At 65.3% G+C, this 105,203-nt stretch carries 75 protein-coding genes, 1 pseudogene and 2 riboswitches (1 of these 78 running past the window's edge); of the genes and pseudogenes, 40 read left to right on the forward strand and 36 right to left on the reverse strand.

Annotated elements, in window-relative coordinates; translation table 11 throughout:
• A protein-coding gene (gene moaE, locus J4D28_RS06835) for a molybdopterin synthase catalytic subunit MoaE (protein WP_009049724.1) crosses the window boundary here: on the forward strand, positions 1-305 show its 3' portion. 142 nt of this gene lie to the left of the window's left edge; the window shows 305 of its 447 coding nt (coding positions 143-447); its start codon lies beyond the left edge, outside the window; its stop codon occupies positions 303-305.
• Positions 306-335: 30 nt separating this feature from the next.
• On the opposite strand, the gene J4D28_RS06840 is transcribed toward moaE, so the two are convergent.
• Both J4D28_RS06840 and mobA read right to left on the reverse strand, forming a co-directional pair.
• Positions 336-1,238, reverse strand: coding sequence for a LysR family transcriptional regulator (locus tag J4D28_RS06840; RefSeq protein ID WP_009049723.1), 903 nt, complete (start codon positions 1,236-1,238; stop codon positions 336-338).
• A 159-nt stretch (positions 1,239-1,397) separates the two neighbouring features.
• The gene (gene mobA, locus J4D28_RS06845) at positions 1,398-1,988 is read right to left on the reverse strand and encodes a molybdenum cofactor guanylyltransferase MobA (protein ID WP_009049722.1); all 591 of its coding nucleotides are present in this window, start codon (positions 1,986-1,988) and stop codon (positions 1,398-1,400) included.
• Between the two features lie 251 nt (positions 1,989-2,239).
• Between mobA and moaB the strand changes: the two genes are divergently transcribed.
• Both moaB and glp read left to right on the forward strand, forming a co-directional pair.
• The gene (gene moaB, locus J4D28_RS06850; RefSeq protein ID WP_009049721.1) at positions 2,240-2,779 is read left to right on the forward strand and encodes a molybdenum cofactor biosynthesis protein B; all 540 of its coding nucleotides are present in this window, start codon (positions 2,240-2,242) and stop codon (positions 2,777-2,779) included.
• Positions 2,776-3,981, forward strand: a complete 1,206-nt coding sequence (glp, locus tag J4D28_RS06855) for a gephyrin-like molybdotransferase Glp (protein WP_009049720.1) — start codon at positions 2,776-2,778, stop codon at positions 3,979-3,981. The genes moaB and glp overlap by 4 nt, the downstream gene beginning before the upstream one ends.
• A gap of 31 nt (positions 3,982-4,012) precedes the next feature.
• Here glp and J4D28_RS06860 read toward each other — a convergent pair whose 3' ends face one another.
• Together J4D28_RS06860 and J4D28_RS06865 are read right to left on the reverse strand one after the other, a co-directional pair.
• Positions 4,013-5,053, reverse strand: coding sequence for an FUSC family protein (locus J4D28_RS06860; protein ID WP_009049719.1), 1,041 nt, complete (start codon positions 5,051-5,053; stop codon positions 4,013-4,015).
• A gap of 61 nt (positions 5,054-5,114) precedes the next feature.
• Positions 5,115-6,740, reverse strand: coding sequence for an NADP-dependent glyceraldehyde-3-phosphate dehydrogenase (locus J4D28_RS06865; protein ID WP_009049718.1), 1,626 nt, complete (start codon positions 6,738-6,740; stop codon positions 5,115-5,117).
• Between the two features lie 482 nt (positions 6,741-7,222).
• On the opposite strand from J4D28_RS06865, the gene J4D28_RS06870 reads away from it, so the two are divergent.
• From J4D28_RS06870 to J4D28_RS06880, 3 genes are all read left to right on the forward strand, one after another.
• Positions 7,223-7,624 (forward strand): cytochrome c5 family protein, encoded by a 402-nt coding sequence (locus J4D28_RS06870; RefSeq protein WP_009049717.1) that lies wholly within the window; start codon positions 7,223-7,225, stop codon positions 7,622-7,624.
• An 86-nt stretch (positions 7,625-7,710) separates the two neighbouring features.
• Positions 7,711-9,039, forward strand: a complete 1,329-nt coding sequence (locus J4D28_RS06875) for a D-arabinono-1,4-lactone oxidase (protein WP_173477443.1) — start codon at positions 7,711-7,713, stop codon at positions 9,037-9,039.
• A gap of 83 nt (positions 9,040-9,122) precedes the next feature.
• On the forward strand, positions 9,123-10,331 hold the full coding sequence (locus J4D28_RS06880; RefSeq protein WP_207246399.1) for a DSD1 family PLP-dependent enzyme: 1,209 nt from the start codon (positions 9,123-9,125) through the stop codon (positions 10,329-10,331).
• A 115-nt stretch (positions 10,332-10,446) separates the two neighbouring features.
• Here J4D28_RS06880 and J4D28_RS06885 read toward each other — a convergent pair whose 3' ends face one another.
• Positions 10,447-11,397 carry a transporter gene (locus tag J4D28_RS06885; RefSeq protein WP_103331301.1) on the reverse strand — a complete coding sequence of 317 codons (951 nt, stop codon included), beginning with the start codon at positions 11,395-11,397 and terminating at the stop codon, positions 10,447-10,449.
• A 271-nt stretch (positions 11,398-11,668) separates the two neighbouring features.
• Here J4D28_RS06885 and J4D28_RS06890 point away from each other — a divergent pair, with 271 nt between their 5' ends.
• The 3 genes from J4D28_RS06890 (at position 11,669) to J4D28_RS06900 (ending at position 14,697) form a co-directional block, all read left to right on the forward strand.
• Positions 11,669-12,706 (forward strand): AraC family transcriptional regulator, encoded by a 1,038-nt coding sequence (locus J4D28_RS06890; protein WP_028682844.1) that lies wholly within the window; start codon positions 11,669-11,671, stop codon positions 12,704-12,706.
• A gap of 109 nt (positions 12,707-12,815) precedes the next feature.
• On the forward strand, positions 12,816-13,700 hold the full coding sequence (locus J4D28_RS06895) for a Dyp-type peroxidase (RefSeq protein ID WP_009049712.1): 885 nt from the start codon (positions 12,816-12,818) through the stop codon (positions 13,698-13,700).
• A gap of 28 nt (positions 13,701-13,728) precedes the next feature.
• On the forward strand, positions 13,729-14,697 hold the full coding sequence (locus tag J4D28_RS06900) for a Gfo/Idh/MocA family protein (protein ID WP_103331302.1): 969 nt from the start codon (positions 13,729-13,731) through the stop codon (positions 14,695-14,697).
• A 477-nt stretch (positions 14,698-15,174) separates the two neighbouring features.
• Here J4D28_RS06900 and J4D28_RS06905 read toward each other — a convergent pair whose 3' ends face one another.
• The 3 genes from J4D28_RS06905 to J4D28_RS06915 all read right to left on the reverse strand — a co-directional run bounded on the left by J4D28_RS06905 (position 15,175) and on the right by J4D28_RS06915 (position 19,578).
• Positions 15,175-16,833, reverse strand: coding sequence for a phosphoethanolamine transferase (locus J4D28_RS06905; protein WP_404940511.1), 1,659 nt, complete (start codon positions 16,831-16,833; stop codon positions 15,175-15,177).
• Positions 16,834-16,966: 133 nt separating this feature from the next.
• On the reverse strand, positions 16,967-17,704 hold the full coding sequence (locus J4D28_RS06910; RefSeq protein ID WP_028682847.1) for a TorF family putative porin: 738 nt from the start codon (positions 17,702-17,704) through the stop codon (positions 16,967-16,969).
• A gap of 131 nt (positions 17,705-17,835) precedes the next feature.
• Positions 17,836-19,578 carry an amidohydrolase gene (locus tag J4D28_RS06915; protein ID WP_103331303.1) on the reverse strand — a complete coding sequence of 581 codons (1,743 nt, stop codon included), beginning with the start codon at positions 19,576-19,578 and terminating at the stop codon, positions 17,836-17,838.
• A gap of 103 nt (positions 19,579-19,681) precedes the next feature.
• Between J4D28_RS06915 and J4D28_RS06920 the strand changes: the two genes are divergently transcribed.
• The 11 genes and pseudogenes from J4D28_RS06920 to J4D28_RS06970 all read left to right on the forward strand — a co-directional run bounded on the left by J4D28_RS06920 (position 19,682) and on the right by J4D28_RS06970 (position 34,025).
• Positions 19,682-20,599, forward strand: coding sequence for a LysR family transcriptional regulator (locus J4D28_RS06920; protein ID WP_009049707.1), 918 nt, complete (start codon positions 19,682-19,684; stop codon positions 20,597-20,599).
• A 38-nt stretch (positions 20,600-20,637) separates the two neighbouring features.
• The gene (gene lexA, locus J4D28_RS06925) at positions 20,638-21,255 is read left to right on the forward strand and encodes a transcriptional repressor LexA (RefSeq protein ID WP_028682849.1); all 618 of its coding nucleotides are present in this window, start codon (positions 20,638-20,640) and stop codon (positions 21,253-21,255) included.
• Positions 21,255-21,872, forward strand: coding sequence for a translesion DNA synthesis-associated protein ImuA (imuA, locus tag J4D28_RS06930; RefSeq protein ID WP_103331304.1), 618 nt, complete (start codon positions 21,255-21,257; stop codon positions 21,870-21,872). Before lexA ends, imuA begins: the two co-directional genes overlap by 1 nt.
• A 7-nt stretch (positions 21,873-21,879) precedes the next feature.
• On the forward strand, positions 21,880-23,295 hold the full coding sequence (locus J4D28_RS06935) for a DNA polymerase Y family protein (RefSeq protein ID WP_103331305.1): 1,416 nt from the start codon (positions 21,880-21,882) through the stop codon (positions 23,293-23,295).
• On the forward strand, positions 23,292-26,375 hold the full coding sequence (locus tag J4D28_RS06940) for an error-prone DNA polymerase (protein WP_103331306.1): 3,084 nt from the start codon (positions 23,292-23,294) through the stop codon (positions 26,373-26,375). The genes J4D28_RS06935 and J4D28_RS06940 overlap by 4 nt, the downstream gene beginning before the upstream one ends.
• Before the next feature lie 284 nt (positions 26,376-26,659).
• A complete protein-coding gene (locus J4D28_RS06945) occupies positions 26,660-27,316 on the forward strand; it encodes a CsgG/HfaB family protein (protein WP_223815619.1) in 657 nt (218 codons plus the stop codon).
• Positions 27,317-27,342: 26 nt separating this feature from the next.
• Positions 27,343-27,714: a DUF4810 domain-containing protein gene (locus J4D28_RS06950; RefSeq protein ID WP_009049701.1), complete on the forward strand. Its 372-nt coding sequence runs from the start codon at positions 27,343-27,345 to the stop codon at positions 27,712-27,714.
• Positions 27,711-28,370: a DUF799 domain-containing protein gene (locus J4D28_RS06955; protein WP_016705380.1), complete on the forward strand. Its 660-nt coding sequence runs from the start codon at positions 27,711-27,713 to the stop codon at positions 28,368-28,370. The genes J4D28_RS06950 and J4D28_RS06955 overlap by 4 nt, the downstream gene beginning before the upstream one ends.
• Positions 28,371-28,642: 272 nt before the next feature.
• Complete coding sequence (locus J4D28_RS06960; RefSeq protein ID WP_103331327.1) at positions 28,643-30,754, forward strand: PAS domain-containing sensor histidine kinase; 2,112 nt, start codon at positions 28,643-28,645, stop codon at positions 30,752-30,754.
• Positions 30,755-30,929: 175 nt separating this feature from the next.
• Positions 30,930-33,591: pseudogene (locus J4D28_RS06965) on the forward strand (excinuclease ABC subunit A).
• A 200-nt stretch (positions 33,592-33,791) separates the two neighbouring features.
• Positions 33,792-34,025, forward strand: a complete 234-nt coding sequence (locus tag J4D28_RS06970) for a DUF465 domain-containing protein (RefSeq protein ID WP_007932361.1) — start codon at positions 33,792-33,794, stop codon at positions 34,023-34,025.
• Positions 34,026-34,504: 479 nt separating this feature from the next.
• On the opposite strand, the gene J4D28_RS06975 is transcribed toward J4D28_RS06970, so the two are convergent.
• Entirely contained in the window at positions 34,505-35,614 is a 1,110-nt protein-coding gene (locus tag J4D28_RS06975) for an SMP-30/gluconolactonase/LRE family protein (protein ID WP_103331307.1), read from the reverse strand.
• Between the two features lie 25 nt (positions 35,615-35,639).
• Positions 35,640-36,809 carry an SRPBCC family protein gene (locus J4D28_RS06980; protein WP_103331308.1) on the reverse strand — a complete coding sequence of 390 codons (1,170 nt, stop codon included), beginning with the start codon at positions 36,807-36,809 and terminating at the stop codon, positions 35,640-35,642.
• A gap of 94 nt (positions 36,810-36,903) precedes the next feature.
• On the opposite strand from J4D28_RS06980, the gene J4D28_RS06985 reads away from it, so the two are divergent.
• Complete coding sequence (locus tag J4D28_RS06985) at positions 36,904-37,842, forward strand: LysR family transcriptional regulator (RefSeq protein ID WP_016705373.1); 939 nt, start codon at positions 36,904-36,906, stop codon at positions 37,840-37,842.
• 124 nt (positions 37,843-37,966) lie between these two features.
• Positions 37,967-38,593 (forward strand): thiol:disulfide interchange protein DsbA/DsbL, encoded by a 627-nt coding sequence (locus J4D28_RS06990; protein ID WP_028682857.1) that lies wholly within the window; start codon positions 37,967-37,969, stop codon positions 38,591-38,593.
• A 107-nt stretch (positions 38,594-38,700) separates the two neighbouring features.
• Here J4D28_RS06990 and J4D28_RS06995 read toward each other — a convergent pair whose 3' ends face one another.
• The 8 genes from J4D28_RS06995 to J4D28_RS07030 all read right to left on the reverse strand — a co-directional run bounded on the left by J4D28_RS06995 (position 38,701) and on the right by J4D28_RS07030 (position 46,903).
• A complete protein-coding gene (locus tag J4D28_RS06995; protein WP_103331309.1) occupies positions 38,701-40,113 on the reverse strand; it encodes an amidase in 1,413 nt (470 codons plus the stop codon).
• Entirely contained in the window at positions 40,110-41,393 is a 1,284-nt protein-coding gene (locus tag J4D28_RS07000; protein ID WP_103331310.1) for a Zn-dependent hydrolase, read from the reverse strand. Before J4D28_RS07000 ends, J4D28_RS06995 begins: the two co-directional genes overlap by 4 nt.
• 13 nt (positions 41,394-41,406) lie before the next feature.
• The gene (locus J4D28_RS07005; protein ID WP_009049691.1) at positions 41,407-42,102 is read right to left on the reverse strand and encodes an ABC transporter ATP-binding protein; all 696 of its coding nucleotides are present in this window, start codon (positions 42,100-42,102) and stop codon (positions 41,407-41,409) included.
• The gene (locus tag J4D28_RS07010; protein WP_009049690.1) at positions 42,102-42,863 is read right to left on the reverse strand and encodes an ABC transporter ATP-binding protein; all 762 of its coding nucleotides are present in this window, start codon (positions 42,861-42,863) and stop codon (positions 42,102-42,104) included. The genes J4D28_RS07005 and J4D28_RS07010 overlap by 1 nt, the downstream gene beginning before the upstream one ends.
• A complete protein-coding gene (locus tag J4D28_RS07015) occupies positions 42,860-43,870 on the reverse strand; it encodes a branched-chain amino acid ABC transporter permease (RefSeq protein WP_038577984.1) in 1,011 nt (336 codons plus the stop codon). Before J4D28_RS07015 ends, J4D28_RS07010 begins: the two co-directional genes overlap by 4 nt.
• A 2-nt stretch (positions 43,871-43,872) precedes the next feature.
• A complete protein-coding gene (locus tag J4D28_RS07020) occupies positions 43,873-44,733 on the reverse strand; it encodes a branched-chain amino acid ABC transporter permease (RefSeq protein ID WP_009044477.1) in 861 nt (286 codons plus the stop codon).
• 84 nt (positions 44,734-44,817) lie between these two features.
• Positions 44,818-46,020 carry an ABC transporter substrate-binding protein gene (locus J4D28_RS07025; RefSeq protein ID WP_038633524.1) on the reverse strand — a complete coding sequence of 401 codons (1,203 nt, stop codon included), beginning with the start codon at positions 46,018-46,020 and terminating at the stop codon, positions 44,818-44,820.
• A 112-nt stretch (positions 46,021-46,132) separates the two neighbouring features.
• Complete coding sequence (locus J4D28_RS07030; protein WP_009049687.1) at positions 46,133-46,903, reverse strand: FadR/GntR family transcriptional regulator; 771 nt, start codon at positions 46,901-46,903, stop codon at positions 46,133-46,135.
• 216 nt (positions 46,904-47,119) lie between these two features.
• Between J4D28_RS07030 and J4D28_RS07035 the strand changes: the two genes are divergently transcribed.
• Positions 47,120-47,524: a DUF488 domain-containing protein gene (locus J4D28_RS07035; RefSeq protein ID WP_053269410.1), complete on the forward strand. Its 405-nt coding sequence runs from the start codon at positions 47,120-47,122 to the stop codon at positions 47,522-47,524.
• Positions 47,525-47,536: 12 nt separating this feature from the next.
• Here the strand turns inward: J4D28_RS07035 and J4D28_RS07040 are convergent, their stop codons facing one another.
• Together J4D28_RS07040 and J4D28_RS07045 are read right to left on the reverse strand one after the other, a co-directional pair.
• Positions 47,537-47,998 (reverse strand): hypothetical protein, encoded by a 462-nt coding sequence (locus tag J4D28_RS07040; protein ID WP_009049685.1) that lies wholly within the window; start codon positions 47,996-47,998, stop codon positions 47,537-47,539.
• Between the two features lie 106 nt (positions 47,999-48,104).
• Entirely contained in the window at positions 48,105-48,383 is a 279-nt protein-coding gene (locus tag J4D28_RS07045) for a hypothetical protein (protein WP_253280012.1), read from the reverse strand.
• 198 nt (positions 48,384-48,581) lie between these two features.
• Here J4D28_RS07045 and J4D28_RS07050 point away from each other — a divergent pair, with 198 nt between their 5' ends.
• The gene (locus J4D28_RS07050) at positions 48,582-51,212 is read left to right on the forward strand and encodes an MGH1-like glycoside hydrolase domain-containing protein (RefSeq protein ID WP_103331311.1); all 2,631 of its coding nucleotides are present in this window, start codon (positions 48,582-48,584) and stop codon (positions 51,210-51,212) included.
• On the opposite strand, the gene J4D28_RS07055 is transcribed toward J4D28_RS07050, so the two are convergent.
• From J4D28_RS07055 to J4D28_RS07070, 4 genes are all read right to left on the reverse strand, one after another.
• Positions 51,203-54,694: an AAA family ATPase gene (locus tag J4D28_RS07055; protein WP_124314070.1), complete on the reverse strand. Its 3,492-nt coding sequence runs from the start codon at positions 54,692-54,694 to the stop codon at positions 51,203-51,205. The two genes, J4D28_RS07050 and J4D28_RS07055, sit on opposite strands and share 10 nt — an antisense overlap.
• Before the next feature lie 141 nt (positions 54,695-54,835).
• A complete protein-coding gene (locus tag J4D28_RS07060) occupies positions 54,836-56,554 on the reverse strand; it encodes a hydrogenase maturation protein (RefSeq protein ID WP_103331313.1) in 1,719 nt (572 codons plus the stop codon).
• A gap of 310 nt (positions 56,555-56,864) precedes the next feature.
• The gene (locus J4D28_RS07065; protein ID WP_007921837.1) at positions 56,865-57,179 is read right to left on the reverse strand and encodes an SCP2 sterol-binding domain-containing protein; all 315 of its coding nucleotides are present in this window, start codon (positions 57,177-57,179) and stop codon (positions 56,865-56,867) included.
• A 50-nt stretch (positions 57,180-57,229) separates the two neighbouring features.
• Positions 57,230-57,940 carry a histidine phosphatase family protein gene (locus tag J4D28_RS07070; RefSeq protein ID WP_009049673.1) on the reverse strand — a complete coding sequence of 237 codons (711 nt, stop codon included), beginning with the start codon at positions 57,938-57,940 and terminating at the stop codon, positions 57,230-57,232.
• 204 nt (positions 57,941-58,144) lie between these two features.
• Here J4D28_RS07070 and sohB point away from each other — a divergent pair, with 204 nt between their 5' ends.
• A complete protein-coding gene (gene sohB / locus J4D28_RS07075) occupies positions 58,145-59,167 on the forward strand; it encodes a protease SohB (RefSeq protein ID WP_103331314.1) in 1,023 nt (340 codons plus the stop codon).
• Positions 59,168-59,364: 197 nt separating this feature from the next.
• Here the strand turns inward: sohB and J4D28_RS07080 are convergent, their stop codons facing one another.
• Together J4D28_RS07080 and J4D28_RS07085 are read right to left on the reverse strand one after the other, a co-directional pair.
• Positions 59,365-59,859, reverse strand: a complete 495-nt coding sequence (locus J4D28_RS07080; protein ID WP_009049671.1) for a DUF934 domain-containing protein — start codon at positions 59,857-59,859, stop codon at positions 59,365-59,367.
• The gene (locus J4D28_RS07085) at positions 59,843-61,501 is read right to left on the reverse strand and encodes a nitrite/sulfite reductase (protein ID WP_009049670.1); all 1,659 of its coding nucleotides are present in this window, start codon (positions 61,499-61,501) and stop codon (positions 59,843-59,845) included. The genes J4D28_RS07080 and J4D28_RS07085 overlap by 17 nt, the downstream gene beginning before the upstream one ends.
• 498 nt (positions 61,502-61,999) lie before the next feature.
• On the opposite strand from J4D28_RS07085, the gene J4D28_RS07090 reads away from it, so the two are divergent.
• Positions 62,000-63,097, forward strand: coding sequence for an ABC transporter substrate-binding protein (locus J4D28_RS07090; RefSeq protein WP_009049669.1), 1,098 nt, complete (start codon positions 62,000-62,002; stop codon positions 63,095-63,097).
• A 7-nt stretch (positions 63,098-63,104) separates the two neighbouring features.
• Here the strand turns inward: J4D28_RS07090 and J4D28_RS07095 are convergent, their stop codons facing one another.
• Positions 63,105-63,323, reverse strand: coding sequence for a DUF2970 domain-containing protein (locus tag J4D28_RS07095; protein ID WP_009049668.1), 219 nt, complete (start codon positions 63,321-63,323; stop codon positions 63,105-63,107).
• Between the two features lie 188 nt (positions 63,324-63,511).
• Entirely contained in the window at positions 63,512-67,222 is a 3,711-nt protein-coding gene (metH, locus tag J4D28_RS07100; protein WP_009049667.1) for a methionine synthase, read from the reverse strand.
• A gap of 156 nt (positions 67,223-67,378) precedes the next feature.
• Between metH and J4D28_RS07105 the strand changes: the two genes are divergently transcribed.
• Together J4D28_RS07105 and nfuA are read left to right on the forward strand one after the other, a co-directional pair.
• Entirely contained in the window at positions 67,379-69,670 is a 2,292-nt protein-coding gene (locus J4D28_RS07105; protein WP_009049666.1) for a fatty acid cis/trans isomerase, read from the forward strand.
• A gap of 204 nt (positions 69,671-69,874) precedes the next feature.
• The gene (nfuA, locus tag J4D28_RS07110) at positions 69,875-70,459 is read left to right on the forward strand and encodes a Fe-S biogenesis protein NfuA (RefSeq protein ID WP_009049665.1); all 585 of its coding nucleotides are present in this window, start codon (positions 69,875-69,877) and stop codon (positions 70,457-70,459) included.
• Positions 70,460-70,623: 164 nt separating this feature from the next.
• Here nfuA and cobM read toward each other — a convergent pair whose 3' ends face one another.
• The 4 genes from cobM to J4D28_RS07130 form a co-directional block, all read right to left on the reverse strand.
• Positions 70,624-71,370 carry a precorrin-4 C(11)-methyltransferase gene (gene cobM, locus J4D28_RS07115; RefSeq protein WP_016705356.1) on the reverse strand — a complete coding sequence of 249 codons (747 nt, stop codon included), beginning with the start codon at positions 71,368-71,370 and terminating at the stop codon, positions 70,624-70,626.
• 81 nt (positions 71,371-71,451) lie between these two features.
• Positions 71,452-71,865 (reverse strand): cobalamin biosynthesis protein, encoded by a 414-nt coding sequence (locus J4D28_RS07120; RefSeq protein ID WP_009049663.1) that lies wholly within the window; start codon positions 71,863-71,865, stop codon positions 71,452-71,454.
• Positions 71,862-72,569 carry a CbtA family protein gene (locus tag J4D28_RS07125; RefSeq protein ID WP_103331315.1) on the reverse strand — a complete coding sequence of 236 codons (708 nt, stop codon included), beginning with the start codon at positions 72,567-72,569 and terminating at the stop codon, positions 71,862-71,864. The genes J4D28_RS07120 and J4D28_RS07125 overlap by 4 nt, the downstream gene beginning before the upstream one ends.
• Positions 72,570-72,580: 11 nt before the next feature.
• Positions 72,581-72,769 carry a CbtB-domain containing protein gene (locus J4D28_RS07130; protein ID WP_009049661.1) on the reverse strand — a complete coding sequence of 63 codons (189 nt, stop codon included), beginning with the start codon at positions 72,767-72,769 and terminating at the stop codon, positions 72,581-72,583.
• Positions 72,770-72,866: 97 nt separating this feature from the next.
• Positions 72,867-73,089: riboswitch (cobalamin riboswitch) on the reverse strand.
• Between the two features lie 239 nt (positions 73,090-73,328).
• Positions 73,329-73,536, forward strand: a riboswitch (cobalamin riboswitch).
• A 95-nt stretch (positions 73,537-73,631) separates the two neighbouring features.
• Here J4D28_RS07130 and cobW point away from each other — a divergent pair.
• The 4 genes from cobW to J4D28_RS07150 all read left to right on the forward strand — a co-directional run bounded on the left by cobW (position 73,632) and on the right by J4D28_RS07150 (position 80,282).
• Positions 73,632-74,714, forward strand: coding sequence for a cobalamin biosynthesis protein CobW (gene cobW / locus J4D28_RS07135; protein ID WP_103331316.1), 1,083 nt, complete (start codon positions 73,632-73,634; stop codon positions 74,712-74,714).
• 3 nt (positions 74,715-74,717) lie between these two features.
• The gene (gene cobN, locus J4D28_RS07140; RefSeq protein WP_103331317.1) at positions 74,718-78,491 is read left to right on the forward strand and encodes a cobaltochelatase subunit CobN; all 3,774 of its coding nucleotides are present in this window, start codon (positions 74,718-74,720) and stop codon (positions 78,489-78,491) included.
• Positions 78,492-78,618: 127 nt separating this feature from the next.
• Positions 78,619-79,626 (forward strand): ATP-binding protein, encoded by a 1,008-nt coding sequence (locus J4D28_RS07145; protein WP_101282777.1) that lies wholly within the window; start codon positions 78,619-78,621, stop codon positions 79,624-79,626.
• A 53-nt stretch (positions 79,627-79,679) separates the two neighbouring features.
• Positions 79,680-80,282 (forward strand): VWA domain-containing protein, encoded by a 603-nt coding sequence (locus J4D28_RS07150; RefSeq protein ID WP_177411711.1) that lies wholly within the window; start codon positions 79,680-79,682, stop codon positions 80,280-80,282.
• Between the two features lie 57 nt (positions 80,283-80,339).
• Here J4D28_RS07150 and J4D28_RS07155 read toward each other — a convergent pair whose 3' ends face one another.
• From J4D28_RS07155 to J4D28_RS07165, 4 genes are all read right to left on the reverse strand, one after another.
• On the reverse strand, positions 80,340-80,663 hold the full coding sequence (locus J4D28_RS07155; RefSeq protein WP_009044456.1) for a hypothetical protein: 324 nt from the start codon (positions 80,661-80,663) through the stop codon (positions 80,340-80,342).
• Positions 80,664-80,859: 196 nt separating this feature from the next.
• On the reverse strand, positions 80,860-80,982 hold the full coding sequence (locus J4D28_RS30405) for a hypothetical protein (protein WP_016705350.1): 123 nt from the start codon (positions 80,980-80,982) through the stop codon (positions 80,860-80,862).
• A gap of 80 nt (positions 80,983-81,062) precedes the next feature.
• The gene (locus tag J4D28_RS07160; protein ID WP_053269380.1) at positions 81,063-82,601 is read right to left on the reverse strand and encodes an MFS transporter; all 1,539 of its coding nucleotides are present in this window, start codon (positions 82,599-82,601) and stop codon (positions 81,063-81,065) included.
• The gene (locus J4D28_RS07165) at positions 82,598-83,095 is read right to left on the reverse strand and encodes a heme-binding protein (RefSeq protein WP_009049655.1); all 498 of its coding nucleotides are present in this window, start codon (positions 83,093-83,095) and stop codon (positions 82,598-82,600) included. The genes J4D28_RS07160 and J4D28_RS07165 overlap by 4 nt, the downstream gene beginning before the upstream one ends.
• 103 nt (positions 83,096-83,198) lie before the next feature.
• On the opposite strand from J4D28_RS07165, the gene J4D28_RS07170 reads away from it, so the two are divergent.
• From J4D28_RS07170 to J4D28_RS07205, 8 genes are all read left to right on the forward strand, one after another.
• Positions 83,199-84,071 (forward strand): LysR family transcriptional regulator, encoded by an 873-nt coding sequence (locus J4D28_RS07170; protein ID WP_009049654.1) that lies wholly within the window; start codon positions 83,199-83,201, stop codon positions 84,069-84,071.
• Positions 84,072-84,488: 417 nt separating this feature from the next.
• Positions 84,489-86,051 (forward strand): TerC family protein, encoded by a 1,563-nt coding sequence (locus J4D28_RS07175; RefSeq protein ID WP_103331318.1) that lies wholly within the window; start codon positions 84,489-84,491, stop codon positions 86,049-86,051.
• Positions 86,052-86,321: 270 nt separating this feature from the next.
• Complete coding sequence (locus J4D28_RS07180) at positions 86,322-88,433, forward strand: type I secretion system permease/ATPase (RefSeq protein WP_103331319.1); 2,112 nt, start codon at positions 86,322-86,324, stop codon at positions 88,431-88,433.
• On the forward strand, positions 88,430-89,815 hold the full coding sequence (locus J4D28_RS07185; protein ID WP_009049651.1) for an HlyD family type I secretion periplasmic adaptor subunit: 1,386 nt from the start codon (positions 88,430-88,432) through the stop codon (positions 89,813-89,815). Before J4D28_RS07180 ends, J4D28_RS07185 begins: the two co-directional genes overlap by 4 nt.
• A 2-nt stretch (positions 89,816-89,817) precedes the next feature.
• Positions 89,818-91,959 (forward strand): type I secretion system permease/ATPase, encoded by a 2,142-nt coding sequence (locus tag J4D28_RS07190; protein WP_103331320.1) that lies wholly within the window; start codon positions 89,818-89,820, stop codon positions 91,957-91,959.
• Between the two features lie 144 nt (positions 91,960-92,103).
• Positions 92,104-101,088 (forward strand): TcdA/TcdB pore-forming domain-containing protein, encoded by an 8,985-nt coding sequence (locus J4D28_RS07195; RefSeq protein WP_103331321.1) that lies wholly within the window; start codon positions 92,104-92,106, stop codon positions 101,086-101,088.
• 81 nt (positions 101,089-101,169) lie between these two features.
• Positions 101,170-102,627 (forward strand): TolC family outer membrane protein, encoded by a 1,458-nt coding sequence (locus J4D28_RS07200; protein ID WP_103331322.1) that lies wholly within the window; start codon positions 101,170-101,172, stop codon positions 102,625-102,627.
• Between the two features lie 112 nt (positions 102,628-102,739).
• On the forward strand, positions 102,740-105,203 hold a 2,464-nt coding region (locus J4D28_RS07205; protein WP_207246404.1), incomplete at its 3' end, for a PAS domain-containing protein.

Here is a 105,203-nt window from a genome sequence, read left to right on the forward strand (position 1 = left end):
TGTTCCTCGAACATTACCCGGGCATGACCGAGCGCGCGTTGCAGCGCATCGTCGATGAGGCCAATCAGCGCTGGCCGCTGCAACGGGTCAGGGTCGTGCATCGGGTGGGACTGTTGCAGGTGGCTGAGCCGATCGTGTTTGTCGGCGTCGCCAGCGCCCATCGGCAGGCGGCCTTCGCGGCCTGCGCCTTCCTGATGGACTACCTGAAAACCCGCGCGCCGTTCTGGAAGCGCGAACAGACTTTGTCCGGCGAGCGTTGGGTGGAGGGCAGGGAGAGCGACCAACTGGCCGCCAGTCGCTGGTAGGGCAGGGATACGCCCTGCGGCGCAGCAGCTTTAGTCGGCCGTTGGCTCCGGTGCGGCAAACAGTTTCCTGGCTTCGGCAAAGCACTTTTCGGCGATGGCCGAGCGCGGTTCGGTCTTGCGCATCACCAGGCCCAGGGGCGCCAGCACGCTGGCATCCGGCAGGTTGATGAACGCCAGGTTCTCGATCGGATTTTCCAGGCCGCTGGACAGCGGCATGATCGAGCAGCAGAAGCCTTCGTGAATCGCCTGGAACAGCTGATAGGTGGAATCGCTTTCGAGGATCGGCTGCGGGTCGAGGCCGCGGCTGCGGAAACTCAGGTCGATGGATTTGCGGTAGTGCATGCCATTGCTGATCATCCCCAGGGGCAACTCGGCGGCTTCTTCCCAGCTCATTTCGCTGCCTTCGAAATGGAAGTGGCGGGTGTCGTACAGCAGGCCGACGCGGGTTTCGCCGATCTCGAAAAACTCGAAATAGTTCGGGTTCACGTGGTCCAGATAACACACCCCCAGGTCCAGCTGGTTGTTGCCCAGACCCTCGATGATCTGGTCCGAACTCATGGACGACAGGGCGAACTTGAGTTCCGGGAAACTCTTGGAAAGCCCCTGGACGTAGCCGATCGGGTTGAAGCTGCTCAACGGCACCAGGCCCAGGCGCAGGCTGCCGACCAGTTGGCCACGGCACGCGGCGGCCTCGGCGAACAGCCCGTCATGGGCGGCGAGCAGGGTCCGCGCCCAGGCCAGCACCCGTTCGCCGGCCTCGGTGAAACCTTCGAAACGCTGGCCGCGCTTGACCAGCACCAGGTCCAGCTCGTCCTCCAGATTGCGCAAGCGCATGGACAGGGTCGGCTGGGTAATGTGGCAGCGCGCCGCGGCCTGGCCGAAGTGTCGGGTCTGGTCCAGGGCGATAAGGAACTTGAGTTGTTTGATGTCCACGGTGGCACCTGCTGAGAAAGGGATTTGATGTCAGGGGTAAGGTTGCTGTCCAGGATGCACGAAGTGTCCGGACATCCCGATCCGACCTTTGGAGGAAAAGACTGTGCACCCGTTCGGTGGCACGCGGAGCTGTTAAAAAAGCGCTGTTAAAAACCGCCGTTAAAAAAGTAGCTCAGGGGTATTGAAGTTGCTCAGGCGCGGGTCGTCCTCGGCGCAGACCAAGGCTTGCGGCCGGTGCTTCGACAAGGCGCGTTGCAGGCTGCGTTCGCCGGCGTCCCAGTCTTGCTGCAGGCTCGCCAGCAAGGCCTTGGGGATCAGGCTGAACATGGGTTGCCAGTGGCCGGCCTGCTGCACCATCAGCACCGAGTCCGCGGCGGGGCGCGCCGCCAGCATGGCGCTGATCAGCGCGGCATCGATTTTCGGCGCGTCGCAGGCGAACACCAGCAGCCACGGATGACGCGCCACCGCCAGGCCGGCGAGCACGCCCGCCAGCGGACCCGGGAAGTCCTTCTGCGAGTCCTCCACCAGTTGGTCGGCATAGGCCCGGTACTGCTCGGCGTTGCGGTTGCAGGAGATGATCAGGTCGTCGCTGAAGGACCGGACCGCCGCCTGTACATGGGCGATCAGCGGCTTGCCCTGCCAGGGCAGCAAACCCTTGTCCCGTCCGCCCATGCGCGCGCCACGGCCGCCGGCCAGCAGCAGTACCGAGCAGGGGATGGACAAAGGGGAAGCAGGACAGGTCGGGGTCATGGTTCAAGGCACGCTGGTTGGGTATCGGGACGATCTCATTGTCGCCGCCGCGAGTCCAATCGGAAGTATCGAATGTCCGATCAAAAGGCTCTATCGACCGCGGATTTCACCCGCGCCGAACCGCGTTTTCCAGGGAAAAAAGCCTTGATAGATGGGCTCGATAACGTGGTCGGCCAGAGTGATTAGACACTGACGGTTTCAGCGCTTTAGCCTCTGGCAATGGTTTTTATGACTGCCTGCCGGAGAAAGACATGAGCGTGAAATCGGATGCATTGTTTGTCCCCCTGAATATTGCCGTGCTGACCGTCAGCGACACCCGCGAATACGCCACCGATACCTCCGGGCAATTGCTCGTCAGCCGCCTGCTGGAAGCTGGCCATACCCTGAGCGAGCGCAACCTGCTCAAGGACGACCTGTACAAGATCCGCGCCCAGGTCGCGCTGTGGATCGCCGATGAGAATATCCAGGTGGTGCTGATTACCGGCGGCACCGGCTTCACCGGACGCGACAGCACGCCCGAGGCGGTGGGCTGCCTGCTGGACAAGCGGATCGACGGTTTCGGTGAACTGTTCCGGGCGATCTCCATCCTCGATATCGGCACCTCCACCGTGCAGAGCCGGGCCCTGGCCGGGCTGTCCAACGGCACCCTGGTGTGCTGCCTGCCGGGCTCCACGGGCGCCTGCCGGACCGCCTGGGAAGGCATCCTCGCCGAGCAGTTGGACGCCCGCCACCGGCCGTGCAATTTCGTGCCGCACCTCAAGCAGGTGCAAGCCTGCGGGACCCGCGGATGAGCCCCTCACCGCTGATGCCAGTGGAGGAGGCCATCGCCCGCTTGCTGGCCATGGCCGAGGCGCAGCGCGTGCAGGACAGCGAGCCGGTGGCGCTGGGCGAGGCGCGGCAACGGGTGCTGGCCAGCGACCTGGTGGCGACCCTGGACCTGCCGCCCTGGCCGAACAGCGCCATGGACGGTTATGCCTTGAACCTCGAGGGCTGGGACGGGCAGCCGCTGGCGGTGTCGCAACGCATCTTTGCCGGCCAGGCCCCCGAGCCGTTGCTGCCGGGCACCTGCGCGCGAATCTTCACCGGCGCGCCGCTGCCCGAGGGCGCCAACAGCATCGAGATGCAGGAGAACGTCGAGCAGCTCGACGACGGTCGCATCCGCTTCAAGCAGCCGCTGAAGGCCGGCCAGAATATCCGCGCCCAAGGCCAGGAGAATCGCGCCGGGCAAGTGCTGCTGCGTGCCGGCAAACGCCTGGGGCCTTTCGAACTGGCCATCGCCGCGGCCCAGGGTTGTACCCATTTGCCGCTGGTGCGGCGACCACGGGTGGCATTGCTGTCCACCGGCGACGAGCTGGCCGAGCCGGGTACGCCCTTGCGCCCCGGCTGCATCTACAACAGCAATCGCACCCTGCTCAGCCACTGGTTGAGTGCCCTGGGCTGCGAGGTGATCGATGCCGGGATTCTCCCCGACCAGCCACAGCAGACCCGGCTGCGCCTGGAGCAGCTGCAGTGCGCGGCGGACCTGATCCTGACCACCGGCGGCGTGTCCGCCGGCGACGCCGATTGCCTCGGCCAGGTGCTGCGCGAGTGCGCCACCCCGGTGTTCTGGAAACTCGCGATAAAACCCGGCAAGCCGCTGACCGTCGGACGCTTCGGCAGGGTGCCGGTGATCGGCCTGCCCGGCAACCCGACCTCGGCCCTGGTGACCTTTGGCCTGCTGGCCCGGCCTTACCTGTTGCGCATCCAGGGTGTCGAGGAGGTGATGCCATTGAGCTTCCCGGTCAGCGTCGGTTTCGACTGGCCGAAAGCGGGCAGCCGCCGCGAGTACCTGCGGGCCAGGCTGGAGGAGGGGCGCGCCGTGCTTTATCCAAACCAGAGTTCCGGCGTGTTGCTGGGTGCTTCCTGGGCCGATGGGCTGGTGGAGATTCTCGAGGGCAGCACCTTGCGGGTCGGTGAGCCGGCGCGGTTCATTCCGTTCAGCGAATTGTTCTAGCGGCGCTACTTGGGCGGCAGGCGCAGGGCCCTCAGATCTTCCAGTGCTCCGCGCTTTTCGCCAGGCGCTGGCGCATCTCGTTGAGGTTGGCCACCAGTTGCCGGGTCAGCAGGCGATAGCCGTCCAGCGCGCTGTAGACCGAGGTGTCGAGGGTCGAGGAGGGCGGGCCATCCAGGGGCCGCCCCAGGCGTCTGGTGGCGCCGGATTGCAGGGCGCGGGCCATGCCCACCAGCTGTATGCGCACCTGCCGGTGCTCGTGTTTCAACACCTGTTGCAGCTGCTCGCGAGCCTGTGGGTCGCTGAGGTTCGGCCGGGTATTGCCAAGGATTTCCAGGGTGCTGAAGCACATGCGCAGGTTGCGCTGGATGGCGTCCAGTTCGGTCATGGAGATCCGCACTTCCTTGGACACCGAGGGCATCAGCGAGCGCAGTTGCAGCAAGGTGCTGTTGAGGCGCCCGAGCAACTTCAGGTGTTCATCGTCGGTCACTGACTGGCTGCCGATGATGCGTCCGTAAAGGGTGGCGCAGTCGCGCAAGGCGCTGGCCAGGTTGTAGCGCCAGGAATACACCGCATACAGCGGAATGGCGAAGGAGAAGGCCAGGGCCAGGGCGATGCCGATCAGGATGTCCACCGTGCGCCACAGGCCATCGCTGACGTGGTTGTCGCCATGGCCGGCGACGATGAACACGGTGATCGCCGCCAGCAGCGCGGTGTAACCGCCCTTGCCGATGGCGTGATAGGAGAAATACCCGCACACCACCGACATCCCCAGGTAGGTCAGCCAGGACATGCCCAGGTAAGCCTGCTGCACCACCAGCACCAGGCCGACGCCCGCGCCGATCAGGGTGCCGATGGCCCGTTCCGCGGCCTTCTTGCCGATATTGCCGTGGTGCTGCAAGCCGCCGATCACCACCAGCATGGTCACCGACGCCCATTCGCCGTGGGGCAGGTTGAGGCCGGTGGTCAGCGCGATGGTGGCCAGCAACCCCAGGGCCACGCGCACCGCATGGATCAGCTTGGCGTAGCGGTAGCGCCGATACGGGTCCAGTACCGGGAGCAGGAATCGACGCAACAGCGGTGGCAGGCGAAAGGATCGCCAAGGGGTTGGCAGGCCCAGGGGAAATTCTCCGTTTCTAGAAAATGTAATCGGTGGTCAGGAAGCCCGACTCGCGGTTACGGATGATGTCGCTGATCAGCTCCTTGTTGCTCTCCTGGAACTTGGTGGCCACCAGGGTGCGGATCGAGAAGGTGCGCAACGCGTCATGCACAGACAGCGTGCCTTCGGCGGAGTTCTTGCGCCCGTTGAACGGGTAGGTGTCCGGGCCGCGCTGGCATTGGGCGTTGAGGTTGATCCGCCCGACCTGGTTGGCGAAGGCGTCCACCAGCCGCCCGACTTGTGCCGGTTGGGTGCCGAAGATACTCAGCTGCTGGCCGAAGTCCGATTCCAGGACGTAGTCGATCACCGTTTCCAGGTCGCGATACGGCACGATCGGCACCACCGGGCCGAACTGCTCTTCCTGGTACACGCGCATCTGGCTGTTCACCGGGTACAGCACCGCCGGGTAGAAGAACGAGGCCCGCGCTTCGCCACCGCCGGGGTTGACCACCTTGGCGCCCTTGTCGATGGCGTCGGCCACCAGGGCGTGCAGGTAATCGACCTTGCCCGACTCCGGCAGCGGCGTCAGCGCCACCCCCGGTTCCCACGGCATGCCGGGCTTGAGGCTGAGCAGCTTGGCGTTGAATTTCTCGATGAAGGCATCGACCACGGTTTCATGGACGAAGAGGATCTTCAGCGCAGTGCAGCGCTGGCCGTTGAACGACAGCGAGCCGGTGATCGCCTCGTTGACCGCGTTATCCAGGTCCACCTCCGGCAGCACGATGCCAGGGTTTTTCGCGTCCAGGCCCAGGGCGGCGCGCAGGCGGTGCGGCTTGGGGTGCAGTTTCTTCAGGTCGCTGGCGGCCTTGTTGGTGCCGATAAAGGCGAAGATATCGATCTTGCCGCTGGCCATCAGCGCGCTGACGGTTTCCCGGCCGCTGCCATAGATCACGTTGATCACCCCGGCCGGGAAGCTGTCGCGGAAAGCTTCCAGCAGCGGGCGGATCAGCAGCACGCCGAACTTGGCCGGCTTGAACACCACGGTGTTGCCCATGATCAGCGCCGGGATCAGGGTGGTGAAGGTCTCGTTCAGCGGGTAGTTGTACGGGCCCATGCACAGGGCCACGCCCAGCGGCACGCGGCGGATCTGGCCGAGGGTGTCCTGTTCCAGCTCGAAGCGGCTGGAGCGGCGGTCGAGTTCCTTGAGGGCGTTGATGGTGTCGACGATGTAGTCGCAGGTGCGGTCGAACTCTTTTTCCGAGTCCTTGAGGTTCTTGCCGATTTCCCACATCAGCAGCTTGACCACCGCCGAGCGCTGTTCGCGCATGCGCCCGAGGAAGGCTTCGACGTGCTGGATGCGTTCGGCCACGCGCATCGTCGGCCAGGCGCCCTGGCCACGGTCGTAGGCGCGCACGGCGGCGTCGAGGGCGGTCAGCGCGGTGTCGGCGTCGAGCAGCGGGGTGCTGCCGAGAATCACTTGCTCGTCGCCATTGGCGGTGTCCAGGTACACCGGGCTGCGCACCAGGGCCAGGGGGCCGTTCCAGGTCTGCAACTGACCGTCGACCAGGTACTCGCGTTGCTCGACCTGGCCGTCCAGGCGGTACTGCTCGGGGATGTCGGCGGCGACGGGAAACAGCGTGTTCAACAGATGGGCTGTGGTCATGACTCTATTCCGTAATGGCAATGGGCAATGCACCGGCGGGCTGGATAGCGCGCCGGCGCTGACGGGCGAGACGGGTCTTCAAGGTTTGTTTCTACGGGTATACGCCTTGATGTCTCGGGTCTTTAGCAAAAAGCTGGGCCAAAATGGCGGAAAGTCGTGCAGCAGAGGTGTGATGGTGTGGTTCTTTGGGCCAAGAGTAGCCGCTTTTTCCCATGGAAAAACAGCCTTTGTTTCAACCGGCGCTGAAGCGCTGGCTGCGTCGTCACCATCGCGAGCAAGCTCGCTCCTACAAGGGGCCGCGTAATCCTGTAGGAGCGAGCTTGCTCGCGATAGCCGCATAGCGGCGGTTGCGCCAACCCATCGCTCCCACCGGCCTGGCCGCAGATGCCCCCCTCGCTGGCCCGCAATGCCCTCAGGCCGTGGCGGCGCCTGCCTTAGTGTTGGCTCTGGGTCGATCCCGACCGTCACCCGAGAGGAACACCATGCCGGCACCGACTGCCTCGCTGCGGTTTTCATCCGTCACCAGGCTGTATCGCCTGGCGCGCCTCGCGCTGTGGTTGGCGCTGGGCGGGCTGCTGGTTGCCTGTGGCGACCAGAGCGCGCCGCCATCGGCGGCGGCCGTGCAACAACTGCCCGACGATTCGGCGCTGGCGCGGATCTACGACAGCAGTTGCAAGCTCTGCCACACCAACCCGGCGTCCGGCGCGCCGCTGACCGGCGATGTCCAGGCCTGGCGCCCGCGCATTGCCCAGGGCGCCGACACCCTGCTGGACCACAGCATCAACGGTTACAACGGCATGCCGCCGATGGGCCTGTGCATGCAGTGTTCCGAGGCGCAGTTCCTCGCCCTGATCCGCTTCATGTCCGCACAAGACCTCCAATAACCCGGCACAGGGACACAGGCATGACCATGCACCTCACACGACGTCAGTTGCTGCAACGCAGCGCAGTCGTCGGGACGTTCGGCGCGCTGACCAGCAACCCGCTGCTGGCCGAGCTGGCGCGGGCGCCACGGCTGATTCCCTGGCGCAACTGGTCCGGCGCGCAAAGCTGCCTGCCCCTGGCGCGGCTGGCGCCCAAGGACCTGGATGAGCTGGTGCAGGTGATTCGCCAGACCCCGGGCAAGATCCGTCCGGTGGGCTCGGGGCATTCCTTCAGCGCCCTGGTGCCCACCGACGGCACGCTGCTGTCGCTGAGTTTCTTCAGCGGCCTGCTCAGCCACGATGCCGCCACCTTGCAGGCCGAGTTCGCCGCCGGTACGCCGATGTCGCGCATGGGCGCGCCGCTCAAGGCGATCGGCCAGGCCCTGCCGAACATGGCCGACATCGACTACCAGACCCTGGCCGGGGCCATCGCCACCTCGACCCATGGCACCGGGGTCGGCTTCAAGTCCTATTCGGCCCAGGTCTGCGGCCTGCAACTGGTGACCGCCAGCGGCGAGGTGCTGGACTGCGACGGCAGCCGCAACGCCGAGGTCTTCAGCGCCGCGCGGGTGTCCCTCGGTGCCCTGGGCGTCGCCACCCGGGTGTGCTTGCAGAATCGCCCGGCCTATCGCCTGCGGGAAAAACAGTGGATCGCCAAGACCGAGGAACTGCTCGAAGACCTGGCGAAAAACACCCGCGACAACCAGCACTGGGAAATGCTGGTGGTCACCCATTCCGACTACGCGCTGTCGATCGCCCTGAATGAAACCGAGGAGCCGGCGACCCCACCGGTGGACCCGGCACAAGAGGGCGGCAACGAGTTCGTCAGCCTGATCGAGAACCTCGACAAGTACCTCAGCGACTTTCCTGAGACCCGCCGCACCCTGCTCAACAGCCTGCGGCATTTCGCCAGTTTCGACGATCGGGTCGGCGACTCCTACGAGGTCTACGCCAACGTGCGCAACGTGCGCTTCAACGAAATGGAGTACTCGGTGCCGGCCGAGCATGGCCCGGCGTGCCTGCGGGAAATCCTCAAGCTGATCCGCGACAAGGACCTGCGCACCTGGTTTCCCATCGAGTACCGCTACGTCCAGGCCGACGATATTCCCCTGAGCATGTTCGAGGGCCGCGACAGCTGTTCGATCTCGGTGCACCAGCACTACGGCATGGACCACCACAACTTCTTCGCCGCCGTCGAACCGATCTTCTGGAAATACGCCGGCCGCCCGCATTGGGGCAAGTTGCACAGCCTCAACGCCCGGCAGTTGCAGGCGCTGTACCCGCGCTGGCGGGAATTCACCCGGGTGCGCGAGGCGCTGGACCCCGGCGGCAAGTTCCTCAATGCACACCTGTCGTCCATCCTGGGCGTGGTCTGAAGGGAGAAAAAAGCATGAATCGACGCAACTTCCTGCTCGGTACCGCAGGTGTCGGCGCGTTGTTGGCGGGGGTGGGGGCCTGGCTGCGGCCCCCCGCCCGGGGCGGGCCCTACAGCGACTATTTCCGCGTGCTGAACCGGGAGCTCAAGGCCCACGGCCCGATGCGCCCGGTGATGCTGATCGACCTCGACCGCCTGGACCACAACATCGATATGGTGCTGCAGTCGGTCAAGCGCGGCGGCAAGCAGCTGCGGCTGGTGGAGAAGTCCCTGCCATCGCCGGAGCTACTGGCCTACATCGGCCAGCGCGCCGGCACCCAGCGCCTGATGTCGTTCCACCAGCCGTTCCTCAATCACGACGCCCAGTGTTTTCCCGAGGCCGACATCCTGCTGGGCAAGCCGCTGCCGGTGCGCTCCGCCGAGCTGTTCTACCAGGGCCACAAAGGCCCGTTCGACCCGGCCCGGCAGTTGCAGTGGCTGATCGACACCCCGGAACACCTGCAGCAATACCTGGCCCTGGCCCGAGGTTTGGGCACCCGGTTGCGGATCAATATCGAACTGGACGTCGGCCTGCACCGCGGCGGGGTGAAGGACAGCCTCGAACTGGGGCCGCTGCTGACCCTGATCGCCGCCAACCCCCAGCACCTGGAGTTCGCCGGCTTCATGGGCTACGACCCCTTTGTCGGCATGGGCGTGCCGGGCATTCTCGGCTCGCCCGAAGCGCTGTTCGCCAAGGTCATGCAGCGCTACCAGAGCGCCGTGGACTTCACCCGGCAACGCCATCCGGCGCTCTGGCAGCCGGGGCTGACCCTGAACACCGCCGGCAGCCCCAGCTACCGCATGCATGAGCAGGAACAGTTGAGCAGCGAAGTGTCGGTGGGCACGGCGATGCTCAAGCCGACCCACTACGACCTGCCGTCCCTCAGCGAACATCTGCCCGCGGCCTACATCGCCACGCCGGTGCTGAAAAGCACCGGCCCGGTGCGCATCCCGGCGCTGGACGACAAGTCGAAGCTGTTCGCCTGGTGGGACCCGAACCAGCGCGAGACGTTCTTCATCTACGGCGGCAACTGGCTGGCCGAGTTCGAGTCGCCCTCGGGGCTGCAAAGCAATGGCTTATTCGGCCGCAGTTCCAACCAGGAGATGGTCAACGGTTCGCCCGCCGTGGGCCTGGGGCCGGACGACCAGGTGTTCCTGCGGCCGATGCAGAGCGAAGCGGTGCTGCTGCAGTTCGGCGACCTGCTGGCGGTGCGCGGCGGGCGGATCGTCGAGAGCTGGCCGGTCTACAGCTAGGTTTTTGCGCTGTCCTCGAGGTCTTTCGCGAGCAAGCTCGCTCCTACAGGATTGCGTTCTGTAGGGGCGAGCTTGCTCGCGATGAACGATAACGCGCAGTGCTAGGCATTCCGCGTCACAAGGAGAACGGAATCGTCAGCTTGGCCCACAGCATCTCGCCCTCGGGCCGGTTCTCCACGTCGAACTCCTTGGCCCAGCGGATCTCCGCGCTGGCGTACTTGAGGAAGGTCAGGTACAGCGCCGGGCCGATGGCGAACACCTGGCCGCGCACGCCGTCGTCCACGTCTTCGCCGAGAAACTGCACGGTGCGGCCGTACTGTTTGTCGTCGGTGGTCTGCTTCAGGTAGTAGCCGTTGAGCCCCAGGCTCAGGTTGTCGGTCACCTTGTAGCTGGCGGAATAGTCGAAGTGGAAGATCTGCCCGGACTTGTAGTCGGTGGCGTGGTTTTCCTCGTTGAAGCTGTAGGTGGTTTTCATCGACAGCTCGGTGCGCGGGGTGGGCAGCCAGGTCACCGAAACCAGCGGCTTGTAGGTGTAGAAGTTGTTGCTGGTATTGGCCAGGCGCGTCGCGTCGTACTTGCCGGTGGGAACGGTGATTTCCACGGCGGCGCCCAGGGTCAGGTTCTTGCCCATGTCCCACAGGATGATCGGCGCGATGGTGGTGTCGCCCATGCTTTCGCGCTGGTCCTTGAGGCCGAAGACTCCCACCTGCTGGCGCAGATAAGGTTGCGCCATGTAGCCGCCGAGGCGCCCGCCGAACAGCCGCAGCGGGCTCAGGTAATCGAGGCGGGGAATGATCGCGTCCGAGACGATCCGCACGTCCGGCACCTTGCCGCCCAGGGAGCTGATATTCAGCTTCCGTGCCTCGTAGTGGTTGTAATAGAGGTTGAAGGCGAACATGTGGTCCGGCAGGCCGTTGACGTCCAGCGGCAGGATGAAAAAGCCGTCGGTGCCGGTGCCGATGTTGTCGACCCCGGACTCGGTGGCCGGTGCCAGGGCGGGCAGGGCGGCGATACAGGCCAGGCTGGCGGCGAGGCGCCGGGAGCGATGCGTGCGGGTCGAATTCATGTTCGGGCTCTTATTATTGTCAGTGGGCGCGCAGTTGGCCGGTTTCCGGCCGCCTCATAGGAATAAGCCTTCGGCGCCTGGCCAGGCAGGGTATTGGCGGCCACTGAGGGGGACTTTCGCGGCCAGCCTGCAATGACTTGTTACATCCTTCCATGAGCGCGAGCGGAAAACGCTATGCTGAGCGAGCGCTCGCCTCGCCCTGGCGGTGATGGGAGCGGGGCGCATAACCAGAATAAGAATTGCAGCCGAACCGGCTCGGGACCCGATGCCCATGCAGACCAAAGCCGTCGATCCACAGTACCAACTGGCCCTGGTTTCACCCTTCCTGTTGCAGACCCTGGCCGAAGTCGCCGGCAGCCACGGCGTCGACCCGCACGCCCTGTGCCGCGGCCTGGGCTTTACCCTCGACGACCTGCAGGACCCCGCGCAACGCATCTCCTACCGCCAGGCCGTGGCAATGATCCAGCGCGCGCTCAAGGCCTTGCCGCAGCAGGGCCTGGGCCTGTGGGTCGGGCACCAGAACGTGCTCGGCACCCTGGGCCTGCTGGGGCATGTGCTGTCGCTGTGCAAGACCCTGCGCGATGCCTTCGACATCGGCCTGCGCCATCAGCACACCACCGGCGGCCTCGCCAGCTGCACCATCCAGCAACAGGGTGACGAGTTTTTTGTCGAGGCCGAATGCCGGCTGCCTTACAGCGACGTGCAGATATTTGCCGTCGAAGAGTTCTTCGCCAGCCTGCCGGTCTATGGCCGGGCCCTGGTCGGCGCCGACTTCAAGCCGCTGCGGATCGAGTTCACCCACGCCGCCCCGGCTTATCGGGACGAGTACCTGCGGCTGCTGGGGCCGGATGTGCACTTCGGCTGCCTGCACAACCGCCTGGTCATCGCCAGCCACTGGCTGGACACGCGCCTACCCAACCACCACGCCGTGGCCCTGCGCCAGGCGCTCAAGCTGCTGGAACTGGAAAGCGCCCAGGTGCACCGCAAGCTGGACCTGATCCAGGCGGTGGAGCGGGCCATCTCCCGCGACCTGACCCAGGGCAGCCATATCGAGCAGGTCGCCAGCGACCTGAACATGAGCGGGCGCACCCTGCGCCGACGCCTGAGCGAGCACGACCTGACCTTCGAAGCGCTGCTGGAGCAGGTGCGCCGGGCGCGCACCCTGAGCCTGCTGGCCAACCCGCAGCTGTCCATCGAGCGCATCACCGAGGCGGTGGGCTACAGCGACGTGCGCAGTTTTCGCCGGGCATTCAAGCGCTGGACCGGCCTGAGCCCCAGCGCCTACCGGGAAGAGGGCGGCCAGTTGTAGGGCATGGCTTGCGGCGGCGTGACGATTCACCGCGCAGGTCCATGCGTGTCTAAACCCCCACAAATTGTGGTGCGCCGGGTAAACTCCGGGCTTTCTTCAAGGAGTCGCTATGAGTTACTACCAGCCGGGCATTCTTGCCACCCCCGTTCCGACCCAGGCTCGTCACCTGTTTTTCGCCCTCGAATCCATCGAGGCGCTGCCGGCGGCGATCGATCGCTTGCTGGCGCTGGTGGACGGGAAAACGGCGGTAGCGGGTTTCGGCGCGTCGCTGGTCAAGGCGCTGGGCGCCCGCGTACAGGGGCTCAAGGCCTTCCCGGCGCTGACCGGGGTCGGCGTCGACAACCCTTCGACCCAGCACGCGCTGTGGGTCTGGCTGCATGGCGAAGACCGCGGCGAGCTGCTGCACCGCAGCAACGCCCTGGAGGCCGCCCTGGCCCCGGCGCTGCGCCTGGTGCAGATGAACGAAGCCTTCCGCCACAAGACCGGCCACGACCTGACCGGTTACGAGGACGGCACCGAGAACCCCCACGATGAAAAAGCCATCGCCGCGGCCCTGGCCGAAGGCGCCGATGGCCTGCGCGGTGGCAGCTTCGCCGCGATCCAGCAGTGGCAGCACGACTTCAAGGGTTTTGCCGCGATGCATCAGGAGGAGCGCGACAATATCATCGGCCGCCGCCTGAGCGACAACGAAGAACTGGACGACGCGCCGGAATCGGCCCACGTCAAGCGCACTGCCCAAGAGAGCTTCACCCCCGAGGCCTTTATGGTGCGCCGTTCGATGCCATGGATCGAAGGCGACAAGGGCGGCCTGATGTTCCTCGCCTTCGGCCACAGCCTCCACGCCTTCGAAGTCCAGCTGCGGCGCATGAGCGGCCTGGAAGACGGCATAGTCGACGGCCTGTACCGCATGAGCCGGCCGATCACCGGCGGTTACTACTGGTGCCCGCCGCTGCAGGACGGCCGCCTCGACCTGCGCGCCCTGCAAGCGGTCTGACCGGCCAATGGACACAGCAGGAGAGGGCATGCGGCCCGTACGCTGGGGCATGATCGGTTGCGGCAGCGTCACCGAACGCAAGAGTGGCCCGGCCTTCTACAAGGCGCCGGGCTCGGCCCTGGTGGCGGTGATGGGCCGGCGCCTGGAAGCGGTGCGGGACTATGCGACACGCCACGGCATCGCGCGTTTCTACACCGATGCCCAGGCGCTGATCGACGACCCCGAAGTGGACGCGGTGTACATCGCCACGCCCCCCGACAGTCACCACGCCTACAGCTTGCGGGTGGCCGCCGCCGGCAAGCACTGCTGCGTGGAAAAGCCGATGGCGTTGAACGCCGGGCAAAGCCTGGAAATGCAGCAGGTTTTCCAGCAGGCCGGATTGCACCTGTTCGTGTCCTATTACCGCCGGTCCCTGCCGCGCTTCCAGCAGGTGCGGCAATGGCTGCGGGACGGGCGCATCGGTGAGGTCCGTCACCTGAGCTGGACCCTGACCAAGGCGCCGTCCGAGGCCGATCGCAATGGCGGCAGCAACTGGCGCACCGCCCCCCAGATCGCTGGCGGCGGTTACTTCGCCGACCTGGCGAGCCACGGCCTGGACCTGTTCCAGTACCTGCTGGGGGACATCACCGAGGTCGCCGGTTTCACCGCCCGGCAGGCCGGGCTGTACAGCGCCGAGGACGCAGTGAGCGCCAGCTGGCGTTTCGCGAGCGGCGCCCTGGGCACGGGGGCCTGGAACTTCGTCGCGGACCGTCGGGTGGACCGGGTGGAGATCATCGGCAGCCAGGGGCGTATCGGCTTCTCGGTGTTCGACGAGCATCCGCTGCAGTTGGACGCCGATGAACAGCTGAGCCTCTTCATCGACAACCCCGAACATATCCAGTGGCACCACGTGCTGGGCATGAACGCCCATATCCGTGGCCAAGCACAGCACCCGGCCCTGGCCACCGAGGCGCTGAAGACCGACCGGATCATGGACCTGATCCTCAAGCGCGGTTAGGCCTTACGGAACGTGCACGATCTTCTTCTGTAAATGATAACGCGGTGCGCCAGGCCAACCGCGTCGCGGCCTTCGCGAGCAAGCCGGATCGCGCCCGCTCACTCCTACGGATCGTGCGCGACCTTCTTCTGTAGGAGCACAGCTTGCGTGCGATGAACGATGACGCGGTGGATCAGAAATTCCGCGTCGCGGCCTTCGCGGGCAAGCCTCGCTCCTACGGATCGTGCGCGACCTTCTTCATGTAGGAGCACAGCTTGCGTGCGATGAACGATGACGCGGTGGATCAGAAATTCCGCGTCGCGGCCTTCGCGGGCAAGCCTCGCTCCTACGGATCGTGCGCGATCTTCTTCTGTAGGAGCACAGCTTGCGTGCGATGAACGATGACGCGATGCGCCAGGCAAACCGCGTCGTTCCCATCGCGGGCAAGTCGGATCGCCGCCCGCTCGCTCCTACAGAGGCGAGGCTGTACCGGCGGCGCTAGTGCGCCGCGGTCATGTTCGGCCGGCAGGAATGGAAGATGTCCAGCCGCGGCTGGTACAGGCTGGTCTTGACCTCGAACAGCCCGAGCACCGAGTGGAACAGGTTGTCGTGGCTCAGGTCCGGCTCGCCGCGCTTGCCTTGCAGGCAGTCGCGCTGGATGCCCAGGTCGGCCAGGGCCTGCTGGCCGAACCACATCAGCATCGGCACATGGGTCTGCGCCTGCGGCGCCAGGGCGTAGGGCGCGGCGTGCAGGTACAGGCCGTTTTCGCCGAGGGACTCGCCGTGGTCGGAGACGTACAGCATCGAGGTGTCGAAGCGTTCCTGGTTGTGCTTGAGCAGCTCGATGACCCGGGCCAGGAAGTGGTCGGTGTAGAGGATGGTGTTGTCATAGACGTTCACCAGTTCCTCGCTGCTGCAACTGCCCAGCTGGTTGGTGTGGCAGATCGGGGTGAAGCGCTCCAGGTTCTTCGGATAGCGGTCGTAGTACTCCGGGCCATGGCTGCCGTCGGCGTGCAGGACGATGATCGCGTTGTCGCCGAGGCCATCGATGTACTGCTGCAGGTCCACCAGCAGGGCCTCGTCCAGGCAGTTCTTGCCATCGCAGAAGGGGCTCGGCTGGGTCTTGGGAATGTCGCGGTTCGGCACCCGCAGGCAGGTGCCCTTGCAGTCGCTGTTGTTGTCCAGCCACAGCACCTGCACGCCGGCCCGTTGCAGCACATCCAGCAGGCCTTCGTAGGTCTTGCCCTTCTTGTCGCTGTAGTCCTCGCGGGGAAACATCGAGAACATGCACGGCACCGAGACCGCGGTCGAGGTGCCGCAGGAGTGCACCTGGGTGAAGTTGAGGATGTCCAGCCTGGCCAGCTCCGGGTTGGTGTCGCGGGCATAGCCGTTGAGGGAGAAGTGGTCGGCGCGGGCGGTTTCGCCGACCACCAGGATCATCAGCGACTTCTTCTCCCGGGCGCTGGCCTGGGCGCTCATCGCCGCGTCCTGGCCGATCGGCTGGATCACCAGGTGTTGCTTGATCCCCAGGCTCTGCTTGGCGTATTTGCCGAGGGCGTAGAGGTAGTTGGTCGGGTTGATGAAGTGGGTCAGCTTGTCTTCTTCGCGAAAGACCGGCGCGTAGGTGGAATAAAAGGTGCCGACCGAGACCGCGATCACCAGCACGCAGGCGGCAATCACCAATAGCTTGTTCAGCAGGCCGCGAAAGAACGGCCGGTAGCGCACCGGGGTACGCCAGATCAGCACCACCGGCAGCAGGCCCAGCACCAGCAGGTAGCCCAGCAGCTTGAAGTTGAACAACGCGGCGGCTTCGCCCGGGTTGGTCTCGAACGCGTTCTGCACCATCACCGTGTCGATGGTGATGCCGTACTGGTTCATGAAATACGCGGCGGCGGCCGAGGTCAGGGCCACCAGGCTCAGCGCCGGTTTCAGGGTCCAGCGGAAGGACACCAGGGTCAGCAGCAGGGTGATGGCGGCCCACAGGAACAGCCCGAAGGAGGCGAAGAACGCCAGCTTGTGCAGGCCCTGCAGGCTGATCAGGTGGCCCAGCGCGCGCCAGGTGGCGAAGTTGTAGAGCGCCACCAGGGCCAGGGAAAACAGCAGTACCAGGCGGGTCGATGTGATTGACGCGAATCGCAGTCCTTTGCCCAAGACCATTTCAGTTCGTTCCTCCGGGTAGAGATACAGGCACCAGCAGTGGCACTGCTGACTGTAGAGGGTCATTGGTCAAAAAAATGTCGAAAGGGCGCGGGCCGTTATCCCGAATCACGTCGAACCGCGCCCGCCGGATTCAGAAAGTCTTCCTGGCACTGGCGACCCAGGTCGCGCCACACAGGTCGCTGAACCCGTAGTTGCTGGTGCACTGGCTTTTCGACAGGTCGGTATCGATATAGCTCAGGCCCAGCACCACGCCTGCCACCTCGCGGGTCAATCTGGCCTCCCATTCGTGGTAGGCATCCTCGCCCTGGCCCGAGGCCGAGATCAACCGTGGGTCCTTGAAGTCCATCTCGCCGTAACGCAGCTTCAGCCCCAGGCCCAGGGGCAGCTCGGTCTCGTAGCCCACGTAGCGATACAGGGTGTTTTGCTGGCTGTCGATGCCCGCGGCGTCGCTGGAGTAATAGGCGGCCAGGCTGACCCCATAGGCACTGAAAATCCCGTAGACCTCGCTCTGGTTGAATTGCCCTTCCCTGGGGTAGCTGTACTTGAGGTAGCCCAGGTCGAGGCTGATCGCGTCGCTGGCCTGCCACAGCCAGCCGGCGTAGTAGTCGACTTCCTGGCGGGTCTTCAGGCCGCCGCCGAAATCGACGTTGGAGGTCCACGCGCCCAGGTACAGGCCGCTGCTGTGCAGCAGGGTCGCGGCGGCCTGTGCGGCGGGGTCGTTCTGGGTCTGGGAAATGCCGCGGGTGCGGTAGTCGCTGGCCAGGGTCAGTTCCAGTTCCACGGCAAAGTCATCGTTCAAGGGCAGGGCCTGGCTGCCCAGGGGCAACAGGCTCAAGGCGCCGATGGCGAACAGGCTGAGGGTCTTCATGTGGGCGTCCCGTGTTGTTGTGATTGTTATGGGCAGGTTTCAGGCAAGGCTGCGCCGGCCCCACGTGCGCAAGGACGTGGGGGCGGGCAGTGGAGCTGTTTTTCTAGAGGGATCGATCTGGAGGGATCGGGCTAGAGAGGCCGGGCGTAGACTTCGCGGCCGGCGAACCAGGTCTGCAGCACCTGGGTTTCATGCAGGGCCTTTTCGTCGACACGGAACACGTCGCGGTCCAGCACGATGAAGTCGGCCTGTTTGCCGGCGCTCAGCGAGCCGATCCGTTGCTCCAGGCCGATGGCGCGGGCGGCGTTGAGGGTGTAGGCGTAGAACATGGTCTCTCGGTCCAGGCGCTCGTCGGCGTTGAGCACCCCCAGCGGCCCCGTGCGGGTGATGGCCTGGGCGATGGCGTTCCACGGGTTGGGCGAGGACACCGGCCAGTCGCTGGCCCCGGCGAGGGTCGCGCCCTGCTTGAGCAGCGAGTGCGCCGGGTACTGGTAACGGAAGGCCAGGGCGCTGACATACGGCTTGATCATGTCCAGGGTGTAGTCGTCCGCCGAGGCCCACAGCAGTTGCATCGAGGCGATGACCCCCAGCGGCTTGAAGCGGGTGAACTCCTTCGGGTTGACCATCTGCAGGTGGGTGATGGAGTGGGCGATGCCGCTCTGGCGGTCCTGGCGCGCCTGGGCGATGCCATTGAGGGATTCGCGCACCGCGCGGTCGCCGATGGCGTGGATGTGCACCCGCCAGCCGCGCTGGTCGATGGCGCTGACCAGTTCGCCGAAATGCTCGGGATCGATCAGCAGTTCGCCCTGTTTGTGCGAGTTGCTGTAGGGATCGATCATCGCCGCGCTCTGGGCCGGGTACTCGATCACCCCGTCGGCGAAAATCTTGACGCCGGGCAGGGTCAGGTTGGGGATGCCCTGGAATTGCTGGCGCACCTGCTCCAGCACGTCGAGGTCGGCAGGGCGGCTTTTCGGGTTGGCCACCAGCAGCGCGGCGACATGGGCGCTCATGCCGCCGCTCTCGGCGAGCGCCTTGTAGGCCGGCAGCACGCCGACGGTCTGGGCCGTGGGCTTGAGGGCGAACACCGCTTCGCCGGGGGCGGCGTTGGCCGCCGGGTCCATCCAGGCGGTGATGCCCAGGCTGTTGTTGTAGCGCACCGCCGATTGCGCCGCGTTGAGCAGGGCGGCGCTGCTGGGCACCGGCATTTTCGCCGCGACCCGGTCCCAGCCGGCGTCCACCAGGAAGCCATTGGGGCGGCCGTCGGCGAGCTGGCCTATGGTGTCGCGCTCGGCCTGGGGCAGGGTCTTGAGCAGGGCGGCGTCGATGCCGGCGCGCTCCAGCATTGCGTCATTGGCCCAGGCGGTATGGTGATCGCTGCCGGTGAACACCACGGGCACCCTGGCCCACTCGCCGGCGTTGAAGCGCTGGCCCAGGGCTTCGGCCTGGGCCCAGTAGGCCGAGCTCATGCCGGCGATGCTGAGGACGTCGCCGTGCCGGGCCTTGCCGTCGTCGCGCCAGGCGCGCAGTTTTTTCTCCAGCTGGTCGAGGCTGACCACCTTGTCCTGCATATTGGCCGAGGTCATTTCCAGGCCGCCGAAGATCGCGTGGGAATGGCTGTCGATCAGGCCGGGCATCAGGGTCTTGCCGCCCAGATCGATGACCCGGGTGCCGGTTTCGATCAGGGCCTTGATCTGCGCGTCGCTGCCCACTTGCAGCACCTTGCCGTCGGCCACCGCCAGGGCCTGGACCTTGGGCTGGGCGCGATCGGCGGTGAACACCTGGCCGTTGAACAGCACCAGGTCGGTGGCGGCCATGGCTTCCATTGAGGCAAAACTCACTGCAATCGTCAGCAGATTCGGGATGAACCTTTTCATTGAGTATTTCCTTGTTATTGCGTCTGATGGCCAGATTAGTGGCTTGCCAGAGCCGACAGAACGCCTCGCTGACGAAAAACGTTTTTGCCTGAATGGAAAAAGCATGGACAAGTTGGGTGCATTAAAGATGTTCGTGGTCACCGCGCAGCTCGGCAGTTTCAGCCGCGCCGCCGAGCAATTGGGCAAGACCCCCTCGGCCCTGACCAAGGCGGTCAATCACCTGGAAGTCGAGCTGGGCGCGCGTCTGTTCGAGCGCAGCACCCGACGGATCCTGCTGACGGAAGTGGGGCGGCTCTACCTGGAAACCGCGCGCCAGGTCCTGCAGCGGCTGGAGGAGGCCGGCGAGGAAATCGAGCAGTTGCAGCATGGCCTGCGCGGCAACCTGAAGATCACCGCGCCGCTGGCCTATGGGCAGGCCTTTCTCGACCAGGTGTGTGGCGGTTTCCTCGAGCAGTATCCGCAGATCGACCTGCAGGTGGACCTGTGCGACGAGTTCGTCAACCTGCTGGAAAGCGGCTACGACCTGGCCCTGCGCGAAGGCCATGACGACCTGCCGGGGCTGATTGCGCGGGTGGTCGGCAGCAATTGCCTGGCCTTGTGCGCCAGCCCGGCCTACCTGGCGCGCAAGGGCGTGGCGGTGACGCCGCAGACCCTGGATGAACACGAATGGCTGCTCTATCGCCATCCCTTGCTCAGCCGCGAGTTCTGGTGGGTCGAACGGGACGGGCAGCGCCTGAGCCTGCTGCAACCCCGGGCGCCGCGGCTGCGCAGCGACAATTACGACCTGTTGCTGGCCAATGCCCTGGCCGGGCGCGGGCTGTTGCACACCCCGTTGTGGAGCGCCGCGCCTTACCTGGCCGACGGCCGCCTGGTGCGGGTGATGGCCGACTACGCCATCGACCCGGACTGCTTCGGGCCGCACATCCTCGCGGTCTACCCCAGCCACCGGCGGGCCACGGCCAAGGTGCTGGCGTTCATCGATTACATCAGCGCGTTCCTGGCGAGCCGTGGCCTGGGCTGACTGGCGGTTCTTGTCAGGAAAACCCGGGAGGAGTACAAATGTACTCCATGACTACTTTATCTCCCCGCCGCAGTGCCATCCTGACCTTTATCCGCGAGCGCATCGCCGAACATGGCCAGCCCCCGAGCCTCGCTGAAATCAGCGAGGCCTTCGGCTTCGCCTCGCGCAGCGTGGCGCGCAAGCATGTCGTGGCCCTGACCGAGGCCGGCTTCATCGAGGTCAACCCCCATCAGGCCCGAGGCATCCGCCTGCTCAACCAGCCGCCGCGCCCCGAGTGGCTGGAGATCCCGGTGCTCGGCCGGGTCGCCGCCGGCCTGCCGATCGGCGCCGATGCCGAGGTGCACAGTCGCTTGCTGCTCGACCCGGCGCTGTTTTCCCGTACCCCCGATTACCTGCTGCGGGTCCAGGGCGACTCGATGATCGAGGACGGCATCCTCGACGGCGACCTGGTGGCGGTGCGTCGCGACAGCGAGGTGCGCAACGGCCAGATCGTGGTGGCGCGGCTGGATGGCGAAGTCACCATCAAGCGTTTCGAACGCCTGGCCGATGGCGTGCGCCTGCTGCCGCGCAACCCGGCCTATGCCCCGATCCTGATCGGCGAGGACCGGGACCTGGCCATCGAAGGGGTGTTCTGTGGCCTGGTGAGGCAAGGCTGATGGGCGCCGTCGTGGCACTGGAGACGCTGTTCAATGCCGGCCGGGTGTGGAAGGGCCGCCCGACGGCGCCCGCCGCCAGCCCGCAGCCCACCGGCCACGCCATGCTGGACGCGGCCTTGCCCAGCGGCGGCTGGCCTGAAGCGGCGCTGACGGAAATCCTTATCGCCGCCCAGGGTGTCGGCGAGCTGCAACTGCTGTGGCCGACCCTGGCCCGGCTCTCGGCCGCCGGCGAGCGCATCGTGCTGGTGGCGCCGCCCCATGTGCCGTACCCCCAGGCCTGGCAGAACGCCGGGGTCGACCTGCGCCAGCTGGCGGTGATCCAGGCCGGCGAACGGGACGCCCTGTGGGCCGCCGAGCAGTGCCTGCGCTCGGGCAGTTGCGGGGCTGTGCTGTGCTGGCCGCAACAGGCCGACGACCGCGCCTTGCGGCGGTTGCAGGTGGCGGCCGAAACCGGCCAGACCCTGGCCTTTGCCTACCGTCCCCTCAAGGATGCCATCAACCCCTCGCCAGCGGCCCTGCGCATCGCCGTGGAGGCCCGGCCGGCGCAGCTGCGGATACTCAAGTGCCGCGGCGGCCTGGCCCATGCGGCGCCGATCGCCTTCGCCCCGGGGCACTGAGGTTGCCATGCGCTGGGTCTGTATTCTGTTCCCGCAATTGGCGCTGGACGCGGCGCTGCGCCAGCGCCCCGAGCCGGACGCCGCGCTGGCGTTGCTCAGCGGGACGCCGCAGCGCCGGGTGATCCAGGCGGTGAATGCCGCCGCCCGCGAGCTGGGGTTGCGGCCCGGGCAGTCGTTGACCGCCGCCCAGGCCCTGAGCAAGGACTTCGCCAGCGCCGAATACGACGCCGACGAAATCGCCCATTGGCAGCAGTTTCTCGCGGCCTGGGCCTACCGTTTCAGTTCCCAGGTCAGCCTTCATTATCCGCGCACCCTGGTGTTCGAGATCGAGTCGAGCCTGGGCCTGTTCGGCCCCTGGCCACAGCTGGAGGCGCGCCTGCGCCAGGAGCTGAACGCGCTGGGTTTTCGCCACCGCATCGTCAGCGCGCCGAATCCGGCGGCGGCCCGGGTGCTGGCCAATGCCTACGACGGGCTGGCGGTGACCGACCAGGAGCAATTGCGCCAGGCCCTGGGGCGCATGCCCGTGGAGCGTCTCGGCCTGCCGCCGGGCGCGGCCACAGCCCTGTCGCGCATGGGCCTGCGCACCTTCGCCCAAGTGCGCGGGCTGCCCCGGGACACCCTGGCCCGGCGTTTCGACGCGGGCCTGCTCAAGCACCTGGATACTCTGTTGGGCGAGCGTTCCCTGGCGCTGGCGTTCTATCAGCCGCCGGACCGTTTCGATCTGCGCATCGAATTGAATTTCGACGTGCTGTCCCACCAGGCCCTGCTGTTTCCCCTGCGCCGCCTGACCTGCGATCTGGCGGCGTTTCTCTGTGGCCGTGACAGCGGGGTGCAGCGCTTCGACCTGCACCTGGAGCATGTCGAGCTGCCCGACAGCCTGATCAAGGTCGGCCTGCTCAGCGCCGAGCGCGAACCGGCGATGCTGTTCGAACTGGCGCGCGGGCGCCTGGAGCAGGTCCAGGTGCCCGCGCCGGTGCGTGGCGTGCGCCTGGTGGCCGAGGATTTGCCGCGCTTCGTGCCGCAGCACCGCGAGCTGTTCGACGAGCGCCCGCAGCAATCCCTGCCCTGGGAGCAGTTGCGCGAACGCCTGCGCGCCCGCCTGGGAGACGAGGCGGTGCATGGCTTGCGTTTCCACGCTGACCACCGTCCCGAATGCAGCTGGCAACCGGTCGGCGACAGCCAGGCCTGCCCGCTGCTGCCCGGACCCCGGCGCCCGGGCTGGCTGTTGCGCGAGCCGCTGGCGTTGCAGGAGGGGGCGGCGCGCATCCTCATGGGGCCGGAGCGCATCGAGTCCGGCTGGTGGGACGGCGGCGACGTGCGCCGTGACTATTACCTGATCGAAACCCGCGGCGGCCAGCAGGGCTGGGCGTATCGCCCGGTGGGCGAGGCGGGGCCCTTGCTGTTGCAGGGCTGGTTCGCATGAAGGGCTACGCCGAACTGCACTGCCTGTCGAACTTCAGTTTCCAGCGCGGTGCCTCCAGTGCCCGCGAGCTGTTCGAGCGGGCGGCGGCCCAGGACTACCAGGCCCTGGCGATTACCGACGAGTGCAGTCTGGCCGGCATCGTCCGGGCCTGGCAGGCCTCGAAGGACTGCAACCTGCCGCTGATCGTCGGCAGCGAAATGCGCCTCGACGACGGCCCCAGGCTGGTGCTGCTGGCGGAGAACCTGGAGGGCTACCAGGGCCTGTGCCGGCTGATTACCCGCGCCCGACGCCGGGCGCAGAAGGGCCAGTACCAGCTGTTGCGGGAAGACTTCGAGCAGCCCTTGCCGGGGCTGTTGGCCCTGTGGCTGGCGGACGCTCAACCAGAGGGTGAGCGGCAAGAAGCGGGGCGCTGGTTGCAGCAGGTGTTCGCCGACCGGCTGTGGCTGGCCGTGGAGCTGCATTGCGGCCAGGACGACCAGCGGCGCCTGGGTGAATTGCTGACGCTGTCTCGGGAGCTGGGCATTGCCGCCGTGGCCTGCGGCGATGTGCATATGCATGTGCGCGGGCGCCGGGCCTTGCAGGACACCATGACCGCGATCCGCCATCACGTGCGGGTGGCCGAGGCCGGCCAGCGCCTGCACCCCAATGGCGAGCGGCATTTGCGCAGTCTCGAGGCGTTGCGCAGCCTTTATCCGCCGGCCCTGCTGGAAGAGTCGCTGAAGATCGCCGAGCGCTGCCATTTCGACCTCGGGCAACTGCATTACCAGTACCCCCGGGAGCTGGTGCCCCAAGGGCAGACGCCCACCAGCTGGCTGCGCGAGCTGACCGAGCGCGGCATCGTCAAGCGCTGGCCCGGGGGCGCCAAGCCCAAGGTGCTCAAGCAGATCGACGCTGAGCTGGAACTGATCGCCGAGCTGGGTTACGAGAGCTATTTCCTCACGGTGCACGACATCGTCAGTTTTGCCCGCGGCCAGTCGATCCTCTGCCAGGGCCGGGGCTCGGCGGCCAACTCGGTGGTGTGTTTCGCCCTGGGCATCACCGAGATCGACCCGGACCGCTCGACCCTGTTGTTCGAGCGTTTTCTCTCCCGCGAGCGCAACGAGCCACCGGATATCGACGTGGACTTCGAGCACGAGCGCCGCGAGGAAGTCCTGCAGTACGTGTTCCAGCGTTACGGCCGCCATCGCGCCGCGCTGACCGCGGTGGTCAGCACCTACCATGGCGCCGGCGCGGTGCGCGATGTGGCCAAGGCCCTGGGCCTGCCGCCGGACCAGGTCAACGCCCTGGCCGATTGCTGCGGGCATTGGAGCGATACGCCGCCGGCCGTCGAGCGCCTGCTGGAGGCCGGTTTCGACCCGGACAGCCCGGTGCTGCGCCGGGTCCTGAGCCTGACCGGGCAACTGATCGGCTTTCCCCGGCACCTGTCCCAGCACCCCGGTGGCTTCGTGATTTCCGAACAGCCGCTGGACTCCCTGGTGCCGGTGGAAAACGCGGCCATGGCCGAGCGCACCATCATCCAGTGGGACAAGGACGACCTGGACGCGGTCGGGCTGCTCAAGGTGGATGTGCTGGCGCTGGGCATGCTCAGCGCGATTCGCCGCTGTTTCGACCTGATCCATGGCTATCGGGGCCAACGGCTAAGCCTGACCAGCATTCCCGCCGAGGACCCGGCCACCTACGAGATGATCGGCCGTGCCGACACCATCGGCGTGTTCCAGATCGAATCGCGGGCGCAGATGTCGATGCTGCCCCGGCTCAAGCCAAAGGATTTCTACGACCTGGTGATCGAGGTGGCCATTGTCCGGCCGGGGCCGATCCAGGGCGGCATGGTCCATCCGTACCTGCGTCGGCGGGACAAGAAGGAGGAGGTGACCTATCCCTCCGAGGAACTGAAAGAGGTGCTGGAGCGGACCCTGGGCGTGCCGCTGTTCCAGGAACAGGTGATGCAGATCGCCATTGTCGCCGCCGACTACACCCCCGGCGAGGCCGACCAGTTGCGCCGCTCCATGGCCGCCTGGAAACGCCACGGCGGCCTGGAGCCCCACCGCCTGCGCCTGCGCGACGGCATGCGCGCCAATGGCTACAGCGACGAATTCGCCGCGCAGATCTTCGAGCAGATCAAGGGCTTCGGCAGCTACGGTTTCCCCGAATCCCACGCCGCCAGTTTCGCCTTGCTGACCTATGCCAGCTGCTGGCTCAAGTGCCATGAGCCGGCGGCCTTCGCCTGTGCCCTGATCAACAGCTGGCCCATGGGCTTCTACAGCCCCGACCAGATCCTCCAGGACGCGCGCCGGCACCATCTGGCGATTCGTCCGGTGGACGTGTGCGCCAGCGCCTGGGATTGCAGCCTGGAACCGCTGGCCGGCGCGCAGCCGGCGTTGCGCCTGGGGCTGCGGATGATCAAGGGCTTTCGCGAAGACGACGCGCGGCGCATCGAGGCAGCACGCCAGTACGCGCCCTTTGTCGATATCGCCGACCTCGGGCAACGGGCGCGCCTGGACAGCCGCGCCCAGGAACTGCTGGCCGATGCCGGCGCCCTGCGTGGGCTGGCCGGGCACCGGCATCGGGCGCGCTGGGAAGTGGCGGGGGTGCAGCAACAGCTCGGCCTGTTCGCCGGCCTGCCGCGCCAGGAGGAGACGCCCGTGGCCTTGCCGCGGCCGACGGTCGGTGAGGATCTGCAGGCCGATTACCTGAGCGTCGGCACCACCCTCGGGCCCCATCCGCTGGCCTTGCTGCGGGACGAACTCAAGGCCCGGCGCTGCCGCAGTTCCCGCGAGCTGCTGGAGGTCGAGCACGGGCGCCCGGTGAGCATCGCCGGGCTGGTCACCGGACGCCAGCGGCCGGGCACCGCCAGCGGCGTGACCTTCGTCACCCTGGAAGACGAGTTCGGCAACGTCAACGTGGTGGTCTGGCGCGACCTGGCCGAACGCCAGCGCAAGGTCCTGGTCGGCGCGCAGTTGCTCAAGGTCGACGGCACCCTGGAAACCGAAGGCGAGGTCCGCCACCTGATCGCCGGCCGCCTGAGCGACCTCAGCGACCTGCTGAGCGGCATCACCATCCGCAGCCGCGATTTCCGCTGAGCCGGTCACGCTGCCGCAGGCTGCGACCGGCGTCGCAGCCATCGCGGGCAAGCCTGGTGCATCCGGCGGTCAATCGACTGGCGCCAGGATTTTTATTTCTTTTCGCAATGATGGCACTTTGGCATAATCGCCGTCGCCGACGCCTCCTGCGTCACGTTTCAGCATGCCCTGACTGCTATTTCCGAACCCGCCGAAGCCGTGTTTCGCAAGGCTGTGGCAGGGCGCAGGCACTTTTTATGAATACTCAAAAGGAACCTAGAGTGAGACTGATCTCGAAGTTGGTGATGTCGGGCGTAGCGTTGGCCGTACTGGCGGGCATGAGCGGTTGTGCCACGGAAAGCTCCCGGGCGTTGCCGGTGGAGAAGGTCCAGAGCGCCAATCAGGTGTGGACCGGTGCTCGGGTACCGATGGCGGTGGGCAAGTTCGATAACCGCTCCAGCTACATGCGCGGGATCTTCTCCGACGGCGTCGACCGCCTCGGCGGCCAGGCCAAGACCATCCTGATTACCCACCTGCAGCAGACCAACCGCTTCAACGTGCTGGATCGCGACAACATGGGCGAGATCCAGCAGGAAGCGGCAATCAAGGGCCAGGCGCAGAAGCTCAAGGGCGCGGACTTCGTGGTGACCGGCGATGTCACCGAGTTCGGCCGCAAGGAAACCGGCGACCACCAGCTGTTCGGCATTCTCGGCCGCGGCAAGACCCAGGTGGCCTACGCCAAGGTGGCGTTGAACATCGTCAACATCAGCACTTCCGAAGTGGTGTATTCGACCCAGGGTGCCGGCGAGTATGCCTTGTCCAACCGCGAGGTGATCGGCTTCGGCGGCACCGCTTCCTACGACTCGACCCTCAACGGCAAGGTCCTCGACCTGGCCATGCGCGAGGCCGTCAACCGCATGGTCGAGGCGATTGACGCCGGTGCCTGGAAACCCAGCCGCTGATCAATACCGCTGACAGGGAGAAGAGCATGTTCAACACCAAGATGGCCCGGCCGCTGATGGCCGCCATGTTGCTGGGCAGCGTATTGCTGGCCGGTTGCAGTGGGCCGAAGACGCTTTACCAGTGGGAAACCTACCAGGCCCAGACCTACGAGTACTTCAAGGGCGAGGAGGCCAAGGAGGCGCAGGTCGAAGCGCTGGAGCGCGACCTGCAGAAGATCAAGTCCACCGGCAAGGCGGTGCCGCCGGGTTACCACGCGCACCTGGGCATGCTCTATGCCGGCCTGGGCAAGGACGACCAGATGGTGCAGCAGTTCAATACCGAGAAGGCGCTGTTCCCCGAGTCCGCGCCGTACATGGACTTTCTGCTGAAAAACGCCAAGAAGGGAGCCGGCCAATGAACCTCTGCACCTTGCGCAACCTGATGGGCCTGTTGGCCGTCAGCCTGCTGGTGGGCTGCGCCACGCCCAAGACCGTGGACTACTCGGCCTACAAGCAGGCCCGGCCGAAGTCGATCCTGGTGCTGCCGCCGCTCAACGAGTCGCCGGACGTCAAGGCCACCTACAGCATGCTGTCCCAGGTGACCTTCCCCCTGGCCGAAGCCGGTTATTACGTGATGCCGATCGCGGTGGTGGACGAAACCTTCCGCCACAACGGCCTGACCAACCCGGCGGATATCCATGGCCTGTCGCCGGCCAAGCTCAACGAGATCTTCGGCGCCGATGCCGGGCTGTATATCACCGTCAAGGAATACGGAACCAGCTACATGCTGATCAGCAGCGCCACCGTGGTCACCGCCAGTGCCACCCTGGTCGACCTGAAGACCGGCACCACGTTGTGGACCGGTACTGCCCGGGCCTCCAGCGAAGAGGGCAACAATAACAACGGCGGTGGCCTGGTGGGCATGCTGATCACCGCCGCGGTGAAGCAGATCATCAACACCTCCACCGACGCCGGTCACCCGATCGCCGGCATCACCAGCCAGCGCCTGCTGTCGGCCGGGCAACACGCGGGCCTGTTGTACGGTCCGCGCTCGCCGAAATACGGCACCGACTGAGGTCCGCAGGGCGGGCAATCCGCCCTGTGCCAGGCGACGTTTGCGAGCGTCCGCCTGGACCTTGCGCCAACGCCTATGCTGTTTGTTCAATCCTGTCCGGCGCGTGCTGGGTGCACTCGCGGGCAGGGCGACCGACCAGCGGCAGCGGTGATTCGGCCCAGGGGCTGAAAATAGTGAAACCATCCGCACGCACGGTGCTCAAAGGCTCTGGAGGCTGCCGCGTCGCAACCTCTTGAAAACCCATGCTTGTCATGTTTTTCGTAGAGTTCGTCATGCCGTTCTTATCAGATCCTCATGGTTGCCAGGGCTGGAAAGGCGAGATGGCCGCACGCATCCAGGCGTTCGACTGGTCTGTCACCGAGCTGGGGGCGCTGGACCGCTGGTCATCGAGCCTGTGCAGCGCGGTGCAGCTGTTGCTGGCCTCGCCGGTGCCGCTGGTCATGCTCTGGGGCCGTTCGGGCTACATGATCTACAACGATGCCTACGCCGAATTCGCCGGTGGCCGGCATCCGTACCTGCTCGGCTGCCAGGTGGAGCAGGGCTGGCCGGAGGTGGCGGATTTCAACCGCCATGTGCTGGACACCTGCCTGGCGGGCGGGACCCTGTCGTACCGCAACAAGGAGCTGGTGCTGCTGCGCAACGGCCAGCCGGAACATGTCTGGATGGACCTCTACTACAGTCCGGTGGCCGGTGACGACCAGGCGCCGGCCGGGGTCATGGCGATCGTGGTCGAGACCACCGCCCACGTTCTGTCCGAGCAACGCCGCCAGGAAGTCGAGAGCGCCTACCGCGCGGAAAACGAGCGGGTGCAACTGGCGCTCAATGCCGGGGCGCTGCTGGGTTCCTTTGTCTGGGACATCAAGGCCGACCGGCTGTCGGGCGACGAGCGTTTTGCCCGGACCTTTTCCTACCCGCTGGAGCAGCCGCTGGACGACCTGTCGATGGCGGTCGCCGACAGCCGGGTGCACCCCGAGGACCTGGCGCGGATCAAGGAACAGCTGGCCTACAGCGTGCAAAAGGGCGTGCCCTACAACGCCGAATACCGCATCCGCCGGGCGGACGGCAGTTACCTGTGGGTCATGGGCTGCGGCCGTTGCGAGTTCGACGCCGCGGGACAGGCCCTGCGTTTCCCCGGCGTGCTGATCGATATCCACGAACGCAAGATGGCCGAAGAGTCGCTGCTGCAACTGACGCGCAATCTCGAGCAGCGGGTGGCCGAGGAGGTCAACGCGCGGGTCTCGGCCGAGGAGCAGCTGCGCCAGTCGCAGAAGCTCGAGGCCATTGGCGGCATGACCGGTGGCGTGGCCCACGACTTCAACAACCTGCTGCAAGTGATCGCCGGCAACCTGCACCTGCTGGCGCGCCATGAGCCGGACAATGCCAATGTGCAGCGCCGGGTCGGCGCGGCCATTACCGCGGTCGAGCGCGGCGCCAAGCTGTCCGCACAACTGCTCGCGTTCGCCCGGCGCCAGCCGCTGTCGCCCGAGGTCTACAATCCGTGCCGGATCCCCGACAGCCTGGGCGAGCTGCTGCAACGGGCCCTCGGCGAGACCATCGATATCGATGTGCAGTTGCCTGCGAACCCCTGGTGCATCAAGGTCGATCGCGGCCAGCTGGAAAACGCCTTGCTCAACCTGGCGATCAACGCCCGCGATGCCATGAAGGGCGAGGGCACCATCGGCATCCGTGGCGAAAATGTGGTGCTCGACGGCGATTTCTGTGCCGGCAAGGGCATCACCGCCGGCGACTACCTGTGCCTGTCGGTGGCCGATACTGGCGATGGCATGCCGCCCGAGGTGCTCAAGCAGGCGTTCGAGCCGTTCTTCACCACCAAGCGCGATGGCCTGGGCACCGGCCTGGGGCTGAGCATGGTGTTCGGTTTCGTCAAGCAGAGCGGCGGCCATATCGAGATGCTCAGCACGCCGGGGCAGGGCACCACGGTGCGCATGTATTTTGTCCGCAGTACCGAGCAGGAACCGGGCGCGGCGCCCCGGCGTGGGCAGCGACCTTGCCATGGCCAGGAAACCATCCTGGTGGTGGAGGACAACGAGGACGTCCGCGCGGCGGCGGTCGAGCTGCTGGAGCACGCTGGCTACAAGGTGCTGGTGGCGGCCAATGGCGATGCGGCCATGCAACTGTTGCTGAATGGCGCCCATGTCGAGCTTATCTTCACCGACGTGGTGATGCCGGGCCTGATCAAAAGCACCGACCTGGCGCTCTGGGCCAAGACCCAGTCGCCGGCCGTGGCGGTGCTGTTCACCTCGGGGCATACCCGCGACATCATTTCCTGCAATCACCAGCTCAGCCCGGACACCCACCTGCTGAGCAAGCCCTACAGCCCGGACGCCCTGACCGCCATGGTCAGGTCGGTGCTGGAGGCGTGAGACTGTAAGCCTCTCAAGCAAAAAGTCCGCTGAACCTTCGAGATCCACGGTTGCTCAAAACCCCGAGCCCATGCACCCTGCAACTCGGTCGGGTGGCTGCCTGTCGCCGGTGCTGGCGCCGAGGGGCTCTCTGACTAGAAATCTCGTCCCGACACCTCCGATACAAGGCTGGCCCATGACTTCAGCGCGCAACATGCCTTCGCCCCAGGTTTTGTCTTCCTTGCCAGCGCACAGCTCGGGTTTTGTCAGGGTGCGCGGCGCCCGCGAACACAACCTGCGCAACGTCGACGTGGATATTCCCCGCGATGCGCTGGTGGTGTTCACCGGGGTTTCCGGCTCCGGCAAATCGTCCCTGGCGTTCTCGACCCTGTACGCCGAGGCCCAGCGCCGCTATTTCGAATCGGTGGCGCCTTACGCCCGGCGCCTGATCGATCAGGTCGGGGTGCCGGATGTCGATGCCATCGAAGGCCTGCCGCCGGCGGTGGCCCTGCAACAGCAACGCGGCACGCCGAGCACCCGCTCTTCGGTGGGCAGCGTCACCACCTTGTCCAGCCTGATCCGCATGCTCTATTCCCGGGCCGGCAGCTACCCGCCGGGGCAGCCGATGCTCTACGCCGAAGACTTCTCGCCCAACACCCCGCAGGGCGCCTGCCCCAACTGCCATGGCCTGGGCCGGGTCTACGAGGTCAGCGAGGCGTCGATGGTGCCGGACCCTTCGCTGACCATCCGCCAGCGCGCGGTGGCCTCCTGGCCGCTGGCCTGGCAGGGGCAGAACCAGCGCGACATCCTCGTGACCCTGGGCTACGACGTCGATATCCCCTGGCGCGACCTGCCTAAAGAGCAGCGCGACTGGATCCTGTTCACCGAAGAAACCCCGACTGTGCCGGTGTACGCCGGGCTGACCCCGGAGCAGACCCGCGAGGCCCTCAAGCGCAAGCAGGAGCCGAGCTACATGGGCACCTTCAGCGGGGCCCGGCGCTATGTGCTGCACACCTTCACCCATTCGCAAAGCGCGCTGATGAAAAAGCGCGTGTCGCAGTTCATGCTCGGCAGCCCGTGCCCGCTGTGCGAGGGCAAGCGCCTGAAGCGCGAGGCGCTGTCGGTGACCTTCGCCGGCCTCGACATCGGCGAGCTGTCGCAGATGCCCCTGCTGCAACTGGCCGAGGTGCTCAAGCCGGTGGCCGCCCAGGCTTACCTGGAACAGGCCGAGGAGGCCGGCGAGGTCTGGAGCCACGAGCAGACCCAGGCCGCGCGTCAACAACGGATCGCCCAGGGCGCGCCGGGGCATGTTGGAGGACCGGATGTGCGGCACACGCCGAACCTGTCCCTGGAAAAACGCCTGGCTGCGCAACGCATCGCCCAGGACCTGCTGGAGCGAGTCAGCACCCTGACCGGCCTGGGCCTGGGTTACCTGGCCCTGGAGCGCAGTACGCCGACCCTGTCGTCCGGCGAGTTGCAGCGTCTGCGCCTGGCGACCCAGCTGGGTTCGCAGCTGTTCGGGGTGATCTATGTGCTCGACGAGCCTTCGGCGGGCCTGCACCCGGCGGACGCCGAGGCGCTGTTCGAGGCTTTGCAGCAGCTCAAGGCTTCGGGCAATTCGCTGTTCGTGGTCGAGCACGACCTGCAGACCATGCGCCGCGCCGACTGGCTGATCGACGTCGGCCCGGCGGCGGGCGAGCAGGGCGGCCAGGTGCTGTACAGCGGTCCGCCGGCGGGGCTGGCCCATGTCGCGGAGTCACAGACCCGCGCCTACCTGTTCGCCGAGCAGGCGCCGGCCCGCCGCACCGCGCGTGCGGCCCAGGGCTGGCTGCGCCTGGAGGGCATCAGCCGCAACAACCTGAAGGACCTGAGCGCCGAATTCCCCCTCGGCTGCTTCACCGCGGTGACCGGGGTGTCGGGCTCCGGCAAGTCGAGCCTGGTCAGCCAGGCCCTGCTGGAACTGGTGGGCGCGCACCTCGGGCGGCCCCAGGGCAACGAAGAGCCGGAAGAGCTGAACCTGGAAGACGACGCCCCGCAGGCCAGCAGCGGCGAAGTCACCGCCGGGCTGGAACGGATCAAGCGCCTGGTGCAGGTGGACCAGAAACCCATCGGCCGCACCCCGCGCTCGAACCTGGCGACCTACACCGGGCTGTTCGACCACGTGCGCAAGCTGTTCGCCGCCACCCCCGAGGCGCGGGCGCTGGGTTACGACGCCGGGCAGTTCTCCTTCAACGTCGCCAAGGGCCGCTGCCCGGCCTGCGAAGGCGAAGGTTTTGTCAGCGTCGAGTTGCTGTTCATGCCCAGCGTCTATGCGCCGTGCCCGACCTGCCACGGCGCGCGTTACAACCCGCAGACCCTGGCTATCCAGTGGCAAGGCCTGAACATCGCCCAGGTCCTGCAACTGACGGTACAGGAGGCGGTCGAGGTGTTCGCCGAGCAAGCGGGCATCCGCCGTTCCCTGGAGGTCTTGCGCGATATCGGCCTGGGTTATCTGCGCCTTGGCCAGCCGGCCACCGAGCTGTCCGGCGGCGAAGCGCAGCGGATCAAGCTGGCCACCGAACTGCAGCGCAACCCCCCGCGGTGCAACCCTGTATGTGCTGGACGAACCGACCACCGGCTTGCATCCGCGGGATGTCGATCGCCTGCTGGAGCAACTGGACAACCTGGTGCGGGCCGGTCACAGCGTGGTGGTGGTCGAGCACGAAATGCGCGTGGTGGCCCAGGCTGACTGGGTGATCGATATCGGCCCGGGCGCCGGCGACCAGGGCGGCAAAGTGGTGGTCAGCGGTACCCCGCAGCAGGTGGCCAGGCACCGCAAGAGCCGCACCGCGCCGTTTCTGGCCCAGGCGCTGGGATGAATCGCGGCACCCTCAGCGGGGCTTCGGTCATGGCGGATTGCGAGGCGGGCGGTGGGTCACGGGAAATGCCGCTGAAGGCGACGAACGGTCATTGCTGTGGTCCGATTGGCGGTCGACAGACAGCGGTGGTCGAGGTCATTCTGGTAACTGGCAAGCGCCTGTAAGTGCGCTTGCTACCGATCAACAAACGGAGGTGTTTCATGCCGGTGCCCCATGACCTGTACCAGGACCTGAGCTACAGCAAAGAAGACATTCAACAGCGTCGGGCCAGTGACCCGCACCTGAATGCCTTGTTCGATAAATACTCCAGCATTGATGATCAGGTGCTCAAAGCGGAGGCCGCGGCGGCCGCTGATGAGGAGTTGAAACGGCTCAAGGAAAAGCGGCTGCTGATCAAGGATGAGATCTCCGAGAAGCTGACTGCCCGCTTCTGACCCCGACCCTGTCCTGAGCGAGATGTCCCGAGGTTTCGGGCGTCTCGCCAGGTCCTAAGCAATCCAGAGCATTGGCTGCTCTTTCCGTGCCCATTCACTCCCCTGTATCGACCTTCACGCTTGGCGAGACGCGCCCAGGAGTGGGCGCGCCTGTTTCAGCGCCTGCCTGCCTCAAGGGCACTCGCAGGTGCTCGGGCCGAATACCGGGCCTGCGCAGGGATCCTCGGACGGTCCGAACACCGGGCATGCGGCCAGCGCCGACAGGGATGAAGTGAGCAGCAGGGAAGCCAGGAGGATTTTGATTTTCATGGGTGGGTCCACTCTCAATGTGATGGGCATCAATCGGATTCGATTGTTTGTCTTTCCTTGGTGGGCGCCTGTGACGACGCCGCGCGGGACAGCTTAGATCAGATTCGATTGGCGGCCAGGCCGGTGTCCGGGCTGCGGCTCAGGACCCGATCTGGTCGGGCCCAGGCCGTTCAAGGCACCTTCGACAGCGCGACGCTCAGCGGCAGGCGCGCCATGTGCGTGGCCTTGAGCGAGCCGAAGTACAGGGCGTCGCCGTATTCGCGCACCGTGGTGATGGGCGCGTAGTTGCCGGCGCTGGCGTCCTGCAGGTTGGCGATGACCTGGCCCTGGGTATCCAGGCCGAGGACGAAGCCGCGTTTTTCCACCGGTTTGGGCAGCAGGCTCATGGCGCGGACGATCATCTTGCGCACCCGCGGATAGGGCGCGGTGCCGTCGAGCAGGACGTTGCGCGGGGCGTAGAGCGCCACCCAGAAACGCCCCTGGCCGTTGAAACTGAGGTTGTCCGGCAGCCCCGGCAGGTTGTCGATGAACAGGTCGCGGGTGCCGGCCTTGGCACCGCTGAGCCAGTAGCGGCTGATCCGGTAGGCGCCGGTTTCGTTGACCAGCACATAGGCCTCCTGGGGCCCGAGGGCGATACCGTTGGCGAATTCCAGGCCATCCAGCAACTGTTCGGTCTGGCCGCTCTGGAAGTCATAACGCAGCAGGCGCCCGTCGCCGCCGTGCTCGATCACCGCCTCGCCATCCTGGCCGTAGCCCCAGCGGCTGGTGGCGTCGCTGAAGTAGGCATAACGCCCGGCGGCGTCCACCGCCACGTCGTCGGTAAAGCCGAAGGGCAGGCCGTTGGCGGAAGTAGTGAGGGTGCTCAACTGGCCCTTGGCATCCAGCGCCAGCAGGCCCTTGACCGCGTCGGCGATGATCAGCCGGCCGTCCGGATGGCGGGCCAGGCCCAGGGGGCGTCCGCCGGTATTGGCCAGTACTTGCAGGGTGCTGCCGTCCAGCGCGGTGCGGATTACCCGCCCGTCATGCAGGCCGCTGATCAGCGAGCCGTTCTCCAGCAGCAGGGCTTCCGGCCCGTCGATGTCCAGCGCGCCCACTGCCTGCAGGCCCTTGAGCTTCTGGTTCTCGGCGTACAGGCCGCTCTTCAGCGAAGGCGCCGGCGGCGGTGTCCAGGCCAGTGGCTGGACCTTGGTCGGCATCAGCAGCAGAAAGGCGCCGATGGCAATGATCACGACCAGCAGCAGATGGCGAATTTTGATCCGACGGGGTGCGACTGGCTTCATCGATGGCGGCTCCTGGGTGATGGGGTCAGGTCACACGCTGCGGTGCGACGCCGGCGCCCAGGGGAATTGCCCGTTGCGCCATTTCGCACAAGGCTAGCAGGGAGTCGGCGGACTCCCGTTCTATCCGCCTTCTGAATAACAGGCGATTGCCCAGGCGCATCAGCAGGCTATCGAAGCGGTATTCCAGGGTGCGGATAAACCGCGTGTGATGGGCATCCAGCGCCTGGCACTCGTAGGTCACCACCAGTTGTAGGCCATGATCGCCCTGGGCCGAGGCACTCCAGCGATGCCCCGGCAGGTACTCGTCGACCCGCCAGCTCAGGTGCCCGCTGCGCCCGCCGGCGTGGATGTCTTCCTCGAACCGCGCGCCGGCGGGCAGGGCCCCGGCCGGACCCTGGACCTTCAGCGAAGACGGGTGCCACTCCGGCCAGCGGTTGGAGGCGCTGGCGTAGTCGAGCAGGGCCACCGGGTTGCGCGGAATATCGATCTGATGCTGCATGCGGGTCATGGGCGAGGACCTTGTCGATAGAGAGGAGTTAGCGGGTTCCGGCTCCCAGTACAGGGTGCCGAACAGGTAATCCATCAGCGGCAGGACAATGTTGAAGTTGCGCTCCTGCATCAGCTCGCGGCGGTGATGCAACTCATGCAGGCGGCGCATCTGGCGGATCCACGGCAGCCGCGCCAGCGGATGCCCGGCCGGCAGGTGTTCGCAGGCATGGAACACTTCGTAGGCCAGGTAGCCGATCAGGGTGCAGCTGGCGAACAGCGCCGCGACATTGGCATTCCAGAATTTCAGCAGCCACCACAGCGGCAGGGCGAACAGCAGGCTGTGGACCACGATCAGCCAGGCCGGGAACAGGATCACCCGCCAGTCCCGCGGGCCGTCGTAGGTCATGTATCCGGGCACGAAGAAGCTGTGATGGTCGCCGCTGTGGCGGGCATAGAACATCCGCGCGAAGGCCTGCTTGTGGTGGCCCAGCCAGCGGTGCACGACATAGATGCACAGGTTGAAGAACAGCAGCGCCACCGGCACCGCCAGCCACTCCAGCGGCTGCACCTGGTGCAGGGTGCTCCACAGCAGGGCGATGCATGCCATGCCGTAGGCCAGCACGAAACCGCCGTGCAGCCACGGGTTGTAGCGCGGATGAACCGCGGCGCGGTAACGCTCGCGAAATGCCAGGGTGGTTTGCCTCAAGGTCGTTCTCCTGTGGGTTTTGTTGTTCTTATTGACAGAAGATTAGTCCTGCTCGAATTATCCAGCTAATGGATATTCGGAATGGGCATTATTCATGAAGCTGAACTTGCGGCACCTGGATCTCAACCTGCTCTTGGTGTTCGACGCGCTGATGCAGGAGCAGAACCTGTCCCGCGCGGCGGTGCGCCTGAACCTCAGCCAGCCGGCCGTGAGCAATGCCCTGGCGCGCCTGCGCAGCCAGCTCGACGAGCCGCTGTTCATCCGCACCGCCCGGGGCATGCAGCCGACGCCGCGGGCTCATGTGCTGCACGGCTCGGTGCGCCAGGCCCTGCGCCTGTTGCAGGAAGGCCTGGACCCGAGCAGCGAGTTCGACCCGGCGGCGTCCGACCAGACCTTTAGCTTGTCGATGAACGACTACGCCCAGGCGCGCCTGTTGCCGGCGCTGTCACGCCGCTTGCAAAGCGCTGCGCCCAAGGTCCGCCTGGCGGTGCGCAGCGACGCCGCCGACTCCCTGCCAGCCTGGCTGACCACCGGGATGCTCGACCTGGCGGTGGACTACCTGTACTTCGACGATCCCGACCTCTGCTACCAGCCGCTGCTGGAAGAACAGCTGGTGGTGATCGGCCGTATCGACCACCCGGCCTTCGAGCCGCAACTGAGCCTCAAGGCCTATGAGCAGAGCCAGCACGTGGCGATTCCGGACCGGGGCGGGCGCGGCTCACCGCTGGAGATCGTCCTCGGTTCGGCCAAGGTCCAGCGCCATGTGCAGCTGTTCGTCCCGCATTACCTGAGCATCCCGTTGATCGTCGCCCAGTCGGACTTGCTGGGTACGGTGCCGCGGCGCCTGGCGGAGCACTTCTGCGCGCTGATGCCGATCCGCATCGCCGAGCTGCCGCTGGTGGCGCCGCCGGTGCAGGTCAGCCTGATCTGGCATCGCCAGCAGGAGCGGGTTCCGGGGCATCGCTGGCTGCGCGAGGAGATCATCGCGCTGGCCGCCCGGTTCGCGGGGCAGCCGGAGCTGTCCGGGCATTGATGACAAAAAACCAACAAAAGATTAAGACGGGTCTGATTGGCATCGCGGATGTCGTCTGTATCCTTTGGGGCCCGCTCGATGAGCAGCCGTGCTGACTCAGAGGCGCCAACCCATTGGAGATTGCATGCGTCACTCGATTCTGAACATTGCCCTGGCAGCCAGCTGCCTCTTTGGCTTGGCCGGGCAGACCGCCATGGCAGCGGTGGATGCCAGCCAGTACGTGGAACTCAAGGATGCCGTGCCGCAGGTCGTGCCCGGCAAGATCGAAGTGGTGGAACTGTTTTCCTACGGCTGCGGCCACTGCTACAACCTCGAAGCCTCGATCAACCCCTGGGCGGCCCAGCTTCCCGAGGACGTGAACTTCGTCAAGCTGCCGGCCATGTTCGGCGGGATCTGGGATGTCTACGGCCAGCTGTACCTGACCCTGGCGACCATGGACGCCAAGCCCGAAGTGCATCATGCGGTGTTCGAGGCGATCCACCGCGGCAACCGCCTGAAGACCCCCGAGGCCATGGCCGAACTGCTCAAAGGGCAGGGCATCGAGCCTGCTAAGTTCCTCGCCACCTACAACTCCTTCGCCGTGCAGGCCAAGGTGATGGACGCGAAAAAACGCACCGCGGCCTACCAGGCCACCGGCGTACCCTCGCTGGTGGTGGACGGCAAGTACCGCTTTGGCATGACCAGCGACGGCGCCAAGGGCCTGTTCGCGGTGGCGGACCAGTTGATCGCCCAGGTGCGGGCGGCGAAGTAAGCCCTTGATCCCCTGGCCGTTGCCGAGCCTTCAAGCTTCGGCGGCGGCTCCAGGGCAGCGAGTGGTAGCCAAAAGGGCATCGATAGCGATGCCCCCCATAAGCATTGTCAGTCCTTGATCAGCGGCGCCTGCGGGTGCGGGCTCGGGAACGCCTGCTCATAAGCCCGGCACAGGCGCAGCACCTGATCATCGGCAAACCGTGCGCCCACCACATGCAGGCCTACCGGCAAGCCGTCCTCGGCGAAGCCACATGGCACCGACGCGGCCGGTTGCTGGGTCAGGTTGAAGGGGTAGCTGAAGGGCGTCCACTCCATCCATTCGCCCAGGCCGGAACCCGGTGGCACGTTGTGCCCGGCGGCGAAGGCGGTGAGCGGCAGCATGGGCGAGACCAGCAGGTCGTAGCGACTGTGGAACTCGGCCATGTGCGCCACCAGCGCCGCACGGGCTTCCAGGGCCAGGGTGTACTGGTGGAGGCTGATGTCTTGGCCCTGCCGGGCAATGCGCAGCAGGCCCGGGTCGAGCTGCTGGCGTTGCTCCTGGCTCAGTTGCCCGGCCAAGCGCGCGGCGCCGGCGAACCACAGGGTATTGAACAGTTCCAGCGGGTCGCTGAACCCGGGGTCGACCTGCTCGACATGGGCACCCAGTTGCGCCAGGCGTTCCACCGCCCGGGCCACCACCCGCGCCACCTGTGGCTGCACCTTCACGTAACCGAAGTCAGGGCTGTAGGCGATGCTCAGGCCTTTTAGGTCAGTGCTCTCCGGCAGCCAGGGCGTGCTGCGCGGGGCGCCGACCAGGCCGTCGCGGGCATCCGGCCGGGCGACGGTTTGCAGCATCAATACCGCATCGTCGACGGTGCGGGTCATCGGTCCCAGGTGCGAGAGAAGGGTCATGGCGCTGGCCGGCCACTGCGGCACGTAGCCGAAGGTCGGCTTGATCCCGAAGGTGCCGGTGAAGGCGCAGGGAATGCGGATCGAACCACCGGCATCGCTGCCCTGGTGCAGCACGCCGAGGTTCAGCGACGCCGCGGCGGCCGCGCCACCGGAGGAACCGCCGGCGGTGGTGCGGGTGTCCCAGGGGTTGCGGGTGATGCCGTACAGCGGGTTGTCGGTCACGCCTTTCCAGCCGAACTCCGGGGTGGTGGTCTTGCCCAGCAGCACCGCGCCGGCGTTGCGCATAAAGGCCGGGAAGGGCGCATCGACATCCCAGGGGCCGCTGGCGGAGGTGGTTTTCGAGCCCTTGCGCGTGGGCATGCCACGGGTCAGGGTCAGGTCCTTGATCGAGGCCGGCACGCCGTCCAGCGCGCCGCAGGGCCGGCCCTTGAGCCAGCGCTGCTCGGAGGCCTTTGCCGCGTCCAGCGCGCCTTGCGGGTCGACATGGCAATAGGCGTTGACCTGCGGATTGAAGCGCTCGATGCGCGCCAGGGCATCCTCGGTCACTTCCACCGGCGACAGGCGCTTGTCGCGGTAATGGGCGAGCAGTTCGACGCCGCTCATCTCGGCGATTTCGCTATGTCGGGTCATGCCGCTGCTCCTGTTTGTTGCGCCGCGTTGACCATGGCCCGCAGCAAGACCGCGCAACCGTCGGCCAGGTCCTGGGGCGCGGCGTTTTCGATTTCGTTGTGGCTGATGCCGCCTTCGCAGGGCACGAAGATCATTCCCGCCGGGCCCAGCTCGGCGACGAAGATCGCGTCATGCCCGGCGCCGCTGACGATGTCCATATGGCTCAGGCCCAGCTGTTCGGCGCCCTGGCGCACCGCGGCGACGCAGGCGGGGTCGAAGTCCAGCGGCGGGAAGTCGGCGGTGGCGGTCAGCTCGAAGCCCAGGCCGTGCTGCTGGCAGGTGTCTTCGATCACCTGGCGCACCTCGTCGACCATGGCTTGCAGCTTATCGGCATGCAGGTGGCGCAGGTCGAGGGTCATCTGCACCTGGCCGGGAATCACGTTGCGCGAGCCCGGGTGCAGGCTCAGGCAGCCGACGGTGCCGCAGGCGTGGGGCTGTTGTTCATGGGCGATGCGGTTGACCGCGCTGATCACCTGGGCGGCGCCCACCAGGGCATCCTTGCGCAGGTGCATCGGTGTCGGCCCGGCATGGGCCTCGACCCCGGTCAGGGTCAGGTCGAACCACTTCTGGCCGAGGCAGCCCATGACCACGCCAATGGTGGTCTGGCGGTCCTCCAGCACCGGGCCCTGTTCGATGTGCGCCTCGAAATAGGCGCCCACCGGATGGCCGAGCACCGCCCGCGAGCCGGCATAACCGATGCGCTGCAACTCGCTGCCCACCGACAGCCCCTGTTCATCCTGCTTGCGCAGGGTGTCGCCGAGGTCGAACTTACCGGCGAACACCCCCGAGCCCATCATGCACGGCGGGAAGCGTGAACCTTCTTCGTTGGTCCAGACCACCACCTCGATCGGCGCCTCGGTCTGCAGGCCGAGGTCGTTGAGGGTGCGGATCACCTCCAGGCCGGCCATCACCCCGTAGCAGCCGTCGAACTTGCCGCCGGTGGGCTGGGTGTCGATATGGCTGCCGGTCATCACCGGCGGCAGTTGCGGGTTACGCCCGGCGCGGCGGGCGAAGATATTGCCGATGCCGTCGATGCTGACGCTGCAGCCGGCCTCTTCGCACCAGCGCACGAACAGGTCGCGGGCCTGGCGGTCGAGGTCGGTCAGGGCCAGGCGGCATACGCCGCCCTTGGCGGTGGCGCCCAGTTGAGCGAGGTCCATCAGCGATTGCCAGAGGCGTTCGCGGTTGACCAGCGGGGCGCTGTCTTGCAACAGGGGTACGGACACAATCGGACTGTTCATTTCAGCTCTCCCCTCAGGCGCTCAGGGCCAGGTAGCGGTTCTTGATGCTCGGGTCGGCGCGGAAGTCAGCGGCGCTGCCTTGGTAGACCACGCGACCTTGTTCGAGGACGTAGTGGCGGTCGGCGAGCTTGTCGCAGACCATCAGGTTCTGTTCCACCAGCAGCACCGGCAGGCCGTCGTCCTTGATCTTGCGCAGGATTTTCACCAGCTCGTCGACGATCACCGGGGCCAGGCCTTCGGTGGGTTCGTCGAGGATCAGCAGCCTGGGATCGTTGAGCAGGGCGCGGGCGATGGCGAGCATCTGCTGCTCGCCGCCGGACAGCGCATGGCCGGCGTTTTTGCGCCGCTCCTTGAGGCGCGGGAACATGCCGTAGACATCCTCCAGCTGCCAGCGGCTGCTCTTGCGCTGGGCGATGCGCAGGTTCTCCTCGACGCTGAGCAAGCGGAAGATGCCGCGGTGTTCCGGCACCAGCGCCAGGCCCTGGCGGGCGATCTCGAAGATCTTCTTGCCCACCAGCTCCTGGCCGTTGAAGCGGATCTGTCCCTGGCGCGGGCAGATGATCCCGAGGATGCTGCGCAGGGTGGTGGTCTTGCCCGCGCCGTTGCGTCCCAGCAGGGTCACCAGTTCGCCGGCGTTGACCTGCAGCGAGACGCCTTCGAGGACGTGGCTCTTGTCGTAGTAGGAATGGATATTCTCGACGGTCAGCATCAGGCGGCTTCTCCCAGGTAGGCGCTGCGCACGCGCTCGTCGGCGCGGACGAATTCTGGCGTGCCTTCGACCAGGATCTGGCCGTGGCTCATGACGGTGATGCGTTGGCTGATGGACATGACGATGCTCATGTTGTGCTCGATCAGCAGCACCGTGTGGTCGCGGCCGAGGTCGCTGATCAGCTGGGTCATGATCGGGATGTCGTCGATGCCCATGCCGGAGGTCGGCTCGTCGAGCATCAGCAGTTTCGGCCTGGAGCAGATCGACATGCCGACTTCCAGCACCCGCTGCTGGCCGTGGGACAGCTCGCCGGCGAGGGTGTCGGCGCGTGCCGTCAGTTGCAGGCGTTCGAGCACCTGGTCGGCCATCTCCAGGTGTTCGCGGCGGCTGTCGAGGTGGCGCCAGAAGTTCAGCGCCGCCAGGCCATCGCGACCCTGGGCGGCCAGGCGCAGGTTTTCCCGCACGCTGAGGTTCTGGAACAGGCTGGTCAACTGGAACGAACGGGCCATGCCCAGGCCGACCCGGCCGTGGGCCGGCTTCTTGATGATGTTCTTGCCGTTGAACAGGATCGCCCCGGCGGTGGCCTGGCGTTCGCCGGTCAGGCAATGGAACAGGCTGGTCTTGCCAGCGCCGTTGGGGCCGATGATGGTGTGGATGGTGCCGGCCTCGACCTTCAGGTTGACGCCGTTGACCGCGTGGAAGGCGCCGTAGGCCAGCTCCAGGTCCTGGGTTTGCAGCAGGTACTGCGCGGGGCTGTTCATGACAGTTTCTCCTCGGTCGGCAGGACCGCCTTGCGTGACTTCAGGATGCGTTCGAACAGGCTCGACAAGCCGCCCCACAAACCACCACGCATGAAGATCACCACCAGGATCAGGATGATTCCCAGCAGCATCAGCCAGCGTGGCCAGAGTTCGGAGAGGAACTCGCCGAGCAGCACGATGGAACCGGCGCCCAGCAGGGAGCCGAACAGCGAGCCGGTGCCGCCGACTATGGTCATGATCAGGATGTTTTCCGACATCGCCAGGTCGATGCTCGACAGCGGCACGAAATGCAGGAGCATGGCGTACAGCGCCCCGGCGATCCCGGTGACCGCGCCGGACAGCATGAACACCAGGATCTTGAAGTGCCGGGTGTCGTAGCCGATGGCGGCGGCGCGGGTTTCGTTCTCGCGGATCGCCATCAGCGTGCTGCCGAACGGCGAGGCGATCACCCGCCGGGCGCCGATGAAGATCAGCAGGAACAGCACCGCGACAAAGGCGTAGAAGTAGCGCGCGTCGCTCAGCGACAGCAGCACCGTGTCGCCGATGCGGATCTCCGGGCGCGGCACGCTGAGCAGGCCGTTGTCGCCGCCGGTCCAGTCGCTCAGGGTGTAGGCGATGAAGTAGGCCATCTGGCTGAAGGCCAGCGTCAGCATCACGAAGTAGATGCCGGTGCGCCGGATCGCCAGGGCGCCCACCAGCAACGCCAGCAGCGCGCCCACCAGGGCCGCGCCGAACAGGGCGCTGAACAGCCCCAGTTGCAGGTGGATCATCAGCAGCGCGGCGCAGTAGGCCCCGGCGCCGAAGAAGATGCCCTGGCCGAACGACAGCAGGCCGGTGTAGCCCAGCAGCAGGTTACAGGCCAGCGCCGCGAGGGCGAAGATCAGGATCTCGCTGGCCAGGGTCGCCGATGGCAACACCAGCGGCAGGCCGATCAGTACCGCGACCACTAGCCACGGCAGGGCGCGCGACTGGGTCTTGGCGAACGGCAGGGGATTTTTCTCGCTCATGTTCATGCTCTCCCGAACAGGCCGTAGGGACGGACCAGAATCACCGCCGCCATGGCGCCGTAGATCATCAGGCTGGCGCCTTGCGGCCAGAGGGTGGTCATCAGGCTCTGCACCACCCCCACCAGCAGGCCGCCTACCAGGGCGCCGCTGAACGAACCCATGCCGCCGATCACCACCACCACGAAGGCGACCCCGAGGATTTCCGGGCCGACAAAGGGCTGGGCGCCACGCAACGGGGCGAACAGCACCCCGGCGATCCCGGCCAGGGCCACGCCGAGGGCGAAGGTCATGGAGAACAGGCGGAAGATGTTGGTGCCCAGCAGCGACACGGTCTCGGTGCTTTCGCTGCCGGCGCGCACCAGGGCGCCGAAGCGCGTGCGCTCCAGCAGCAGCCACAGCGCCAGCCCCACCAGTGCCGAGAAGACAATGAGGAACAGGCGGTAGTAGGGGTAGACGAAGTCGCCGACGATCAGTACGCCGCGCAGCAGTTCCGGCACCGCGACGCTTTTGCCGACGGGGCCCCAGATCAGCACGCTGGCTTCCTGGATGATCAGCGCGATGCCCAGGGTCACCAGGATCTGGAAAGTGTGGGGCAGGTGGTAGATGCGCTGGATCAGCAATCGCTCGATGGCCCAGGCCAGGGCCGCGACCACCAGCGGCGCGACCAGCAGCGCCAGCCAGAAGCTGCCGGTGAGGCTGACGGCGGTGTAGCAGATGTAGGCCCCGAGCAGGAAGAACGCGCCGTGGGCGAAATTGACGAAGTTCAGCAGGCCGAAAATGATCGTCAGGCCCACCGCGATCAGGAAGTAGATCATCCCCAGGCCGAGGCCGTTGAGGATCTGGAACAGGTAAAGATTGAGCATGCGGGTACCCTCGACAGGGGGCCGGCGACTGTCGTCGTCGGGCGGCCCGCTGCCTCTAGCCAGCGATGAAAAGGTCGGTCGGGGTCAGGCCAGGTTGCAGCCGGTGGCGCCGGCATCCGGGAACGAGCGCCCGGAACTGAGCACTTCGGCCAGGTCGTCCTTGTCGCGCATGCTGGCCGTGGCCTTGCCCTGCAGCAGGTAGTAATCCTTGATTACCTGGTGGTCGCCGGCGCGGATGCTTTCCTCGCCGGTCGGCCCCTGGTACGTCAGGCCTTGCAGGGCCTTGGCCACGGTCGCGCCGTCGAAACTGCCGGTGGCGACTATGGTGTCGAGCATGATCTTGGTGCCGATGTAGTCGGCGGCCAGCGGGTAGGTAGGGTTGATGCCGTACTTGGCCTGGGTCAGCTTGACCAGCTCGCGGTTGAGCGGGGTGTCGACCTGGTGCCAGTACTGCGCGCCGAGGTAGACGCCTTCGAGCACGTCGCTGCCCAGCTCCTGGAACTGGTCGAGCCCGGCGGACCACACCAGTAGCACTTTCATGCGTTCCTTGATGCCGAAGTTCACCGCCTGGCGCAGGGCGTTGGAGGACTGGCTGCCGAAGTTGAGCAGCACCAACACGTCGGGCTGGGCGGCGATGGCGTTGGTCAGGTAGCCGGAGAACTCCTGTTCCTGCAACGAGTGATAGCTGTTGCCGACGTGCTCGATGCCATGCTCGGCGCACACCTGTCTGGCGCCGGCCAGCAGCGCTTCGCCGAATACGTATTGCGGGGTGATGGTGTACCAGCGCTTGGCCTCGGGCAGGCGCTTGATCAGCGGCACCATGGTTTCGCGAATGGCGCCGTAGGTCGGCACCGACCAGCGAAAGGTCGAGGCATTGCAGTCCTTGCCGGTGACTTCGTCGGCGCCCACCGGGGTCATGAACACGCCGTTGACCTTGCTCACTTCCTTGGCCACCGCCAGCGCCGAAGACGACAGGGTGCAGCCCTGGAAGAATCGCGCGCCGTCCTGGGCAATCGCCTCCTGGACCTTGCGCACCGCCTTGCCGGCGTTGCCTTCGGTGTCGATCACCTTGTAGTTCAGCGGGCGGCCGAGCAGGGTCGGGTACTGTTCCACCGCCAGGCGCGAGCCCATGTCGGCGAACTTGCCGTAGCTGGCGAAGGCGCCGGACATCGACTTGAGCCCGTAGAAGGTAAAGGGTTCGGCGGCAAAGGCGTTGCGCACCCCCAGCGGAAGGCTGAGGGCTCCGGCAACGGTCAGACTGGCTTTCAACAACGTACGACGCTGCATGGGGTAACTCCCTGGTTTAGTTATTGGCAGGAGTGGCAATGGCAAAACGGCGCAGCAGCCTGTGTTCAGGCTTTGTTATTGGCGAAGCGGCGTGTGGCGGGTGTGGCGGTTATCAGTGGTGGTGATCGAACTCCAGCAGGAAGTGTTGGGTGACCTCGCCCTCGAGGGCGCTCATATGGTGTTCGGCGTCGCACATGTGTTCGTGCATCAGCTGGCGTACCGCGGCTTCGTCCTCGGCTTTGAAGGCCAGCAACAGGCGCTTGTGGTAATCGAGGTTGGCGGCGTCGAACTGCTTGCGCTTGGGCTTGTAGGCCTTCTTCAGCACCACCAGGTCGCGCAGCAGGTCGTTGAGGAACTGCGCCATGAAACTCAGCAGTGGGTTGGGGCAGGCGCGGCCCAGCAGGTTGTGGAATTCCAGCTCGGCGATGCGCTGTTCGCGCTGGCCGGCCTCGCTGTCTTCCGGGGCGCTGCAGAAGTCGATGTTGGCCTGCAGCGCCTCGAAGTCGTCGGCGCTGAGACGGCCGATCACCGACACCGCCAGTTCCACCTCGATGACCTTGCGCAGCTGGTACACCTGCTCGCCGTCCATCTGCTGGAAGTGCAGGTAATTGCGCAGGGCGCGGCTCGCCGGCTCGGTGCCGGCCTGGTTCAGGTAGGCGCCGCCGCTGGGGCCGGTGCGGGTGTTGACCAGCCCTTCGACCTCCAGCGCCTTGAGCGCTTCGCGGGCCGAACCCTTGGAGCACTGGAAGCTTTCCATCAACTCGCGCTCGGTCGGCAAGCGGTCGCCAGGGCGCAGGGCGTTGATCACGATGGAGCGTTTGACCGACTCGACAATCACGTCGGAAAGCTTCTGGCGTTTGCGGCGAACAGGTCGTTTGAGCATGTTTTCGATTTATCGTATTAATGCGGATAAATAGTACTTAATAGGGCTCGGCGCGGTGCGTCAATCATCCAGGGAACGAGGTGTCGTTTTCGATGCGAGAGGGTCGTAATCAGACCCCGGGGGAGTGGTGGCGAGGCACTGGTCTTCGTCCTGTGCCAGGCCTTGTCCAGCCACTAAGCTGATGGCAGGTCATGCAGTCATAGAGGGGAAGAACCCATGATTCTGTGCAAACGCGCCTACGAACCGGCGAGCCCCGACGACGGTTATCGGGTGCTGGTGGACCGGCTATGGCCGCGCAATTGTCGCAAGGAGCAGTTGCCGCTGGATGAGTGGTTGAAAGAGCTGGCGCCGTCCACCGGATTGCGTCGCGCCTTCAAGTCCGGCGAGCTGGATTTCGCCACCTTCCGCAGCCGTTACCGCCAGGAACTGACGGCCCGCCCCGAGCATTGGTGGGCGTTGCTGGAACGCGCGCAAAAGGGCCGCCTGACCCTGGTGTACTCGGCTCACGATGAAGTGCACAACAATGCCCGGGTGCTGGCCGAGTGGCTGGAGGACGAGCTGGACCGGCAGGGCGAGGGGAGTTCGCCGGTGTGTTACGCGCACCTGTCACCGCCTGAATGAAGGCGCTGCGCTTCAGGGTTGCCTCAACATCACATAAGCCTCGCCGCCGCGCCGGTCGTGCATCAGCAGGAAGGTCTGCTTATCGAGGGTGATTTTCGCCGGCAGGTGTTGCGCCACCGGGGTGCTGGAGAACTGCTCGGCCAGCTTGAGAAATTGCGCGGTCAGGGTCTTGTCCCGCTGCGACGGCGTGGTCACCGCGCATTGCTTGCCTTTCTGTACCTGGACCCCAAGGCTGTGGTCCGGCCTCAGTCCCATCCGCGCATAGCCGGCATCGTCCAGCCTGGCGATGCCATAGCCCTTGGCCGCGCTGTCGGCCCCGGCGAAGGAGGGCGCGGATTTCAGGCAGATGTCCCGGAAGGCCAGCACGCCTTCGGCGATGGCCGCTGGTTCCTTGTCGATGACTTCGGGCGGGCTGGCGCAGCCGGCCAACAGGGCCAGGGCCAGGCTCAGAGGGCTCAGGATCGTGCGGTTCATCGGACCTCCCAGGCATTCGCGGGGCATGGTTATAGCCTAGCCAAGCTTCTGCCTGCGGGAGGACCTGGGCGACGGGAGCCTTATAGGCGTCGCTGAAAGAAGCGGCTCAGTTGAACCCGACCGACCATCGGTTCACCGTTTCCGGTTCATGGCGCTGGCTCGGGTCGGTTTCGTAATTGCACTGAGGGCCGCTGCAGGTGTGTTCCAGGGTGATCGGTGCCTTGAACTCCAGGTGGAACTTGCTGGGTTCCGGATCCGCCGCCGGGGCGGCCGTTGCCTCTGTCAGGGCGGGCGCCGGGTAGCTCAGGTCCAGGCCTTCGGCCTGTGCCGGCAGGGCCAATACACAGAGCATAAGGCTCGCCAGGAGGGTGTTGTCGCTGGACATCATGGGTACCGCGTTTGCACAAAAGGGTTGCCGAGTATAACGAACGCCTCCCCGGAAATTTAAGCCGAAGGCTCTATCACGGGCCTTGTGCGGCAACGGGTCGCGGTTGGCGCCTCGCACCATGAAACATTTGTCATGGGCCGCCGGCGTCGCCAGCCCCTACACTGGCTTTCACCTCCATGGCTCACGGACACCCCCATGACGGCAGCAGCGGCGGCAAGCATCCTCGAAACGATCGAAGGCCAGCGCCTCAATGGCCCGGCGGGCGAACCCTGGCGCGAGTGGGGGCCGTACCTGAGCGAGCGGCAGTGGGGCACGGTGCGCGAGGACTACAGCGCCGATGGCGATGCCTGGGCCTACTTGCCCCATGACCATGCCCGCAGCCGGGCCTACCGCTGGGGTGAGGACGGGCTGGCGGGGTTCTCCGACAAGGCCCAGCACTGGTGCCTGGGGCTGGCCCTGTGGAACGAGCGCGACAGCATTCTCAAGGAGCGCCTGTTCGGCCTGAACAACGCCGAGGGCAATCATGGCGAAGACGTCAAGGAGCTGTATTTCTACCTCGACGGCGTGCCCAGCCATGCCTATATGCGCATGCTCTACAAATACCCGCAGGCGGCCTTTCCCTATGAAGACCTGCTGCAGGAGAACGCCCGGCGCGGCCTGGACGATACCGAGTACGAGATCCTCGACACCGGGGTGTTCGAGGACGATCGCTACTTCGACGTGACGGTGGAATACGCCAAGCACGCGGTCGACGACATCTTCATGCGGGTCACGGTGCACAACCGCTTCCACCAGCCGGCGCGCCTGCGGGTCTTGCCCCAGGTCTGGGCGCGCAACACCTGGAGCTGGGGCGGTGATTCGCGCAAGCCGAGCCTGCGCCTGGAGGGCGAGCAACTGCTGGCCCGGCATCCGCGCTGTTCGCCGATGCAGGTCACGGCTTGGGGGGCGGAGTGCTGCGAGTGGCTGTTCTGCAACAACGAAACCAACTTCCCGAAGCTTGATGGCCTCGCCACGCCCGGCCCGTTCAAGGACGGGATCAACGACTACCTGCTGGGAGGCGCCAGCACCGCCATTGCCCGCGACGGCGGAACCCGTGCTGCCGCCCACTTCACCCTGGAGCTGGCCGGGCTGGAGAGCAAAAGCCTGTACCTGCGTTTTGCTCCGGCCGGTTCGGCCCAGGTCAGCGCCCGAACCCTGTTCGAACAGCGGCGGGCCGAGGCCGACGAGTTCTACGCCGCGCTGCAACAGGGCATCGCCGATGCCGACGCGCGCAATGTCCAGCGCCAGGCCCTGGCCGGGCTGCTGTGGTCCAAGCAACTCTACGATTTCGACGTCAACCGCTGGCTCGACGGCGACCCCGGCCAGCCCCCGCCACCGGCATCCCACGCCCATGTGCGCAACAGCCATTGGCGGCACCTGGCGAACTTCGACATCGTGGCCATGCCCGACACCTGGGAATACCCCTGGTATGCCTCCTGGGACCTGGGTTTCCAGGCGGTGGCCCTGGCCTTGATCGATCCGGGGTTCGCCAAGCACCAACTGTTGCTGCTGGTCAAGGACCGCTTCATGCACCCCAATGGGCAGTTGCCGGCCTACGAATGGCGCTTCGACGACGCCAACCCGCCGGTGCACGCCTGGGCCAGCTGGCGGGTGTACCAGCGGGAAAAAGCCCTGACCGGCCAGGGCGACCTGGACTTTCTCGAACGGGTCTTCCACAAGCTGTTGCTGAACTTCTCCTGGTGGGTCAACCGCAAGGATGCCGAAGGGCGCAACCTGTTCCAGGGCGGTTTCCTCGGCCTCGACAATATCGGCCTGTTCGACCGCTCGGCGCCCTTGCCGCCGGGCTACACCCTGGACCAGGCCGATGGCACCGCCTGGGTCGCGGCCTACGCCCTGGACCTGATGCGCATCGCCCTGGAACTGGCCAGGCGCAACCCGGTGTACGTGGACATCGCAGTGAAGTTCTTCGAACACTTCCTGTACATCGCCGGGGCCATCAACCGGCTGGACGACGGCGACGCAGGGCTATGGGACGATCAGGACCGGTTCTTCTACGACGTGCTGCATCGTCCCGACGGCGGCAACGAACCGCTGCGCCTGCGCTCCATCGTCGGCCTGATGCCGCTGTTCGCCGTGCAGGTGCTGGAACAGCATGAACACGAATGCCTGCCGGGGCTGCGCGAGCGCTTGCTGGGGTTCATGCACCATCGGCCGGACCTGGCCCGCCTGGTATCGCGCTGGAACGAACCGGGGCAGGGCAATCGCCTGTTGCTCGCGCTGTTGCGCGGCGAGCGCACCAAGGACCTGCTCAAGCGCATGCTCGACGAGGCCGAGTTTCTCTGTGACTTCGGCATTCGCTCACTGTCCAGAAACTTCGCCGAACAACCCTTCGCCCTGCAGGTCGACGGTCACCAACTGTGCGCCCGTTATGCGCCGGCCGATTCCGACTCACGGCTGTACGGCGGCAACTCCAACTGGCGCGGGCCGCTGTGGATGCCGATCAACTACATGCTGATCGAATCGCTGCGCGAGTTTCATCGCTACTACGCCGACAACTTCTCGGTGGAATACCCCAGCGGCTCCGGCTACCTGGCGTCCCTGGAGGAAGTCGCCGACAGCCTGAGCCAGCGCCTGAGCCGCCTGTTCCTGCGCGACGAGGACGGGCGCCGCCCGTCGATGTGCGCCTACGCGCAGTTGCAGGCCGATCCCCGGGACCGGGAGTTGCTGCTGTTCCATGAGTACTTCCACGGCGACACCGGCCGCGGCCTGGGAGCCAGCCACCAGACCGGCTGGACGGCGCTGGTGGCGTTGTTGTTTCAGTGCTGATTTTTACGCTGTAGGGCCGTGCGTCGAATGTTCACTGTGACGTGATCGTCACAGTTGTACATGCAAGCCAAATCTAACAGGCGCAGGGCTTCTTCAGGGTCGTTCCGCTTTTCCAGTTGGTAGGTTGCTTCATCAGCGTAGGTCACGGGGTCGCGAGTACCTGCTCCGATTTTGGTCATGCGCAATTTGGAGGCTTCTGCGCCACGAGCCAGTTTCTCGAGCACCTTGCCACGAATGTTATCGATGTAGTCGCTGGAGCACTGGCGTTTGTCGGCAAGATCCAACAGGCGCAGGGCCTCTTCAGGATTGTTGAGCTTTTCCAGTTGGTAGGTTGCTTCATCAGCGTAGGGCACGGGGTTACGAGTACCAGCTCCGATTTTGGTCATGCGCAGCTCCGAGGCTTCTGCACCACGATCCAGTTTCTCGAGCACCTTGCCACGAATGATCTCGATGTAATCGTTGGAGCACTGGCGTTTGACGGCAAGATCCAACAGGCGCAGGGCTTCTTCAGGGGCGTTCAGCTTTTCCAGTTGGTAGATTGCTTCACCAGCGTAAAGCACGGGGTCGTGAGTACCTACTCCGATTCTGCTCATGCGCAGCTTCGAGGCCTCCGCGCCACGATCCAGTTTCTCAAGCACTGTGCCCCTGATGGTTAAGCTGTAGTCGTTGAAGCACTGGCGTTTGCTGGCAAGGTCCAAGATACGCAGTGCTTCATTGGCATTATTGCATTCCTCCAACTGGTATTTGGCTTCTTCGTTGTAGAACGCGGGGTTCTTACTGCCGTTGTCAATGGCTTGGCGGCGAAGCAGTGTGGCCTCATTCGTGCCTTCTACAAGCTGCTGGCAGCGGTTCTGGATGGACTGAACGTGGTTGTCGATCGCTTCCGGGTAGGCTTTCAGATGTTCTTCAAGTCGCAGCAGGAACTCTTTAGCCCCACTCTTTCCTCGCCCCAAAAGGAGCTTGCCGAGATTGGCCAGATAGGGAGGGAATCGCGGACTGAGCTCTAGTGCCTGTTCGAAGGCTTGCAAGGCTTCATTGCAGGTGTCTCCTAGGGTTTTCTGCAGGCATTCGCCTAGGAAACGTTGAGCCTTGTGTTCGCATGGATGAATGTTGGTCAGCAATTGCAGGACTTCTTGCTGTCGTTCAATCGGTTCACGTGCATTGCGGCGACGGTGGTAGATGGCCCATAGAGCCTCGTTGCTCCAGCCGGTTTCCTTCCCGGCTAGATGATCGATCCATTCCTCGATAGTTCCCAATTCGTTGCAACACAGCAGGTGGTAGAAGCTTTCATTGGCCCGCTGGAAGTTGATCTGCTCTTTCTGACGACCGATTTGGCGCTGCCAGCAATGGGCGATCAGCAGATGCATGTCCGCCACTTCTGCCGGGATATCTCCTGCGTAGTCGGGAGAGAGCTCAGCATCTTTGAGCGCTAGTTTTCTTTGCCGTGTCCAACTGGCGATGAAGCCATGCAGGTAGTGATCTTTGTTGTTGTCGAGAGGAAGCAGGCCGCGTCTTCTCAGGTTCTGCCAGGCATCCTGGATACCCAGGCGGTCCTCCAGATAGTCGGCATGATCCTGTGGAATCGCATTACGGTAGAGCGCTAGGACCTTGAGTAATCTTTGCTCGGCATTGCCGAGTATTTCATCGTGAATAATACTGAGCAGCTTTTCGTCCAGGCGCTCGATGACTTCATGGCGAAGGTTCTGATAGACCGCCAGGGGAGAGCTTTTCTTTTCCGCCGCTATAGTAGCGAGCAACTCGATTGCCAGGGTATGGGCGGTGCCGCCTTGTCCTCCACCCAGCCACTGGTAGAGTGCTCTCAAGTTATTGCCGCTATAAGTCCACTCAGCTTTCTGCGCTTGAGGTGCCCTGGCTGCCAGAAGGGAAGCCAAGCCTGCCCGGTCGAGCCCGGGTATCTCCTGTATCGCGCAGTCGCGACCAAAACTGCCTTCTTCCGGTTTTTCGCTCAGCTCATAGGCCCACTTCCAGTCGGGGAATGCCTGCGACAGGGCTGTCAGGAGTGTGCGAATCTCGGGGTTGCGCCAGCCCGACGATTCGAGCAGCAGGTGGGCACCGTCGATCCAGACGAATGCATTCTGGGCATGGGGATAAAGCCGTTTAAGTTCTTGCGCCTGTTCCTCGACCGTCCCGCTAGGTGGAAGCGGATCTTCCCGTCGGTTGTTCAGCGCATCCAGCAGGCGACGAAAAAGCTCGCCAGCCGTCATCTGGCGGCTTGAGTGAATGTCTACAAAGACTGTTCCTTGAAAGGCTGCTTGTCGGTGCAGCGCCTTGATCAGGGTTGTCTTACCATTGCCACTCAAACCGTACAACGCAATGGATGGCTTTTCCTTGAGCGTGGCGGTAAGGGTGGATATGAGCTTGTCGCGACCAAACAATTCCGGCGGTTTTGGGATTTCGTCGGTCGGTAGATTGTCTGGCACTGATAATGGCGGTGCTTCTACGCTGTCCGGGACCGCGACAGATGAAACCGGGGTTGCGCAGACCGAATGTTCGAAAGGCCAGAGCCCATCTTCTGCCATATCGGCAACCGTCTGGGCTTTCCAGCCATTCTTGTATTCGAACAGATGGGCAACCCCGCGGCCCTGCTGCAGGTCAAGGCTGACCAGATTGAAACCGAACTGGTCATCGGTGTCAGCACCTATGGCACCCGCTTCCAGTTTGATCAGGCGCTGCCCGGGATCGAGCCACGGGTTGTGGCTGTGCCCATGCAGCCAGAACTGGAAGTCGTGAGCCTTGCGTTTTTTGATGATCTCGATTTCGGCCTGATTGAACCAATCCCGGGGATGATGAATCAGGCCAATCTTCAGGTCAGCCCCTTCCAGGGCGCTGTTCATGTGGTTGAACTGCCAATCCGCACCAAGCCACATTTGCCCCTTATCGTCGTTGTCGTAGCAACTCCATGCGGAGTTGAAACCGGCGATTCCAACCTTGATGCCGCTCAAATCGATCTGTCGGGCATAGAGGTGTCGCTCGGGGTCATGCAGATGCGGCAGGTATCCCGCAGTAAAGACTCCATAGTCCTCCATCCGCTTCATGTCCGCCGTGAACTCTGCTGACAGGCTGTCAAAGCGGGAGCTGATTTCCTGTGTGTGCCGCATGGAGGCTTTGGCCATGGCCCGCAGGTGGTGTTGCTGGCCCGCGAGGACTTTCTTGCGGTTCACATCATGATTGCCCGGTACGACGAACAGTCGCTTCCGCTCCAGGCCACAACAGGCAAGCAACTGGTCGAAGAAGTCCTTGGCCGGCCCGTACTGCTCAGTCATTGGACAGTCCGGTGTCTGACCAAAAGCAATATCGCCAGTACAGAAGATCAACTGTGGTTTGGGCAGTTTGCCGTCTTGGAACTTTCGGGTCAGGAACTCCAGTAACTTGCGGCGTGCATGACTGTCTGACCAGGCGGTTTTTTTATGAAAGTGGATATCCGACAGATGGAGCCAATGCAGCGAGTGGTGGTTGGGCATAGTGTTGAGCAATCAGGAAAGAGGCGATGGGGCGCTAGCATAGTCATGTAAGTGGATAGGATCCAATGTGCCAACCTGCAGCGCGAAGTTTTTGAGGCAACGTGGCGCAGGCTGACCATCAAACCCGACGTGGCAGGCCGATCAGGCACTCAAGGTATCCGGCTGCGGCACGGCCCAATCCTCGATCAACCGCTGCGGGGTGCAGCAGGTCTTGCGCTTGTAGACGAAACCGGCGCATTTCTCGGCGAAGCCGTGGCGGTTCTGCACCATGTCCAGGTGCATCTGTTCCAGCTCGGCGTTGCGGCAGTGCTGCATCAGTTGCGGGTCGGCATTGGCCTTGCGCTCGCGCAGGGCCTGGTACTTCGGCTCGGTCAGTACGGCGTTGGCCCGTTGCAGCAGCCACAGGCCGAATTCGTCGGGGCAGCGCGGGCCGACTTCCTGGACCATGCCCATCTGCAGGGCCTGGAAGGCGCTGATCGGCAGGCATTCCTCGGTGAGCTTGTGGGCCATGGCGTGGCCGACGGCGCGGGGCAGGCTGTAGGTCCAGTACTCCGAGCCGTACAGGCCCATGCTCTTGTAGTGCGGGTTGTAGACGGTATTGGCCCGGGCCAGCACCACATCGGCCGCCAGTGCCAGCATCAGGCCGCCGGCCCCGGCATTGCCGGTCAGGCCGCTGACCACCAGTTGGCGGGCGCTGAGCAGCTCCTTGCAGACGTCGTCGATGGCCTGGATGTTGTTCCAGGCCTCCAGCCCCGGCACCGGCGCGGCCTGGATCACGTTGAGGTGCACGCCGTTGCAGAACGCGCCACGCCCGCCCTTGAACAGCAGCACTTTGGTGTCCCGGGCCTTGGCCCATTGCAGCGCGCTGACCAGGCGCTGGCAGTGCTCGGTGCTCATGGCGCCGTTGTAGAACTCGAAGGTCAGCTCGCCGACGTGGCCCGACTCGCGGTAGCGGATCGGCTGGTAGGCCTCGTCGCTGAACGGTTCGCTGGCGACCGACCAGTCCAGATGAGGCACGCCATCCAGTTGGCCGGCCAGCACATGGCGGGCCGGCAGCTTGAAGTGTTCGGTGCCCGGCCGGGCTTTGCGCTTGAGGGAGCCGATCCACAGGCTACGGTCGCCGCAGGCCACCAGCACAGCATCGTCGTGCACCGCCAGCAGTTCGCCGGGGATGCCGCTGCGGCTATCCAGGTGCGCGTCATACAGGTAGTACTGCCCGCCGGCGAGGCTGGCCAGGACTCCGGGCTGGCCGTCGGCGGCGTCGATGCAACGCTTGATGAAGATGGCGCTGTCGTGCCAGCTGAAGCTGCGGTCGTCCTGTTTCATGTTCGGTTGCAGGCGGCCGCGCACTTGCGGCTTGCTGTAGTCCAGGGGTACCGGGACGAAGTCGCTGCCGAATTTTTCCACCACATCGCGGATGCAGTAGATCGCCGCGTCGGCCACCGGCCCGTTGTACAGCTCGGACTTGCGCACCTGCGCCGGCATCTTGAATTCCCAGGTGGACCAGACCGGCCCGGCATCCATTTCTTCCACCGCCTGCAGGGCGGTGACGCCCCAGCGCTCGAGGTTGTTGCTGATGGCCCAGTCCAGGGCGCTGGCGCCGCGGTCGCCGACGATGCCCGGGTGAATGATGATCACCGGACGCGTCGGGTGGCGCCACAGTTGCTCGGGTACCCGGTCCTTGAGGAAGGGACAGATCACCAGGTCGGCGTCGGCCTGTTCGATCTGCCGGCAGACTTCGTCTTCATGGGTGAACAGCACCACGCTGGGGCGATGGCCGGACTGGCGCAGGTCCAGCCAGGCGCGCTGGGTGAGACCGTTGAAGGCGGTGGACAGCAGAATGATCTTCAGCGATTGCATAACGACTCTTCCTTGAAGGTGAAGCGGGGCCGGCCGTTCCGAAAGCCGTCCCTGGCCGATGGAGGCGCCAGAGTAGAGAGGAGCTTTGGGGGGACTGCTGACCGAGATCAATCAAGTGCGTCGTGCGGCGCGGCGAGGCGCCGGATTACATATATTCGTTAGTTAGTTTTGGTAGATTTTTAATTGCTTCCAAATGGATTCAGGCCTGTTGCACATCTTCGATGTGCTGGAGCGGTACTGCTGAAACGACGAATCCCGCCAGAAGGCGGGATTCGTGGGCAAACAAGGGCTTCCCTGGGGAAGCGCTGGCTTAGGCCGGGAACAGTTCGCTGAGCTTCATCGCCAGCATCATGTCGCCTTCGGCGCGCAGCTTGCCGCCCATGAAGGCCTGCATGCCGTCGGTTTCGCCGCTGACGATGCCTTGCAGGGTTTCGCCGTCCATTACCAGCGTGACCTGGGCGTCCGGGTTCTCGCCTTCCTTGAGCTCGCAGGTGCTGTCTTTGACGATCAGCGAGAAGTTCTTGGTGTCATCGATGCGGAAACCGAAAACCAGGTCCAGGCCGGCAGCGGCAGCTGGGTTGAACTTGGCTTTCATGGCTTGTACGGCGTCGGCTACGGAGGTCATGGTTCGATCCTTTTATGGGTTGTTACAGCAAGGGTCACAGTGATCCGGACTCAGCGGAAAGTGATGAGTTCCGGGGCCTTCAGCAACTGCAGGTGGGCATGGCTGTTGAAGGAAGCCAGGGCGACCTCGCGACCGCGAAACTTCAGCAGGTTGAGCGAGGTATTGACGATTTGCCAATTCAGTTCGAAGGCCTGGGCGGCAGGCATCCGGGTAATCAGGTGGAGCAGGGCAGTGATGGTGCCGCCGGAGGTGAACACGGCGATTTTCTGGGTGTTGTCGGCCTGTTCCAGAATCCGCTGCAGGCCGGCCTGCACCCGCTCGACGAATCCCAGCCAGCTTTCCAGCCCCGGTGGATCGTAGGTGCCGGCCAGCCAGCGGTCGATGATCAGGGCGAAGATTCTTTGGAATTCGGCGCGGTTCTGCGCGGCGTTGCGCAGGATGTCCAGGGCGTCGGGCTCCTCGGACAACATGTCGGGCAGCAAGGCGCGGATCACCGCGTCGGCATCGAATTCGTTGAACGCCGAATCGGTTTCCAGGATCGGCGTGGGCAGGCCCGCGGCGCTGAACTGTTGCAGGGTGGAGTTGGCGGTGTGTTGCTGGCGGCGCAGGTCGCCAGCCAGGCAGCGGTCGAAGTTCACCCCCAGTTCGACCAGGTGTTGACCGAGCACTTCGGCCTGGCGCACACCCGTGGTCGAGAGGACGTCGTAGTCGTCCGCACCGAAGGAGGCCTGGCCATGTCGAATCAGATAGATGCTGCCCACGTCCGCGTCATCCCGGTACGTTGAAAGTTTTGCGAGGTTATGAGGATGCCGGTGAGCTGTCAATGAAAAAACATACGCTTGTTTGAAATGCCCGTTAGAGCACGGTAACAGGAGGTTTCGCGACTGGCCGACGCCTGGCTGCGCCGGTATGCTGGAGCCATTCCGCCACGTGTTGGCAGTGATGCACGTCTTTAAGGAGTCCCTGTGGAGTTTCTCTCCGAGTACGCCAGTTTCCTGGCCAAAACCGTCACCCTGGTCATCGCCATCCTGGTGGTGCTGATCACCGCTGCCTCGCTGCGCAGCAAAGGCCGGCGCAAGGGCGCCGGGCAGTTGCATGTGAGCAAGCTCAACGATTTCTACAAAGGCCTGCGCGAGCGTCTGGAGCAGAGCCTGCTCGACAAGGACCAGCTCAAGGCGCTGCGCAAGTCCGAGGCCAAGGCCGAGAAAAAACACAAGAAGCAGCACGAGGAAAAGCCGCGGGTGTTCGTGCTGGATTTCAGCGGCGACATCAAGGCTTCGGCCACCGAGGGGCTGCGCCACGAAATCACCGCGCTGCTGAGCCTGGCCACGCCCAAGGACGAAGTGGTGCTGCGCCTGGAAAGCGCCGGCGGCATGGTGCACAGCTACGGGCTGGCTTCATCGCAACTGGCGCGGATTCGCCAGGCCGGCGTGCCGCTGACGGTGTGCATCGACAAGGTCGCGGCCAGCGGCGGCTACATGATGGCGTGTATCGGCGAGAAGATCATCAGCGCGCCGTTCGCCATCCTCGGCTCGATTGGCGTGGTGGCGCAGCTGCCGAACGTCAACCGCCTGCTGAAAAAGCACGACATCGACTTTGAAGTGCTGACTGCCGGCGAATACAAACGCACCCTGACCGTGTTTGGCGAAAACACCGAAAAGGGTCGGGAGAAGTTCCAGGAAGACCTGGACGTCACCCATCAGTTGTTCAAGAATTTCGTCTCCCGTTACCGGCCGCAGCTGGTCATCGACGAGGTGGCCACCGGTGAAGTCTGGCTGGGTGTCGCGGCGCAGGAGAAAAAACTGGTCGACGAGCTGAAAACCAGCGACGAATACCTGGCCGAGCGCGCCAAGAGCGCCGAGCTGTACCACCTGCATTACGCCGAGCGTAAGAGCCTGCAGGAGCGGGTCGGGCTGGCGGCCAGCGGTTCTATCGACCGTGTGCTGCTGACCTGGTGGAGCCGCCTGACCCAGCAGCGTTTCTGGTAAGGCCGTTGCGGCCTCCTGTAGGAGCGAGCTTGCTCGCGATGGAGGTTGCAGCACCACGTTTCTCTGGAGTTCGTGTTGTCTTGAGGTTTATCGCGAGCAAGCTCGCTCCTACAGGGGCGGGCAGCGCGTTAAAGATGGCAGGCACAAAAAAGCCCTGGACCGGTTTCCCGGTCCAGGGCTTTTTGTTGGCGCGGCGTTTAGCGGCGACGGAACAGCGGCAGCGGTTCGTCGGTGGCGGCCTGGTAGGTCACGGAGAAGTCCTTGAGGCTTTCCAGGGCTTCGTACGGGTCCTTGTCGGCGCGCAGGGCGTAGGCGTCGAACCCGCAGCGGCGCAGGTAGAACAGCTGGTCGCGCAAGATGTCGCCGATTGCCCGCAGCTCGCCCTTGAAGCCGTAACGGTCACGCAGCAGGCGGGCGTTGGAGTAGTTGCGGCCGTCGGTGAAGGCCGGGAAGTTCAGGGCGATGACCTGGAAGTGCTGCACGTCATCGCCGATCTCTTCGGCTTCTTCATCGCTGTCCAGCCACACGCCCAGGCCGCCGTCGCGGGCCTTGAGGGCATGAGCGTGCTCGCGCCACAGGGCCAGCGGCACGATCAGGTCGTCGCAGTTGGAAATGCCGTCGAGGGTCGCGTCCTTGGGCAGCAGGTGCCAGGTTTCGTCGATGACCTCGTTGTTCTTAATTATTCGCTGCATAGACGCGCTCCTTGAAGAGGTCGATGCCGATACGTTGGTAGGTGTCGATGAAGCGCTCGTCCTCGGTACGTTGTTCCACGTACACGTCGATCAGCTTCGAGATCACGTCGGGCATGTCGTCCTGGGCGAAGGACGGGCCGAGGATCTTGCCCAGGCTGGCGTCGCGGCTGGCGCTACCACCCAGGGAAACCTGATAGAACTCTTCACCTTTCTTGTCCACGCCGAGGATGCCGATGTGGCCCACGTGGTGGTGGCCGCAGGCGTTCATGCAGCCGGAAATGTTCAGGTCCAGCTCGCCGATGTCGAACAGGTAGTCCAGGTCGTCGAAACGGCGCTGGATGGATTCGGCGATCGGGATCGACTTGGCGTTGGCCAGGGAGCAGAAATCACCGCCCGGGCAGCAGATAATGTCGGTCAGCAGGCCGATGTTCGGCGTGGCGAAACCTTGCTCGCGCAGCTCGCCCCACAGGGTGAACAGCTGGCTCTGCTCGACGTCGGCGAGAATCACGTTCTGCTCGTGGGAGGTGCGCAGCTGGCCGAAGCTGTAGCGGTCGGCCAGGTCGGCGATGCCGTCCAGCTGCTTGTCGGTGACGTCGCCCGGGGCTACGCCGGTGGGTTTCAGCGACAGGGTCACGGCGACATAACCCGGCTTCTTGTGGGCCAGGGTGTTGCGCGTGCGCCAGCGGGCGAAGCCCGGATATTGTTTGTCGAGCTCGGCCAGTTCGGCGTCCTGGTTGACCAGTGCCTTGTAGTCCGGATCGACGAAGTGCTTGGCCACCCGATGCACTTCGGCTTCGGTCAGGGTGGTCTGGCCGCCGCGCAGGAAGGTCATTTCCGCTTCGACTTTCTCGGCGAACACCTCTGGGGTCAGGGCCTTGACCAGGATCTTGATCCGCGCCTTGTACTTGTTGTCGCGCCGGCCGTAGCGGTTGTAGACCCGCAGGATGGCGTCGAGGTAGCTCAACAGGTCCTGCCACGGCAGGAACTCGTTGATGAAGGCGCCAACCACCGGGGTCCGGCCCAGGCCGCCACCGACCAGGACCCGGAAGCCCAGCTCGCCAGCGGCGTTGTGCACCGGCTCCAGGCCGATGTCGTGGACTTCGATGGCCGCGCGGTCCGAGGTCGAACCGTTGATGGCGATCTTGAACTTGCGCGGCAGGTAGGCGAACTCAGGGTGGAAGGTGGTCCACTGACGGACGATTTCACACCAGGGGCGCGGGTCGATCAGCTCATCGGCGGCGACGCCGGCGAACTGGTCGGTGGTGACGTTGCGCAGGCAGTTGCCGCTGGTCTGGATGGCGTGCATCTGCACGGTCGCCAGCTCAGCCAGGATGTCCGGGATGTCTTCCAGCGCCGGCCAGTTGAACTGCACGTTCTGCCGGGTACTGATGTGGGCGTAGCCCTTGTCGTAGTCGCGAGCGATCCTGGCCATCATCCGTGCTTGGCGCGAAGTCAGCTGGCCATAAGGCACCGCCACCCGCAGCATCGGGGCAAAACGTTGGATATAGAGGCCATTCTGCAGGCGCAGAGGGCGGAATTCTTCTTCGCTCAGCTCGCCTGCCAGATAGCGCCGGGTCTGATCACGGAACTGCTTGACGCGGTCCTCGATGATCCGCTGATCGTACTCGTCGTATACGTACATATAGATCCTGTTCTCAGGCTTATCAGGTGACGCAGAGGCGGATGTCACCCAAGAAATTCTGCGCGCACGGCCGCGCACTCCCAACGGAGCCGGGCGAAGATACCAGTTTGCAGTTATGCGCAAAAGTGATGTTTGAGTATATGCAAAGAACCAAAACGACTAACGGTATCCGGCCGGCTCAAACCCACATTTGTGGTGAGGGCAATCCTCGACTTAACTGTGCTCGAGTCTTTGTGCAGTCACCGATAAAACCGACAAGAGGCGATGCTATGAGCAATCCAACCAAGGCAAGGAAAAGCGACAGCGCTGTCGATGCTTGGGCCATTCTCTTTCTGATCATTCTGGTCGTGGGAACGGCGGTGTTCTGGGTCAGTCATCAATAGTTGCGGTCGAGCGACGAACAGAGTCCGAATTGTCTGTAGGAAATGACGATTTGCCGACATTGGCCAGTATTTTGCCAGTTATACTGCAGGGCAATATTCCGGGACTCTGGTCGCAATGTTCAAGGCGTTTGATAAGTGTCTGCTGCTGGTGCTGCTTGTACTGAGTCCAGCGTTCTGGGCCATGGCCCATGCCACCTCGGTGGTGTTTTTGAACCCGGGCCATTCCACTGAAACCTTCTGGGTCGGTTATTCACAGTTCATGCAGGCCGCGGCCAACGACCTCGGCCTGGATCTGCGCGTGCGTTATTCGCAGCGCGATTCGCAAACCACTATCCGCCAGGCCCGGGAAGCCCTGCAGGGCCCGGACCGGCCGGATTACCTGGTGGTGGTCAACGAGCAATATGTCGCACCGGAGATCCTGCGCTTGTCCCAGGGCAGCGGGGTGAAGCTGTTCGTCGTCAATAACGCGCTGACCAGCGATCAGCAACGCTTGCTGGGCGATCGCCAGAGTCGTTATCCCGACTGGATCGGCAGCATGATCGCCAACGACGAGGAAGCTGGCTACCTGATGCTCAAGGAGCTGATCCGTCGTCACGGTCCGTTAGCCCCAGGGCAGTACATCGACCTGCTGGCGTTCTCGGGAGTGAAGAACACCCCGGTGGCGCAATCCCGTGAGCAGGGTCTGCAACGAGCGCTGGCCGAGCATCCCGAGGTGCGGCTACGGCAGCTGGTGTATGGCGAGTGGAATCGCCAGCGTGCGTTTGAGCAGGCCCAGCAGTTGCTCAAGCGCTATCCGCAGACGCAATTGATCTGGTCGGCCAACGACGAGATGGCCCTGGGGGCGATGGAGGCGCTGGAACAGCAGGGGCGGCGACCGGGCAAGGAGGTGCTGTTCAGTGCCCTGAACAGCTCGCCACAGGCCTTGCAGGCGTTGATCGACGGACGCCTGACGGCGCTGATCGCCGGGCATTTCACCCTGGGGGGCTGGGCGATGGTGGTGCTCAACGATGATGCCCGGGGGCTGAACCCTGCGGCCTATGGTGGCCCGAGCTGGCAGCTGGATGTGTTCCAGCTATTGGACAAGGTCCAGGCGCAGCGCTTGCTGGATCTACAGGGTTCGCAGCAATACGGTGTGGACTTTCGCGGGTTGTCGGCCGAGGGCAAGCCGGCCGGCTACCGTTATCCCTTCTCGCTGAATCTGTTGTTGCACTGACAGGCGTTCAAAGCCCCGCCAGGTGCACGACCAGCTTGACGATACCGAACAGGGTCAAGGCAAACACCGCAGTGAACAGAATGCCCAGGATCACGAAATGGCTGGGCTTGCCGTGGGTAAAGTCGCGCTTGCGGTTCTTGCCGCTCTGTACGCCAAAGGCGGCAGCGGCGACGCTTTGCAGCATCTGCCAAAGGGTCGGCGGCTTGTTGTTGATGGGGTCGTCCATAAATCCCTCGACACAAGTGAGTGTAGGGAAAGCATAGACAATTTTCGCGTAGCTCCTGCCCATACACCCTGTAGGAGCGAGCTTGCTCGCGATCAAAACGTCAAGACAACGCGATTCTTCAGATTCACCGCGTTATCGTTGGCGTTCATCGCGAGCAAGCTCGCTCCTACAGTGGGGGCGCGTAGCTGTTAGTTGTCGTAGCCCAGGTTCGGCGCCAGCCAGCGCTCGGTCACGGCCAGGTCCTGGCCTTTGCGCGCGCTGTAGCTGTTGACCTGGTCCTTGTCGATCTTGCCCACGGCGAAGTACTGCGCCTGCGGATGGGCGAAGTACCAGCCGCTGACCGCCGCCGCCGGGAACATGGCGAAGTGTTCGGTGAGGAAAACGCCGCTGCGCCCGGCCTTGCCTTCGGATGCCTCGGGGTCGAGCAGGGCGAACAGGGTGCTCTTCTCGGTATGGTCCGGGCAGGCCGGATAACCCGGGGCAGGGCGGATACCGCTGTACTGCTCCTTGATCAGCGCCTCGTTGTCCAGCTGTTCGTCCTTGGCGTAGCCCCAGTAGTCTTTGCGCACCTGCTGGTGCAGCCACTCGGCGCAAGCCTCGGCCAGGCGGTCGGCCAGGGCCTTGACCATGATCGAGTTGTAGTCGTCGCCCTTGTCCTGATAGGCCTTGGCCACTTCTTCGGCGCCGATGCCGGCGGTGGTGATGAAGCCACCGACGTAGTCGGTCACGCCGCTGTCCTTGGGCGCGACGAAGTCGGCCAGGGAGAAGTTCGGCTTGCCGTCGGTCTTGATGGTCTGCTGGCGCAGGTGGTGCAGCCTGGCCAAGGGCTGGCCGTCGTCGCCATAGACTTCCAGGTCGTCGTCCTGCACCTGGTTGGCCGGCCAGAAGCCGAACACCGCGCGGGCGCTGATCAGCTTCTCGTCGATCAGCTTGTCGAGCATTTCCCGGGCGTCCTTGTACAGCGCGGTGGCGGCTTCACCCACCACCTCGTCCTGAAGGATGCGCGGGAACTTGCCGGCCAGATCCCAGGAGATGAAGAACGGCGTCCAGTCGATGTATTCGGCCAGGACCCGCAGGTCGATATTGTCCAGCACCTTGGCCCCGGTGAAGGTCGGCACGGTCGGCTGGTAGCTGCTCCAGTCGAACTGCGGCTTCTTGGCCACGGCCGCCGGGTAGCTCAGGCGCTCGGTGCGGGCGCTGCGATTGGCGGTGCGCTCGCGGACTTCCACGTACTCTTCGCGGGTGCGCTCGACGAAACCGGCCTTGAGCTCCTTGGACAGCAGCTGGGTGGCCACGCCCACGGCGCGCGAGGCGTCGGTGACGTAGACCACCGCGTCATTGCTGTACTTGGGCTCGATCTTCACCGCCGTGTGCGCCTTGGAGGTGGTGGCGCCACCGATCATCAGCGGCAGGTGGAAGTCCTGGCGCTGCATTTCCCGGGCGACGTGGACCATCTCGTCGAGCGACGGGGTGATCAGGCCGGACAGGCCAATGATGTCGCACTTCTGTTCCTTGGCCACCTGCAGGATCTTCTCTGCCGGCACCATCACGCCGAGGTCGACGATGTCGTAGCCGTTACAGCCCAGGACCACGCCGACGATGTTCTTGCCGATGTCGTGCACGTCGCCCTTGACCGTGGCCATGAGGATCTTGCCCTTGGCTTGCGGCTTGTCGCCTTTTTCCAGCTCGATAAAGGGAATCAGGTGAGCCACCGCCTGCTTCATCACCCGGGCGGACTTCACCACCTGGGGCAGGAACATTTTGCCGGCGCCGAACAGGTCGCCGACGATGTTCATGCCGGCCATCAGCGGGCCTTCGATGACTTCGATCGGGCGGGCGAAGGACAGCCGCGACTCTTCGGTATCTTCGACAATGTGCGTGGTGATGCCCTTGACCAGGGCGTGTTCCAGGCGCTTGTTGACGTCCCAGTTGCGCCACTCTTCGGTCTCGGCTTCCTTGACGCTGCCATCGCCCTTGTACTTGTCGGCGATGGCGAGGAGGGCATCGGTGCCTTCCGGGGTGCGGTTGAGGATCACGTCCTCCACGGCGTCGCGCAGCTCCTGCGGGATCTGGTCGTAGATCTCCAGCTGGCCGGCGTTGACGATACCCATGGTCAGGCCGTTGCGGATCGCATACAGCAGGAACACCGAGTGGATCGCCTCGCGCACCGGGTTGTTGCCACGGAACGAGAACGACACGTTGGACACCCCACCGGAACTCAGCGCATAGGGCAGCTCGTCGCGGATGTAGGCGCAGGCGTGAATGAAGTCCACCGCGTAGTTGTTGTGTTCCTCGATGCCGGTGGCCACGGCGAAGATGTTCGGGTCGAAGATGATGTCTTCCGGCGGGAAGCCGACGTCGTTGACCAGGATGTCGTAGGAGCGTTTGCAGATTTCCTTCTTGCGCGCCTCGGTGTCGGCCTGGCCGGCTTCGTCGAAGGCCATCACCACCACGGCGGCGCCGTAGCGCTTGCACAGCTTGGCGTGATGAATGAACTGCTCGACGCCTTCCTTCATGCTGATGGAGTTGACGATGCCCTTGCCCTGGATGCACTTGAGGCCGGCTTCGATCACTTCCCACTTGGAGGAGTCGATCATGATCGGCACGCGCGAGATGTCCGGCTCGCCGGCGATCAGGTTGAGGAAGGTCACCATGGCCTTCTTCGAGTCCAGCATGCCTTCGTCCATGTTGATGTCGATCACCTGGGCGCCGGCTTCGACCTGCTGCAGGGCGACTTCCAGGGCTTCGGTGTAGTTCTCTTCACGGATCAGGCGGGCGAACTTGGCGGAACCGGTAATGTTGGTGCGCTCGCCGACGTTGACGAACAACGACTGGCGGTCGATGGTGAACGGCTCCAGGCCCGACAGGCGGCAGGCCTTGGGGATGTCCGGGATCTGCCGCGGCGCATAGCCGGCGACGGCCTTGGCGATGGCCTCGATATGCCCCGGGGTGGTGCCGCAGCAGCCGCCGACGATGTTCAGGAAGCCGCTCTGGGCGAACTCTTCGATGACCTTGGCGGTTTGCGCCGGCAGTTCGTCGTATTCGCCGAATTCGTTGGGCAGGCCGGCGTTGGGGTGCGCGGAGACGTGGGTGCTGGCCTTGTTCGACAGCTCTTCCAGGTAGGGGCGCAGTTCGCTGGCGCCGAGGGCGCAGTTCAGGCCGACGGAGATCGGCTTGGCGTGGGCCACCGAGTTCCAGAAGGCTTCGGTGGTCTGCCCGGACAGGGTGCGGCCCGAGGCGTCGGTGATGGTGCCGGAGATCATGATCGGCAGTTCCAGGCCCAGCTCTTCGAACACACCCTGCACGGCGAAGATCGCCGCCTTGGCGTTGAGGGTGTCGAAGATGGTCTCGATCAGGATCAGGTCGGCGCCGCCCTCGATCAGGCCCTTGGTGGCCTCGGTGTAGTTCTCCACCAGTTCGTCGAAGGTGACGTTGCGGTAGCCGGGGTTGTTGACGTCCGGCGACAGCGAGCAGGTGCGGCTGGTCGGGCCCAGGACGCCGGCGACGAAGCGCGGCTTGTCCGGGGTTTCCAGGGTCTTGGCATCGGCGACCTTGCGTGCCAGGCGCGCGCCTTCGACGTTGAGCTCGTAGACCAGCGCTTCCATGCCGTAGTCGGCCATGGAAATCTGCGTGGCGTTGAAGGTGTTGGTTTCGAGGATGTCGGCACCGGCATCCAGGTAGGCCTTCTCGATGCCGCCGATCACGTCCGGACGGGTCAGCACCAGCAGGTCGTTGTTGCCCTTGACGTCGCTCGGCCAGTCGGCGAAGCGTTTGCCACGGTAGTCCTGCTCCTCGAGCTTGTAGCTCTGGATCATGGTGCCCATGCCGCCGTCGAGAATCAGGATGCGCTCTTTGAGGGCTTGCTGAAGGGCTTGGAGGCGCGTGCTGCGATCGGACATGAAAGACTACCTGGAAGGGCCATTACGAAGGGCGAGGATCATAGCAAACCTGTGCGCTTTTAGAGCATGCGGCGGTTTTGCATGAATATCGCTCATGTTGGTGGCGGTGCTGGCCCGGTAGAATCGCCGGATTTTCTTATGGATTGGACCAGGGATATGTCTTACCGCGTTGTCATCGGCAGTGTGCTGCTGCTTTTAAGTTCGTTCGCCAGCGCCCAGGGTCCCGCGCCAGCGATCTCCTACACCCGCGATATCCAGCCGATCTTCACCGAGAAATGCGTGGCCTGCCATGCCTGCTACGACTCGGCCTGCCAGCTCAACCTGGGCAGCGGCGAGGGCGCGGCCCGCGGCGCCTCGAAGATCCCGGTGTACGACGGCGAACGCAGCAAGGCACAGACGCCGACCCGCTTGTTCTATGACGCTTCCGGCAAGCACGCCTGGCAGGGTATGGGCTTCTACTCGGTGCTCGATGCCCAGGGCAGCCAGGCGGCGCTGATGGCGCGCATGCTCGAGCTGGGCCACAAGACGCCGTTGCAACCCAACGCCAAGCTGCCGGAGGACATTGTCCTGGGCCTGAACCGCGAGAACATGTGCGCGCAGCCGGCCGAATTCGATGGTTATGCCAAGGCCCATCCGCGCGAAGGCATGCCGCTGGCGGTGACCGGCCTGACCGATCAGCAATACCAGACCCTGCAACGCTGGCTGGCCTCCGGGGCGCCGATCGACGAACAGGGCCTGGCGCCGAGCGCCAAGGAAGCGATGCAGGTGCTGCAGTGGGAAAACCTGCTCAATGCTCCGGGCGCCCGGGAAAGCCTGGTGGCCCGCTGGTTGTTCGAGCACTGGTTCCTCGCCCACATCTATTTCGAAGGTGGCGAGCCGGGGCACTTCTTCCAGTGGGTGCGTTCGCGCACGCCGAGCGGCCAGCCGATCGACCTGATCAACACCCGTCGACCCAACGACGACCCGGGCACCCAGGTGTATTACCGCCTGTGGCCGGTGCAAGGGGTGATCGTGCACAAGACCCACATCACCTACCCGCTGAGCGCGGCGAAGATGGCGCGGGTCAAGACCCTGTTCTACAGCGGCGATTATCAGGTCAGCGCGCTGCCGGGTTATGGCCCGGGCCGCCGCGCCAACCCGTTCGAGACCTTCGAGGCGATTCCGGCCAAGGCCCGCTACCAGTTCATGCTGGATAACGCCGAGTACTTCGTGCGCACCTTTATCCGCGGCCCGGTGTGCCGCGGGCAGATCGCCACCGATGTGATCCGCGACAACTTCTGGGCGCTGTTCCAGGCCCCGGAACACGATCTCTACATCACCGACCCGGCCTACCGCGGCCAGGCCACGCCGCTGCTGGCCATGCCTGGGCAGAACGATGACGTCGGCAGCGTGCTGAGCCTGTGGCTGGCCTATCGCGACAAACGCAACGAATACGAGATCCTGCGCCGCGACTCCTACGCCAATGCCCCGGCGCCGAGCTGGTCGACCCTGTGGGCGGGCAACGACAACGCGCTGCTGAGCATCTTCCGTCACTTCGACAGCGCCTCGGTGACCAAGGGCCTGATCGGCGAGGTGCCGCAGACCATGTGGCTGTTCGACTACCCGCTGCTGGAGCGCACCTACTACCAGCTGGCGGTCAACTTCGACGTGTTCGGCAATGTCTCGCACCAGGCGCAGACCCGGCTGTACTTCGACCTGATCCGCAACGGCGCCGAGCAGAACTTCCTGCGCCTGATGCCCGCCGGCACCCGCGAGGACTTCCTCGACGATTGGTACCAGAACAGCGGCAAATTCAAGATGTGGCTGGACTACGAGTCCATCGACGACGACAAGGCCAGTGCCCTGGTCCTGGACGAGAAGGACCCGAAACGCGACTTCGCCAATCAGTTGCTGAGTCGTTACGGCGACCTCAATGCGCGGCCCGATCCGATCAACCGCTGCGACGGCGCCTACTGCTCCCGGCCGAACATCGACCCGGCGCTGCAGAATGCCGAACAGGCCCTCAGCGGCCTGGTTTCGCGGCCGGCGGCCGGCATGCGGGTCATCGACCTGTTGCCGGAGGCCACCATGCTGCGCATCCAGGCGCCGAGCGGCAAGCGGGTGTTCTACAGCATGCTGCGCAACCGTGCCCACAGTAACGTGGCGTTCCTGCTGGGCGAGTCGCTGCGCTACCAGCCGGGCCTGGACACCCTGACCATCTACCCGGGCGTGCTCAGCAGCTACCCGAACTTCATGTTCAATATTCCTGCCGAGCAAGTGCCGGCGTTCGTGGCCGAGATGGAAAACGCCAAGGACGCCCATCGTTTCGAGAAAATCGTCGAGCGCTGGGGGATCCGTCGCAGCCATCCGCAGTTCTGGCAGTACTTCCATGACCAGACCCAGTACATCCTGGAAACCGATCCGAAAGAGGCGGGCGTACTGGACATGAACCGCTACGAGAACCTCTGAAGGCGCCAAGCCCTTGAAATTCCGGGTCGGAGCCCTCAGGTTCCGGCCCGGCCCATCCCGCAAGAGCCTTGCAAAAAAATCCCAGGCGTTGCGTCGACCACGCAGCGCGGGCCTATCGACCAAGGTCTATCCCGACAAAAATACTAGGACTTTGTCCGGCACGCCGATTGGCGTAAACTGCGCCCACGCCTGCGAGGAATTTCCATGACCGCTATTACCATTACCGACGCCGCCCACGATTATCTGGCTGATCTGCTCTCCAAGCAGAACACCCCGGGCATTGGCATCCGCATCTTTATCACCCAGCCAGGGACTCAGTACGCCGAGACCTGCATCGCCTATTGCAAGCCGGGTGAAGAAAAACCCGAAGACAAAGCCCTGGGGCTGAAGAGCTTCACCGCCTACATCGACGCCTTCAGCGAAGGTTTCCTCGATGACGCGGTCGTCGACTACGCCACCGACCGCATGGGCGGCCAGCTGACCATCAAGGCGCCCAACGCCAAGGTGCCGATGGTCAACGCCGACAGCCCGATCAACGAGCGCATCAACTACTACCTGCAAACCGAGATCAACCCGGGGCTGGCCAGCCACGGCGGCCAGGTCAGCCTGATCGATGTGGTCGAGGACGGCATCGCCGTGCTGCAGTTCGGTGGTGGTTGCCAAGGCTGCGGCCAGGCCGACGTGACCTTGAAGGAAGGCATCGAGCGCACCCTGCTCGAGCGCATTCCCGAGCTCAAGGGTGTACGTGACGTCACCGACCACACGCAGAAAGAAAACGCCTACTACTAAGGCGTTCGCTGCGAACAAAAAAACGGCGCCCCGTGAGCGCCGTTTTTTTATGCCCGGATGTATGTGGCCCCAGTTGCTCCGCGGCGCCTGGATCGCGGGCAAGCTTCGCTCCTACAGAGGAATGCGCATGCTTTTGTAGGAGCGAGCTTGCTCGCGATAAGGCCTCAAGGCCGATACAAATGCGCATGCCCAGCGCGATACAACGACGACTCGCTGAAGCTGTCCGTGGCCAGCACCCGGCCCACCAGGATCAGCGCCGTGCGCCGAAACCCCTTGGCCTGGACCTTTTCGGCAATGTCCGCCAGCGTGCCCAGCACCCAGTCCTGATCCGGCCAGGTCGCCCGGTGTACCACGGCAATCGGGCAGTCGGCGCCGTAATGGGGCAGCAGCTCGGCGACGATTTTCTGCAGATGGTTGACCCCCAGGTGTACTGCCATGGTGGTGCCGTGGGCGGCCAGGCTGGCGAATGACTCACCGGCGGGCATCGAGGTCTTGTCGGCATAGCGGGTCAGGATCACGCTCTGGGCGACGTCCGGCAGGGTCAGTTCGGCCCCCAGCAAGGCCGCGCAGGCCGCGGTGGCGGTCACGCCGGGGATGATTTCGAAGGGGATGCCCAGCTCGCGCAGGCAGCGAATCTGTTCGCCGATGGCGCCGTACAGGCTCGGGTCGCCGGAATGCACCCGGGCCACGTCCTGGCCTTTGGCATGGGCGTCCTTGATCAATTCGATGATCTGTTCCAGATGCAATTCGGCGCTGTTGACCAGCTGTTCGGCACTATGACCCTGGAGCACGGCTTCGGGCACCAGGGAGCCGGCATAGATGATGACCGGGCAGCTGTGGATCAGCCGTTGGCCCTTGACGGTGATCAGTTCCGGGTCGCCGGGACCTGCGCCGATAAAAAAGACGGTCATGGCGTTCTCCTGTGAAAAAAGGGGCGAGGCAACCTCACAGATGAAGATTGCTCATGATCAGCGGCGGGGATTATCGAAGATTTACCCGGAGCAGGCCAAGGCGAGGGTCGCCTGGGCATATTTCTGCCGCGTGACCAGCAGCTTTGCCGGGCCTCGGGCCAGCTGTTCGGCCAGGGCCAGGGCGGCGCTTTCGGCGACGCCGTAGCAGCCGGTGTGCTCGTAGGCGATCTCTGAACGATGGCTGAGTTGCGGCGCATAAGGCGTCAGCTGGCGGCTGCTGAAACAGGTCAGGGGCAGGCCCAGTTGCGCGGCCAGGGCTAGCAGCCCGGGTTCCTCGCGTTTCAGGTCGATGCTGGCCAGCGCCTTGATCTGCCCGAGGTCGATGCGGTGGGCGCTCAGGGTCTGGTCGAGCAGGGCGCGCAAGGTCTCCACCGGGCAGCCCCGCTGGCAGCCCAGGCCGACCACCAGGGTCGGCGCTGTGCTGGCAGCCGTCATGCCGAGTACTGATCGTCGCTCTTGCGGCGGAACAGCCAGGCGCTGATCAGGCCCAGGGCCAGCCAGAACGCGGCGTTGGTCAGTTGCGAAGCGATCTTGAACTGCGCTTCCAGTGCTTGCGGCGCGAGCATCGAATGCACTTCCGGCTGTGGCGCGCCGATGAGGTGCGGCACGGCGAGGATGGCCACGCCCAGCACTTTCAGCAACCAGTGGCGCGCGAAGACGACCAGGGCAATGCCGACCGCGGTGGAGGCGGCGGTGCCGACCCACCAGATCTGCCGTTGCGCCAGGTCCGCGGCGGCGGTGCCCGGCAGTTCGGGCGGCAGGCCGAGGGTCGGCGCCAGGCAGAAGGTCGCGTAACCGGCCAGGCCCCAGAGCAGGCCCTGGGAAGTACGGTTCGGCGCGCGCAGGGTGTAGAGGCCGGCGAGCATCAGGGCGAAACCCACGGCGACCACCAGGTTGCCGCCAGTGGTGGACAGCACGCGCTGCCAGCCGTCCTCCGGCTCCCAGGCTTCGGCGTCATGGCTGTGGGCGGCGGTGCCGGCGGCGTGCTCATGCACTGCTTCATGCTGGGCGGCCGGGGCCTTCTCGTAGGTTTCCGCCTCCAGGATCAGCGGCGCGACCCAAAAGCTTTGCAGCAGGGTCAGCAACAGGGCCGCCAGCAACCCGGTGAACCCCGCGGTTTGCGCGATACGCTTGATCATCTCGGCAGGTCTCAGTGGCAAGGGAAGGCGGCGCTGTGACGGGTATCGTGGGCGGCGTTGTGCACCGCTTCGATATGGGAGAAACCGGCGAAATACACAAGACACGCACCGAGAATAGAGGCGCCGATGGCGGCGACCAGGCGTTGGCTCAGGGTGGCGGTGCTGCTGGTGGAGTGGCTGGTGCTGCTGATGATCGACATGGCGCTTCCCTCTGGTGTGTCAGCGGGTGAATCGAGCGCAGCAAGACCCCGCAAGACGGGCTCGCGGGGAATTAACAGCGCCCGCCCACCGCGGGTTTGTTATGACTGTGTAGCGGGCCGGTCTCCGGGCTCGCGAGGGGCGGGGCTTGCGCCTGGCCGGCAAGAATCGCCTTCCCATGCCGGACTGCTGGCACAGTGGATCTGATTCTTCGCTCGCTTACCGTTGCGGGGGCAGCACCGGACTGATCAAGGCTGTTGGCCTGTGACGCACCGGTTTCCCGTTTCACCCTGTGAAGGGCACCCGTAACAAGTTGTGTAGGAGAGCATGGGCGAGGGAGGGGCGTCAATTGGCAAGGGTTCTCGTTTTCGATCGCGATTGGCCTGTCTTCGCGCCGCATGAACATTGACCGCCCCCCAAGCTCTGCGTAGCCTTGCGCTCTCGAGGTTCTTCGGCGTCTGCCGAAGCTAGGTTCTGTACGAAAAGTCGGCGAGCGAAGGTCAGGCAAGGCAAAAACAGGCGAGGAAGCGGAGTGTAGGGGCCTACATGAGCATTCCGAGCCTGTTTTTAACGCAGCATGGCCGAGCGCAGCCACTTGTCGTACAGAACCTAAGAAGGGAACGCGGTCCAAGCCGCGGCTGCCCCCGCAACTGTAAACGGTGATGAACGATGCAAGGCCACTGCCAGGCGGCGGGAAGGCGCATCGTTCGCCAGTCCAATGACCGGCGCACCGCCAGCCAGGAGACCTGCCTCGGACTCGATTCTCACTACAACCGGGCGGGGTGATCCGGTGGCGAACTCTTCCGTGCACCTGCCTGCGCGGTTCTCGTCCCGTATGCCCGCCACCTTGCCAAAGGGCATCCGATGAAAACACTGGCCAAACTTCCCGTCACCATCGTTACCGGCTTCCTCGGCTCGGGCAAAACCACTTTGCTGCGGCATATGCTGGACAACGCCCAGGGCCGCCGCATCGCGGTGATCGTCAACGAGTTCGGCGAGCTGGGCATTGACGGCGAGATCCTCAAACAGTGCGCCATCGGTTGTACCGAGGAAGAGGCCAGCGGCCGCGTCTACGAGCTGGCCAACGGTTGCCTGTGCTGCACCGTGCAGGAAGAGTTCTTCCCGGTGATGCGCGAACTGGTGGCCCGTCGCGACGACCTCGACCATATCCTCATCGAAACCTCCGGCCTGGCCCTGCCCAAACCTTTGGTCCAGGCTTTCCAGTGGCCGGAAATCCGCAGCGCCTGCACCGTCGACGCAGTGATCACCGTGGTCGACAGTCCGGCCGTGGCCGCCGGCACCTTCGCCGCCTTCCCGGACCAGGTGGACGCCCAGCGCAAGCTCGACCCAAACCTCGACCACGAGTCGCCGCTGCACGAGCTGTTCGCCGACCAGCTGTCCAGCGCCGACCTGGTGATCCTCAACAAGGCCGACCTGATCAGCCCGGAAGACCTGGCCAAGGTGCGCCTGGAAGTCGCCGAGGAACTGCCGCCGGCGGTGAAAGTCATCGAAGCCAGCAGCGGTCGCCTGCCGCTGGACGTGCTGCTGGGCTTGGGCAAGGGTTCGGAAGAACACATCGACGGCCGCCATAGCCACCACGATCACCACCATAACGGTGACGCTGCTGTTGAGGGGGAGCATGATGACCACGATCACGACGCCTTCGATTCCATCTCCATCGAACTGCCACAGGCCGACGAAAGCCTGCTGCTGGACGCCCTGACCCAACTGGTGGTGCAGCACGGCATCCTGCGGGTCAAGGGTTTCGCGGCGATCCCCAACAAGCCGATGCGCCTGTTGATCCAGGGCGTGGGTACGCGCTTCGACAAACACTTCGACCGCCAGTGGGGCGCCGACGAAGCCCGCACCACGCGCCTGGTGCTGATCGGCCAGGAACTGGACGCGACCCTGCTCGAAGCGCAATTGCGCGCCGCGCTCAGCGTGTAAGCCATGCACCTGCTCAGGACCCAGCCCGGCGGTTTCGTGTCGGATGACAACATTGCCGACCTGGGACAGACCCCCGCCGAGCTGGTGATCCTGTGCAGCGGCGACTCCAGCCTGGCGCTGCTGGCCGAAGCGGCGCAGCAGCTGCCGGACGACTACCCGAGCTTTCGCCTGGCCAACCCGATGCAGGTGCAGAACCATGCCTCGGTCGACCTGTATGTCGACCAGGTGCTGCGCCACGCCAAGGTGATCCTGATTTCCCTGCACGGTGGCATCGCCTATTGGCGTTATGGCATCGAGCAACTGGTGCAGCTGGCGCAACGCGGCGTGCAGCTGATCCTGGTGCCGGGCGACGATCGCCCGGACCCGGAGCTGAGCGACCTGAGCACGGTGCCCGCCGCCGACCGCGAGCGCCTCTGGCACTTCCTGCGCCAGGGCGGCATGGGCAATGCGCTGAACCTGTACCGCTGCCTGGCCAGTGGCTGGCTGGGGCGCGATTACCCTTGGTCCGAGCCGCAGACCCTGCCGCGCACGGCGATCTACCACCCGAACAGAAGCAGCGCTGCCCTCAGCGACTGGCAAGCCGACTGGCGGGCCGGCCAGCCGGTGGCGGCGCTGCTGTTGTACCGTTCGCATTTGCAGGCGGCCAACACCGCCTTTATCGATGAGTTCTGCCGGCGCTTGCAGGCGGCCGGCCTGAACCCGCTGCCGATCGCCCTGGCCAGCCTGAAAGAACCCGGTTGCCTGACGGTGGTCGAGGAGCTGCTGGATGAGGTGCAGGCGGCGGTGATTCTCAACACCACCGGTTTTGCCCAGTCCAGCCCGGAGGCGCCGCACCTGCGGCCGTTCCGCCGCAATATCCCGGTGATCCAGGCCATCTGCGCCCAGGACAACGAGCCCGGCTGGCGCGCCAGCGAGCAGGGCCTGGGCCCGCGGGACCTGGCGATGCACATTGCCTTGCCGGAACTGGACGGGCGCATCATCAGCCGGCCCATCAGCTTCAAGGACCTGGCCTGGCGCAGCGAGCGCAGCCAGTCGGACGTGGTCTGCTACCGCTCGGCCCCCGAGCGCATGGATTTTGTCGCCGAACTGGCGCGGCGTTGGGTCGATCTGGCCCGGCTGCCCAATGGCGAAAAACGCATCGCGCTGATTCTTGCCAACTACCCGACCCGCGACGGCCGCATCGGCAACGGCGTGGGCCTGGACACGCCGGCGGCGGCGCTGAATATCCTGCGTGCCCTGCAAGCCGAGGGTTACCCACTGCCGGCCGAGTTGCCGGACAGCGGTACAGCGCTGATCCAGCAATTGCTCGGCGGGGTCAGCAACGACCTGGACAGCCTCGACCTGCGCCCGTGCCAGCAAAGCCTGGCGCTGGACGAGTACCAGGCCATGTTTAACGTGCTGCCCGAAGCCAATCGCCTGGCGGTGCTCGAACGCTGGGGCGGGCCACAAAACGACCCGATGTTCCGCAGCGGGCGGCTGATGATCGCCGGCCTGCGTTTTGGCCTGACCTTCGTCGGCATCCAGCCAGCGCGCGGTTATCAGGTCGACCCGAGCGCGGTCTATCACGACCCGGACCTGGTGCCGCCCCACGCGTACCTGGCGTTCTACTTCTGGCTGCGCCAGACCTACGGCGCCCATGGGCTGATCCATGTCGGCAAGCACGGCAACCTGGAATGGCTGCCGGGCAAGGGCGTCGGCCTGTCCGAAAGCTGCTGGCCGGATGTGCTGCTGGGGCCGCTGCCGAATATCTATCCGTTTATCGTCAACGACCCGGGCGAGGGCGCCCAGGCCAAGCGCCGGACCCAGGCGGTGATCATCGATCACCTGATGCCGCCGCTGACCCGCGCCGAAACCTACGGCCCGCTGCGCGACCTGGAGCTGCTGGCCGACGAGTACTACGAAGCGCAACTGCTCGATCCGCGCCGCGCCCGCGAGTTGCAGAAGGACATTCTCAAGCTGGTGCGCGTGACCCGGCTCGACCGCGAACTGCAACTGGACGGGCCGCTCGACAGCGAGGCCGACGCCGCGCTCTGGCTGCCACGGCTGGATACCTACCTGTGCGACCTGAAGGAGTCGCAGATCCGCGACGGTCTGCATGTGTTCGGCGAGTCGCCCGTGGGCCGCCTGCGCATCGATACATTGCTGGCCTTGCTGCGCATTCCCCGCGGCGATGGCCGGGGCGCGCAGTCGAGCCTGTTGCGGGCCCTGGCCAAGGCCTTCGAGCTGGGGTTCGATCCACTGGATTGCGCCTTGGCCGAGCCTTGGAGCGGTCGCCGGCCACAGGTCTTGCAGGATATCAGCGAGCAGCTGTGGCGCACCGCCGGCGATGCCCGCGAACGCCTGGAGCTGTTCGCCGGGCGCTTGATAGAAGCGGCCTTGGCCGGTGAGGTCGAGCAACTGAACGAGCCCGCCTGGAGCGAGGTCAAGGCGATCATCGACAGCCTGCGCGAGGTGGTGGCGCCGCGCCTGGATGCCTGCGGCCCGGCGGAAATGCGCGGCTTGCTGGATGCCCTGGGCGGGTGTTTCGTACCGGCCGGGCCCAGCGGCGCACCGAGTCGCGGACGCCTGGACGTGCTGCCCACCGGGCGCAATTTCTATTCGGTGGACGTGCGTAACCTGCCGACCACCACCGCCTGGCGCATCGGTTTCCAGTCGGCCAACCTGATCCTCGAACGGCACTTGCAGGACCATGGCGACCACCTGCGCCAGCTCGGCCTGTCGGTGTGGGGCACGGCGACCATGCGCACCGGCGGCGACGATATCGCTCAGGCCATGGCGCTGATGGGCGTGCGTCCGGTGTGGGCCACCGGCAGCCAGCGGGTCGATGACTTCGAGATCCTGCCGTTGAGCCTGCTGGACCGCCCACGGGTGGACGTGACGTTGCGGGTGTCCGGGTTCTTCCGCGACGCCTTCGCCAACCTGATCCGCCTGTTCGACGCCGCCGTGCAGGCGGTGGCCGCGCTGGACGAGCCGGACGACCTCAACCCGCTGGCGGCCAAGGTCCGCGCCGAGCGTGAAGCGCTGCTGCAGTCTGGTCTCGATGCCGAGGCCGCGCAGCGCCAGGCCGGCTGGCGGATCTTCGGCGCCAAGCCCGGGGCCTATGGCGCGGGTGTGCAGGGGGCTATCGACGGTCGCCTGTGGCAGAGCCGCGAGGACCTGGCCGAGGTCTACCTGAACTGGGGCGGCTACGCCTATGGCGGCGCCGATGAAGGCACCGCGGCCCGTGGCCAGTTCGCCCAGCGCCTGAGCCAGGTGCAGGCGGTGCTGCAGAACCAGGACAATCGCGAACACGATCTGCTGGATTCCAACGACTACTACCAGTTCCAGGGCGGCATGCTCGCCGCCGTGGAAAGCCTCAGTGGCGCTAAGGCCGCCAGCTACCACGGTGACCACAGCCAGCCGGACCTGCCGAAAATCCGTAGCCTCAAGGAAGAGCTGAACCGGGTGATCCGCTCCCGCGCGGCCAACCCGAAATGGATCGCAGGGGTGAAGCGCCACGGCTACAAGGGCGCCTTTGAAATGGCCGCCACCCTGGATAATCTGTTCGCCTTCGACGCCACCACCCAGCTGATCGACGATCACCAGTACGCCTTGCTGGCCGACGCCTATCTGCTGGACCCGGCGACCCGCGAATTCATCCAGCAGCACAACCCCCATGCGTTGCGCGATATGACCGAGCGCCTGCTGGAGGCCCAGCAGCGCGGGATGTGGCAGGAGCCCGGCGAGTACCGCGACGCCCTGGAAAACCTGCTGCTGGATATAGAAGAAGATGGCTGACGTGCCCGAGGACTGCGTCCTCGATCGCGGGCAAGCCTCGCTCCTACAGAAGCGTGATTACCTGTAGGAGCGAGCTTGCTCGCGATAACGATCTGGCCAACGACACCCGACCCAACCGAGAACCGACATGAGCGATACCCCACATTTCCCGCTGTCCGCCGTGGTCGGCGCCGATGACCTGAAACTGGCGCTGTGCCTGACGGCCATCGACCCGAAAATCGGCGGGGTGTTGATCGAGGGGCCGCGGGGCATGGCCAAGTCGACCCTGGCCCGCGGCCTGGCGGACCTGCTGGCGAGCGGGCAGTTCGTCACCTTGCCCCTGGGCGCGACCGAGGAACGCCTGGTCGGCACCCTGGACCTGGACGCGGCCCTGGGCGAAGGCCGGGCGCAGTTTTCCCCGGGGGTGCTGGCCAAGGCCGATGGCGGGGTGCTCTATGTCGACGAGGTGAACCTGCTGCCGGACCATCTGGTGGACCTGCTGCTGGACGTGGCCGCCAGCGGCACCAACCTGATCGAGCGCGACGGTATTTCCCACCGGCATTCGGCCAGGTTCGTGCTGATCGGCACCATGAACCCGGAAGAGGGCGAACTGCGTCCACAACTGCTGGACCGCTTTGGCCTGAATGTCGCCCTGAGCGGCCAGACGCTGCCCATTGAACGGGGCCAGATCATTCGCCGGCGGCTGGATTTCGACAGTGATCCCCAGGGCTTCTGCCAGCAGTGGGCTGCCGAGCAGGAGGCCCTGCGCCAGCGCTGCCAGCAGGCGCGGGGGTTGCTGGCGGAGATTGCCCTGGACGATCAGGCGCTGGAGCGGATCACCGAACGCTGTTTCGCCGCGGGCGTCGACGGCCTGCGCGCGGACCTGGTCTGGCTGCGTGCCGCCCGCGCCCATGCGGCCTGGCGCGGTGCCCGGGCCATCGAGGAGCAGGACATAGATGCGGTGGCCGAATTCGCCCTGCGCCACCGCCGTCGTGACAACCCGCCGAGCGCGGCCCATCAGCCGCAGCCGCCTCAAGCACCAGCCCCGGCCCAATCCAGCCCCGCCGAAGGCCAGGGTCAATGGGGCGAGCTGCCGGCCCAGGCGCTGGCCACCGGCGCTCGCCGTGAAGTGCCGAGCTGGCCAAAAAAGCCCTAGGCATTCGCCCCCGGTCCGACGCGGGGACGAATGCCAAACCCCGCGCCGGGCGGTTGGACCAGGGCAGGCAAGGCCGCGCGCGGGCGGCCGTCCAGGGTTCGATCAACTGGCCAGGCACCTTGCTCAACGGCCGGCCCCGCCAGCGCGACGACCTGTTGTGGCACCTGCGCGGCCGTTCGCCCCATGAACTGTGGCTGGTAATCGTCGATGCATCGGCCTCGACCCGCCGCCATCAGGCGCTGAGCGATGCCAAGGGCCTGCTGGCCCAGCTGTTCGACGATGCCTACCGACAGCGCGCACGCCTGGCCTTGCTGACCGCCAGCGGCCGCGCGCCGAACTGGCAGGTGCAGGGGCTGAAGGCCTCGAAGGATTTGCGCGACTGGCTCGACGGGCTGGGCGCGGGCGGCGGCACACCGTTGCTGGCGGCCTTGGCCGAGGCGGGGCAATGGCTGGTTTCGCGGCAGAAGCGCTATCCGGCCGAACAGCAGCGGGTACTGTTGCTCACCGACGGCCGGCTCAAGACCCTGCCGCCCTTGGCGCACCTCGGTTGCCCGACCCTGTTGATCGATATCGAACGCGGGCCGATCCGCCTCGGCCGCGCTCGCGAGCTGGCGCAGCAACTGGATGCGCAGTACCGGCATATCGATGGGGTGTGATGGGGGTGAGGGCAGTCCGGCCATGAGCCGGTCGACGACTGCCCCCGGATCAGCGTTTCAGCCGCCGAAAGGAGCGGAACGGATGGCTTCGCCTTTCCTGGCGCAGGAAGGCGGGTTGGTCATGCCCAGTGTGAGCAGGTTGCCGCCGTTGATGATGCAGTTGAACTCCTTGTTGTCGTTGGTTTTCAAGGCCACGTAGGTGTTGGTGCCTTCGGTGCGACGGCTGACGATGCTGACGTCCGAGGGCGCATAACCCAGGGCGCCGCTGGTCTGGGATTTGATCTGTTCATCGCTCAGGGTATTGGTCTTGCCGGCAATGGAGTTGCAACCGGCGAGTCCGAGGGTGAGGGCGCAAGCCAGGGCAAGGGGGACGACTCTCATGTGTTACTCCTTATTATTAGGGGGGAGGTCCGCCAAGAATCCTAGCAGCGGCGTATTTTTTTGCTGGCTGCGCTGCTGGTTTTTTGCGATCCGCTGCGCGAATTGAGCATTACCAGCCGACGGACGGATGCGTTTACTCGGGTGCCCCGTCCTTTCACTCGAGAGCGTCCCCTCGCTTGCACCCTTGCATCGGCTATTACCAGGCCATTTCCTGTCGGTACTGGCGCGTGCGCCCGCTGCTGTTCAACTGGTCGAGCAGCAACACCTGCCAGGGGCGTACTTGAAGTTTGCGCGCCCGCCCGCGACTCAGGCGATGCATTTGCAGGCGGACGATGGTTATGGGGCCTGGTCATGGCCACCGAACGATTTCAGTGGCCATATGACGAGTCCCACCTGATTTCACTCCACGCTCAGCGTCAACGGCCGCGGCTGCGGGATGGGATTGCGCATCAACGTACCGACCGTTACCGCCGCGAGCAGCGCCAGGAGCCCGGCGACCCAGAGCACCACGCCGAAGCCGTCGACGAAGGCCTGGCGGGCCAGGGGTTCGACCAGCCCTTTCGCGGAGTCGGGCAGCAGTGCCAGGGCCGCGGGCATGTCGCCGGCCACCACCCGTGAGGCGATGGCCTGGGCCTGGTCGAGCCATGGCGTGGCGCTCTTGCCCAGGCTGACGTGCAGGCGTTGCTGGGTATGGCTACCGAGCAGGGCGCCGAACACGCCGATGGCCAGCATGATGGCGCTGAAGCGCATGGTGGTGCTCAGGCCCGAGGCCATGCCGGCGCGGTCGCGGGGCACACAGGCCATGATGTTTTTCTGCGTGTCGCCATTGAGCAGGCCGGCACCGGCGCCGGTCACCGCGATGGCCAGGGCAAAGCTCAGGTAGCCGCCAGCCTGCACGGCCCAGGCCGCGAGCAGGTTGCCGCAGCCGACCAGGGTCAGGCCGGCGGCCATCAGGGTCGCCGGGGCATAACGCGTCGCCAGGCGCACGCCGATGCGCGGACAGATCAGCATGGTCAGGGCAAATGGCAGCATGCCCAGCCCCGAGGCGATGGCCGAGAAGCCCAGGCCGTTCTGCAGGTAGAAGGGCAGCAGGGTCATCATCACCTGGGCGCAGCCGGCGTAGGCGAACATCCCCAGCAGGGCACCGATAAAGCGCGGATGGCGGAACAGCTGCAGGTCGACCATGGGCCGGCGCTGCACCCGTTCGATCAGCACGAACAATCCGAGCAGCGCCACGCCGGCCAACAGCCGGGTGTAGGTCAGCGGGTGGCTCCAGCCGATGCGATTGGCTTCGATCAGGCCCCAGATCAGGCACAGCAGGCTGGCGCTGAAGGCCAGGCTGCCCCAGGGATCGAGGCGCGCGGCCTGGGTATCGCGGGACTCCGGTATCGCGCGCCACACCATCAGCACCAGCAGCCCGCCCACCGGCAGGTTGAGGTAGAAAATCCAGCGCCAGCCGATGGACTCGGTGATCAGGCCACCAACGGTCGGCGCGGCGGTCATCGCCACGCCCATGCAGGCCCCCCAGAACGCCCAGGCCTTGGCCCGTTCGACCTCGTCATGGAAGGTGTGGCCGATGGTGGCCAGGGCCGAGGTCAGCAGCAGCGCCGCGCCGACGCCCTTGATCGCCCGGGCGATGTCGAGCAACAGCACGTTGGGCGCGGCGCCACAGCCGAGCGAGGCGAGGATGAACAGCCCGAGGCCACAGAGCAGGGTGCGCTTGCGCCCGAAGCGGTCGGCCAGGCTGCCCGCCGGCAGCAGCAGGGCGGCGAAGGCCAGCATGTAGGCGCTGACCACCCACTCGATATCGGCAAAGTTGGCCCCCAGGTCGCGGGCGATGCTCGGCAGCGTCACCGCGACGATGTTGGTGTCGAGCACGATCAGCGAACACACCCCGGAGGCAGTGAGCAGGGTCAGGCGCGGGCTGGCTGGCCTCATGGCTGCACCCGTTGATCCAGCGCGGCGAGGGCGGCCTGGGCGATTTCATCGTCGTGGGCCGGGGTGTCGGCGCTGATGCCGATGGCGCCGATCACCTGGCCGTCGACGCGGATCGGCTGCGCGCCTTTCATCATCAGCAGGCCCGAAGTGATGGCCGCCTGGCGCCCGCCGTTGATGGCGTTTTCCAGGTCGCCGGAAGGGCGCTTGAACAATGCCGAAGTGCGCGCCTTGCCCTGGGCCAGCTCGATGCCGGCCACCACCGGCGCCCCGTCCATGCGCGCGCTGAGGATCGGCCAGCCGCCGTCGTCGACGATTGCCACGGCGCAGGGCCAGCCCTTGGCCGTGGCGGTTTCCTGGGCGGCGTTGAGCAGTTGCTGGGCGGTGGCGAAATTGAGGATTGCCTTCTGGGCAACGTCGGCGTTTTTCTCGGCGGCGAAAGTCGCGGGCACGCTGCAGCAAGTGATCAGGGCCAGAAACAGAGGTTTGACGTGCATGGCTTGGGCTCTCTACTGTGAAGGTCCAGCCAGCTTATCCCGGGCTTTCGCCCACTCTGTTAGGCGCGCTGGAGCACTTCATTACCTTTGAGCTAACGCACTTATGGAAATCCGTCATTTCCGCTATTTCCTGGCGGTGGCCCGGCAACGCAATTTCACCCGCGCCGCCGAACAGCTGGGCATCGCGCCGCCGACCCTGAGCCGGCAGATCCAGGACATGGAGCAGGCCCTGGGCACCCGTTTGTTCGTGCGCCAGCAGCGCGAGGTCAGCCTGACCGAGGCTGGCGCCGCCCTGGTGCGCGAGGCCGAGGCCACGGTGCGCCAGTTCGAGTTTGCGCAACGTAACGCCCAGCGCGCCGGGCGCGGCGAGATCGGCCATATCGAGTTGGGCTACGTGGCCTCGGCGGTGTATTCGGGGCTGTTGCAAAAACAGGTGCAGCGCTTCAGCCAGGACTGCCCGGACGTCAGCCTGAGCGTGCGCGAAAGCCCGATGGCGGCGTTGCCGGCCCTGGTGGCCGAGGGACGCTTCGACATCGGCTACATCCGCTCGCCCATGACCCTGCCCGAAGGGGTCGAGGCGGTCCGCCTGGATGCCGAAGGTTTTGTCCTGGCGCTGCCCGCCGAGTCCTGGCTGGGACGCTTGCCGGAGATCGCCCCGGCCCATCTGCACAACGAAACCTTCGTGCTTCCCGAGCAGATCAGCGGCACTTTGCAGGTCGCGGCCGAGGGCGGCTATGCGCCGAAACTGGGGCCGCAGCCCGGCGGCCTGGTGGCGGTGCTGGCCCTGGTCTCCCTGGGTCAGGGCGTGGCCGTGGTGCCGGAGTCGGTGGTCGGGCACGTGGGGTTGCCCAATGTGTTGTACCGGCCGATCCAGGGCAGCGCGGCGTCGTCCTGGCTGTCGCTGATCCACCGCCGCTTCGAAAAGGCGCCCGCGGTGGCGCGGTATATCGAGCAGGTCAGAAGTGGATTCCGTTAGCACTCATGAGTAGCCGCATGCACTCGACAGGCTTTTTTCGCGAGCAAGCCTGTTCGCGATAGCGCTGCTCCAGGCAGTGCCCGATAAGATCTTGAAATGATTTCCCGATAGGAAATCTCCCTTGAGGTTGTAGGATTCAAGTCCGTTTTTCTTCACAGGACTTGCATGAACACCCTCTCGGAGCCTCCCAGTCGTCCCTGTTCCTGGACGCCTCATTCTTTCCCCGCTCGATCCGCCTTGCGGTGCCTTTCGCCAGTCATAGGGCGCGGCCGTTACCCCGAACCTATTGTTTTTCGCTGCTCGCCGCCGGTTGTCGCAACCGTTGGGCGCTGGCCTGCGTTCGCCGCTCCAAGGCCTTTTGGCCTTGCCTTGCCGTGCCCGGCTGTCTGAATTCACTGGAGAGATAGAGTCGTTTTTATGGAATGGATAATGGACCCCACGGCCTGGCTTGGCCTGTTGACCCTGATCGTGCTGGAGCTGGTGCTGGGTATCGACAACCTGGTGTTTATCGCGATCCTCGCGGACAAGTTGCCACCCCACCAGCGTGACCGCGCGCGGATCATCGGCCTGTCCCTGGCGCTGATCATGCGCCTGGGCCTGCTGGCGAGCATTTCCTGGTTGGTGACCCTGACCGCGCCGCTGTTCGAGGTGTTCGGCAAGAGCTTCTCCGGCCGTGACCTGATCATGCTGTTCGGCGGTGTGTTTCTGTTGTTCAAGGCCACCATGGAGTTGCATGAACGCCTGGAAGGCCATGTCAGCCAGCGCGCCGGCAACGCCGCTTACGCGCTGTTCTGGCCGATCGTGGCGCAGATCGTGGTGCTCGATGCGGTGTTCTCCCTGGACGCGGTGATCACCGCCGTGGGCATGGTCGACGAACTGGCGGTGATGATGATCGCGGTGATCATTTCCATCGGCTTGATGATTGTCGCCAGCAAGCCGCTGACCCGCTTCGTCAACGCCCATCCGACGGTGATCATGCTGTGCCTGGGCTTCTTGATGATGATCGGTTTTGCCCTGACCGCCGAAGGCCTGGGTTTCCACATTCCCAAAGGCTACCTGTACGCGGCCATCGGCTTCTCGATCCTGATCGAGCTGTTCAACCAGATCGCCCGTGCCCGCCGCAAGAAATCCATGCAGGGCCTGCAGCCGATGCGTGAGCGCACGGCCCATGCGGTGATGCGCCTGCTGGGCGGTCGCCAGTTGGCGGTGGAGGAGGTGGGCGAGGAGATCGTCGATCTGCTGGACAATGGCCAAGCGCCGAGCGCCGAGCTGTTCGACCGCCGCGAGCGGGTGATGATCAGCGGCGTGCTGCAACTGGCCGAACGGCCGATCCGCAGCCTGATGACGGTGCGTGCCGACGTCGACTACATCGACCTGGCCGACGATGCCGAAGCCATCCGCAACAAGCTGATGCATTCGTCCTACTCGCGCCTGCCGCTGATTCGCGACGGCGCGGTGGAAGAGCCGCTGGGCTTCGTGCACAAGAAGGAACTGCTCAAGGAATACCTGGCCGGTAACGAGCCGAACCTGGAGCACCTGGCACGCACGGCGATCAACCTGTTGGACAGTTTTTCGATCCTCAACGCCCTGGAACAGATGCGCAAGGCCTCGACCCACATCGCGTTCGTGATCAACGAATTCGGCGATTTCGTTGGCGTGCTGAGCATGACCGACATCCTCGAATCCATCGCCGGCGAGCTGCCCGACGCCAGCGAAATCGAAGGCCCGGACATTGTCGAAGAGCAGGGCGGTTTCATGGTCAGCGGTGCCTTGAACCTGGCGCAGATTCGCCAGCGCACCGGCTTCAACGCCGAAGCCACCGAGGACTACCAGACCCTGGCCGGGCTGGTGATGAGCCTGCTGGACCGCTTGCCGGTGATTGGCGACCGGCTGCAATGGCAGGACTGGACGCTGCAGGTGGTGACGGTGGAAGAGCGGCGGGTGACCCGGGTGCTGATGCACAGGCCGGACGCCGCCTGAGCCATGAGCTGACAGAAAGCCGGACGCGAGTCCGGCTTTTTTTTGCCCGGAACATGACCGGCCGCCCGGGCCCAAGGCGGCGTTGCGGTTGATTAAGTTTTGCTTAAAAGCTTTCAACCCCGTGGCTGATTATCATTCCCGGACAGCTGCCGCAGACTGGTTTCGTATCTCCATGCACCCTTGTTCTTGCCGCGAGGGTCTTGAAACGAGCGGTCTATGTCAGTCAATCCCGCAATACCCCCGCAGCCAGTCCCTGTCGAATGCCCCGCCATGGCGGAGCTCTCCGCCACGGCTGCCGTCCATTCGGCCCTGGCCTGTTGCCAACTGCTGCTGCAACTGACCCAGGAGCGTGCGCCACAGGCCGCCGACCCGGGAAACGAGCGCGACCTGCGCCGGGCGCTCAAGGACTACGCCCGGGGCGCCGGCGTCGATCTGCGCCTGGAGCGTCTGGCGCTGGCCCGGCTGAGCCCGAAGATGCTGCCCCTGGTCTGGCGCGACCGCAGCGGCGCTTTTGTCCTGCTGGCCCGGCTGTCCGACGCGCAGGCGCTGATCCAGCGACCTGCAGCCCATACCCCGGATGTGCTCGATCGCACGCAGCTGGCCGAAGAGTGGAGCGGCGAGGTGATTCGCCTGCGCCAGGGCGGCCTGCGTTTTGATCTGTCCTGGTTCGTTCCGGAGCTGCTGCGCCACCGGCGGATACTCGGCGAAGTGCTGCTGTGCTCGTTGCTGCTGCAAGTGCTGGCCCTGGCAACGCCGTTGTTCTTCCAGGCGGTGATGGACAAGGTCATGGTGCACCGGGCGCTGTCGACCCTCGACGTGCTGGTGATGACCCTGGTGGTGGTCGGCCTGTTCGAGGTGCTGCTCAAGGGCTTGCGCGAATACCTCTCGGCGCACACCGCCAATCGCATCGATATCGGCCTTGGGGTCAAGCTGTTCCGCCACCTGCTTGGCCTGCCGCTGCTGTACTTCAAGCAGCGCCAGGTGGGCGCGATCATCACCCGGGTCCAGGAATTGGACAGTATCCGCGAGTTCCTCACCGGCTCCCTGCTGACCCTCTGTGTGGATGTGGCCTTCACCCTGGTGTTTTTCGCGGTCATGGCCTGGATCTCCTGGCCGCTGACGCTGCTGGTGCTGCTGACCCTGCCGCTGTATGTGCTGCTGGCCTGGGCCAGCAGCGGCCCGCTGGAGAAACGCATCGAGCGGCAGTTCTACAGCGCCGCGCGCAACACGGCCTTTCTCAATGAAAGCGTGAGCAGCAGCGAAACCATCAAGAGCCTGGCGGTGGAGCCGCGCATGCAGCGGCGCTGGGAGGCGCAGACGGCGGAGATGGTCGAGGCCGGTTTTGCCAGCCAGACCCTGGGCAGCGCGATCAGCCAGATGGTCACGCTGTTGCAGAAAGTCACGGCGGTGGCGGTGATCTGCTGGGGGGCGAGCAAGGTCATCGACCTGCAGATGAGCATTGGCCAATTGATCGCCTTCAACATGATGCTGTCCCACGTCAGCCAGCCCCTGGCCAAACTGATCGAGGTCTGGCAGCAGTTCGTCCGGGTGCGGGTGTCGGTGGACAAGCTGGGCGACATGCTCAACCTGCCGGTGGAGCAGGCCGAGGGTGACCAGCGCCCGGCGCAGGCCCTGCGTGGCGAGGTGCGCATCGAACAGGTGACGTTCCGCTACCGCCCGGAACTTGCGCTGGTGCTGCGTGGCCTGGACCTGCATATCGCCGCCGGCCAGACCCTGGGTATCGTCGGGCCGTCGGGGTCGGGCAAGAGCACGCTGACCCGCCTGCTGCAAAAACTCTACACCCCGGATGCCGGGCGCATCCTGATTGACGGCATGCCGCTGCAACAGCTGCAACTGGCCTGGTTACGCAGCCAGATCGGCGTGGTGCTGCAGGAAAACTACCTGTTCAACCGCAGCGTGCGGCACAACATCGCCTTGCGCCATCCGACGGCCTCCCTGGAAAGCGTGATCGCCGCGGCGCGCCTGGCCGGCGCCCATGATTTCATCCTGCGCCTGCCGCTGGGCTACGACACGGTGCTGGCCGAGGCCGGCAGCTCGCTGTCCGGTGGCCAGCGGCAACGCATCGCCATTGCCCGCGCGTTGATGGGCGACCCGCGGATCCTGATTTTCGACGAGGCCACCAGCGCCCTGGACGACGAGTCCCAGGCGCTGATCCAGGACAACATGGCGCGCATCGCCGAAGGCCGCACGGTGATCATCATCGCCCACCGTCTGTCCGCGGTACGCCATTGCCAACGCATCATCGCCCTGGAGCAGGGGCGTATCAGCGAGTCGGGCAGCCACCATGAACTGCTGGCCAACGGCGGCTGTTATGCGCGCTTGTGGGCGCTGCAACAGGCGCTGCGCACGGAGGCCGAATGATGCGTGGCTTATTGACCCCCTTGCGACGCGCCTGGCAGCAGCTGCGCGAGGCACCGGCGCTGCTCAAACGCAGCCGAGACGAATACGAGTTCCAGCCCGGTTACCTGGAGATCGTCGAGCGCCCGCCCGCGCCGTGGGCCCGGGGTACGGCACTGCTGTTGATCCTGTCGATCCTGCTGGCCCTGGGCTGGGCGATCCTCGGTTTCCTCGACATTCACGCCAGCGCCGCCGGGCGCCTGATGGTCTCCAGCTACACCAAGGTGATCCAGGCCCATGAGGCCGGCGAAGTGCGGGCCATCCACGTGCGTGACGGGCAGCGGGTCAAGGCTGGCGACGTGCTGGTGGCGCTGAACCCGATCGGCATCGACGCCGAGTTGAGCGAGTTGCGTGCGCAACTGGCGTTCAAGCGCCTGGAGCTGGCCCGGGCGCGCGCGTTGCTGACCCCGGACCCGCTGGGCAGCTACCAGGCGCCGGACGGCCTGGACGCGGAACAGCTCGCGGCGGCGCGGGAGCAGTTGGCGAGCACCTGGAAGGAGATCCGCGCCAACCTCGACAGCCTCAATGCCGAGATCGCCATCAATCAGGCCAGCCAGCAGGCCCGCAACAGCGAGATCGCCGCCCTGGGCAAGCTGGCCAGCAACGTCCGCCGGCGCCTCGATGCTCGGCGGGCGATGGCGGCCGAACAGTTGATGCCCCGGGTCGAATTGCTCGAACAGGAAAAGGAGCAGTTGGAGGTCGAGCGTTCCCTGGCCCAGCAACATGCCGAGCTGCAGGTGCTCAAGGCCCAGGCGCAGAACCGCCGGGAGCAGCGCGACAGCTTCCTGGCCAGGACCCAGCGCGAGCAGCACGACCTGCTCAACCGCAGCCACCAGGATGTCGCGGTGCTTGAACAGCAACTGATCCGCGGCCGCGACCGGCAGCGCCTGCAAACCCTGCTGGCGCCGGTGGACGGGGTGGTCCAGCAACTGGCGGTGCATACCCTGGGCGGCGCGGTGCAACCGGCGCAGCAACTGCTGGTGATCGTGCCCGAGGGGGCCGAGCTGGATGCCGAGGTCATGGTGCTGAACAAGGACGTCGGTTTCGTCAGGGCCGGCCAGCCGGTGGAGATCAAGGTCGACGCCTTTCCCTACACCCGCTACGGCACCTTGCGCGGCACGGTCGAGCATGTCTCCGGCGACGCCATCAAGGATGAACAGCTGGGCCTGGTGTTCCCGACGCGGATCCGCCTGGAGCGCGCCGCGATCGCCGCGGGGCAGGGGTGGATGCCCTTGCAGGCCGGGATGAGCGTGACCGGCGAGATCCGCACGGGCGAACGGCGGGTGATCAATTACCTGCTGAGCCCGATTCGCGAGTATCAGTCCGAAGCGTTGCGGGAGCGTTGAGCATGACCACCGCCTTCAATCCCGCGGCCGAACAGGCGCCGACGATCCTCGATACCGGCCTGCATGCCCTGGCCTGGGCCGCCCGGCGGTTCGACCTGAGCATCAGCGCGGCGCAACTGAACCACCGCCTGGGGCGGGTCGAGGGCCTGGCCGACAGCCTCGACCTGCGGCGCTGCGCCGGCTGGATCGGCCTGCGGGCGCGGGCGGTGCAAAGCCAGGTGCAGCGCTTGCAGCACCTGCCGTTGCCGGCCCTGCTGGAAACCAGCCAGGGCTGGGCGGTGCTGGACGCGGTGGACGGCGACCAGGTGCGGCTGTTCTGGCCGTTGCAGGGGCAGTGCCAGAGCTTGTCTCGCGAGGAGTTGGCAGCGCTATGGCAGGGCCAGGTGCTGCTGCTCGCCGAGCGGCATGTCGAGCCCAAGGCGCGCGGTTTTGGCATCGGCTGGTTCCTACCGTCGATCCTCAAGCACGGGCGGCAGTTTCGCAGCGTGCTGCTGGTGTCGCTGATGCTGCAACTGGTGGCGCTGGTCACGCCGCTGCTGTTCGAGAACATCATCGACCGGGTCCTGGTCAGCCGCGGCCTGTCCAGCCTGCAGGTGCTGGGCATCGCCATGCTGGCCCTGGCGCTGTTCGAACCGCTGTTCGGCCTGCTGCGTTCCTGGCTGTTCAGCAACGTGGCGAGCCGGATCAACGCCGAGTTGTCCGCGCGCCTGTACCAGCATCTGATCCAGCTGCCGCTGGGGTATTTCCAGGGGCGGCAGACCGGCGAGATCATCGCCCGGGTCGGCGAGATGCAGCAGATCCGCCAGTTCCTCACCGGCTCGGCCCTGACCCTGGTGCTGGACCTGGCCTTCTGCGGGCTGTTCATCGCCGTGATGTATGCCTACGCACCGCTGCTGACCTGGGTGGTGGTCGGCTCCCTGGCCTTGTACTTCCTGTTCTGGCTGTGCGTGGGGCCCTTGCTGCGCAGCCGGGCCTTGCGCGAATACGAGTTGAACGCGGCCAACACCGCCTTTCTCACCGAGGCCGTGACCGGCATCGAGACCATCAAGACCGGGGCCATCGAAGGCGGCTTCCAGCAGCAGTGGCAACGCCAGCTGGCGGCCTATGTGCGCGCGGCGTTCCACACCCGCATCGTCGGCATCTGGGCCGGGCAGGGCATTGGCGTGATCCAGAAACTCACCGCGGCGCTGTTGCTGTGGTGGGGGGTGATGCTGGTGCTGGACGGCCAGTTGAGCCCCGGCCAACTGGTGGCCTTCAACATGCTGGCCGGCCATGTGGTGGAGCCGATCCTGCGCCTGGCCCAGGTCTGGCAGGACTTCCAGCACACCCTGATTTCCCTGCGGCGCCTGGGCGACATTCTCGACACCGAGTGCGAAAGCGGCAGCGGCGGCCTGGCCTCGGTGCCGGCGCTGCAGGGCGGGGTGAGTTTCCAGGGGGTGCGCTTTCGTTATGAGGAGGACGGCCAGGAGATCCTGCGCAGCCTCGACCTGGAGATCCAGCCGGGGGAGTTCGTCGGCATCACCGGACCTTCCGGCTCCGGCAAGTCGACCCTGACGCGCCTGTTGCAGCGCCTCTATGTGCCCCAGCACGGCCGGGTGCTGGTGGACGGCATCGACCTGGCCATCGCCGACCCGGTGGCCCTGCGCCGCAACATGAGCGTGGTGCTGCAGGAAAGCGTGCTGTTCGCCGGCAGCGTGGCCGAGAACATCCGCCTGTGCCGGCCCCAGGCCAGCGATGCCGAGGTGCAGCACGCCGCCAGCCTGGCGGGGGCGGCGACCTTTATCGAGGCCCTGGCCCAGGGCTACGAGACCCAGGTCGGCGAGCGCGGCGGCCAGCTTTCCGGCGGCCAGCGCCAGCGCATCGCCCTGGCCCGGGCCCTGCTGAGCAACCCGGGGATCCTGCTCCTGGACGAAGCCACCAGCGCCCTGGACTACGAGTCGGAAGCGGCGGTGATGGCCAACCTGCAGGGCATCGCCCAGGGCCGCACGGTGATCAGCGTGGCCCACCGGCTCAATACCCTGCGCCACGCCGACCGCATTCTGGTCATCGACCAGGGCCGGGTGCTCGAACAGGGCACCCACGAACAGCTGCTCGCCCTGGACGGGCTGTATGCCCGGCAGTGGGCCTTGCAGATGAAGGATTGAACCCACTGACAGGAGTACGCACGAACCAGGCATGCCTCCCCACCCCGGATATCTACCCCGGAGATTCATCCCGGGGACTCATCCCGATAGGCAGCCTTTCGCGGCGCGAAGGGCTTCGCTCAAAACAGACAAAGGATCACTGCAATGGCTTCCATGTCCAAGGACTTCACGCGCCTGCTCAATACCCTGATCGATCAACAGGTCAAGGCGGCAGGCCGGCAAACCGAATGGTTCAACATGAGCGCCGAGGAGCGCGCCGAGTACATCGCCCAGGTCGGCGAGCGCCTGCTGGAAATGCAGCAGAGCACCCTGAGCGTGCTGGCCGCCCAGCACTATCAGATGCAGGACAACCCGGTCTCGGTCGGCGACCAGTTGCAGACGCTGCAGCAACGCCGCCAGCAGATGAACGCCATCCCCGATACCCCGGCGACCAGCGCCTACAAGCTGCAACTGGACCGCGACATCCTGCTGTACAGCCGCCAGCAGACGGCGATCACTCACTATGACAGCACCTGGAACACCGCCCTGGGCATGCTCAGCCCCGGTGGCGCCACGCAGCTGGAAATCAAGGGCCTGAAGGCCGATGCCCTGGCCAAGCAGGACAAGCTCAAGGGGCGGATCAAGCGCCTGGAGCAGCAGCTGACCATTCAGGTGGCCGACTCCACCTTCAGCCAGGCCTACGTGACGCTGTTCTCCGAACTGCAGGCCTACAAGGAAGTCAGCGCCCGCTACAACACCCTGCTCAAGGCCGCGCCCGAGCAGCAAGCCGCGAGCCTCGGCGCGCTGGCCAAGGCGCCCCGGGCCTCCGACGATCTGCCGGTGAACATTTCCCTGCTGATGATGGAAGAGCGCCCCGGCTACATCCGCATGAACGTGGCGCTGGTCAATGCCAGCACCGACGGGCGCTTCAAGGACTTCTTCCTGGAGAACGGCAGGCTGGTGGTGCCCACCGACGGGGTGCTGAACTTCTCCTTCGGCACCGCGGCCCGCTCCCTGGCCTGGCAGCAACAGTACCGGCTGAAGAACGAGCCGCCGTCCTTCCGCTCGCCGACCTACGCGCCGATCCGCTCGGTGCTGGTCAAGACGTCCTTTGTCGAGCAGTACTTCGCCAATCACCTGGTGTCGGAAAGCTCCTTGCGCGAAGGCTTCAAGGCCCAGGTGCTGGGCAACGGCCACAAGCTGCTGTTGACCAGCGTTGATCGCAAGGTGCCGAACCAGGTCGGCGTCCAGGTTTCCGGCCAGTCGCCCAACACCACCGTCACCCGCGAAGTGCCCCTGGCCGGCGCCTTGAGCGAGCTGATCAACCAGAACGCCGACATCGCCAGCTTCCAGACCATCGGCCTCGAAGGTTTTCGCCAGAACAGCTACCACCCCGACCGTGACGGGGTCTTCGTCAATATCCACGAGCTCGAACGCTCGGTGGGCTTTGCCGAGCGCCAGTACCTGCTGGAAATGCCTCAGGGCGGCGATTACCGCGCTGCGACGCCGTTTGCGCTGATGACCGTCGACGGCGACAAGGTCAGCAGCAGCCACCTGAGCAAGGCGCAGACCGACGCCCTGTATCAATACAACGCGGCGTTTTTCGACAAGCTGGAACAACTGCGCGACGGTGGCATCAAGGCCAGCCGCCTGTTCGAAGGCAGCAGCGAGCGCGCGACCTTCGTGCAGCAACTGACCCGCTTGCTCGAGCGCAACCACATCACCCCGGCCGGGGTGCTGATGCCGGAACACAGCCGCGCCAGCCTGCGCGATATCAAGGGCAACAACCTGAACAAGGTGCTGTGGGAACAGGCCTTCGCCGCGTCGGTCTGGCAGAGCCGCGACAACGACGCGCTGCTGTTCGGCCTGGCCGACAAGCTGGTACAGAACCAGGCGCTGGCCAAGGTCCTGCAAGGCGGTTATGTGCAAAGCGACATTGCCCAGGCCAAGTTGCTGCTGGCGCCGCTGTACGAGCCATGGCGGGTGCAGGCGATCGATGCGGAAAACCAACGGGTCGCGGCGGCCAACGCGGCGCAGCATCCGGATAATCCGAAAGTGCATGTGTTCGACCAGGTGGCGGTCGAGCGCTCCCTGGACAGCAAGCTGCTGACCCTGTTGTTGCGCGGCCCCGAAGGGCTGGAGCCGGCCGATGGCAAACTGCGCCCGACTGTCGAGGCGCTGCTGTCGAGCGACCAGGGCCGCAGCCTGCGCAAGCAGGCGCTGTTCCATGCCCTGCGCCCGGTGGCCGACAGCTTTTCCAAGGCTGCGGTGCCGGTCAATGCCCATGCCGCGCTGGCGCCGCAGAGTGGCGCCGACAAGGTCATGATCAACAACCGGCTGAATCAGCCCGACCCCTACCTGATCCTCAATACCCACCCGGAGCAGGCCCAGGCCGATACCTCGTTCCTGATCGCGGACGACAAGTACCGCAGCTACAGCCAGTTCCGTCCCGACCCGAGCAATGCCGCCACCCGCTACATGAACGACCTGGACACGCCATTCGTGGGCGGCATTTCCGGGACCACCCAGACCGTCAGCAATGCCTTGCCGGAGTTGTTCGGTGGCGCCCTGAGCGTCAAGCAGTACTGGCAGTTCCAGATGGCCAACGCGGCCTTCATGATCCGCAACGGCTATCACTCGTTCTTCGAGACCCTGTACGTCGCCGCCCGTTATGAGCCCCAGGGGCCGGGCAGTATCGGCCAGGACCTGCTGCAGATGTTCGACCGCTACCGTGCCGAAGGCAGCAGGGAGGCGTTGCACGGCGAGCTGTACGACGGGGTGATGGCCCGCGTGCTGCCGATCGTCAACCAAGGCGTGCCGGCGGCCGAGGAGTTCCATCCGCCGCGCTTCACCAGCGTTGGCCCGCTGCCCGCGCTGCTGGGGCAGGCGGCGAAGGACCAGCAGCTCAAGACCGGGCTGGCCCCGCTGGGAGCCGGGTTCGAACCGCGCCAGGGCAGCGCCGACATCCGGCAGTTCGCCGCCGACCCCGTGCAGTTCGCCAAGACCCACACCCTGAGCGCCGAGGCCCTGGTCAAGTCGGGACGCTTGCCGGCCCAGGGCAACGTGCAATTGGTCAAGGTCGCGCCGAACCTGTACGAGCTCGAATACACCGAGCACAGCGCCAATGGCATTGCCGGCAGCGGCGTCGACAGCGTGCCGGCGTATTTCCTCGGCTACAACGGCCCGAACCAGGCCAATGCCGCGCCGGCCTATGTGGACATTCCCAAGCACGCGGCCGCCGGCAGCTTCCTGTTCACCGGGACCTTGTCGGGCTGCTCGCTGGTGGTGACCAGCCTGGACGCCAACACCTTCCGGGTCTACCACGACGGTCGGGTCAACAGCTCGCTGCTGTACGACAACGTGGTGATGGCGGTGGACTACAAGGACTATCAGGTCGCCGGCACCGCCGAGGGCCTGGCCGCGGCCTACATGCAGTACGTCGATGGCCAGTGGCAACTGGTGTTCCAGCGCCAGGAGTACCAGCGCGAAGGCCAGATGGTCTGGCCGAAGCTGCGCGACGGCGCCCAGCCCCTGGCGATCCAGACCGCCGACCCGCAGGTGGTGGAACGCAACCGGGCCGAGTTCGCCGCCTACCGCGAGCAGGTGCACCAGAACCTGAAGAAAGTCGCGGCCCAGTTCGGCGTGTCGGTCGAAGGCGTGGCCGACGGCGTCTACAGCGAGGGCGCCTTTTCTCCCGAGCATCCGGCGATCGCCAGTTGGAACCAGCTGCGCGAAGCGGTCCAGGCCAAGGTCAACGCCGATATCCAACAGCTGGCCGACAAGCGCTACCAACTCCAGCAAGACCGGCGTACTGCCAGCGACAAGGGCCTGATCGACCAGCAGATCAAGCAGCTCAACCTCACCCAGGACTACTACCGGGCGCAGTACGACCCGGTGTTGCGCGAAGCCGGCTCGGTGGAAAAGACCTGGCTCTGGCAGCAGATCAAGGCCAAGGAGGGCAGCGCCGCGGTGGTGCGCACCGACGATACGGCGATCCAGGGCGCAGGCGAGGAGCGCGCCAGCAGCGTTGGCGAGCGTTATGCGATTGCCGAAGCCTATCAGCGCGGCGCGCGCGGCACGGCGTTCAGCGATGGCTTGCGCGATTTTCGCGAGATCAAGATCCCCGGGGTGGACGACAGGATGTCGGCCCTGGAGATGAAGCGGCTGTTTCTCGAGGGTACGCTCAGCCCTCGTGAGCGGGGTGCCCTGAGCGGGCGCATCACGGAAACCGCCCAGGCCGAGTACATCGACAAGGTGCTGCGCCAGACCGCGGTGTTCAGTGAAGACTTCCACAACGCCGGCAGTGTCTTCGGCCAGCTGGCGCCGCAGGATTTCTACCTGTCGCTGGTGGGCGACCGTTCCGGCGGCCGTTGCTACCCCCTGGTCCGGGCGATGGCCGTGGCCCTGGCCAGTGGCGGCGAGGCGGGCGTCAACAGCCTGGTGCAGAAGCTGTTCCTGGCCTCCGCCGATCCTCAGGCAGGCAGCTCGACGCTGCTCAAGAACAGCCTGATCCGCCTGCATTCCAATGTCGAAGCGGTCCAGGCTTCCAGGGAGCTGGGGCAGGTCAAGTTGTCCGAGGTGGTCTCGCGGCTGGCCGCCAGCACCGGCACCTCGATGTTTGCCCTCAACACCCAGAACCACTCGATGATGGTGGGCAGCACACAGACCGCCGAGGGCCGTCGCTACTACTTCTATGACCCGAACGTGGGGATCTTCGCCTTCGACTCCACCAAGGGCTTGGCCAAGGCCATGCAGCAGCACCTGGTGACGCGCAACCTGGCCGCGCACTATGGCTCGTTCGGCACCAAGTCGCTGCCGGCCTTCAACCTGATCGAGATCGACACCGGCAAGATGGCCGAGGTGCCGGTGGGCAACGGGCTGAATGTCGCCGATCTGTCGCGTCCCGAGGAACTGGCCGGGGTCATCGGCCAGCGTCGCCAGGTGGAACAGGCGGTGGGCGCCCAGCAACGCGTCAGCGAAGACCTGCGCCTGGGGGCGGCGTTGACCACCTTCGACGCCGAGCAGTGGGGCGCGCGTTTCGAAGTCGCCAGCACCCGGCTGGCCCGGGAACATCAGTTGGGCAGCCAATGGCTACCGATCATTGCCAACATCGAGGAGCAGAAGGAGGGCGGCTATCGGGTCCAGTTCATCAACCGTGACCAACCCGAGCAGACCCGCTGGCTGGCCACCGACGATGGCACCTTTGTCGAGTTCCGGCGTTTCGTCGATGAACACATGCGGGTGTTCAACGAGCACTTCACCCTGGAGCATGGCCAGATACGGCCCCGTGCCGGCGTTAGCGAAGCATCGCCGGTAGACGGCCTGAACGCCGGCTTTGCGGTACAGACGCTGATCCAGTGGTTTGCCGACAAGAACCGCAAGGACACGGCCCAGGGCACGGTCTCGCCGGACCTGGCCACCGCGCTGAAGATCCACAGCTACCTGGGCCTGGCGCAGATCGGCCATGGCACCTTGCAGGACGTGGTCAAGGTCACCGAGCTGGTGCAGACCGCGTTGCGCGGCGAAGCCATGGCTGCCGAGACCTCGCTCAAGGACTTTGCCTCGACCCTGGGCCACACCGTCAACGAAGGCGCGGGCGTGCTGTTTGGCGGGGCCATGGTCGGCCTGGATGCCTATGAGCTGGCCCATGCCGAGAACGATGTGCAGAAGGCAGTGTTCGGCACCCAGCTGGCGTTCGATTCGGCCAGCTTCGTCACCGGCGCGGCCGGGGTCGGCGCCGGGCTGCTCGGCGCCTCGACGGCGGCCGCGGTGCTCGGCGGCGCGGGGGTGATCCTCGGCGGCCTGGCGGTGGGCTTCACCGCGCTGGCCCAGGCCTTTGGCGCGGTGGCCGAAGACGCCAAGGCGGTCGGGCGCTATTTCGATACGGTCGACAAGGCCTACAAAGGCAACGGCTACCGCTACGACGCGGACAAGAAAGTGCTGGTGCCGCTGGCCGGCGCGGTGGTCAAGCGCCTGGACCTGCGCAACAACCAGATCGGTTTCGACAGCCAGTACATTTACCGCACCCACCACGGCTCCACCGGTTCCGGGGCGATCAACTACTTCTTCTGGGCCGGGGATTTCCCGCGGATGATCCACGACCGTGGCCAGGCGATCGAGGTGCGCAGCGGCATCGGCTACAAGGACGCCACGCGCACGCTCGAGCATGGCGACAGCACGGCGGTGATCCTGCCGGGCACGCCCAAGTCCTACATCAGCTACGAGTACATGATCCTGCCTGGGTCCACCACCCGGCATGACACCGGTTTCGACGTGATCCGCAGGCTCGAGGAAGACCGGCGCTTCGACTACGACTTCTACATCTTCCCGAGCGAGGAGACGATCCGGCGGATTCGCCAGGAGTATGTCGACACCCCGATCGAGGTGCTGCTCGATTCGCGCGACCGGCAACTGGTGATACCCGAGCTGCCCAAGGAGCTGTACGGCTATCTGAACTACCAGATCAAGGGCGCGGGCGGGCGTTATCTGGTGGGCCTCAATGAAGGCACCCGGGTCGATCTGTCCAGCGAGGCAGGCACGCCGTCGCGCTGGATCATCGACAGCAGCCAGCTGGCGAGCGAGAGCATCAGCGTGTCGAAGGGCCAGTTGGTGGTCGGCGGCGTGGTGGTCAAGCTCGACCCGGCGAGCAACGGCCAGGTGCTGGTGGTCAACGCCAAGGGCGAGGTGCGCGAAGTCGATTTCGCCGGCATGAGCGCCCGGGTGGTGGAGGAAGACGCGAGCAAATGGCAGCTGCCTGGCCAGCGTATCGAACAGCACCTGAGCGAGCTGGCCAAGGCCCATCAGCTGCACGGTCAGTATGTGGTCGTCGATAACTACAGCCACGAGGGGCGCAATGTCGGCCGGGCGTTCTACGACGTCGCCAAGGACCGCATGCTGTTCACCGACACCCAGGTGGAGCAGGCCAGGAACGCCCAGTTGGGGGCGGTCATCGGCGAGCACGCCTACTTCGTCGACGCCGAGAATTCCGCGGCATGGCGGGTCGAGATCGCCACCGGCAAGGTCGACGCGCAGTTCGCCCCGTCGTTCAACCAGAGCGCGGGCCGGATCAGCCGGTTCTGGCAAGAGGGCGATGCGGTCTACCTGGCCCGTCGTTATCAGCTCAAGGAGCGCGAGGCCGAGCTGAACTTCCGCATCATCGGTGACCGGATGGAACTGGTCGGGGTGGTCGGCGATGACGCATTGCTGCAACTGTCGGCACGCACCGACCAGCATGGCGATGCGCTCAAGGCCCTGCTCCAGGGCTACCAGAGCCAGGCCACGCAGCGCGCCACCCCGGTGTACAGCCTGGGCGCGCCGATGATGGAGCCGAGCGCCGCGGCGCTGGTGACGGTGTTTGGTCTGGATAACGCCAAAGTGGCGCACCGCTACTGGGTGCGCACCAGCGACGGCACGGTGATCAAGCCGAACCTGGCGCCTCCGGCAGGTCAGCAGCCGCCGCTGGATGCCCAGGGCAAGCCCCAGAGCGCCTGGCCGATCCCGGCGGACCTGGTGTTCGCCGGCAGCATGCCGCAGCCCGCCGGCCAGGAAGTGTTTTTCTTCTACAGCCAGAAGGAGAAGATCCTATTCCGCCAGGAAGGGCCGGGGCAGAAAGTCCTCGACGGTAGCCAGCCGAGCGCCTTGCGCCTGGCCACGCCGACCCTGGCCAATGTGCTCGAACTCAACGGCCATCTGGTGGCCGTGACCGAGGACGGGCGTGTCGCGCGGATCGAGGCGACCGGGCGCCTGAGCTATGAAGCGGTCAACGAGCATTGGCTCAAGAAACACGGCACCTGGTGGAAGGACCTGGCCAGTGTCAACGGCAGCAACGCCACCCTGGCGGTATTCGGGGCCAAGGCCGCCGATGGCAAGAGTGCGCTGCCGGTGTGGTACCACAACGGCCAGGTGATCGTGGCGGCGTCCTCGTTGCAAGGCAAGCCGCTGCAGTTTCTCGGCTTCGACAGCGCCAGCTCCAGCGCGCGGCTGTTCGAGCCCGAGAGCGGCAAGCTCTACCTCCAGGCACCGATGACGTCCGAGGCGTTGGCGACCGCGTTCGGCGGCGACGAGGTGCTTGAGGCCTCGGCGCAATTGCCCGCTGCCACGCTGCTGATGCCCCAGGTGCAGCTGCGCTCGGCGGTCCAGGTGGATGCCGGGCTGCGGTTGACGACGGCGCAGGGCGAAATCCTGCTGCGCACCAACAGCGGCGATGTGCAGCTGGTGGCGGTCGACAAGGGCTGGCAGCAGCAACACCTGGGTAATCTGCCCCAGGCGCTGGCCAAAGTGACAGGGCAGTGGGGAGCCAAAGGCGTGTTGACCTTGCAAGGCGCCGACAGCCAGGGCTGGTTCGATGTCGCCAGCGGGCAGATGTTCGCCAGCACCGGCATTCCCGCCGCGAGCGACCTGCGCTTTATCGGGGTGGCCGCCGAATCGCAGCGCTCGGCCTACGTCTACAGCCCGACGGAGCAGGCGCTGTACAAGGTCAAGCAGGGGGCTGCGCAGAAGCTCGGGCACTACGGCAATGTCGAGCGTATCGGCTCCTCGCTGCTGCTGCAGGGTGGGGGCGGCGGTCGTCAGGACGAACTGGCGCCGCCGTTGATCGCCGGGGTCGACAGCGTGGTGCTGCATGGCGGCGGCGCCAACGACACCTACCGCTTCACCCCGGCGATGTGGGCGCACTACCGCACGGTGGTGATCGACAACGATGACCCGGGCCAGGCCCTCGACCGCCTGATCCTGCCGGTGGCCGATGGCAAGAACATCCTCGTCAGCCGTCAGGGCGAGAACGTGCTGCTGACCGACGCCGGCACCGGCACGGCCCTGGTGCTGCGCCAGGTGTTGGGTAGCCAGGCCGCGGCGCATCGGCATCTGCAGATCGAGCTGCAAGGCGACTCATCGGTGATCAGTGTCGATCATCTGGTGAAGGGCTTTGCCCAGGCGGGCTCGACCAGGGATGCTTTGTTCGAGCTGTCCTCGCGCGAGCGCCAGAGCGTGCCGACGGCGAACGACATCGCTTCGGTGACGGAGGCCGAGGGGCCCAGCCTGGCCAAGTTGAGCGGGGCCATGGCGGCCTTCGCCGACACCGGTGGCGCTCGTGAACAGGTGCCGCAAAACCGTCAGGCCGCCCAGGCGGTGCTGGTGCCTTCACTGACCTGACCGCGCAGGAGCAAGCACAGGAGGGGCGCAAAGCCTCTCCTGTCTCCGGCCGAATCACTTCTTTATGTAGAACAGCAAACCATGATCAAACCCATGATTTCGCGGCAGCGAGCCCTTGCCGGCTGGTTGCTTGTCCCTCTGTTGCTTGCCACGTTGCCGGCCGCCTCCCTGGCGCAGGCGGCCGAACACCCGCGCCAGGCCATGCCCAGCGACCTCTGGCGGGTGTACCTGGATGCCCAGCAGAACAACAGCGAGCTGGCGGCGGCCCGTGCCGACCAGGCCGCGCGGGCCGAGGCGGTGCCCCAGGCGCGGGCCGGGCTGCTGCCCACGCTGTCGGCCAGTGCCGAGCTGAACGGCACCAGCACCTCCCTGCAACAGCCAAAGCAGGACACCCGGCGCAGTGGCACCAGCTACCAGGCGGTGCTGAACCAGCCGATCTTCCGCGCCGATCGCTGGTTCAGCCTCAAGGCCGCCGAAGCCGAGGACCAGCAGGCCCAGCTGGAGCTGGCGGCGGCCGAACAGAAACTGATGCTCGACAGCGCCCAGGCCTATTTCGGCCTGCTCAAGGCCCAGGACGCCCTGGCGGCGGCCAAGGCTGAAGAAGCCGCGCTCAAGCGCCAGCTGGAACTGGCCGAGAAGGGCTTGCAGCTGGGCCTGTCGGACCGTACCGATGTGCTCCAGGCCGAGGCCGGGCATGACACCGCGCGGGCCAACCGGATCGTCGCGCAGAAGCGCACCGACGATGCCTTCGAGGCCCTGGACACCCTGACGCACCAGCAATACGCCGCGATCCAGGGCGTGCGGCATGACATGCCGATAGTGTTGCCGGAACCCAACGATGCCCGGCGCTGGGTCGACACCGCGGTGCAGCAGAACCTGACCCTGCTGGCCAGCCAGCAAGCCCTGGACGCGACGCAGCAGACCCTCAGTGCGCGCAAGGCCGGGCACGCGCCGACCCTGGACGCGGTGCTGCGTTACCAGACTGGCGACAACGACAACCTGGGGTACGGCAACAGCGATATCCGCGGCAGTGGCTACGGCGGCAATGTCGAGCAGCGCTCCATCGGCCTGCAGTTGAACATTCCGCTGTTCAGTGGCGGCCAGACCTCTTCCCAGGTGCGCGAGGCCCACCAGCGGATGAATCAGCGCGAATACCTCAACGACAACCTGCGGCGCCAGGTGGTGGAGCAGACCCGCAACCTGCATCGCGGCCTCAACAGCGGGGTCGACCAGGTCAAGGCGCGGCGCCAGTCGATCATTTCCAACCAGGGCGCGGTGCTGGCCTCGCAGCTGGGCTTCCAGGTCGGCACCCGCAATATCGTCGATGTACTGGAGGCCCAGCGCCAGCTGTATAACGCCGTGCGCCAGTACAACGACAGCCGCTATGACTACATTCTCGACACCCTGCGGCTCAAGCAGTCGGCGGGAACCTTGTCGCCCCAGGACCTCAAGGCGCTTTGTGATTACCTCAAGGCCGACTACGATCCCGACCGCGATTTCCTGCCGCCGGAGTTTCCACGCCGGCTGGCGGCGCGTTGAGGCTGTTTGTCAGGGCGGCAGGTACGGATTCATCAGGTAAAGGGGCGAGGTGTTGCACAGGTTAACGAACTTCTTCGACAGCCACAGACGGTGTTGTTACGCCCTGGGCGTGGTGATCGCGGTCGGTGCCGCGGTGGCGCTGGGCAACTACTACCGCCTGCAGGTCGAGGACGTCTACCAGGCCAGTATCGAGATGCAGACCCAGGAGTACGCGGCGGATCTGCAGCAGTGGAAGTCCGACGGTTTTGCCATTGGCGCGCTGTCGATCCTGGGGCGCCACAACCCCTCGCTGAAACGGGTGATCCTGGAGCGCGAGCCCTCCGCGGAATTGATGGAGCAGGCGGCGATCCCGTTGAAGACGCTGTCGATGGTGGTGGGCGCCAATCATGCCTTTGTCCTCAATCGCGACGGGGTGGTGGTGGCGGCCCATGATCACCAGGGCCAGGCGCCGCTGGGGCTGAATGTGGCCTTCCGGCCCTACTTCAAGGTGGCGCTCAACGGCGGCAGCAGCGTCTATGGCGCGATCAGCGTCACCACCGGCACCCGCATGTTCTACATGGCGGTCCCGGTCTACGAGTCGCGCACGCGCCAGGACAAGGTGATCGGGGTACTGGTGGCGCGTTTCGACGGCAAGATGCTCGATACCAACCTGAACAAGCAGTATGGCGACGACCTGAAAATGATCCTGTCGCCCAGCGGCGTGGTGCTGGCCGCCAGCAATCCGGAGTTGCTACTCAAGGCCGACCGCGCCTGGTCGCTGCGCGACTTCAGCGGCGAGATCCGCCGCCAGTTCGGCGACTACCCGTTCGCCCACGGCGTTCCCGAACGCTTGCCCTTCGATACCCATCAGCCGCAGGTCAAGCTGGACGGCCGGCGCTACAGCCTGTCCCGGGCCGACTTCGACTGGAACGACCCCAGCGGTCCCTGGAGCCTGGTCACCCTGGGCGACCTGGATGCGGTGCTGCCGGCCGAGCAGGTGCTGCTGATCAAGGGCCTGAGCGCCGTGGTGTTCCTGCTGTTGCTGTGGGGCGGCCTGCGGCGCCTGGCCGATGCCCGGCGGCACAAGGCCGACGTGGCGCGGATCGAGCAAAGCGAGCGACGCCTGGACATGGCCCTGCAAAGCGGGGCACTGGGCTTGTGGGACTGGAACGTCAGCCTGGGGATCGTCATCAACAACGATGTCTGGCTGCGGATCCTCGGCTACAGCAAGGAGGAACTGGACCAGACCTTTGGCAATGGCCTGGACCGCTGGGCCTGCCTGGTCCATCCGCAGGACCATGAGCCGGTCATGGCCAGGCTCAGGGCGCACCTGGACAACGAGGTCGAGGAGTACCGCGCCGAGTACCGCATGCGCAGCAAAAGCGGGCGCTGGTTGTGGGTGCTGGACATCGGCCGGGTCATGCAGCGCGATGCCCAGGGCGCGCCGACGCGGGTCACCGGCGTGCTGCAGGACATCACGCAGGCGGTCGAGGTGCAGCAATCGATCGTCGACAGCCAGACCAAGCTGCAGTCGATGATCGCCAACATTCCCGGGGTGGTGTTTCGCAGCCTGCCGGACGGCGCGCGGACCATGGTCTTCGTCAGCGATGCCATCGAGGGTCTGAGCGGTTTTCCGGCGGCGCATTTCCTCGCCGGGCACAGCTATCGCGACCGGGTCCACCCCGATGACCTGGAGATTTTCGCAGGCTGCCTGAGCAGCGCCAGCTACATGCTCGAATACCGGATCATCACCGCCACTCAGGAGGTGCGCTGGGTCTACGACAAGGGCCAGACCATTGTCGTGGACGGGGTGCCGCAGTACCTGGACGGGGTGATCTTCGACATCAGCGAGCGCAAGGCGGTGGAAGCGCAGATCCAGCAATCGCGGCGCGACGCCGAGCTGGCGACCCAGGCCAAGTCGGAATTTCTCGACAGCATGTCCCATGAGATCCGCACGCCGCTGAACGCGATCATCGGCATGGCCCACCTGGTGCAGGACATGCCCCTGGAACGGGCGCAGCGCGACTACATCGAGAAGATCGACCGTGCGGCGAGGAACCTGGTGGGCACCATCAATGGCGTGCTCGACCTGTCGAAGATCGAAGCCGGCAAGCTGAGCATGGAGCAGGTCTGCTTCGACCTGCGGGAGCTGGTGGACGATGTGTTGCTGCTGGTGCGCCAGCGCGCGGAAGAACAGGCGCTGCAACTGCGCCTGGACATTCCCGCCATGTTGCCGCGCAGCTATGTCGGCGATCCGCTGCGCCTGGCCCAGGTGCTGACCAACCTGGTGGACAACTCGATCAAGTTCACCGAGGCCGGCCATGTGTGCATCGGCGTGTGCCTGGTGCGCCAGTGGAACGACAAGGCGCTGCTGTGCTTCAGCGTCACCGACACCGGGGTGGGCATCAGCGAGGAGCAGCAGGCGCGGCTGTTCAATGCCTTTGTCCAGGCCGACCTGTCCATCAGCCGGCGTTACGGCGGCAGCGGCCTGGGGCTGACCATCTCGAAGAAAATCGTGCAGATGATGCAGGGCGACATCTGGGTGCACAGCAAGCCGGGGCAGGGCGCGGTGTTCAAGTTCACCGTGCAGTTGAGCC

Origin of the sequence: Pseudomonas sp. GW531-T4 (assembly GCF_017349615.1) — a bacterium.
In the GTDB taxonomy this organism is placed as follows: domain Bacteria; phylum Pseudomonadota; class Gammaproteobacteria; order Pseudomonadales; family Pseudomonadaceae; genus Aquipseudomonas; species Aquipseudomonas chlororaphis_I.

Coding starts and splice junctions, on each gene's coding strand:
- J4D28_RS07020 (WP_009044477.1), bottom strand. CDS start 44,733: ATGCTCAATCTTTACCTGTTCCAGATCCTCAACGGCCTCGGCCTGGGG.
- J4D28_RS07095 (WP_009049668.1), bottom strand. CDS start 63,323: ATGGACGACCCCATCAACAACAAGCCGCCGACCCTTTGGCAGATGCTG.
- J4D28_RS06945 (WP_223815619.1), top strand. CDS start 26,660: ATGTCGGGCGTAGCGTTGGCCGTACTGGCGGGCATGAGCGGTTGTGCC.
- J4D28_RS07000 (WP_103331310.1), bottom strand. CDS start 41,393: ATGAACAGTCCGATTGTGTCCGTACCCCTGTTGCAAGACAGCGCCCCG.
- J4D28_RS06920 (WP_009049707.1), top strand. CDS start 19,682: ATGGACAAGTTGGGTGCATTAAAGATGTTCGTGGTCACCGCGCAGCTC.
- J4D28_RS06940 (WP_103331306.1), top strand. CDS start 23,292: ATGAAGGGCTACGCCGAACTGCACTGCCTGTCGAACTTCAGTTTCCAG.
- J4D28_RS07120 (WP_009049663.1), bottom strand. CDS start 71,865: ATGACGGCTGCCAGCACAGCGCCGACCCTGGTGGTCGGCCTGGGCTGC.
- J4D28_RS07125 (WP_103331315.1), bottom strand. CDS start 72,569: ATGATCAAGCGTATCGCGCAAACCGCGGGGTTCACCGGGTTGCTGGCG.
- J4D28_RS07155 (WP_009044456.1), bottom strand. CDS start 80,663: ATGAGAGTCGTCCCCCTTGCCCTGGCTTGCGCCCTCACCCTCGGACTC.
- J4D28_RS06870 (WP_009049717.1), top strand. CDS start 7,223: ATGCCGGCACCGACTGCCTCGCTGCGGTTTTCATCCGTCACCAGGCTG.
- J4D28_RS07040 (WP_009049685.1), bottom strand. CDS start 47,998: ATGAACCGCACGATCCTGAGCCCTCTGAGCCTGGCCCTGGCCCTGTTG.
- J4D28_RS07160 (WP_053269380.1), bottom strand. CDS start 82,601: ATGAGGCCAGCCAGCCCGCGCCTGACCCTGCTCACTGCCTCCGGGGTG.
- glp (WP_009049720.1), top strand. CDS start 2,776: ATGAGCCCCTCACCGCTGATGCCAGTGGAGGAGGCCATCGCCCGCTTG.
- J4D28_RS07145 (WP_101282777.1), top strand. CDS start 78,619: ATGAGCGATACCCCACATTTCCCGCTGTCCGCCGTGGTCGGCGCCGAT.
- J4D28_RS06890 (WP_028682844.1), top strand. CDS start 11,669: ATGCAGACCAAAGCCGTCGATCCACAGTACCAACTGGCCCTGGTTTCA.
- J4D28_RS07085 (WP_009049670.1), bottom strand. CDS start 61,501: ATGTACGTATACGACGAGTACGATCAGCGGATCATCGAGGACCGCGTC.
- J4D28_RS07005 (WP_009049691.1), bottom strand. CDS start 42,102: ATGCTGACCGTCGAGAATATCCATTCCTACTACGACAAGAGCCACGTC.
- J4D28_RS07025 (WP_038633524.1), bottom strand. CDS start 46,020: ATGCAGCGTCGTACGTTGTTGAAAGCCAGTCTGACCGTTGCCGGAGCC.
- cobM (WP_016705356.1), bottom strand. CDS start 71,370: ATGACCGTCTTTTTTATCGGCGCAGGTCCCGGCGACCCGGAACTGATC.
- J4D28_RS07185 (WP_009049651.1), top strand. CDS start 88,430: ATGATGCGTGGCTTATTGACCCCCTTGCGACGCGCCTGGCAGCAGCTG.
- J4D28_RS07105 (WP_009049666.1), top strand. CDS start 67,379: ATGTCTTACCGCGTTGTCATCGGCAGTGTGCTGCTGCTTTTAAGTTCG.
- J4D28_RS06975 (WP_103331307.1), bottom strand. CDS start 35,614: ATGAAGCCAGTCGCACCCCGTCGGATCAAAATTCGCCATCTGCTGCTG.
- J4D28_RS06885 (WP_103331301.1), bottom strand. CDS start 11,397: ATGAATTCGACCCGCACGCATCGCTCCCGGCGCCTCGCCGCCAGCCTG.
- J4D28_RS07090 (WP_009049669.1), top strand. CDS start 62,000: ATGTTCAAGGCGTTTGATAAGTGTCTGCTGCTGGTGCTGCTTGTACTG.
- J4D28_RS07045 (WP_253280012.1), bottom strand. CDS start 48,383: ATGTCCAGCGACAACACCCTCCTGGCGAGCCTTATGCTCTGTGTATTG.
- J4D28_RS06895 (WP_009049712.1), top strand. CDS start 12,816: ATGAGTTACTACCAGCCGGGCATTCTTGCCACCCCCGTTCCGACCCAG.
- J4D28_RS07175 (WP_103331318.1), top strand. CDS start 84,489: ATGGAATGGATAATGGACCCCACGGCCTGGCTTGGCCTGTTGACCCTG.
- J4D28_RS07055 (WP_124314070.1), bottom strand. CDS start 54,694: ATGCCCAACCACCACTCGCTGCATTGGCTCCATCTGTCGGATATCCAC.
- J4D28_RS07080 (WP_009049671.1), bottom strand. CDS start 59,859: ATGCAGCGAATAATTAAGAACAACGAGGTCATCGACGAAACCTGGCAC.
- J4D28_RS06915 (WP_103331303.1), bottom strand. CDS start 19,578: ATGAAAAGGTTCATCCCGAATCTGCTGACGATTGCAGTGAGTTTTGCC.
- J4D28_RS30405 (WP_016705350.1), bottom strand. CDS start 80,982: ATGCATCGCCTGAGTCGCGGGCGGGCGCGCAAACTTCAAGTACGCCCC.
- J4D28_RS07015 (WP_038577984.1), bottom strand. CDS start 43,870: ATGAGCGAGAAAAATCCCCTGCCGTTCGCCAAGACCCAGTCGCGCGCC.
- J4D28_RS07010 (WP_009049690.1), bottom strand. CDS start 42,863: ATGAACAGCCCCGCGCAGTACCTGCTGCAAACCCAGGACCTGGAGCTG.
- metH (WP_009049667.1), bottom strand. CDS start 67,222: ATGTCCGATCGCAGCACGCGCCTCCAAGCCCTTCAGCAAGCCCTCAAA.
- J4D28_RS06995 (WP_103331309.1), bottom strand. CDS start 40,113: ATGACCCGACATAGCGAAATCGCCGAGATGAGCGGCGTCGAACTGCTC.
- J4D28_RS06935 (WP_103331305.1), top strand. CDS start 21,880: ATGCGCTGGGTCTGTATTCTGTTCCCGCAATTGGCGCTGGACGCGGCG.
- J4D28_RS07195 (WP_103331321.1), top strand. CDS start 92,104: ATGGCTTCCATGTCCAAGGACTTCACGCGCCTGCTCAATACCCTGATC.
- J4D28_RS06955 (WP_016705380.1), top strand. CDS start 27,711: ATGAACCTCTGCACCTTGCGCAACCTGATGGGCCTGTTGGCCGTCAGC.
- J4D28_RS07170 (WP_009049654.1), top strand. CDS start 83,199: ATGGAAATCCGTCATTTCCGCTATTTCCTGGCGGTGGCCCGGCAACGC.
- J4D28_RS07050 (WP_103331311.1), top strand. CDS start 48,582: ATGACGGCAGCAGCGGCGGCAAGCATCCTCGAAACGATCGAAGGCCAG.
- J4D28_RS07190 (WP_103331320.1), top strand. CDS start 89,818: ATGACCACCGCCTTCAATCCCGCGGCCGAACAGGCGCCGACGATCCTC.
- imuA (WP_103331304.1), top strand. CDS start 21,255: ATGGGCGCCGTCGTGGCACTGGAGACGCTGTTCAATGCCGGCCGGGTG.
- J4D28_RS07065 (WP_007921837.1), bottom strand. CDS start 57,179: ATGACCTCCGTAGCCGACGCCGTACAAGCCATGAAAGCCAAGTTCAAC.
- J4D28_RS07130 (WP_009049661.1), bottom strand. CDS start 72,769: ATGTCGATCATCAGCAGCACCAGCCACTCCACCAGCAGCACCGCCACC.
- cobN (WP_103331317.1), top strand. CDS start 74,718: ATGCACCTGCTCAGGACCCAGCCCGGCGGTTTCGTGTCGGATGACAAC.
- J4D28_RS06865 (WP_009049718.1), bottom strand. CDS start 6,740: ATGACCACAGCCCATCTGTTGAACACGCTGTTTCCCGTCGCCGCCGAC.
- J4D28_RS07200 (WP_103331322.1), top strand. CDS start 101,170: ATGATCAAACCCATGATTTCGCGGCAGCGAGCCCTTGCCGGCTGGTTG.
- J4D28_RS06905 (WP_404940511.1), bottom strand. CDS start 16,833: ATGGTCTTGGGCAAAGGACTGCGATTCGCGTCAATCACATCGACCCGC.
- lexA (WP_028682849.1), top strand. CDS start 20,638: ATGTACTCCATGACTACTTTATCTCCCCGCCGCAGTGCCATCCTGACC.
- J4D28_RS06990 (WP_028682857.1), top strand. CDS start 37,967: ATGCGTCACTCGATTCTGAACATTGCCCTGGCAGCCAGCTGCCTCTTT.
- nfuA (WP_009049665.1), top strand. CDS start 69,875: ATGACCGCTATTACCATTACCGACGCCGCCCACGATTATCTGGCTGAT.
- J4D28_RS07060 (WP_103331313.1), bottom strand. CDS start 56,554: ATGCAATCGCTGAAGATCATTCTGCTGTCCACCGCCTTCAACGGTCTC.
- J4D28_RS06960 (WP_103331327.1), top strand. CDS start 28,643: ATGCCGTTCTTATCAGATCCTCATGGTTGCCAGGGCTGGAAAGGCGAG.
- J4D28_RS06910 (WP_028682847.1), bottom strand. CDS start 17,704: ATGAAGACCCTCAGCCTGTTCGCCATCGGCGCCTTGAGCCTGTTGCCC.
- J4D28_RS06950 (WP_009049701.1), top strand. CDS start 27,343: ATGTTCAACACCAAGATGGCCCGGCCGCTGATGGCCGCCATGTTGCTG.
- J4D28_RS06970 (WP_007932361.1), top strand. CDS start 33,792: ATGCCGGTGCCCCATGACCTGTACCAGGACCTGAGCTACAGCAAAGAA.
- mobA (WP_009049722.1), bottom strand. CDS start 1,988: ATGACCCCGACCTGTCCTGCTTCCCCTTTGTCCATCCCCTGCTCGGTA.
- J4D28_RS07030 (WP_009049687.1), bottom strand. CDS start 46,903: ATGCTCAAACGACCTGTTCGCCGCAAACGCCAGAAGCTTTCCGACGTG.
- moaB (WP_009049721.1), top strand. CDS start 2,240: ATGAGCGTGAAATCGGATGCATTGTTTGTCCCCCTGAATATTGCCGTG.
- J4D28_RS07035 (WP_053269410.1), top strand. CDS start 47,120: ATGATTCTGTGCAAACGCGCCTACGAACCGGCGAGCCCCGACGACGGT.
- J4D28_RS07165 (WP_009049655.1), bottom strand. CDS start 83,095: ATGCACGTCAAACCTCTGTTTCTGGCCCTGATCACTTGCTGCAGCGTG.
- J4D28_RS06985 (WP_016705373.1), top strand. CDS start 36,904: ATGAAGCTGAACTTGCGGCACCTGGATCTCAACCTGCTCTTGGTGTTC.
- J4D28_RS07180 (WP_103331319.1), top strand. CDS start 86,322: ATGGCGGAGCTCTCCGCCACGGCTGCCGTCCATTCGGCCCTGGCCTGT.
- cobW (WP_103331316.1), top strand. CDS start 73,632: ATGAAAACACTGGCCAAACTTCCCGTCACCATCGTTACCGGCTTCCTC.
- J4D28_RS06900 (WP_103331302.1), top strand. CDS start 13,729: ATGCGGCCCGTACGCTGGGGCATGATCGGTTGCGGCAGCGTCACCGAA.